The organism is Fodinibius sp. GM21 (assembly GCF_058386955.1).
The window spans coordinates 173,015-288,357 of record NZ_JBYEIQ010000001.1; the positions used below are offsets into that span (position 1 = coordinate 173,015).

The 115,343-nt window shown below is 43.1% G+C and carries 83 protein-coding genes (2 of these 83 running past the window's edge); 43 read left to right on the top strand and 40 right to left on the bottom strand.

The genetic code is table 11. From position 1 onward, the window contains the following. From ACT3IB_RS00730 to ACT3IB_RS00745, 4 genes are all read right to left on the bottom strand, one after another. Positions 1-267, bottom strand: partial view of an amino acid kinase family protein gene (locus tag ACT3IB_RS00730; RefSeq protein WP_491537100.1) — the beginning only. The gene continues 402 nt to the left of window position 1, outside the view; only the first 267 of its 669 coding nucleotides appear in the window; it begins with the start codon at positions 265-267; the stop codon falls past the left edge of the window. 14 nt (positions 268-281) lie between these two features. After that, the gene (locus tag ACT3IB_RS00735; RefSeq protein ID WP_491537101.1) at positions 282-989 is read right to left on the bottom strand and encodes a cytidine deaminase; all 708 of its coding nucleotides are present in this window, start codon (positions 987-989) and stop codon (positions 282-284) included. Beyond that, positions 989-3,946 carry a serine hydrolase domain-containing protein gene (locus ACT3IB_RS00740; RefSeq protein ID WP_491537102.1) on the bottom strand — a complete coding sequence of 986 codons (2,958 nt, stop codon included), beginning with the start codon at positions 3,944-3,946 and terminating at the stop codon, positions 989-991. Before ACT3IB_RS00740 ends, ACT3IB_RS00735 begins: the two co-directional genes overlap by 1 nt. Positions 3,947-4,053: 107 nt before the next feature. Next, entirely contained in the window at positions 4,054-6,495 is a 2,442-nt protein-coding gene (locus ACT3IB_RS00745) for a penicillin acylase family protein (RefSeq protein WP_491537103.1), read from the bottom strand. 238 nt (positions 6,496-6,733) lie between these two features. Between ACT3IB_RS00745 and ACT3IB_RS00750 the strand changes: the two genes are divergently transcribed. Beyond that, positions 6,734-7,582 (top strand): 3-hydroxyacyl-CoA dehydrogenase family protein, encoded by an 849-nt coding sequence (locus ACT3IB_RS00750; protein WP_491537670.1) that lies wholly within the window; start codon positions 6,734-6,736, stop codon positions 7,580-7,582. A gap of 65 nt (positions 7,583-7,647) precedes the next feature. Here the strand turns inward: ACT3IB_RS00750 and ACT3IB_RS00755 are convergent, their stop codons facing one another. Further along, positions 7,648-7,968 (bottom strand): hypothetical protein, encoded by a 321-nt coding sequence (locus ACT3IB_RS00755; RefSeq protein WP_491537104.1) that lies wholly within the window; start codon positions 7,966-7,968, stop codon positions 7,648-7,650. Between the two features lie 183 nt (positions 7,969-8,151). On the opposite strand from ACT3IB_RS00755, the gene ACT3IB_RS00760 reads away from it, so the two are divergent. The 4 genes from ACT3IB_RS00760 to ACT3IB_RS00775 are packed head-to-tail and all read left to right on the top strand — an operon-like array spanning position 8,152 to position 13,714. Next, positions 8,152-8,733 carry a TolB family protein gene (locus ACT3IB_RS00760; protein ID WP_491537105.1) on the top strand — a complete coding sequence of 194 codons (582 nt, stop codon included), beginning with the start codon at positions 8,152-8,154 and terminating at the stop codon, positions 8,731-8,733. Further along, positions 8,705-11,599, top strand: a complete 2,895-nt coding sequence (locus tag ACT3IB_RS00765) for an amidohydrolase family protein (RefSeq protein ID WP_491537106.1) — start codon at positions 8,705-8,707, stop codon at positions 11,597-11,599. The genes ACT3IB_RS00760 and ACT3IB_RS00765 overlap by 29 nt, the downstream gene beginning before the upstream one ends. A gap of 54 nt (positions 11,600-11,653) precedes the next feature. Further along, entirely contained in the window at positions 11,654-12,640 is a 987-nt protein-coding gene (locus ACT3IB_RS00770) for a threonine ammonia-lyase (protein WP_491537107.1), read from the top strand. Between the two features lie 54 nt (positions 12,641-12,694). Further along, the gene (locus ACT3IB_RS00775; RefSeq protein ID WP_491537108.1) at positions 12,695-13,714 is read left to right on the top strand and encodes a threonine aldolase family protein; all 1,020 of its coding nucleotides are present in this window, start codon (positions 12,695-12,697) and stop codon (positions 13,712-13,714) included. Between the two features lie 10 nt (positions 13,715-13,724). On the opposite strand, the gene ACT3IB_RS00780 is transcribed toward ACT3IB_RS00775, so the two are convergent. Both ACT3IB_RS00780 and ACT3IB_RS00785 read right to left on the bottom strand, forming a co-directional pair. Then, on the bottom strand, positions 13,725-14,159 hold the full coding sequence (locus tag ACT3IB_RS00780; protein ID WP_491537109.1) for a hypothetical protein: 435 nt from the start codon (positions 14,157-14,159) through the stop codon (positions 13,725-13,727). A 62-nt stretch (positions 14,160-14,221) separates the two neighbouring features. Next, on the bottom strand, positions 14,222-15,400 hold the full coding sequence (locus ACT3IB_RS00785; RefSeq protein WP_491537110.1) for an aspartate aminotransferase family protein: 1,179 nt from the start codon (positions 15,398-15,400) through the stop codon (positions 14,222-14,224). A gap of 453 nt (positions 15,401-15,853) precedes the next feature. Between ACT3IB_RS00785 and ACT3IB_RS00790 the strand changes: the two genes are divergently transcribed. Beyond that, entirely contained in the window at positions 15,854-16,078 is a 225-nt protein-coding gene (locus ACT3IB_RS00790; RefSeq protein ID WP_491537111.1) for a hypothetical protein, read from the top strand. Positions 16,079-16,163: 85 nt separating this feature from the next. Then, positions 16,164-17,201, top strand: a complete 1,038-nt coding sequence (locus tag ACT3IB_RS00795) for an aldo/keto reductase (protein WP_491537112.1) — start codon at positions 16,164-16,166, stop codon at positions 17,199-17,201. An 835-nt stretch (positions 17,202-18,036) separates the two neighbouring features. Here the strand turns inward: ACT3IB_RS00795 and ACT3IB_RS00800 are convergent. Beyond that, a complete protein-coding gene (locus tag ACT3IB_RS00800) occupies positions 18,037-20,211 on the bottom strand; it encodes a Tex family protein (RefSeq protein ID WP_491537113.1) in 2,175 nt (724 codons plus the stop codon). Between the two features lie 113 nt (positions 20,212-20,324). On the opposite strand from ACT3IB_RS00800, the gene ACT3IB_RS00805 reads away from it, so the two are divergent. Beyond that, complete coding sequence (locus ACT3IB_RS00805) at positions 20,325-21,101, top strand: inositol monophosphatase family protein (RefSeq protein ID WP_491537114.1); 777 nt, start codon at positions 20,325-20,327, stop codon at positions 21,099-21,101. Between the two features lie 53 nt (positions 21,102-21,154). Here the strand turns inward: ACT3IB_RS00805 and ACT3IB_RS00810 are convergent, their stop codons facing one another. Continuing rightward, on the bottom strand, positions 21,155-22,159 hold the full coding sequence (locus tag ACT3IB_RS00810; protein WP_491537671.1) for an alcohol dehydrogenase: 1,005 nt from the start codon (positions 22,157-22,159) through the stop codon (positions 21,155-21,157). A gap of 208 nt (positions 22,160-22,367) precedes the next feature. On the opposite strand from ACT3IB_RS00810, the gene ACT3IB_RS00815 reads away from it, so the two are divergent. Further along, the gene (locus ACT3IB_RS00815) at positions 22,368-24,707 is read left to right on the top strand and encodes a M1 aminopeptidase family protein (RefSeq protein WP_491537115.1); all 2,340 of its coding nucleotides are present in this window, start codon (positions 22,368-22,370) and stop codon (positions 24,705-24,707) included. A 76-nt stretch (positions 24,708-24,783) separates the two neighbouring features. Here the strand turns inward: ACT3IB_RS00815 and ACT3IB_RS00820 are convergent, their stop codons facing one another. From ACT3IB_RS00820 to ACT3IB_RS00835, 4 genes are all read right to left on the bottom strand, one after another. Further along, the gene (locus ACT3IB_RS00820) at positions 24,784-26,664 is read right to left on the bottom strand and encodes a M36 family metallopeptidase (RefSeq protein WP_491537116.1); all 1,881 of its coding nucleotides are present in this window, start codon (positions 26,662-26,664) and stop codon (positions 24,784-24,786) included. A gap of 179 nt (positions 26,665-26,843) precedes the next feature. After that, on the bottom strand, positions 26,844-27,803 hold the full coding sequence (locus ACT3IB_RS00825) for a TolB family protein (protein ID WP_491537117.1): 960 nt from the start codon (positions 27,801-27,803) through the stop codon (positions 26,844-26,846). 351 nt (positions 27,804-28,154) lie between these two features. Continuing rightward, positions 28,155-29,459: an ABC transporter permease gene (locus ACT3IB_RS00830; protein WP_491537118.1), complete on the bottom strand. Its 1,305-nt coding sequence runs from the start codon at positions 29,457-29,459 to the stop codon at positions 28,155-28,157. Between the two features lie 3 nt (positions 29,460-29,462). Continuing rightward, a complete protein-coding gene (locus ACT3IB_RS00835) occupies positions 29,463-30,383 on the bottom strand; it encodes an ABC transporter ATP-binding protein (protein WP_491537119.1) in 921 nt (306 codons plus the stop codon). 162 nt (positions 30,384-30,545) lie between these two features. Here ACT3IB_RS00835 and ACT3IB_RS00840 point away from each other — a divergent pair, with 162 nt between their 5' ends. Next, positions 30,546-31,985 (top strand): glycogen synthase, encoded by a 1,440-nt coding sequence (locus ACT3IB_RS00840; RefSeq protein WP_491537120.1) that lies wholly within the window; start codon positions 30,546-30,548, stop codon positions 31,983-31,985. A gap of 23 nt (positions 31,986-32,008) precedes the next feature. Further along, entirely contained in the window at positions 32,009-33,280 is a 1,272-nt protein-coding gene (locus tag ACT3IB_RS00845; RefSeq protein ID WP_491537121.1) for a glucose-1-phosphate adenylyltransferase, read from the top strand. A 113-nt stretch (positions 33,281-33,393) separates the two neighbouring features. Here the strand turns inward: ACT3IB_RS00845 and ACT3IB_RS00850 are convergent, their stop codons facing one another. Both ACT3IB_RS00850 and ACT3IB_RS00855 read right to left on the bottom strand, forming a co-directional pair. Then, entirely contained in the window at positions 33,394-34,110 is a 717-nt protein-coding gene (locus ACT3IB_RS00850) for a ribonuclease H-like domain-containing protein (RefSeq protein WP_491537122.1), read from the bottom strand. Between the two features lie 2 nt (positions 34,111-34,112). Beyond that, complete coding sequence (locus ACT3IB_RS00855) at positions 34,113-35,111, bottom strand: asparaginase (protein ID WP_491537123.1); 999 nt, start codon at positions 35,109-35,111, stop codon at positions 34,113-34,115. Between the two features lie 234 nt (positions 35,112-35,345). On the opposite strand from ACT3IB_RS00855, the gene ACT3IB_RS00860 reads away from it, so the two are divergent. Further along, complete coding sequence (locus ACT3IB_RS00860; protein ID WP_491537124.1) at positions 35,346-37,472, top strand: elongation factor G; 2,127 nt, start codon at positions 35,346-35,348, stop codon at positions 37,470-37,472. 48 nt (positions 37,473-37,520) lie between these two features. On the opposite strand, the gene ACT3IB_RS00865 is transcribed toward ACT3IB_RS00860, so the two are convergent. Genes ACT3IB_RS00865 through ACT3IB_RS00880 form a run of 4 tightly spaced genes read right to left on the bottom strand, consistent with a single transcriptional unit; the run spans position 37,521 to position 41,870 of the window. Beyond that, entirely contained in the window at positions 37,521-39,002 is a 1,482-nt protein-coding gene (locus ACT3IB_RS00865; RefSeq protein WP_491537125.1) for an OstA-like protein, read from the bottom strand. Beyond that, positions 39,003-39,527, bottom strand: coding sequence for an LPS export ABC transporter periplasmic protein LptC (gene lptC / locus ACT3IB_RS00870; protein ID WP_491537126.1), 525 nt, complete (start codon positions 39,525-39,527; stop codon positions 39,003-39,005). It abuts the gene before it with no gap. Between the two features lie 25 nt (positions 39,528-39,552). Beyond that, the gene (gene upp / locus ACT3IB_RS00875) at positions 39,553-40,188 is read right to left on the bottom strand and encodes a uracil phosphoribosyltransferase (protein ID WP_491537127.1); all 636 of its coding nucleotides are present in this window, start codon (positions 40,186-40,188) and stop codon (positions 39,553-39,555) included. A gap of 11 nt (positions 40,189-40,199) precedes the next feature. Further along, complete coding sequence (locus tag ACT3IB_RS00880) at positions 40,200-41,870, bottom strand: alanine/glycine:cation symporter family protein (RefSeq protein WP_491537128.1); 1,671 nt, start codon at positions 41,868-41,870, stop codon at positions 40,200-40,202. Positions 41,871-42,086: 216 nt separating this feature from the next. On the opposite strand from ACT3IB_RS00880, the gene ACT3IB_RS00885 reads away from it, so the two are divergent. Then, positions 42,087-42,386, top strand: coding sequence for an HU family DNA-binding protein (locus ACT3IB_RS00885; protein WP_491537129.1), 300 nt, complete (start codon positions 42,087-42,089; stop codon positions 42,384-42,386). A gap of 723 nt (positions 42,387-43,109) precedes the next feature. Here ACT3IB_RS00885 and ACT3IB_RS00890 read toward each other — a convergent pair. Beyond that, positions 43,110-43,760, bottom strand: coding sequence for a hypothetical protein (locus ACT3IB_RS00890; RefSeq protein ID WP_491537130.1), 651 nt, complete (start codon positions 43,758-43,760; stop codon positions 43,110-43,112). A gap of 53 nt (positions 43,761-43,813) precedes the next feature. Here ACT3IB_RS00890 and ACT3IB_RS00895 point away from each other — a divergent pair, with 53 nt between their 5' ends. From ACT3IB_RS00895 to ACT3IB_RS00920, 6 genes are all read left to right on the top strand, one after another. After that, complete coding sequence (locus tag ACT3IB_RS00895; protein WP_491537131.1) at positions 43,814-45,406, top strand: NFACT RNA binding domain-containing protein; 1,593 nt, start codon at positions 43,814-43,816, stop codon at positions 45,404-45,406. A 2-nt stretch (positions 45,407-45,408) separates the two neighbouring features. Further along, positions 45,409-45,975: a shikimate kinase gene (locus ACT3IB_RS00900; protein WP_491537132.1), complete on the top strand. Its 567-nt coding sequence runs from the start codon at positions 45,409-45,411 to the stop codon at positions 45,973-45,975. Next, positions 45,953-47,044, top strand: coding sequence for a 3-dehydroquinate synthase (gene aroB, locus ACT3IB_RS00905; protein ID WP_491537133.1), 1,092 nt, complete (start codon positions 45,953-45,955; stop codon positions 47,042-47,044). The genes ACT3IB_RS00900 and aroB overlap by 23 nt, the downstream gene beginning before the upstream one ends. Positions 47,045-47,057: 13 nt before the next feature. Then, on the top strand, positions 47,058-51,740 hold the full coding sequence (locus tag ACT3IB_RS00910) for a translocation/assembly module TamB domain-containing protein (RefSeq protein WP_491537134.1): 4,683 nt from the start codon (positions 47,058-47,060) through the stop codon (positions 51,738-51,740). Positions 51,741-51,816: 76 nt separating this feature from the next. After that, positions 51,817-53,991, top strand: a complete 2,175-nt coding sequence (gene rnr, locus ACT3IB_RS00915; RefSeq protein ID WP_491537135.1) for a ribonuclease R — start codon at positions 51,817-51,819, stop codon at positions 53,989-53,991. Positions 53,992-54,009: 18 nt separating this feature from the next. After that, positions 54,010-57,354: a peptidase MA family metallohydrolase gene (locus ACT3IB_RS00920; RefSeq protein WP_491537136.1), complete on the top strand. Its 3,345-nt coding sequence runs from the start codon at positions 54,010-54,012 to the stop codon at positions 57,352-57,354. A gap of 80 nt (positions 57,355-57,434) precedes the next feature. Here the strand turns inward: ACT3IB_RS00920 and ACT3IB_RS00925 are convergent, their stop codons facing one another. The 4 genes from ACT3IB_RS00925 to ACT3IB_RS00940 are packed head-to-tail and all read right to left on the bottom strand — an operon-like array spanning position 57,435 to position 61,426. Next, on the bottom strand, positions 57,435-58,742 hold the full coding sequence (locus tag ACT3IB_RS00925) for a type IX secretion system plug protein (protein WP_491537137.1): 1,308 nt from the start codon (positions 58,740-58,742) through the stop codon (positions 57,435-57,437). Further along, positions 58,714-59,550 carry a diaminopimelate epimerase gene (gene dapF / locus ACT3IB_RS00930; protein ID WP_491537138.1) on the bottom strand — a complete coding sequence of 279 codons (837 nt, stop codon included), beginning with the start codon at positions 59,548-59,550 and terminating at the stop codon, positions 58,714-58,716. The genes ACT3IB_RS00925 and dapF overlap by 29 nt, the downstream gene beginning before the upstream one ends. Beyond that, positions 59,550-60,752, bottom strand: a complete 1,203-nt coding sequence (locus ACT3IB_RS00935; protein ID WP_491537139.1) for a DNA polymerase III subunit — start codon at positions 60,750-60,752, stop codon at positions 59,550-59,552. Before ACT3IB_RS00935 ends, dapF begins: the two co-directional genes overlap by 1 nt. 5 nt (positions 60,753-60,757) lie before the next feature. Then, positions 60,758-61,426: a heme exporter protein CcmB gene (locus tag ACT3IB_RS00940; protein ID WP_491537140.1), complete on the bottom strand. Its 669-nt coding sequence runs from the start codon at positions 61,424-61,426 to the stop codon at positions 60,758-60,760. Positions 61,427-61,575: 149 nt separating this feature from the next. Here ACT3IB_RS00940 and ACT3IB_RS00945 point away from each other — a divergent pair, with 149 nt between their 5' ends. The 4 genes from ACT3IB_RS00945 to folD all read left to right on the top strand — a co-directional run bounded on the left by ACT3IB_RS00945 (position 61,576) and on the right by folD (position 65,911). Then, the gene (locus ACT3IB_RS00945; protein ID WP_491537141.1) at positions 61,576-62,046 is read left to right on the top strand and encodes a PTS sugar transporter subunit IIA; all 471 of its coding nucleotides are present in this window, start codon (positions 61,576-61,578) and stop codon (positions 62,044-62,046) included. Between the two features lie 30 nt (positions 62,047-62,076). Continuing rightward, the gene (dacB, locus tag ACT3IB_RS00950) at positions 62,077-63,546 is read left to right on the top strand and encodes a D-alanyl-D-alanine carboxypeptidase/D-alanyl-D-alanine endopeptidase (RefSeq protein WP_491537142.1); all 1,470 of its coding nucleotides are present in this window, start codon (positions 62,077-62,079) and stop codon (positions 63,544-63,546) included. A 7-nt stretch (positions 63,547-63,553) separates the two neighbouring features. Continuing rightward, entirely contained in the window at positions 63,554-64,927 is a 1,374-nt protein-coding gene (locus ACT3IB_RS00955) for a sigma-54-dependent transcriptional regulator (protein WP_491537143.1), read from the top strand. 90 nt (positions 64,928-65,017) lie between these two features. Continuing rightward, entirely contained in the window at positions 65,018-65,911 is an 894-nt protein-coding gene (gene folD, locus ACT3IB_RS00960; protein ID WP_491537144.1) for a bifunctional methylenetetrahydrofolate dehydrogenase/methenyltetrahydrofolate cyclohydrolase FolD, read from the top strand. A gap of 82 nt (positions 65,912-65,993) precedes the next feature. Here folD and ACT3IB_RS00965 read toward each other — a convergent pair whose 3' ends face one another. Beyond that, positions 65,994-68,042: a glycoside hydrolase family 97 protein gene (locus ACT3IB_RS00965; protein ID WP_491537145.1), complete on the bottom strand. Its 2,049-nt coding sequence runs from the start codon at positions 68,040-68,042 to the stop codon at positions 65,994-65,996. A 267-nt stretch (positions 68,043-68,309) separates the two neighbouring features. Between ACT3IB_RS00965 and ACT3IB_RS00970 the strand changes: the two genes are divergently transcribed. Together ACT3IB_RS00970 and guaB are read left to right on the top strand one after the other, a co-directional pair. Continuing rightward, positions 68,310-68,639: a hypothetical protein gene (locus tag ACT3IB_RS00970; protein ID WP_491537146.1), complete on the top strand. Its 330-nt coding sequence runs from the start codon at positions 68,310-68,312 to the stop codon at positions 68,637-68,639. 146 nt (positions 68,640-68,785) lie between these two features. Then, positions 68,786-70,264: an IMP dehydrogenase gene (guaB, locus tag ACT3IB_RS00975; RefSeq protein ID WP_491537147.1), complete on the top strand. Its 1,479-nt coding sequence runs from the start codon at positions 68,786-68,788 to the stop codon at positions 70,262-70,264. 14 nt (positions 70,265-70,278) lie between these two features. Here guaB and ACT3IB_RS00980 read toward each other — a convergent pair whose 3' ends face one another. Together ACT3IB_RS00980 and ACT3IB_RS00985 are read right to left on the bottom strand one after the other, a co-directional pair. Then, a complete protein-coding gene (locus ACT3IB_RS00980) occupies positions 70,279-71,361 on the bottom strand; it encodes an LptF/LptG family permease (RefSeq protein ID WP_491537148.1) in 1,083 nt (360 codons plus the stop codon). Continuing rightward, complete coding sequence (locus ACT3IB_RS00985) at positions 71,354-72,793, bottom strand: LptF/LptG family permease (RefSeq protein WP_491537149.1); 1,440 nt, start codon at positions 72,791-72,793, stop codon at positions 71,354-71,356. The genes ACT3IB_RS00980 and ACT3IB_RS00985 overlap by 8 nt, the downstream gene beginning before the upstream one ends. A gap of 296 nt (positions 72,794-73,089) precedes the next feature. On the opposite strand from ACT3IB_RS00985, the gene sov reads away from it, so the two are divergent. Beyond that, the gene (gene sov, locus ACT3IB_RS00990) at positions 73,090-80,253 is read left to right on the top strand and encodes a T9SS outer membrane translocon Sov/SprA (RefSeq protein WP_491537150.1); all 7,164 of its coding nucleotides are present in this window, start codon (positions 73,090-73,092) and stop codon (positions 80,251-80,253) included. Positions 80,254-80,259: 6 nt separating this feature from the next. Here the strand turns inward: sov and lnt are convergent, their stop codons facing one another. Continuing rightward, positions 80,260-81,831 carry an apolipoprotein N-acyltransferase gene (gene lnt / locus ACT3IB_RS00995; RefSeq protein ID WP_491537151.1) on the bottom strand — a complete coding sequence of 524 codons (1,572 nt, stop codon included), beginning with the start codon at positions 81,829-81,831 and terminating at the stop codon, positions 80,260-80,262. Next, a complete protein-coding gene (gene rsmI, locus ACT3IB_RS01000) occupies positions 81,828-82,511 on the bottom strand; it encodes a 16S rRNA (cytidine(1402)-2'-O)-methyltransferase (RefSeq protein WP_491537152.1) in 684 nt (227 codons plus the stop codon). The genes lnt and rsmI overlap by 4 nt, the downstream gene beginning before the upstream one ends. Positions 82,512-82,720: 209 nt before the next feature. On the opposite strand from rsmI, the gene ACT3IB_RS01005 reads away from it, so the two are divergent. From ACT3IB_RS01005 to dnaJ, 3 genes are all read left to right on the top strand, one after another. Further along, positions 82,721-83,113: a VOC family protein gene (locus ACT3IB_RS01005; RefSeq protein ID WP_491537153.1), complete on the top strand. Its 393-nt coding sequence runs from the start codon at positions 82,721-82,723 to the stop codon at positions 83,111-83,113. A gap of 182 nt (positions 83,114-83,295) precedes the next feature. Further along, complete coding sequence (locus tag ACT3IB_RS01010) at positions 83,296-83,898, top strand: nucleotide exchange factor GrpE (protein WP_491537154.1); 603 nt, start codon at positions 83,296-83,298, stop codon at positions 83,896-83,898. Between the two features lie 26 nt (positions 83,899-83,924). Continuing rightward, a complete protein-coding gene (gene dnaJ / locus ACT3IB_RS01015; protein WP_491537155.1) occupies positions 83,925-85,079 on the top strand; it encodes a molecular chaperone DnaJ in 1,155 nt (384 codons plus the stop codon). A gap of 80 nt (positions 85,080-85,159) precedes the next feature. Here dnaJ and ACT3IB_RS01020 read toward each other — a convergent pair whose 3' ends face one another. The 7 genes from ACT3IB_RS01020 to ACT3IB_RS01050 form a co-directional block, all read right to left on the bottom strand. Next, on the bottom strand, positions 85,160-86,044 hold the full coding sequence (locus tag ACT3IB_RS01020) for an ATP-grasp domain-containing protein (RefSeq protein ID WP_491537156.1): 885 nt from the start codon (positions 86,042-86,044) through the stop codon (positions 85,160-85,162). A 75-nt stretch (positions 86,045-86,119) separates the two neighbouring features. Continuing rightward, a complete protein-coding gene (locus tag ACT3IB_RS01025; protein WP_491537157.1) occupies positions 86,120-86,734 on the bottom strand; it encodes a class I SAM-dependent methyltransferase in 615 nt (204 codons plus the stop codon). A gap of 6 nt (positions 86,735-86,740) precedes the next feature. Continuing rightward, positions 86,741-88,834, bottom strand: a complete 2,094-nt coding sequence (locus tag ACT3IB_RS01030; protein ID WP_491537158.1) for a heavy metal translocating P-type ATPase — start codon at positions 88,832-88,834, stop codon at positions 86,741-86,743. Further along, positions 88,827-89,174: an ArsR/SmtB family transcription factor gene (locus tag ACT3IB_RS01035; protein WP_491537159.1), complete on the bottom strand. Its 348-nt coding sequence runs from the start codon at positions 89,172-89,174 to the stop codon at positions 88,827-88,829. Before ACT3IB_RS01035 ends, ACT3IB_RS01030 begins: the two co-directional genes overlap by 8 nt. A gap of 150 nt (positions 89,175-89,324) precedes the next feature. Beyond that, positions 89,325-89,588 (bottom strand): RNA-binding regulator, encoded by a 264-nt coding sequence (gene rbp / locus ACT3IB_RS01040; RefSeq protein WP_491537160.1) that lies wholly within the window; start codon positions 89,586-89,588, stop codon positions 89,325-89,327. 164 nt (positions 89,589-89,752) lie between these two features. Beyond that, positions 89,753-90,241, bottom strand: coding sequence for a GNAT family N-acetyltransferase (locus ACT3IB_RS01045; RefSeq protein ID WP_491537161.1), 489 nt, complete (start codon positions 90,239-90,241; stop codon positions 89,753-89,755). 29 nt (positions 90,242-90,270) lie between these two features. Beyond that, positions 90,271-90,780: a Fur family transcriptional regulator gene (locus ACT3IB_RS01050; RefSeq protein WP_491537162.1), complete on the bottom strand. Its 510-nt coding sequence runs from the start codon at positions 90,778-90,780 to the stop codon at positions 90,271-90,273. A gap of 185 nt (positions 90,781-90,965) precedes the next feature. On the opposite strand from ACT3IB_RS01050, the gene ACT3IB_RS01055 reads away from it, so the two are divergent. Beyond that, on the top strand, positions 90,966-92,840 hold the full coding sequence (locus tag ACT3IB_RS01055) for an AMP-dependent synthetase/ligase (protein WP_491537163.1): 1,875 nt from the start codon (positions 90,966-90,968) through the stop codon (positions 92,838-92,840). A 357-nt stretch (positions 92,841-93,197) separates the two neighbouring features. Beyond that, positions 93,198-93,338: a hypothetical protein gene (locus ACT3IB_RS01060; RefSeq protein ID WP_491537164.1), complete on the top strand. Its 141-nt coding sequence runs from the start codon at positions 93,198-93,200 to the stop codon at positions 93,336-93,338. A gap of 5 nt (positions 93,339-93,343) precedes the next feature. On the opposite strand, the gene ACT3IB_RS01065 is transcribed toward ACT3IB_RS01060, so the two are convergent. Further along, a complete protein-coding gene (locus ACT3IB_RS01065; RefSeq protein ID WP_491537165.1) occupies positions 93,344-93,904 on the bottom strand; it encodes an LOG family protein in 561 nt (186 codons plus the stop codon). Next, entirely contained in the window at positions 93,901-95,064 is a 1,164-nt protein-coding gene (locus ACT3IB_RS01070; RefSeq protein WP_491537166.1) for a cysteine desulfurase family protein, read from the bottom strand. Before ACT3IB_RS01070 ends, ACT3IB_RS01065 begins: the two co-directional genes overlap by 4 nt. A 158-nt stretch (positions 95,065-95,222) precedes the next feature. On the opposite strand from ACT3IB_RS01070, the gene ACT3IB_RS01075 reads away from it, so the two are divergent. The 3 genes from ACT3IB_RS01075 (at position 95,223) to ACT3IB_RS01085 (ending at position 99,766) form a co-directional block, all read left to right on the top strand. Beyond that, on the top strand, positions 95,223-96,686 hold the full coding sequence (locus ACT3IB_RS01075) for a hypothetical protein (protein ID WP_491537167.1): 1,464 nt from the start codon (positions 95,223-95,225) through the stop codon (positions 96,684-96,686). Between the two features lie 48 nt (positions 96,687-96,734). After that, complete coding sequence (locus ACT3IB_RS01080; protein ID WP_491537168.1) at positions 96,735-97,928, top strand: phosphoglycerate kinase; 1,194 nt, start codon at positions 96,735-96,737, stop codon at positions 97,926-97,928. A gap of 152 nt (positions 97,929-98,080) precedes the next feature. Then, positions 98,081-99,766, top strand: a complete 1,686-nt coding sequence (locus tag ACT3IB_RS01085) for an acyl-CoA dehydrogenase family protein (protein ID WP_491537169.1) — start codon at positions 98,081-98,083, stop codon at positions 99,764-99,766. Here the strand turns inward: ACT3IB_RS01085 and ACT3IB_RS01090 are convergent. Beyond that, entirely contained in the window at positions 99,763-101,514 is a 1,752-nt protein-coding gene (locus ACT3IB_RS01090) for a DUF2207 domain-containing protein (protein ID WP_491537170.1), read from the bottom strand. The two genes, ACT3IB_RS01085 and ACT3IB_RS01090, sit on opposite strands and share 4 nt — an antisense overlap. 192 nt (positions 101,515-101,706) lie before the next feature. Between ACT3IB_RS01090 and ACT3IB_RS01095 the strand changes: the two genes are divergently transcribed. From ACT3IB_RS01095 to ppsA, 9 genes are all read left to right on the top strand, one after another. Then, positions 101,707-102,147, top strand: a complete 441-nt coding sequence (locus tag ACT3IB_RS01095) for a single-stranded DNA-binding protein (RefSeq protein WP_491537171.1) — start codon at positions 101,707-101,709, stop codon at positions 102,145-102,147. 127 nt (positions 102,148-102,274) lie between these two features. After that, positions 102,275-103,645 carry a hemolysin family protein gene (locus tag ACT3IB_RS01100; protein ID WP_491537172.1) on the top strand — a complete coding sequence of 457 codons (1,371 nt, stop codon included), beginning with the start codon at positions 102,275-102,277 and terminating at the stop codon, positions 103,643-103,645. 30 nt (positions 103,646-103,675) lie between these two features. Continuing rightward, complete coding sequence (gene murB / locus ACT3IB_RS01105) at positions 103,676-104,728, top strand: UDP-N-acetylmuramate dehydrogenase (RefSeq protein WP_491537173.1); 1,053 nt, start codon at positions 103,676-103,678, stop codon at positions 104,726-104,728. Continuing rightward, positions 104,715-106,616, top strand: coding sequence for a DUF2779 domain-containing protein (locus ACT3IB_RS01110; protein WP_491537174.1), 1,902 nt, complete (start codon positions 104,715-104,717; stop codon positions 106,614-106,616). Before murB ends, ACT3IB_RS01110 begins: the two co-directional genes overlap by 14 nt. A 75-nt stretch (positions 106,617-106,691) precedes the next feature. Next, the gene (locus ACT3IB_RS01115) at positions 106,692-108,179 is read left to right on the top strand and encodes a M48 family metalloprotease (protein ID WP_491537175.1); all 1,488 of its coding nucleotides are present in this window, start codon (positions 106,692-106,694) and stop codon (positions 108,177-108,179) included. A 119-nt stretch (positions 108,180-108,298) separates the two neighbouring features. Next, the gene (gene purB / locus ACT3IB_RS01120) at positions 108,299-109,594 is read left to right on the top strand and encodes an adenylosuccinate lyase (RefSeq protein ID WP_491537176.1); all 1,296 of its coding nucleotides are present in this window, start codon (positions 108,299-108,301) and stop codon (positions 109,592-109,594) included. A 53-nt stretch (positions 109,595-109,647) separates the two neighbouring features. Beyond that, on the top strand, positions 109,648-110,703 hold the full coding sequence (locus ACT3IB_RS01125) for a LuxE/PaaK family acyltransferase (protein WP_491537177.1): 1,056 nt from the start codon (positions 109,648-109,650) through the stop codon (positions 110,701-110,703). 63 nt (positions 110,704-110,766) lie between these two features. Further along, positions 110,767-111,840 (top strand): acyl-CoA reductase, encoded by a 1,074-nt coding sequence (locus ACT3IB_RS01130; RefSeq protein ID WP_491537178.1) that lies wholly within the window; start codon positions 110,767-110,769, stop codon positions 111,838-111,840. 236 nt (positions 111,841-112,076) lie between these two features. Continuing rightward, a complete protein-coding gene (gene ppsA / locus ACT3IB_RS01135; RefSeq protein ID WP_491537179.1) occupies positions 112,077-114,524 on the top strand; it encodes a phosphoenolpyruvate synthase in 2,448 nt (815 codons plus the stop codon). A gap of 6 nt (positions 114,525-114,530) precedes the next feature. On the opposite strand, the gene ACT3IB_RS01140 is transcribed toward ppsA, so the two are convergent. Beyond that, positions 114,531-115,343: the 3' portion of a flavin monoamine oxidase family protein gene (locus ACT3IB_RS01140; RefSeq protein ID WP_491537180.1), read on the bottom strand. 252 nt of this gene lie beyond the right edge of the window; the window shows 813 of its 1,065 coding nt (coding positions 253-1,065); its start codon lies beyond the right edge, outside the window; its stop codon occupies positions 114,531-114,533.

The window sequence follows — 115,343 nt, forward strand, 5'->3', positions numbered from 1 at the left end:
CTGATATGGATTAAGGCCAATAGCTGATACCCCCTCATCGGCGAAAAGGGCAACCAGGCGGTTGTTGAGGTCTTTGATACTGCGTACGGTAGCCTCATCTCGCATCACCCCGGTCTGGATAATGCGCTCTGTGTATTCACTGTCGGAGTGAATGATAATGGGGCGCAGATCAGAATTGCCTTGTTGTTGCGAAAGTGAGCGGGCCAGACTGGTTAGAAAAACTCCATTATCTAAATGATCATAATCGAGTGCTGCAATGTATTTCATATAAAATCAGTAGATTATCTATTTGAAAGTGATGTAGAACTGAAACTGTGGGGAAGAAGGTCTTCGCTAAAATGAATGGACTCGGAATCATCAGCATGGTGCAGGTGAATTTGTTTCTTTGGCAGATGTTCAATAATAACCTGCCGACAAGCACCACATGGACTGCTGAATTCACCTTTGCGGGTGTGTATGTCAAGGCTGAGTAGTTTCTGGCTGCCAAAAGTCAACGCTTTTGTAATGGCAACGCGTTCGGCGCAAAGTCCCATATTCCACGAAGAACATTCAATGTTTACACCCGTAAAATAGCCCTGTGCTGTTTCCACGATCGCCGAAACAGGAAAGTCGGATTCACCGACAACAGCCTTATCCAACAGCTGTTTAAGCTGTTCCATTTTGTTAATATCGGAATCCATAACTGGATTTTCGAGGGTGATATTTTGCAGGTTCTTGCTATCAAGGGCATGGGACTTCAATCCAAATTCTTGTTCCCAACTTGGTATCATGGATGCATTTATTTCATCCGTAAAAAGTTCACCGGGTTGATGTCCTTCGCTTAAGCAGTGAAAAAGAGCATTCTGCGTGGCACTAATGCTTAAGGGATAAGATATGTTTTCGATGCGTACACCGGGGAACCAGCTTCCACTTTTGCTGCGAACAATAGCTACCGAAGCTCTTTTAGAGTAGGGAACATAATTTTGCTCGTATAGGTCGTTGATGTCCATTATTCTATAATTGATGAAACAACCGCATCCGCAATTTTTGCTCGTATATTGCTGATATTTTTACCATATGATCGGTACGGATACGTTCGATTTGTTAAAATGATAATTGCCAGATCACGCTCGGGATCAATCCAGTAACTGGTACCGGTAAAGCCCAGGTGGCCAAACGTTTTTTTACTGGTCAAAGATCCGGCAGTACTGTTCTTTCCGCTTTTTCGGTCAAACCCGTAGCCACGATTGCTGTGTTTGGCTTGCCGCTTGGTAAATTTCTGTATGGTTGAGGGTTCCAGATAGCGGCGACCGGCATACCATCCATCATTCAATAGCATTTGGCAAAAAATAGCCAAATCTCTGCCGCTTGAAAATAATCCCGCATGGCCGGCAACACCATTTAAAAAATATGATCGTTCATCGTGCACTTCTGCATGAACTGTAGTGTCCCGAAACACGGTGTCGATTTCAGTGGGAGGAATCCGGTCGGTAAAATATTCACCCATCTTTTTTGGAGTGAAAAAAGTAGAAGACATCCCCAGAGGATAGTAAAATGTTTCTCGTAGATATTGATCAAGCGGTCTGCCGGTAACTTGCTCAATGATTTCACCGAGCAGAATAAAACCGAGATCACTGTATCTGTAATCAGTGCCGGTTTCATAGGTAAGCGGTTCATTTTTAATGGCTTCAATAATTTCTTTTTTTGATTTAAGGGAATCAACATACACCCGAAATGGGGGCAGCCCCGAATTATGTAGCAGAAAATTTTCTATAGTGATATTCTTTTTGTTACCACTAGAAAACTCAGGGATGTAGTTTCCAATCTTATCTGTCAGATTGATTTTTTCCTCTTCTACCAGTTTCATAACGGCGGCTGTTGTAGCGGTTGCTTTTGTAAGGGAGGCTAAGTCGTAAACTGCATCCTCTTTAATAGGGTTCAGCTTTTCGTAGGTTTCATACCCGAACCCTTCTTGGTAAGCAATATTCCCGTCTTTAAGGACGGTAACCACGCCGCCGGGAAACGTGGAGTCAAATATCGCCTCATTCATAATATGACCGATATTACGAAGCGAATCCCTTGATAAGCCCGATACTTCGGGTTCGTCGTAACGCACTGCGGTTTGGGGGAGATACAGCCCATGATTGACAGAGTACAAACCCGGAATGCTGATAGGAAGTCGTCCACTTAATTCTGATCCGCCAAACAAGGCAGGAACGGTACTCTTTACTTGATTGCCATTCGCTGCCCACGCTAAAAGTTGTACGTCGGTATTGGACAAATCCTGAACTACATAGGGGTTTCCAAAAGCGGCTAAAACTGAGGGTTTCTTACGGATTAGTTTCTTTAGAAAGGGCAATTGCTCATTATCAAGCTGTACTTTTTGCCCGGACTTTACATAGATAAATGAGCCAATGATAATAAGATCAGCTTTACGGGCTTCTTCCATCATGTCCTGTTTATCTTCATTGCTTGTCCGTTGATCTAACAAGTAGGAGCTAACATCGGGATGATAATCCCTGAGCTGTGAGACAAAAGAAGAACCTGTATATCCGCTTTTGCCATCCGAGACTGATACAACCATTACTTTAGGATATTCTGATGCCCGGATAGGTAGAATATCTCCGTCATTTTTTAGAAGCGTCAGTGATTTTCTGCTAATTTCTTCAGCTATTAACTGATTATCACGGGTATTGATATTAGTGCTTAAAGAATCAATATCAATTTTATTGTCTTTAAAAAGTCCTTGCTGCTTTTTCCACCTGAGGAGCTTGCGTACGGAATCATCAATGCGTTTTTCTGATATTTTACCTGATGTTACGGCGCGTTCAATTTCGTGGAGAGCTGTTAATTCGTCTGGACTCAGCAACATGAGGTCAACGCCTGCTTTCAGGGCTTTTACAACGGCTTCGCCTGGTGAGAAGTGGGAGGAAATTCCATGCATATCCAGTCCATCACTTACAACTACCCCTTCAAAGTTGAGGGAATCCCTGAGTATTTGACTGAGTATATTGGCGTCCATTGTGGCAGGTAATGCAGAGTCGGAACTGATTTTTGGAAATGAGATATGGGCACTCATTATGCTATTAACTCCATTATTAATAGCTGAACGAAAAGGCACCAGTTCGACAGTATCAAGCCGAGCCAAATCGTACTTGATTACCGGTAATGACAGATGAGAATCGATATCCGTATCGCCATGGCCAGGAAAATGTTTGGCTGTGGGAATCACTCCCTCGGATTGGACCCCTTCTATAAATTTATTCCCGTACTCTGCAACCACATGGGGATTACTCGAAAATGAACGGACATTAATGACCGGATTCATTGGATTGTTGTTTACATCCACAACCGGAGCAAAAATTTGGTTTACGCCCAGTGCCTTAGCTTCCTGAGCCGTTATTTTTCCCATCCAATAAGCATAGTCGGGATTTTGGGTTGCTGCGACCCCCATGGCATGTACAAATTGCGTCGCGCCATCAACTCGCATTGCAGCCCCATATTCCATATCCTGGGTAATCCAAAGTGGAATTTTTGAGGCACGCTGGAGCTTGTTGGTCAAAACGGTCTGTCCGTAAACTGTTCCGTTGAAGAAAACAAGTCCGCCAATTTTATACTCTCGAATATGGCGCAGCAGTTGTTGGTAGGACTCGCTGTCGTTGCTTTTATAATCTCCGTAAGCACGAATAAAAAACAGTTGCCCAATTTTTTCCTTCAGCGACATATTGGCTAGCAGTGAATCCACGGTAATGGAATCCACCGTTTTTTTAGGCTGGTCAGCTGCTTCGTTCTCTTTGGTATTAGGAGGTTGTTTAGCGATGTTGTTCAGTACGCTTTCCTGCTGAATACTCCCAACCGGAGGTGACGTTGAAGTGGTTTTTTGGGAAGCAGAGCATGATTGGACTGCGAAAAGTAAAAACGTACTGCATATAACCAGCAGTACTATGTTATTTGTAGAAATTTTCAATTGTTTAACCATGGATTTTCAGAGATGATATATGCTGCTAAATTAATGTTAACATAGTCGAATGCCGTTGCGGAATCAACATGAGCCGGAAACCTAATTGATTTAAATTATTTGTCTTCAGGTATGAAGGTCATGGTCTTAAATTGATTTTCACCAAAAAACGTACTGTCCTGATATAAAAATTTATATTGACCGTTTAGCCAGCTTTCTGTTTGATCTCCATAATATTGTGAAAGGGGATTTCCGGATTGACCGGTGGGATTAATAGACCAGGTTTTACTTAGATCAGAAAAATCAATAATACGTCGGATTGACGGTCCGAGAACCATTTCATATGGATCATTCCAGCTGTATTCTCCGTTATTGACGCTCATATCATGTCCGCTTACAGGATGTGGGCCATTATTGAGCAAATTATTAACGATCAGTTGTAATGCTTGTGGGGCATTGGGATCTTCAGCGGCTTCCCCAAAAAGTTGGGGCTTGAATGTGATGGTGTGTAACTGCTCCCATCTCCACTCGAACGGTTCGTTGCCATAATTTTGTTCAAGAAAATTAATTGCTTCGGCCATACTTTTTCTGACCATGTCGTCCCTTGTTTCGGTAGTGTCTTCAGTATTTACATCATCAAAAAAGGTGCTCCCATTTCGTAGAAAACGGCTTAACGCGCGGATGGGCATCGAAGAGAAACGCACAAAATTCTCGTAACCTGTTTCTCCCATATCATCAACAAAGGTGTTTTTAGCGAGATGGAGTAGAAAGACATCCATAATAGAGGCGGCCGTTTCTGATTTACCATACGTAAAATCCCAGTTCTCCAGGTATGAAATGGCGGTCTTGAATTGACGCTGGTCGCTGTTTTTCAAGACCGGAAGAATTAGCTGGGAAAGTTCGCGCGAGAATTTAGAATAGGTATCGTTTTGCATCTGCTGGAACAGTTGTGGAGAAAGTTGGTCATTTTCTGTCAAGTATTGTTCGATGCGATCGATGCGAGACCCAGGCTCCCAATACACCGAAATATAGTAGGGATAATCATCGCCGGCGGGAGAGGTGTTGGCATTAGCAATCCAGCCGCGATCGGGGTTTATGACCGTAGGAAGCTGTTCATCGGGTACATAACCCTGCCAGTTGTGTTCGGTATTCCAGCCTTCGCGCAATAAAATTGGATTTTCATCCCGGATGGGAATATTGGCCATTGATAGCTGGGCGATGTTACCCGCCTTGTCAGCGTAGATAAAATTCTGTCCCGGCACTTTAAAGTTGTAGGCTCCTTCACGAAACTCCTTAAAAGACTGCGCCCAGTTCATGGTTAACAAGGCTTCGATCTCATTGGTTACCTCGTAGCCGGTCCACTGCATAGAGATAACGCGGTCTTTGGTGTATTGCTGTTCGGGATATACATTAGAGACTATAGGCCCATGGTTAGTAACTTTGCGAGTAAGCAGTGTATCGTCAGCCCCTTTTATTTTAATGACCTCTTTCTGGATTTCGAACTCATCGTAAATTGCTTCATTGGCCAGCGAATCAATGACATATTCGTCAGGATTTTCGGGATTTATCGCCTCTACAAAAAAGTCTGTGTCGTCGAGCATGATGTTGGTCAGTGACCAGGCAAGGTGATCATTCTGCCCTAAAATAACGATGGGCGCACCGGCAAGCGTAGCGCCTGAAAGATTTCTGCCGTTGACATTCAAATGCGTTTCGTACCACTTGCCCGGCATGTTTAGCCCCAAATGTGGATCACCCGCTAAAAGTGGTGCTCCGGTAGATGATTTTTCGGCGCTGACTGCCCAGGCGTTACTGCCCACGTGCGAGCCCTGACGGCCCATAATTTTATTTAAGGTTTCATTCTTCTCGACCAGGGGTATCAGTGTTTGGGCCCAGTTGGCATCGCTTGTTAGATTCGAAGAAAGAAACCTGCTGTCGGGCAACAGTTGTGAGAATTTATCCTGCGAAAGAGTATCAGCAAAATATGCATAATTTAATTCTGACTTCCAGGCTAAGTTTAGCTCCCAGGCCATCATTCGTGCCAGTGCGATTGAATGTGTTGGGGTCCATGGAATGGGTTCCATGTCGGCCAGCGTAAATTGCATAGGCAGACTTTTAGGATTGTTGTTGACATAGGAGTTGACGCCGGCGGAATAAGACTTAAGCAAATTTTGGGTAGAGTCGGAGAGAGTGGGAGCTATTTGTTGAGCGATATCCCAAAACCCAAGGGTACGCTGCAATTTATCGTAGGGAAGGAGGTCTTTTCCCAGGAATTCGGCAAATCGCCCTTCGGCCGCCATCTGACTCAAGGTCATCTGCCAAAGGCGATCCTGGGCATGGACGTATCCCAGAGCGTAATATAAATCGTGCTTATTGTCAGCATAAATATGCGGCACGCCATGAGTATCCCAGTGGATATCAACCTGTTGCCGGATGGTATCGTGGCTTTGATTAGATTGATAATTGGGTAGCGGACGATAGAAGGTCCAGTAGATGGCAAGACTTCCGATTCCAATAATTAGGATGAATAGAAAAAGAGTAATGCGTAAAAATTTATTCATAAGTAGCGTTTAATAATTTTTGGCAATCAGGAATGTAGCAAACATAGCAATTAATGAGTAGCCGGAAAAAGGGTATGTTTCGATAGCAGATGTATTCATCCAAAAGTATGCTTGATTAAAATAATGTTATTCAGTTATGCTATTAAATAGCTGAATCATTGAAAATGCTTCAGAAAATCGATACTCTCTTTCATCAATAATCAACATCTAATTGCAATAAAATCTCAGTGATATGGATATTAAAAAAGTAGCAGTTATTGGCGGCGGTACCATGGGCAACGGTATTTGCCATGTTTTTGCCATGAACGGCATTCCGGTAAACTTGGTAGAGATGAATCAGGAGTTGGCAGATAAGGCGTTGGGGACCATCGATAAAAACCTGGAACGCATGGTTAAAAAAGAGAAGATCGATGCCCAGCAGAAAGTACAGGCCCTTGAAAATATTAAAACCCATACCGATACCAGTGAGGCGGTAAAGGAGGTGGATTTGGTGATTGAGGCGGTTCCCGAAAATTTTGAGCTTAAGAAGAAGGTTTTTGCTGACGTTGATAAAGCAGCGCCGGAAAAGGCCATATTGGCTTCCAATACCTCATCCATATCGATAACAAAATTAGGGGCAACCACGTCTCGTCCCGAGCGATTTATCGGAATGCACTTTTTTAATCCCGTACCGGTGATGAAGCTGGTGGAGGTTGTTCGTGGGCTGGATACCGATGAAGAAGTTGTTGAAATTATTGAAGAAACAGCAAAGCTGTTGAATAAAAATCCGGTTGAAGTGGCCGATTATCCGGGTTTTGTATCCAACCGGGTGTTGATGCCGATGATTAACGAAGCGATCTATTGCGTGTATGAAGGTGTTGCTGAACCCGAAGACGTGGATCAGGTTATGAAGCTTGGAATGGCACATCCGATGGGGCCGCTGCGGCTGGCTGATTTTATCGGCCTGGATGTTTGCCTGGATATACTAAATGTGCTTCATGATGGCTTTAAAGATCCAAAGTATCGACCATGTCCATTGTTGGTTAAGATGGTGGACGCCGGTAAACTCGGGGATAAATCTGGAGAAGGGTTTTATACGCACGAGTAAACAGTATAAATTTATTTTGAATTTTAGGCCCTCAGGAATCTGTATTCTTGAGGGCTTTTATTTTACTACCAAAACTTCCAATAGTAAAGGTAGTGTTTAAGGCGATCTATGAAATGTTGGCCTTGGAACCACCCGAAAACAAAGCATAAAATTATGAGGGTATAAATAAGTACTGTTGTTAAACTACTGGCAATGGTTGTTACTGCGTGATAGCCAGAAAGCATATAAATGCCTCCTAATCCTATACCGGGAAACATCCAGAACGCTACAATATTGATAAGCGCAAAGCCAAGAAAAGCACTTAATAAGGCGTGGGTTAGTCGTTCTGTTAATGTAGGTACCCGTTCGTGATTGCGCTCGTCAATATGTAATCCATTCTCACTCAATGCAGGTCATTTTGTTATTCCATGATTGACAACTTTCTAAAAGTAATTGATAAATAAAAGCATCTCCCAGTAATTTTTAGCTAATTAGGTGTTGTATGCTGTAAAAAAATGTTTCTCGTTTCCATTTTTATCATATTCTTGTTATTTGTTGAGGTCTTAACTTTTATTGAAAACGGAATTTATATGAAAATTTTCAAACCACTTCTTCTCATCGCCTTTTGCACATTGATCACTATTTCAATTGGTCATGCAGAAGGTTTCGAACCTACGGTTCTAACTCATAATTCACTTTTGACACTACAGTCTGATACGACTGATACCGCAGAGACCAAAGAGGCGGATTTGCCTCTTGAAGCCGAACGTATTGTTAATATAAGTTCATCAGAAGGTACCTGGATATCGGTGGATGTAAGTCCGGATGGCCAGCAAATAGCTTTTGATCTGCTGGGTGACATCTATACTATACCTTTTGAAGGCGGTGCGGCAGAACAGCTTACCGACGGGATGGCCTTCGATGCCCACCCGAGGTACAGTCCTGATGGAAAAAGTCTGCTATTTACCTCCGATCGGGATGGATCCGATGAGGTGTGGTACATGAACTTGGAAACCGAAGAGTTGCATCAGGTTACGAAGGGTAAAGACAACCGTTATCCTTCTGCCGAGTGGACTCCAAGCGGAGACTATATTATTGCAGCCAAAGGTGGATTGACCAACAAATTATGGATGTATCACAAAGATGGGGGGGAGTGGCGTACAGCTGATTGATGAACCGGAAAACCTGAGAACGATAGATCCGGCCGTAAGTCCCGATGGACGTTTTATTTACTATTCCCGTCGGATGGGAGCTTGGAATTATAATGCACAACTTCCACAGTATCAGCTGGGAGTGTATGATCGCGAGAATGGGGAAACGAGCACGATCACATCCCGATACGGCTCAGCATTTACTCCTGTTATTTCGCCGGATGGTAAGTGGCTGGTATACGGTTCTCGCTATGAGGATCAGACAGGCTTGGTGATTCGCAATCGTGATAATGGCGATGAGCGGTGGCTGGCGTATCCCGTACAGCGCGATGAGCAGGAGTCTCGCGCCACGATGGGCGTTTATCCCGGGATGTCATTTACTCCGGATAGTGAGGAACTGGTGGCTTATTACGGTGGAAAACTATGGCGTATCCCAATTGATGGTGGTGAGGCAAAAGAGATTCCGTTTGAAGTTAATACCGAAATTGAGCTTGGTCCACGTCTGGATTTCGATTATCCCATCAGTGATGACAAAGAAGCAATTGCCACGCAAATACGAGATGCAGAGCCGTCGCCCGATGGAGATCAGTTGACGTTTACGGTGATGAATAAATTATATGTTATGGACTTTCCCGATGGTACTCCGCGTCGCCTTACGGATATGGAGGTTACCAAGGCGCATCCTACCTGGTCGCCTAACGGCAGATGGATTGCCTTTGCGACCTGGGACAAAGATGAGGGCGGACATCTTTATAAAGTCAGACCTAATGGAGAAAACCTGCAAAAACTTACACAGCAGGCGGCTGTTTATGGAAGTCCGGCATGGTCATACAATAGCGATCGAATTGTTTTTCTAAAAGGTGCCGCAGAAGATTATCACGATGGTCTTGGTCCAGGGGCCTATTTTGGCTCGTTGGATGAAATTTCTTGGATTCCTGCTGATGGAGGAGAAGTTACATTAGTTGCCAAAGCCGATGGGCGATCTAATCCGCATTTTGTTAAAGACAACGATCGTATTTATCTCAACGATGATAATACGCTGGTTTCCATTCGTTGGGATGGTACCGAGGAAAAAGAGTATATAGAGATGACCGGTATTACGACGGCAGGATTTGGAAATCAAAGTGGCATTCCGCACGGAGAACGAATTTTGCATCCGGTTTCAGCGAAAGAAAATAATCCCCCCAGTGAAGCTTCACTGATTACGATGGCTCCCGAAGGAGATCAGGCGTTGGCGAAAATTAATAATGAGATTTATGTAGCTACGGTGCCTAAGGTTGGTAATAAGATCGATATATCGGTTGCCAATCCCGATAATGCACAGTTTCCTGCGAGAAAGTTAACAGAAATTGGCGGTCAATTCCCATACTGGGATACGGACGGGCGAAAAGTGCACTGGTCTATCGGGAACGGACATTTTGTGTATGATCTGGATGAAGCCAAAGCCTTCGAAGACAGCGTAAAAGCTGCTCAGAAAGCAGAGGAAGAGCTAGAGAAAAAAGCTGAAGAAGAGGAGGGAAAATCCGAGGAAAAGAAAGAATCCGAAAAGGAGGAAGATAAAACACCTGAAAAATATAGTCCGGAAGAATATGCCATTGAAGTTACTTACGAGCAGGATATGCCCGAAGGCGTGGTGCTTCTACGTGGTGCTCGCATCATAACGATGGATGGTGACGAGGTCATTGATAAAGGAGATATTCTGATTGAAGATAATCGAATTAAAGAGGTAGGGATGACCGGAACGCTGGATGTACCGTCCGGAACAGAAAGCATTGATGTTTCCGGCAAAACCATTATTCCCGGGTTTGTGGATACCCATGCGCATATGTGGCCGACCTGGGGCATCCACAAAAATGAAATCTGGAATTACTGGGCGAACTTGGCCTATGGTGTAACGACAACCCGAGACCCTCAGACTTCTACAACCGATATTCTGTCATATAGCGACATGGTGAATGCCGGGAAAATGCTTGGACCGCGCGTATATTCTACAGGACCCGGTCTTGGGTACTGGGCATATAACATTCGCGATCTGGATCATGCTAAAAACGTGATGAAGCAATATAGTAAGTACTATCACACCAAGTATCTCAAGATGTATATTGCCGGTAATCGTCAGCAACGCCAATGGATTCTGATGGCTGCAAAAGATCAGAAGATCTTGCCTACTACAGAGGGTGCTCTGGACTGGAAGATCAACCTCAATCAGCTTATCGACGGTTATCCCGGACATGAACACAACTTCCCTGTGTATCCCATATATGATGAGGTTGTGAAAGTTGTCGCCGAGTCTAAGATGGCGGTAACGCCCACGCTGTTGGTTACCTACGGCGGTCCCTGGGCGGAAGAGTGGTTTTATGCTAACGAGGAGCCATATAAAGATTCTAAGTTATCGTTTTTCACTCCGTATGCAGAGCTGGCATCGAAGTCACGGCGAAGAGGGTTCTGGGCTACCAAAGATGAGCACGCATTTTACAAGCACGCAGAGTTCATGAAAGATCTTGTAGATGCCGGCGGCTGGGGTGGTATTGGAAGCCACGGCCAGCTGGAAGGACTTGGTTATCACTGGGAGCTTTGGGCCGTACATTCCGGAGGCATGAACAATCATACTGCTTTAAAAGTGGCGACTATACTTGGAGCAAAGTCGCTCGGGCTTGATCAGGATTTAGGGTCCATTGAAAAAGGAAAGCTGGCTGATCTGGTTATTTTGGATAAAAACCCACTGGATGAAATTCGAAATACCAATTCGGTCCGCTGGGTCATGAAAAACGGCCGCTTGTATAATGGGGAGACGTTGGATGAAATCTATCCCCGTAAACGCAAAGCCCCTGAGCGATGGTGGGGCAATGATAAACCCGCAGGTGGATTACCCGGCATAAAAGAATAGAATGAAACGGTTAAATTTTATAGCTCAAGACTGATTTAGGAAATTAACTCAGGTATGGAAACGATTAAAATTCCAACTCCAAGACAGGTTGAACAAGCACGAGAAAAACTGGGTGATAAGGTTCGAAGAACACCCGTCTGGGAGTGGCAGAGTGATGTGAAGGATCAACTCTTAAGCAAAGAAACCAACTTATTCTTGAAGCTGGAACTCTTCCAGTATGCCGGTAGCTTTAAACCGCGCGGTGCATTGATGAATATGCTGGATCTCAGCGAAGAACAGCTAAAAAATGGGGTTACTGCAGTTAGTGCCGGCAATCATGCTATTGCTGTTGCTTATGCGGCAAAATCACTTGGTACTACGGCCAAGGTGGTGATGCCCAAAACCGCCAATTCGTTTCGCGTTGAGAAGTGTAAATCACACGGTGCAACAGTTGAGCTGGTTGACGATGTGCATGAGGCTTTTCGTCGTGTAAAGGAGATCGAAAAAGAGGAAAATCGAGCATTTATCCACCCCTTCGAAGGGGAACAGACTGCGCTGGGTACCGCAACAGTGGGACTTGAATTTGCTCAGGATGTCCCTGAATTGGATGCCGTTATTGTTCCAATCGGCGGTGGAGGATTATGTGCAGGAATATCAGCAGCAGTTAAGCAAATGATTTCTGATTGCAAAATCTACGGCGTAGAGCCGGTGGGAGCCGATAGTATGAGCAAAAGTCTTAAAGCTGGAGAGCCGGTCGAAATTGATGAGGTTGACACCATTGCTGATAGTTTGGGTGCCCCGCACGCCGCTCCATACAGCTTTGGATTGTGTCAGCGTTTTGTGGATGAAGTGGTGACCATAACCGACTTGAAGATGGCGCAAACCATGCGCATGATGTTTGAGGAATTGAAACTGGCTGTCGAGCCGGCCGGTGCCTCAGCTTTGGCAGCAGCAACGGGACCACTTTCTGATGAGGTGATGAATAAAAATGCCGGAATCATCGTCTGTGGTACCAATATTGATACTGAAAGTTTTTACAGCATATTGCAGAAAGCAAAATAGGTTAATTGGTGTTTCGAGAATTCCACGAAATACACAATAATTTCTGTTTGAACTATGATTGATTTACGAAGCGATACCGTAACCAAGCCCACGTCCGAAATGCGACAAGCAATGGCCGAGGCCAAAGTGGGGGATGATGTATTTGGAGAAGATCCTGCCGTCAATGCTCTTGAAGAAAAGATTGCTGATATGTTTGGCTTCGATGCGGCATTGTTCACTCCCAGTGGTACTATGGCTAATCAATTGAGCATCAATTTATTAACTGATCAGGGAGATGAAGTTCTGATCGAGGAAACAGGTCACATTTTTAACTATGAATCCACAGCGGCTTCGCACCTTTCATCCGTATTGCTAAGACCGTTACAGGGGGCGAAAGGTAAACTTTCAGCAGATTTGCTCAAAAATACTGTTCGCGGGCAAAATGAATGGGAACCCCGAACATCAGTTATAGCGCTCGAGAACTCTACCAACAAGGGAGGGGGCTGTTGTTACAGCGAGCAAGAGTTAGCCTCAATTAGTGCATTTGCCACTCAAAATAATCTGGAGATACATCTTGATGGAGCTCGCATTTGGAATGCAATGACGGCGACGCAAACAGAGCCTACATTTTATAGCCGTGTTTCTGATACAATGTCTGTTTGCTTCAGTAAGGGACTTGGAGCACCGGTTGGGTCAATGATTCTTTCTTCCCATAAAGACATTACCGAGGCGCGACGCATGCGCAAAATGTGGGGGGGAGGTATGCGTCAGATCGGAATGTTAGCTGCCGCCGCTGATTATGCGGTTGATCATCATCTGGAAAACCTAAAAGAAGATCACCGCAGGGCTAGAGAATTGGCAGAAGTGATTAATCGATGTTCCGGACTCACGATCGATTTGGGATCTGTGGAAACCAATATTTTAATCTTTGATGTTAAGGAAATGTCTGCCCGGGAAGCAGTGAAAAAACTTGCAAATAATGGTATAAAGCTAGTTCCGTTTGGGCCTAAAACACTTCGTGCGACCTTCCACTTCCAGATTACGGATGAAGATCTCAACAAGGTAAAGAGCACTTTCAATCAATTATTCGGCTAATCCTAACACATTATTGACGCTTTTCACTGTTTGTATAGGATTGGAATAATGGATTGTCACGTCCCACAATCTGCAGGGTATTGAAATCACGAACTCCAAGATGTAACCGAATATAGGGGCTGACAGCTCTTAGAAAGTGCCAATACCAGTTCTTTTCCATCTCTTTTCGATAAGCTTCAATAGCCCGATCCAGCTCGTTTTGGGCCTCAAATGGAGCGTGATAATACTGGGTAGAGTTTGGAACATTATAGGTACCCATATCTGTAAGCGATCCTCCGGAAACCGATCGGCTGTATTGCTGATCCAGCTGCAGGGAGGTTTCGCCCTCTTCATCTTGATCAATAGAAATTTTTGTGGTATCGGTTTCCTGTGCGGTACCATCCAGAGGTATACCGAGTAGCAATCCGGCCACAAAAACTACCATTAAAAGGTGAGTAAAATGCATTGCTGTCATTAAGTTATTCTTGGTGCGGTAACTATAACACAAAAACTACTAATTTGTTTTCCTTATGAGGATGATTTTTCGATTGCTGATATCAGTACTTCGGCTAAGGTTGATAAATCTTCTTCCGTGACTACCAGAGGCGGCACTAATCGTATCACGTTGCCTTGTGTACAATTTGATAGTATCCCCTGATGCATCATCTCTTCTACGACCGTTCGCCCTTCAAAAGAGAGTTCTACGCCGAGCATTAAGCCCTGGCCACGAATATCAACTATTTCGCTAACGCCGTTACTTAACTCATTTATTGTGTGTTTTAGAAAGTCTCCTTTCTCAGCGGCCTGTTCCGTAAGATTTTCATCAATAACGGTATTTAATGCTGCCAGTGAAGCTGCACAAGCCAAAGGATTTCCTCCATAAGTGCTGCCATGATCTCCGTAGCTCATCGTCTCTGCAACATTCTCAGAGCAAACCATTGCCCCAATGGGGAACCCACCGCCCATCGCCTTGGCCAGGCCAATGATATCAGGTTGTACTCCAAAATGTTCAAAGCCAAACATTTTGCCGGTGCGTGCAATACCGGTTTGTACTTCGTCAACAATTAAAAGGGCGTCGTGATGATGGCAAAGCTCCTGAATGAATTTCATAAATTCTTGTGATGCAACATGAAGGCCGCCCGATCCCTGAATGGTTTCAATTACGACCCCTAATGTTTGATTATCAAAATTGTTTTTCAGGGCTTCAACATTATTCATAGGGATTTTCTGAAATCCTCCTAAAAGCGGATCATAGCCCTTGGAGTACTTTTCCATGCCCATGGATATGGTACCCATCGTACGCCCGTGAAACGCATTGCTAACGGTCAAGAGTGGGCCCTGCTTTTTATGTGCCTGTCCGTATTTGCGTGCGGCTTTAAGACATGCCTCCATTGCTTCTCCACCACTATTACAGATAAACCCTTTATCAAGGTTCGAAATATCAGACAGCAACTCAAGCAATTGCGCCTGTGGCTTACTGTAATAGAAGTTTGAAATATGCATGAGCTGTTTAACCTGTTGTTGTACAGCTTTCACCACATTCGGGTGACAATGCCCCAAGCTATTGACCGCAATACCGGCCAGTGCATCAAGATATTTGTTGCCCTCTTCATCCCAAACATAGGCTCCCTTACCTTTTGTTAGCGTAATAGGATAACGATTATAAACGGGCAGATGATGCTGTTCGGTAAGCTGCTGATAATCCATATAATAACTTTTTCGAACTAATCTCGATTAAACTGTAACACTGTATGCCGATTTTCACAATAACGAAATCGGACAATTCTGATCTATAGTAATAAAAATTTCAGGGAACTATGAAAATTAAGCAGCTTGCCCTCGGAATTATTTCAATTTTCTTTATTGTAGGCACTAACTCCCCGTATGCACAGAAAACCGTTAACTCTGACTCTTCAAAGATAACATTCAAGCAAGTGTTACAGCCTAACCGACATCTCATCGGTTTTAATGACAAGGCCTTACCGGGGAAGGCGGGCTGTTGCTGCGGCAGGAAGCCAGAGAAGCAACGATCGTTTCACAGGGTGAAATGCATCTGATGAAGGAGATACCATTGATATTATAGGCGCTTATGAAAGATCTACAGCGTGCTGATGAGGTTGATAATTTGGCGATTGAAGTGAGTCCGCGGCGACTGAGCAGATGACCAAAAAACTTCGTGAAGGTAAAAGGGCCTATGATAATTGTATTCAGCAGTATCCATTTACTGTTTTCTTTTCCAATTTTGCGAATAAGCGCAATCTGTTGCTTCAGGCGGTGAAAGGGAATAAACACGAAGATCCGCTGTGGGGATTAGATGCGGCAGTATTTATTCCTAACGCTACGCCCGCGAAGCCGATATTTACGTTTGCAGAGTGGTATAAGTAAATAACCATTGAACGTACTGTTTTGGGGCCTTGTTGATGCAATAAGTATATCACTGTATCAATACTAATTTAAGACTCGATAAACTATGAAATACAAACGATTAGGGAATACCGGGTTGAAAGTATCTGAGATTTGCCTGGGTACGATGACATTCGGTTCATCTTTCTATAACATTGGTGAAGTTGATCTGGATCTGGCAAAGGATATTGTAAAGACCTCATGGGAGGCCGGTGTCAACTTTTTTGATACCGCCGATGTCTACTCCTTTGGGGAATCGGAACGAATATTGGGTAAGGCAATTAAAGATCTGGGTATCGACCGAAAAAAGGCGGTAATTGCCACTAAGGTGCGTGGACCGATGACCGAAGCTGCTGCCGAGGGTACTGGTGATGTGAACAATACAGGCTTGTCACGAAAGCATATCATGGAGTCTGTTGATGCCAGCCTGGAGCGTTTGGGAACTGACTACATCGATCTCTATCAAATTCATGGAGTCGATAATACGACGCCCATTGAAGAAACATTGTCCGCGCTAAATGATTTAGTTCGCCAAGGTAAGGTTCACTACATCGGATGCTCTAACCTGAGTGTTCGACAACTTGCCAAAGCTTTACAAATTTCAAAGGCTAATGATTGGGCAACCTTTTCTTCGCTCCAAGCATATTACAATGTTGCCGGTCGAGATTTGGAGTATGAACTGCTTCCGCTCAGCAGGGAAGAAGGGCTTGGAGTACTGCCATGGTCTCCGTTGGCCGGAGGGTTTTTAACCGGCAAATACCAGCGCGACAAAGAAGACCCGGCAGGGGCGCGACGCACCGATTTTGACTTCCCGCCCATCGACAAAGAAGAGGCGTATGATGTAGTTGAAGTAATGGATGAAATTGCCGATGAAAGAGGGGCCACAATTCCACAGATTGCACTGGCTTGGTTGCTCCATAGGGAAGGGGTAACATCGGTTATTATCGGAGCTAAGAAAATGTCACAACTCCAAGACAATCTGGGGGCGGCAGAGATAGAATTAACCGGTGAAGAAATTACTCGAATTTCGAAAATTACCGAGCCCTGTGACATCTATCCAAATTGGATGGTAGAACGGATGAATGGAAAACGGGATTTCGACTGAAATAACTAGATCTACAGTTCGAAAAATACTTCCCCATAGCGACAAATTTTAGCGGTCACTTGTACAGTCAGGTGACCGCTTTTCTTATGTTAAAAAAGAACTTGAAAACGAAAAGTGATCATGCCAAAAAGATAAAAAAAGTGGGATATGTAATTATGACATAGAAAAGTTATATCGAGTGGTTTGGTAAGCAAGTATAGATCTATAAATATGGCTCCCAATAATTTACAGTGATTGCTTCCACACGGTTGATATTTGAATTGATATTAGCACAAAATGAGAGACAGAGAATAAGTCAAGTCAGGATATTTGATACATGAAAAGTTGATAATTTATTGCGTACCAATCATTTATAAGTACTAACTATTAAAATGTATTACATTAAACATAGCCGCATTTCGTGCGGGACTTAAATAATTTAGGCGTGGACATGTATAAAATAAGGTCATGAACTGCTTCGATTGCTATCGGATATTATAAGTATATGTAAATCAACAAGTTATGAAGAGTTTTGTTTATTATGAAGGGGAGGTAGTAATCCCGGAATCAGCACCTTAATTATTTAGGCAAGTGAAGTATTTGTATTATTCAGACAATTTATCATTAGTAATTTAAAATACTTAAATACTTGCAATACATATATTTATAATAAACATATAAAAAGAATATAGATAAAAAGAGAGCATTTGGGGTCTTATTTTTAGTAAATCGTCTAGATTTGTAAAAAAGAAAGGCTGCCGATCTTTTTGATCGGCAGCCTTTTTGGATATTAGGAGTAAAGAATTTTCACCAGCAAATTGGCATCGTGAATCGAAAAATTATTTTCTGAAAACTTTTAGTCGACCAACGATAATCCAATGCGTCCGCGCTCCAAATCGAGCGATACAATTTTGAGTTTTAGGATGTCACCAACGGACACTATATTGTGCGGATCATCGACCTTACGATCGGCCATTTTTGAGATGTGTAAAAGCCCATCTTGTTTGACGCCAATATCTACAAAAGCGCCGAAGTCAACAACGTTTCGAACGGTGCCTTCAACATCCTGTCCAACACTTAAATCTTCCATCTTCATAATGTCTTCTCGGAGCACCGGTTTGGGTAGTGATTCCCGCGGGTCTCGACCGGGTTTCTGAAGGTTCTCAATGATTAGTTCCAAAGTTGGAATTCCGACTCCGATTTGGTCGGCAATTTGATCCTTGTTAATGTTCTCAAACTTCTTGGCAATCGCCTCTGTTTGGTCCTGCAAATTTTCGAGATTGATGTCGAAAAGATTGCATAATTTTTCGGTGGCTTCATAGCTTTCCGGGTGAATGGCCGTATTGTCCAATGGGTTGTCAGATTCCGGAATTCGCATAAATCCGGCTGCCTGTTGAAAGCGAAAGTCACCAACCCCCTTAATATTTTTGATTTGCTCGCGATCTGAGAAGACCCCTTTGGTCTCCCGACGTTCTACTATGTTCTTGGCAACACGACTGCTTAGGCCGGAAATATGGGCCAATAACGGTGCGCTTGCCGTATTTAGGTTCACGCCCACCTGGTTTACACAGCTTTCGACCACATCATCCAGCGATTGTGCTAACTGGTTCTGATTTACATCGTGTTGATATAAGCCTACACCTATTGACTTGGGATCGATCTTCACAAGCTCGGCCAGCGGATCCTGTACTCGACGTGCGATGGAGATGTTTCCGCGCTGGGGTGCGTCCAGATTTGGAAACTCTTCGGCAGCTATTTTTGATGCCGAATAAACAGATGCTCCGGCCTCGTTGACAATCATATAGCTGAGTTCTTCATCAGGATGTTTCTCTTTTCGTTTCTGGATGAAATTAGCAATAATTTGTTCGGTTTCTCGACTGGCCGTTCCATTGCCGATAGCAATGAGGTTGACGTCATATTTATCAATTAAGTCGCTGTATACTTCTTCTGCTTCAGCCACTTTATTTTGCGGCGGGGTGGGATAAGTGGTTGTACCTTCCAGATATTTACCCGTTTCATCAACGACAGCAACCTTGCATCCCGACTTATAGGCCGGATCGATGCCCATAACTACTTTGTGATCGAGCGGGGGCTGCATTAATAAATTGGAGAGATTGGTAGCAAAGGTTTCGATGGCGTGCTGATCTGCTTGTTCGGTAAGTTTATTTCGCAGCTCACGTTCCAGTGATGGAAACAATAACCGTTTGTAGGCATCTTCAACGGCATCCTGGATGGGGGGCACAAAGATACACATATCGTTTTTAATGACTACGTCGTCTATATTTTCGAGGGTGATGTCATCCCAGAGCTCAACATTTACAAAGAGTACATTTTCGCGCTCACCGCGATTAATTGCTAAAATTTGATACGGTTTTAGATTCTTGGCTTTTTGAGAAAACTCATAATAATCTTCGAAGTTGGTGCGCTCTTCCACGGCGGGATTTTTCTCAGTCTTGATGACGGCATGCTCCTGGAAAATATCGCGCAGCTTTTCGCGCACGTCGGCTGACTCGTTAATCCATTCGGCGACAATATTGAGGGCACCGGACATTGCGTCTTCGGCAGATTCTACTTGGTTTTCTTCATCCACAAACTTGGAGGCATATTCCATAGGGTCGCCCTTTTCGATCTCCTGTGCCCAGATAAGTTCTGCCAACGGTTCCAGACCTTTTTCTTTGGCCATATCGCCCTTGGTACGGCGTTTGGGCTTATAAGGCAGATAGAGATCCTCAAGCGTATTAAGATCGGTGCAAGATTTAATTTTCTGTTCCAGCTCATCGGTTAGTTTATCTTGCTCGTCGATGGTCTTAAGTATGGTCTTTTTTCGATCTTCGAGCGTACGATGGAACTCCAGCTTGTCCCGCACATTTCGGATCTGCTCTTCATCGAGTCCGCCGGTTGCCTCTTGGCGATACCGAGCCAGAAAGGGTACGGTAGCTCCATCATCCAAAAAATCGGCAACACTTTTAACCTGCTTGGATTTAAGGTCTAGCTCCTGTGCAATACTGTTAAAAATCTGTGAATCGGTCATGTGAGAAAGGTCGAAACTGTTTAAAAATTGAGATTGTTTGAAATTCTGAATTCCAAATTCTGAATTCTATATTTGGACTGCTGAAAATAATCACCCTAAGACTTTAAATACACATGAATTTTGATCTGGATTTAGTCCACGAAGCAGCGAAGGAAATTGCAAAAAAAGGAGGGGAGCATACTCTAAATTATTTCAATAAATCGTATGATATAGAACGTAAATCTGATGATACGCCGGTGACGGTCGCGGACCGGGAGGCCGAATTATTGATGCGGCAGGAGATAAACAATCGGTTTCCTCATCACGGGATAATAGGTGAAGAGCATGGTAACGAGAATGAGGAGAGCCGTGTGCAGTGGATTCTTGATCCTATCGATGGAACCAAATCGTTTATCCACGGGGTGCCGCTTTACACTACACTGATCGGTGTGGTAGTTGATGAGGAGCCAGTGATTGGCATTATCTATTCTCCTGTTCTCGATGAGGTTTGTGATGCTGCCAAAGGTAAAGGGGCACGGTTAAATGGTATTTCTTGCAGCGTACGTTCGTGTAATGATCTGAGCAAAGCTAGTTTTATGAGCACTGATTGTTACACTTCTGCCAACTTTGGTTACGGTCAGGCTTTTGAAACACTGGTTGATAAAACATACATCCACCGCACCTGGGGGGATGCCTACGGACACATGCTCGTGGCAACGGGACGTGCGGATCTGATGTTTGATCCTGTGTTAAGTATCTGGGACGCCGCACCGCTACTCACTGTTCTGCGTGAGGCCGGAGGTGTATTCTGTGATACAAAGGGAAATGAAACCATTGAATCGGGGAATGGGTTTTCCTGCAGCCGAGAACTGTTGCCGGAAGTTTTAGAAGTGTTTGAAAGTATTCAATAAAAAAGGTCGCAATGCAGAACATTGCGACCCAATAACACTTAATCGATTACTAATTACATTTCGAGAACCACGCGGAAACGTGCTTCATTGTTAATCATCCGATCATAAGCCTCATTTGCTTCTTCCAGTGGATAGGTTTCAATAGTCGGCGTGATATCTGTGAGCGCGCTAAAGTCGAGCGTGTCTTCTGAATCTTTAGCCGTACCACTGGGCCAACCGCGAACGGATTTACGTCCCATGATTAATTGAAACGGACTTACCTCAACCGGTTCACCGGTAGCAGCTACAATCATCAGCGTGCCATCGGTACCGAGGCCGTCAATAACAGAAGTAATGGCATCACTGTTAGGAGCTGTAGCGAGTATAACTTTGGCTCCACCAAGTTTTTGTAATTCTTCAGCCGCATCATTGGTTTCGGTATCAATAAAGTGATCGGCGCCTAACCCATAAGCCAATTCTCTCTTGTCGGTGCCACGTGAAAGAGCCACAACTTCGCATCCGAATTTATGAGCATACTGTACGCCCAGGTGGCCAAGTCCGCCAATGCCTTGAATAGCCACCAGATCACCGGGATTAAGATCACTGTTACGAAGCGCATTAAAAGTGGTGATTCCTGCACAAAGCAGGGGAGCGGCGTCGGCGGAATCCAGCGATTCTGGCACGGCAGCGAGCGCATTTTGCGGAGCCGTCATATACTCAGCATAACCACCGTCAAAGCTAAGTCCTGTTATACGGGCATTTTCACAATTGATGAAATCACCCTTTCGACATGCTTCGCATTCGTGGCAATGTCCGCCATGCCAGCCAACACCAACACGTTGACCTTCGCTCCATTCAGAGACGTTACTGCCTACTGATTCAATAGTTCCAATCACTTCGTGTCCCGGTACCCGCGGATATTCAATACCCGGCATGGTTCCGTCCTTAACAAAGGCATCGCTGTGACATATGCCGCACGCTTGCACATTTATTAAAACTTCATCCGACGAGGGAGCGGGAATGTCTTTTTCAACGAGTTTAAAATCTGAACCCGGTTCTGATACTTGCATTGCTTTCATAGAGTTCATAAGAGAATAATTTTGCGTTAAACTTTTTACACATCCGCATAACAGAAATAACTGACTAATCATTTACAGCTGATGGAACAATTTAAAAAAGCTTCACTTAGATTTATCGGAAAGTGTAAGACTCCTTATATTATTGCGTTACACTAATGTGTGACAAAAAATTAGAAGTGACTTTTAAATATTTAACTTGATATTGCTCATGCGTAGAAATTGTATTACTTCTTTTCTTCCTGCTCTTCTTTTGGCTGGTTTTATGATTCTGATGATGGTGACGGTTCCTGATATAAAGGCCCAGTCTTTTGATCATGAAGCTTATCCAAAATTGGATTTTGACTTCCTCAATTTGGAACTCAATTTAGGTGTACAGCCTCAAAACCTGCGTATTGATGGAGAAGCAAAATATAGAGTTAAGGCAAATATTAGTGGAGCTGATACACTGACCCTATATGCCTCTCATTTGGATATCAGCAATGTTTCTGTTGATGGAGAGCCGGCAGACTTTTCTCTCCAAAATGATTCCCTGTTTGTACTTGTGAATGATTCTGCTCAAGTGGGTTCGCAGTATGAAGTAAATATCCGATATTCGGGACGTCCAAAGTTTGGTGTATTACAAAATGGGAATGAAACGATGTGGAGTTCCCAGCTACCACGAGCTCAACGCCACTGGATTCCTATCGTTGATCATCCGCAGGTAACGCTGAAAACGACATTTAATATTTCAGTTCCGTCGGGTGTACAGGTCTGGGCTACGGGAGCAAAAGTCGGCGAAGAGGTGCGTTCGGTGGATGCCATGCGTTATCAGTTTGCATCACAAAAAGAGGTTCCTGCTTCCAGCTTGGCATTTGCAATCGGAGGTTTTAAAAACCAATCTGCCAGTTATGGGGAAAAGAAGATAAATTTGGCTGTAGAAAGACCATTGGTCAATGAAATGGATTCGAAAGCAATACTGCAGAGTGCGCAAGAATATCTGAGGTCCGTAGAGGAAAAGATGCAGCGGCAATACCCTTTTGAACAGATGCAGGTTGTGGTACTGGAAGATCACAACGGAGAGACAAAATCGTGGGGAGCATCAACCATATTTTTATATGAAAATAGAGGAGATTTGCACACGCAGCTGATGCGAGGCATAATCGGCCAGTGGTTTGGAGTGCAGCAGCGTGAGCGGCAGTGGAGCCAGGCCGATGCTATTACACTGAGTCAGACATTATTGTTCCAGGAGTTCATGCCGGACAGCAGTATGTTGAGCAGCAAAGATCAGCCTAAAGATTTTGCGGGATCGATTTACCAAGAGTTTGGACCGGAGCGATGGAATAGTTGGCAAAAGGGAATTTTAAATTGGCAAAATGAATCTATAACCGCATTTATGCGGGACACCCTTAGCGATATGCAAAATGTTGGCGGGGTAATCAGTTGGGAAGACTATGCGAATTTTTGGTACGATCATATTGGTCAACCACTGTTTGACCGTCCGCAATTTTCTTTTGATACCTCGGAAGCATTGTCTCGAACTGATTCGGTTGCCTATAAGGTTTATTACGATTTGAATGAGGAGGATGGAACACTAAAGCTTCGGTTTGAGGCTACAGAGGGTTATTTCGGAGAACTCACAACAATAAAAGCGTACGCCCAATATCCGGGGAACGTTGATACCTCGGAAGTGACATTTACCGGCAAGGAAGATTCCATTTTGTTACAGGTTCAGCCAACGATTAATAATCTTCAATTATCCTATAAAGAGTACCCAACGCTGAAACTCGACGAGTTTAAACCGTCCTCATTTTTGATCGATGATCTTCGGAATGGAGAATCGGTCGAGGAACGTGCAAAAGCTGCCCGTAAACTGGGATATCACAGCGACAATCCGGACCTTCAGCTGGCTATTCAGGATTTTATGAAACGGGATCTTGAGCCCAAAGTGGAGGCGGGACTGCTGTTGTCTATGGCAGATATCACGGAAGGAGCATCGGGTACTGAGCAAGTATTTTTGGATGCACTGAAGAGTGATCATCAGGTTATTCGTGAGGCCGGATTAATGGCGCTGCAAAATTATCCTCAGAATACTACAGTTGTTAATACGGTGCAGGCAGTAGCACAGCGAGCTGATGAATTTCCAATGTTCAAAAAGGCTACGCAAGTATTGACGGCAGTGATGGCTGAGGAATCATTCAGTGGATTTGTAGCGTCTGTAGTTCAGTCGGATACCGTGGGGCGTCGATCTATTTTTGGTATCAAGCAGTTAGCCAATGTAGGACAGATTGAAGATGCCGTAGAACAAGCTAACTTATTTACAGAAAATGAATATTCGTATGATATCCGGAGTGAGGCGCTGAAGATTTTAACTCAACATGACCATGCGGCTTCAAATTGGTTGTCGCGTGCTAAAGAGCTGTTTGAAGAAGCCGATCCGCGTATTCGTTTCCTGGTTGTCCGGGGATTGGAGCAGAATATAAACGATGAAATACGAGCGTTCCTTACGGATTACAGACAGGATGAATATGATGTCCGCGTGCATCGCAGGGTTGAGCAAATGTTAAACTGATAAGACTCAGTTCACAAACACAAATTACCTGTCAGACTGATAAAATCTGACAGGTAATACAAAAGAGGGTGGACATTTATGGATGAAAGCCTTGCACTCGTACGCCATGGATGGTTGTTCCCGTTTTAGGACCCCCGTTATCCTGTACTTCCACTTTCAGAAAGAAGTTCTGATAATCGGTCGTACTTTCGGAGGTTCCGGTTCCCGTTTGGGACCAATAACTTCTGTTTTCGGGCTTTTGATACCAGGTATAGGAATATGAGCCGCTTCCTCCCGAGGCACTTACCTTCCATGTTTCATAAGTACCGGCTTGAATATGGGTGGGGCCCGATATGGTTACGTCCAGCGGGGTATGCATTCCTATGCCCCAGTCAGCGAAGGTATCCTGGATTAGGTCATGATTAGCTCCGTTATATGCAGCAAAGTCAGCCGCTTCCATGGCATCGCGGAACTCCAAAAAGTCGGGTCCGCCTGTTATGCGGTACAGGGCGTCGAACACCAGGAAATCGAGGTCACTGGCACTCATTTTGCCCCGCAGATCCCAGAGGATGGCCGAGAAGAATTCGCCTCCGGTATGGGCTGATGCATCGACATCACCATATTGGTCACGAGGAAGTTGCGAATAATCGGAATAATATGGGTTTGACATATCGCGTTCGGCAAACGGCAACGCATATTCCAGGATCCTGGAGCGATTGGTAAATGACCCGGTAAAATAATCAGGTGTACCTTCGCTGATGGCTCCCTCTTCGTTGCTGCTGGACTGTATACCGCTTTGGATATCATAGATTACAGCATGCCCGTATTCATGATGTACCACCTTGTCTTCTTTAGCAAAAGGATAGGCGTCAGAAAAGTATATATCCTGCGTTGACGAACTGAAACAGGCGTTATTCGGACAGGTGGAATTGTCATGGGCAGTGGCCGTTAATTTATTAAATAAGTTATTGCTGGCATCCAGATCCTCAACAAAATTTCGACGGAAATTATCTACGTGATAATATAGGCTTGCCTCGTCAAAATGTGTGTTTGAGGTACTGTATTGAAAGCTATGGGATGAAGAATATGCCTCGGAAGCGCTGGCATTTTGTACATCAACATAAGTTCCGTCAAGATACCCGTTGCCTAAAAGACCGTAGAAGTCTCTATTGGTTACTGAAGAAAGACCCGGGTGCGTGGGATAGACATTTCCGTCACCCGTCACATCCGTCAGTTGATTCAATTTTTCCAGGATTTCCCCGGAGTTTGCATCGACCATAAAAAACCAATCGGTCAATGGTTCCTCAGAAAATAGGACAAGTTCCCAGGCCAGACGAAACTGCTCATCGGTGGGATAGATGACCAGTTCGGCGCTCGATTGCAGCTTGGTTTCGTTGGACAGATTCAGATCAGACTGGGCGGCATCAACAGCTGACGCTTTGGAGACCGACGGGCTTGTAGAAAGGTTGATGTTGGGATAATATCGGCCGTTGGCCATATCTACGCGGCCGTCGGGGCGCAGGTGCACCTTGTACTCGGCTTCGTACACCGGAACGCCTTTGACGGTCTGGTTGAAGGTAACGTGGCGGATGCCGCGGTGCATTTGGGTTTTCACATGCTGCAGCCGGCTCAGGCTTTTAAAGCCAAACAGGGTGCCGTGATCTGCGAGAAAGTTGCGGGCGGCCTGTTCGGCGTTGCCGGGATACGTTTTTTTGGTGAGTCCCGAAAAGATGGACGCCGGCAGACCGGTGCGTTTATTCCAGCGCACTTGCCATTTCGACCCGTTTTGGTCTTTAAACTGCTGCCAGATCGCCTTGCGGATCGAGTCGGCTTTTGCAGGCGGTGTGCCCGGGGATATTTCTGATGGAATACCGGATATGGTTGTAGTTTGCTTATCATCACTGACATTGCTCATCGGCAAATCGCAGGACGCGAGCACGAACAGAAGCAGCAGATAGGTTAGGTTGAGTCTTTTCATAATGGAACCTCCATATGTTTTGATTATATTGGAGGTGTATGATGCCATCTGTTAAACGGATGACACATATACACCGGCCCCCGCAGGTTATTTTCCGGTCATCTTGCAGGATTCTGGAAATGCCTAGGGGGCTTTTTATTTGTTAGTTATGCTTTATAACAAGCATATTCTTTGATTTTTTAATCGTTATACCAATCATAATTTCTTCCAATTTTGTCCAATGTTATTTTGTGGATAATGTTGACCGAACTGCTTTCGATAGTTATCAATTTGGCCTCAGGTTTGGACTGTTCGGTTTCTCTTCCAAATATAAAGAGCTGGGTTCCATCCTTATTCCAGAGGGGGTTTCCAGCAAATTGAAATCCGGTTTCGATGTTTTGGATCTGTCTGCCAGCAAAATCATATATAAAAATGTCATTCCCTTGAATATTCCATTCAAATGCAATACGATTTCCATCAGGACTCCATTTAGGACGGGTAGCGTTTCCATTTTTGGTAAGCCGCTGCAGGTTACTGCCATCGGCATTGATCCGATATAGATCCTTTCGAAACCGCAGGGAATCGGCCTCCACATAGTCCCGGTTAGAGACAAAGGCAATCCGGCGGCCATTGGGGCTCCAGGCGGGATGGGTCTCGCTGGTGCGGTTGTCGGTGAGTCGGCTGACCGCATTGGTGGCCACATCATAGGTGAACAGCTCGTAGTTGGTCCCCAGCTGGCAGTTGACGCACTGGTGCCAGACGATTTTGGTCCCGTCGGGGCTCCAGCGGGGAGACGAGCCGGGCGTGGGAATATGAGAGTTTTCTCGTTCGTGCAGCGGGCGCATGTTGTTCCCGTTGGCATCCATCACATACAGTGAAAGTCCGTTTGAACTGGCCCGCAAAGAGGTCGAAAACACAATTTGTTGGCCGTCGGGGCTCCAAGAGGGCTCATGAGCTTCGTGACCGTCTTCCAGATGGGTCAGCTGCTGCAGCCCCGAACCATTAGCATTCATACGATAAATTTGAGAGTTGCCATTGGCGTCTTCAGCGGCAAAAACAATCTTGCCGGGAATGTCCGGGCGGTCGTCATCACCGTTGCCCAATAAGTTGCAGGAAGTAAGAATTGCTAAAAAAAATAAAACAGGAAATGTAGTTTTCATAGGTTCCCTTTTGAATATTGTTTACTATTTGTTGTCTCCTAAACACGGGAACCCAAAGCGTAGCACCCTCTCGAATATTTAATAATAAATCTCGCAAAAAAAAAATAGGAATAACAAGAAAACTTTCGATTCCCTACAGTTTAGCTGATAGGGAGCGTCGCAAAACGGTGATCCTTAAATGGTTATCTCAACTTAGCTTACCCCTAACCCTTAGGCCGGCAGGAGGCAGGGAGTGATCTTGGTTTTACGTATATAAACGGGCATAGGTTGAATGTAAACATAGATTTCTCAGCTCGATGAATCGGGATTCGAAATGACGACGGGTTTTACTCAATATACTCACTACTAAATTTACCCCTGTCGAACCCATTTCATGAGTTCTTTCCAACTGGTGCTTTTGCCATAGCTGAGTATTCCCACACTGTATATTTTAGCACTCAGCCACATTGTTCCCATGAAGGTGCCGATCATCAACAGAATGGAGAGCGATATTTGCCAAAAGGGGACATCTGTAATGGCGATACGGGTAATCATCACGATGGGCGTGCAGAAGGGTATCAGTGAGCCAATGACTGAAAGCGTGCCATCGGGATTGTTCATCGTTTGGAACATAATGATATAGGCTACAAAAATCGGAACCATTACAGGAAGCATATACTGTTGAGTGTCTGCTTCTGAATCTACGGCCGAGCCAATAGCTGCAAAAATGGAAGCATAGATCAGGTATCCGAGGATAAAAAAGATGGCAAAGTAGATAATCAGCGAAGTGTCAATGGCGGGAATCGTAAACGCTTCGGGATCAATACCTTGTGGGGCTTGTGCTGCTTGGGGAGTATCGGGCATATTTGACATTTGCTCGGTGAGAAATATCCCGGCTAACGGTCCTGCCGCTGCGGCGAGTCCCAGGAGAGAAGCGACCCAAAAAGTCATTTGAGTGAGCGCTAAAGCCCCTATTCCCGCTAATTTCCCAAAAAGTAATTCGATGGGTTTTACCGATGAGGCAATAACTTCAATAATGCGATTGGTTTTCTCTTCGATGACGCTTCGTGTAATAAGGCCGCCGTATCCAGAAATTGCACCAAAAATAATGGCACCCATGATGAAACCAACTATGGTTAAAAAGCCGGTATCATCTTCGGTTTCTTCGCCGGTTTCGGTGAGTTTTGTTGTTGTCAGGGTAATATCACTTTCATAAATCTTCTGAACATCTTCAGACACGTCTGCCCGGGCAAGCCGCTCATTTCGGATAACTTCGCGCAAATCAGTACGCAGGGTACTTTGCAGTTTGAGTCCGCCACTGCCGCTGGATACAAATTCAGGATCATTTTGTCCTTCAATATGCGTTTCATCAAGAACGATAAACCCATCGATTTCTTCTTGCTGGACTAATGCCTGCAAAGAATCTTTGGTCAGATCGGATAAATTTTTATAGCGATCGGAAGCGATTTCTTGCAGGCGGGGATAAAGCACTTCGGTTTTGTCGGCTATACCGATGGTCTGTTCAGTATCGGAATCCCACAATGATATCCCTATTACAATGCCAAAAAAGGCAACCATCCCCAGTGGAATTAAAACCGTTGCAAGGATGAAGGCTTTAGAACGGATGCGGGTGATGTATTCCCGCTTGAGTACGAGTAAAATCTGACGCAAACTCATGAATTAGCTTAATTCTTTTGGGTTAATATTATCTTCGCCAACGGTAGAGATAAAAATTTCGGTAAGGGAAGGCTCGACGCGCTCAAATTTGTAAATTTCGGCGTGATTCATGGCTTTTTTAAGGATATCCTGCATGGATTGCCCGTTGAGTACCCGAATTTCGGCGTAATTGGCTGATCGATTGTTGATGCGAACATCTTTAAGTTCATCGAGAAAAGCATCATTTCCTTCAAACTCGATATTGATGGTATTCTTTCCGTAACGCTGTTTTATTTCACGCAGGTTTCCGTTTAACACAGCCTTACCATTATTAAAAAGGCATATATCGTCACACATCTGTTCGACTTGTTCCATGCGGTGCGTCGAAAACAAGATCGTATTACCGCTGTCACGCAGTTCGATAACGATCTCCTTAAGCATTTCGCTGTTGATGGGATCCAGACCGCTGAACGGCTCATCAAAAATATAGATATCGGGATCGTGCGCAATGGTAGCGATGAACTGAATTTTCTGCGACATCCCTTTGGAGAGTTCCCCGACCTTTTTGTCGAACCAGGCGGCCGCTTCAAAACGGTCGAGCCAATAGCGAATTTTCTTTTTGGCTTCCTCATGAGAGAGTCCCTTGAGTTGGGCAAGGTAGATCAGCTGTTCCCCCACTTTCATTTTCTTATACAGTCCGCGTTCTTCAGGCATGTAGCCTATCATGCTTTGTGTCTTTGAACTTACGTGATAGCCGTTGATGGTTACTGTACCACTGTCGGCAATAAGGATATGATTAATAATGCGGATAGCAGTTGTTTTACCGGCCCCATTTGGACCGAGTAACCCAAAAATGCGTCCCTTTGGGATTTCAAAACTCACATTGTCAACGGCTCTTGTATTGCCAAAGGACTTTGAAATATTGTTTACTTCAATTACAGCCATATGTGTGATTGATGATTATTTTTTACTGAAAGTATGATAAAGTTTCAGATAAAGAAAGATTTTGATTGAAGCATAAAGTTTTGATTATTTCAACATACTTTAACTGCGGTAAGATATTGCTCTGCAAAGAGTGTTACAGCTTACTTATAATTCTATATTACAATGAAAATATTTCATCTAAGCGCCGAATGTTATCCTGTTGCTAAAGTAGGTGGATTGGCAGATGTGGTTGGGGCGTTGCCGAAGTATCTCAATAAAGAATTGGCCCGTGCTTCAGTAGTAATGCCAAAATATGCCAATGAATGGATAGATAATCATACATTTAAAACAGTGTTGCAGGGCAGTGCACCACTGGGAGATTGGCATTTTGATTTCACGATCGAGCGTGAATCAAAAGATACGCTGGGATTTCCGTTATATGTGGTAGACATTCCCGGTCGGTTCGATCGCCCCGGCGTTTATACCGATGCCGATACAGGTAACAGCTATTGGGATGATTTTGAGCGTTTTGCCAGTTTTCAAATTGCTGTATTGGATTGGTTTAATGGTATGAAGGAAAAACCCGAACTGCTTCATTGCCATGATCACCATACCGGGCTGGTCCCATTTATGCTCACGGAGTGTTATCGTTATGGTGATCTAAAGCAAATACCAACGGTACTCACAGTGCATAATGCGGAATATCACGGCGCGTATGACCGAGGAAAAGCCCATTTATTGCCGAATTTTGATGATCGTAACTTTGGTCTGCTTGATTGGGATGGAAAATTAAACTGTCTTGCAGCAGGACTTAAAACCTGCTGGCAGATAACTACCGTTTCCGAGTCATATATGGAAGAGTTGTCGTATAATAGCAATGGTTTAGAATGGCTGTTTCAAAGTGAGCAGCAGAAATCCCGCGGGATCATCAACGGTATTGACACCAATGTATGGGATCCGGATGATGATCCGATGATTGCCCATTCTTACAATAAGCGCAAAACGGCTGACGGCAAGCGAAAAAACAAGAAGGTACTTTGCGAAGAGTTTGGCCTGGATCCCCAGTATCCGACAATATCATTTATTGGCCGATTGGTTCGCGAAAAGGGAGCCGATCTATTGCCCGATCTTTTCCGTTCATTTTTGGAGTCTGAGCAGTCTGTTAATTTTATTGTTCTGGGCACCGGTGATCGTGAGCTTCATCACCAGTTTGAATCCATGAGTAATCGCTTTATCGGTTATTTTGATGCTACCTTGGATTATAACGAGTCGCTTGCCCATCAGATTTATGCAGGCAGCGACTTTATGATTATGCCTTCGCGGGTGGAACCTTGTGGACTAAATCAAATGTATTGTATGCGCTATGGAACTGTCCCCATCGTACGAAATGTTGGGGGCCTAAAAGATACCGTTATAGATATTAGCAGAGATGACGGTTATGGATTTACCTTCAACGATTTTACTTTCCACGCAGCACATGATGCCGTACAAAGAGCCATAGATTTGTTTAAAGATGGTCGAAAAATGGCGGGTATTCGGAAAAGAATTATGAATTTAGATTTTTCTTGGAATGCCTCGGCTAAAGAATATATTAAAATGTATACCGAGCTGATTGAACAGTAATCAAATTACAGAAAACAATATTTATGCGTAAAAAAGTAATTGCAGTTATTTTAGGCGGCGGACAGGGTACACGATTATTTCCATTAACCAAGATGCGGTCAAAACCTGCCGTACCGGTGGCCGGTAAATATCGTTTGGTGGATATTCCCATTTCGAACTGTATCAACTCAGGTGTTCGGCGTATTTACGTACTTACTCAATTTAATTCTGCCTCACTGAATCGGCACATTAAAAACTCTTACAATTTTGATGTCTTTAGCCGAGGCTTTGTGGATATTTTGGCTGCAGAGCAGACTCCTCACAGTAAAAACTGGTATCAGGGGACGGCCGATGCGGTACGGCAGTCTATTCATCACATGGAAAACCACAGCCACGAGCATGTGCTTATTTTGTCCGGGGACCAGCTCTACCAGATGGACTATCGCAAGATGATGAAAAAGCACGAAGACAATGATGCGGATATTACCATTGGTACCATTCCCGTTGTTGCTGAGGATGCTACCGGCTTTGGTATCATGAAAACGAATAAGGAAGGCTTTATCGAAAGCTTTGTTGAAAAGCCTGATTATGAAGAACTTGACAAGTGGAAGTCAGAAACGCCGGAAAAGTTTAAAAAAGATGGAAGAGAATATTTGGCTTCCATGGGTATTTATATTTTCAAAAAAGAGATCCTCAACGACCTGTTTGATGAGTATGAAGATGCTACCGATTTCGGTAAAGAAATTATCCCTGAGGCAATTAAAGAGGATTATGAAGTACAAAGTCATGAGTTTGACGGGTATTGGACCGACATTGGGACGATAAAATCATTCTTTGAAGCGAACCTTGCCCTGACCGACGATCTGCCTCAGTTTAATCTATACGACAATGAGGACTTTATTTACACGCATGCCCGCATGCTTCCCGCATCTAAATTATCAGGAACAACTTTTGATCACTCGGTATTGGCCGAAGGTTGCTTGGTTGAGGCCAGTCGTATTGAGCGGTCCGTTATTGGTATCCGATCACGAATAGGCAAGGGCACTACGATCGAACATTCCATTATTATGGGTAACGATTTCTTTCAGTCACAGCAAGAGATCGAACAGAGTACAGATGACAATCCTCCCATGGGTATTGGTCAGCGCTGTTTTATCAGCAATGCCATTATCGACAAGAATGTGAAAATTGGGGATGATGTCCGTATTGCAGGTGGTGATCATCTCGAAGACGGAGAATATGACCACTACCATGTAGTAGATGGCATTGTCATTATCCCGAAAGGTGAGGTGATTGAAGACGGTACGAAAATATAATATTGAGTATGGCGTGTTATATGAAACTCAACGGCTACTCGTACTGTAGCTTTCCATGATGTCTGAGAAAAAATCCATCCGATAACTGAATTTGATATCGGGTGGATAACTTGCTAGTGCTGATGTCCGTCCTGAATTTCGTTGAGCTTATTCATGGCTCGATCATTGAGATTATCGAAAAGGTCTTTATCAATGTCACCGACGGTATACTTCAGATGAAGCCAAACGACATAGGTTGCCATCACATCTTCGTAGCAATAGTGCTCAATTTCAGCCAGCTTATCATCGCGAAACATTTCTAATACTTCATTGCCTTCGCCGGTTTGCTTAAATGGGATTCCGATCAGATAACCCAAGTGTTTAAGTTTCGGCCACGAGCTTGCCCCGTAGTTGCTGAATTCATCGAGCAGATCCACATTGTCGTTGCTGTAGCGATATTTAATGTCGTAATGATTAAGACGCTTCGGCATCTGTAGCCCATGTTTAAGGGCACGATAGGTAAGCAGAGGTAAATCAAATCCTCTTCCATTGTGATGGACCAAGCCAAAATCTTTGTAGGTACTGAGGGCATCAAAAAGTTTTTCAAGTCCCTCTTCTTCATTGTTGCCGTGCCATCCCACTTTTTGCTTGGGCATGCCGTTATTTTCGATCCACAAGCCCACCCAGGAAATCATCTTATGATACATTGGCGGCAAAAATCCCGATGAGTTACGTGCTAACTCTTCACTGGCCTGTATCAGTAATTCATTCTCATTTGTCTCAGGATTATCGATAACCTGACGTACAAATTCAAAATCAGGGATGGTTTCAACATCAAAAACAAAAAACATAATTACTCCGTCATTTCTCCAATTAAATTCCTGTTAAACTGCTCGGCTACTGTTGCATTATGGTCATGCTTGGCAAGAAGATACATTATTTTTGTGAGCGTTGCTTCGGTCGTCATATCCTTTGCGCTAAGTGCTCCCAGCTCTAACGCTTTACGTCCGCTTTCGTAATTATTGAGCTCCACGGCATCATAGGCGGCCTGCGAGGTGATTATCAATAGGATGTCATTATGAAGACACTTTTGGAAGAAAGGAAGCAAGCTTTGATCTCCGTGAATAGGAAAATTACCGCTCCCGAATGCCTCGACAATAAGTGCTCGATTATTACCGAAATCGATTTGACTCAGAAAACCAGGATTTAAATTGGGAAAGATCTTCAGAAGAAAAACCTGATCTGAAAAATCAGTTGTAACTTCCAGTTCATCTGAAGAGGCATGAACGTGATCGCGAATATCTATATTAAGCCCGATTTCTGCCAGGGGTGGGTAATTGGGAGATGCAAAGGCATCAAAATCGCCTATACTCATTTTGGTCGCCCTATTGCCGCGATAGACAAAATCGTTGAAGCAGATGGCCACTTCGGGGAGTGACATTGTTGCCATTTCAATAGCGTTAACCAAATTACGCCGCGCATCGCTGCGGATGTTGCTCATGGGAACCTGGCTGCCGGTTAGAATAATCGGTTTATCCAATCCCTGTAGTGCAAATGAAAGCGCTGATCCCGTGAAAGCCATGGTATCGGTGCCGTGCAGAATTACGAAGCCATCATAATTTTCATAATGGGTGCTGATGAACTCTGCTAATTTTGCCCAGTGTTTTTTATTGATATCGGAACTGTCCTCAAAAAAGAGTCGCTCCATTTTTATGTCAGCAATTTCTGAAAGCTCCGGAATAGCCTGGTACATCAACTCGGTCCACTTTTCGGGATTCAGCGTAGGCTTTTGGTCGCCGCTGACATCCATGGCAATAGTGCCGCCCGTTTGGATAAGTAAAATACTTTTCATGAATAGTGTCTCGGGTTTTGATTAAATCCGCAGCTAATGTTACCAAATTTAGCGGAAAGTATTGAGTTCAAATCTTTTTTTACCTTACTTGTCTAAAGAAAATCCAATGCACCGGAGTAAGCAATGATTAAAATAGCCATAGTACATTTTAGCCTTTCTAAAAATTGCTGCTGGTATAGTGCGGTGATAGAACGCTTTGGTGTTATCCTATATTCCCAAAAACGGAGGTAGCCTATGAATGTTTATAAACCATCAAAAATTAGAAACGTTGTACTGCTCGGTCATGCCGGTTCGGGTAAAACGACGCTGGCAGAGACGATGCTTTTTGAATCCGGAAGTAAGAAGAGACGCGGTTCTATTGATCAAAAAAATACTTCTTCGGATTATCATGAAGTTGAGCATGAAAAAGGAAAGTCAGTATTTTCAAGTTTGTTGAACTTGGACTGGCGGGGAAGCAAAATAAACTTAATTGATACGCCGGGTACAGCCGATTATATCGGAGAAGTTGTTGGACCGCTGCGGGTGGCCGACACGGCAATATTTGCTTTAAACGCCGAATACGGGGTGGAAGTGGGTACAGAACTGCATTGGAAATATACCGAGAAGTATAACATTCCATCGCTCATTATTGTAAATAAGCCGGATAACGAATATTCCGATTTCCAGAAGACGGTGGATATGGCCAAGGAACGATTTGGTCGTGGAGTGGTTGTGGTTCAATATCCCTACAGTGAGGGGGAAGATTTTCATGCTATTATTGATGTTTTAAAAATGACAATGTATGAATTTCCGGAGGATGGCGGTAAGCCGGACAAGTTGCCGATCCCGGATTCACATAAAGCGCAGGCCGATCTTTTGCATAATGAACTGGTGGAAGCCGTAGCTGAAAATGATGAAACACTTTTGGATTTGTATTTAGAGCAGGGAGAGCTTACAGAAAGTCAGATGCGAGAGGGGCTGCATCAATCGCTGTTGAATCGGGATATATTTCCGCTGTTTTGTTGCTGTGCCAAACGCAATATGGGTACCGGACGAGTAATGGGATTTTTGGGAAATGTGGCCCCGAATCCAATTGAAGCAAATCCGCCTAAATCTGTTGATGGAGAAGATATTAAGCCGGATACGGGTGGCGATCCGCTGATGTTTGTTTGGAAGAATAGTTCGGAATCGCACGTAGGAGACATGCTCTATTTTAAATCCTATGGCGGTACTGTAAAACCCGGGCAGGATCTTATAAATCATAGCACGGGAAGCGGTGTGCGATTATCCGGACTTTACTGGGTTAATGGCAATAAACGAGGAGAGGCTAATGAGGTGCCAACCGGAGATTTAGCAGCTGCTGTTAAATTAAAGAACACCGGTGTTAATGATACGCTACATCCCAAAGGCGGTGAAATAGAGATTGAGCCGATTCATTTTCCCGAGCCTGTAATTCGTACAGCCATACAGTTGAAACATGAGGGGGAGGAAGATAAACTGGGTAATGCTTTGCATCAGCTGCAGCGCGAAGATCCCTCAATGAAGATTGAGCACAGCCAGGAGTTGAAGCAGGTTATTGTTCACGGGCAGGGAGAAGAGCATCTGGCAGTGATTAAATATGCACTAAAAACGAGGTTCAACCTCGAACTGGAATACATACAGCCGAAAATTCCGTATCGTGAGACAATTACAAAAACGGTTCGAACTGAATATAAGCATAAGAAACAGTCGGGCGGAGCGGGTCAATACGCCGCGGTATCGATGCTGATGGAACCGCTAGCAGATAATATGCCTGAGCACGACGACCTTAAAGTACGCGATACGCAGGAAATAGATCTGGAATGGGGGGGGAAGCTAATCTTTCGAAATTGTATTGTGGGTGGTGTGATCGATAATCGTTTTATGCCGGCTATCCTGAAGGGTATCATGGAGAAAATGGAAACAGGTCCATTGAGTAACTGCCGTGTTCGGGATCTGCGTATCTCGGTGTATGATGGGGATATGCATTCTGTAGATTCCAATGATGCCGCCTTTCGTACAGCAGCACTCATGGCTTTCAGAAAGGGATTCATGGATGCAAAACCGAAATTAATGGAGCCTATTTATAACATAGAGGTAATGGTGCCGGCCAACTATATGGGCGATGTGATGAGTGATATCAGCACGCGGCGCGGACAAATTATGGGAATGGATTCGGAGGGATCAATCCAGAAAATTAAAGCCCAGGTTCCGCTCGAAGAACTCGATCACTATGCTACTCGGCTTAAATCTATTACTCAGGGCAGTGCCCGATATAGTCGAGAGTTCTCGCATTATGATCAAGTACCCCATGATATCCAACAACGTGTAATGGAAGAAACGATGGATATGCAGGAGGCTTGATTTCTTAGTTTAAAATAAGTGGAGGTTATCATTTTAGATGATCTCCACTTATGAATTTAACCACTTGCTATAGGGATGGTTTTCTTGGAGGTGTCGGATAAAACGACGTGGTAGTTCAAAAAAGAGCTCTTCCCGAATCGGAGGAAAACGTCGCTGCATTTTTTCCTGGGGACGCTGTGGTCGCTGTTCAGGATTCCAACTAAAGCCATCGAGGCGACGACTTTTCGTCTGATCACTTTCCGGGAGATAAGACCCATTTACGGTGCCAATGGCTTTCATTCTTGCAAGCTCACCATCTTCAAAAAAGATGCGAATATTGGGTGCCGATAGATCGACAGCTCCATCAGCTTCATCCTGATCATTTTTAGTAAAGCGGAGCAACTTGGAATTCCCAAATACATAAATTTCATTTAATGCGCCATCTCTAAAGTCAGCGTGAAGAGTATCCCCCGTAATTTGATTTAAGCGATTAATGCTGGTGTCTTGCTGCACCGAAAAGGGCCGAGGATAGGAAATTAAGCTGTCAATATCACCATTTGCAATTTTAGCTCTGATATATGGCCCCGTTAGCTGCACTTGCTTGTGCCATGATTTAGCGTTGGACCAGAGTTCAAATGTTTCTTTTCTGTCGGTATATTTTGAGGTATCTGAAACGGAGGAAAAAGAGGGGGACCAGATACGCACGTTATCATATCCAAATACGATAGCCGAAGTATCAGTTAGTGAACGCTGTTCCTTCGATAAAATAGTTCTGGCCCTGATGTGGGTGGTATCAGCTTGGGCGGTATCCGCAGTGTCCTGTTTAAAACTTTTAAGCCATGCATTGCCCTTAAGCAATCGTCGGCCGGTAGAATCAGCTTCCAGGTATTGTCCCTTAATCATGGAATTATTTTCTTGGTCGTCCCCAAAAATGTCACCGTAGAGTTCATAGTACTTTGTTTCCCGATTACTGAATAGCGAATCTCCTTCAAGATATTGAAGGGAGTCGGATATCTGAACCTTCCCATAGAATTTAGCACTATCGGCTTCTCGATAATAAAATCCTGAATCTGCTACTAATGTACCCCGTTGATCTTCGAGTCGGATCTCATCAAGAAAGTTTGCTACCTTGGTTGTAAAGCGATAATCAACGCTGTTGCCAAAGAGGGTAGTGCTGTCTGCTTCAATAATAACTCGTCCGCGGAGTTGACTGAAATCAACATTAGTAAAGTATTTGAGCGTATCGGCCCAAATTTTTTCGGTCTCAGTTTCAATTTGAATATTACCGAAAGCACGGATCTCATTTTGATTAACAAACTGATAGGCACTATCACAGAACATTTCCAAGTTTTCACTTTGCAGATGTACGTCACCTAATATTTTTTGTACTCTTTCGCCTTCGTACTGCCCACCCTGAATACTGTCAGCTTCTAAAATATTAACCCGATTTTGTGCTTGTATATCTTGGTTTAACCCAATCAATTGAACTGCTGAAAATGAAAGTAGCAGAACAATAGTTTTTGGTGATATCCGGATGATTTTATGGATCATTTAATCAACGATTACACGTCCCTTTGGTTCTTTGATGGTATAGTCCACCAAATCGGTTCCCCCTTCGAAACCGGTTCCTGCGATACTGTCGGTGGGTGTTTTAATAATAACAAATTTGGGTGTGCTGATGTTATTAGTGGATTGATTCCATTCCAAATATTCAGAGTCGAGATGACGATTATCTCTTGTTTCTACCTGAACATCTCCAAAAAGTTCGAAAATGGCATCTTCAGGTTTATATACAGCTCTGTTTGAATATACTTTTGTTTTTACCGTTCCTACAGAATCGAAAACGTGGATAGTAACTGGTCCTTTAATGCGGGTCTCCTTTTTATCGTCGGTAGAATATGTAGCCGCATACGATCCCCATAGTCGAACCTTTTTTTGTCCATCTTCCATAATCTTCATGTCCACATCCCAGGTTTCTGTGGAAGAGGTAAGAGAATCTTTAAGGGCTTTGTCTACCTGTTGGGATTCCTCCTGCGAGAGATCGCCACATGAAGAAATGCCTGCTATAATTAGCAAGCATATGAACAAGGAAAGAAGGTTTCTATGTTGTTCCAAAATATCGGTCACCTGCATCACCTAATCCGGGTACGATAAAGGCATCATCATTTAAATGATCATCAATAGCTGCAGTTATAGTATGCACATTGGGATGTTTTTCTTCGAGTTTTTTCAATCCCTCGGGGGCACAAATTAATGACACAAACCGCAAATGTTGTGCTCCCTTATCTTCTAAAAAGGATAGGGCATCATGGGCACTGCCACCGGTTGCCAGCATAGGATCTACCACAAGCACCATATCATCTTCAACGCCATCGGGAATGTTGGAATAGTAATCTTTCGGTTGGTGCGTGGTCTCATCTCGCTCCATGCCCAGATGTCCAACCCGAGCGTCGGGAATAAATTGAAGTAGGGCATCGGCAAGACTAAGCCCGGCACGTAGTATCGGGACGACCATTACCCCCTGATCAATGTCGTATCCGGTTGTTTTTTGGATTGGTGTTTCGACCTCAAAAGTGGTTTGGGGCAGTTCCTTAAGCGCGTGATACGCCAGAATCATGGCGATGCGCTTAATTGCAGCCCTAAATTCAGAGATGTTCGTATTTACATCCCGCAGTATCGTTAAGTCTCTATTGACTACGGGATGTTTTACCAGCGTTACATTTTTGAAATCAGACATAATAGTTGTGATTACACATCTGGATTTTCAAAGTATTTCTTGGTGATTTTATATGCAACTCCTGACAGAGCAAAGAGTGCAATGATGTTAAAGAAAGCCATTAGTCCCAGCATCACATCGCCGAAGGCCCAGATGGTAGTGAGGGTAACAATGGCACCAAAAAAGTGCATCCCTACAAAGGCGAGGCGATACCAGAAAATGGATTCAAAGCCGAACAAATATTGTGCGGCGCGGTCGCCATAATAGCTCCAACTAATAGAGGTGGATATAGCAAACAGAAGTACTGCAAATGTCACCAGATATCCGCCACCGGGAATAATGGGTGCTAACCCTTTTTCAAAAGCGGCTGAGGTTAATGGAGCACCATTTTGTACTACCCCACCATAGAGATTAGTCAGCTGGGTATCATCGGAAGAATAAACCGTTACTCCACGGTATCCGTCAGCATTTTGTCGCGGTGACAATTCAATGCGGCCGTTAAATGGAGTGGTATATGATTCATCAGAAAACATGGTATCTACAGGTGCCTCGTAGTGAGTCATCTCTCCGTTGGTAGGTATCCCGTCCTCGAAGTACAGAACGGGAGCATTTCCGGTTTGTCCGGTATCATCTGTTGTTTCGGTATACGTATAGGAAACAATATCAGCAGTGGGATCTATGGAGGATTTGTGCTGCATATCCCAGGCACCGGTAGAGATAATCACGAGCCCGGTCATAGTACAGATAATAAGCGTATCAATAAAAGGTTCAAGCAGTGCAACCACACCTTCGCGAACAGGTTGATCCGTTTTAGCTGCCGAGTGGGCGATAGGAGCTGATCCCTGTCCTGCTTCGTTTGAAAATAAGCCTCGTTGTACGCCGTAGCTTAATGTAAAGATTAGTGCTCCGGAACCAACGCCCAAAGCCCCGGCTGTTGGGTTAAAAGCATTACTGACAATAGATACAAGAGAAGGAATTACAGCATCGTAGTTGATCAAAAGAATTACCAGTGCACCCAAGACATAGAGAATACCCATAAATGGGACCAGGCGTGAGGTAACTTTTCCGATTCGCTTAATACCGCCAAGAACAACGGCCGCAACTAAACTGGCTGTAATAAGTCCTGTAATCCAAACGGGAATTTGAAAATCTGTTTTCATTACGTCGGCAACTGTATTTGCCTGTACGGCATTGCCGGTAAGAAATGCACAAATAGCGGCTGTGATAGCAAATGATACAGCCAGCCATTTCCAGTTTTCTCCAAGACCTCGTTCTATATAATACATGGGTCCGCCCGATACACTTCCATCAGGATTTGTACCGCGATATTCCTGAGCCAGTGTTACCTCAGTAAATTTGATCGCCATTCCGAATAAAGCTGTTACCCACATCCAAAATAATGCTCCCGGCCCACCGTAGTGAATTGCAAGTGCCACACCGGCAATGTTACCAATACCTACCGTTGCAGAGAGGGCAGTAGTAAGGGCTTGAAAGTGATTAATGTCGCCCTCGTCTTCAGGATCATCATAAAAGCCGGTTACTACTTTAAGTCCGTGACCGAACCTGCGAATTTGTATAAAGCCTAAACGTACTGTTATGTAGATTCCGAAGGCCAATAATATAACCACCATGGCGGGCATGGCTTCGGGCGTATTCCAGATGAGATCTACAAGCCAGCTAATAATTTGATCAAATGTTTCCATGTGTTAATAAATATTCTTGGGTTATTTTTGAGAAACAATCAAGCGGAAGGTATAAAAAGATTTTCGAATTTTTTAAGTTTAATTGATAATCTGCTATGACAAACCATTAAAAAACGTTAAAATGATATATGTAAGTGTAATAGTCATAGTTGATTAAAGTGCTTATATTTGAATTGATCAACGGTTAATAGTGATTACAAAAAAGGGTGACGTTCTATGACAAAAGCAGACATTGTTGATGTAATTGCATCTTCAACAGGACTTACAAAGGTTGAAACCGAGGCTGTTGTGAACGGTTTTATGGAAACCGTTATTGATGCAATGAAACGCAACGAACATATAGAGTTAAGAGGATTCGGGACTTTTAAAGTAGTAAAGCGAGCTCAACGTGTAGCTCGTAATCCCAAAACAAACGAAGAAGTGATTGTACCTGAGCAATATGTACCTGTGCTGAAAATGTCTAAAGATTTCAAAGAGGCTGTTAATGAATCGGTTATGGAAGATGAGGAGGGATAAAAAGCCGTTTATTTGGGACTAATTTTTTAGGTTTTAATGCGAGGATATCCGTATCTTGGTTGACTATTATCCCGGATGCCAATGGTATCAATGAATAAAAAATTGAGGTGATTATTATGCCAAGCGGAAAGAAAAGAAAACGATCAAAAATTGCTAAGCATAAGCGCAAAAAAAGACTGCGTAAAAATCGACACAAAAAGAAATAATTTTAGTTTCACATCGAAAGTAGAAAAGGCCTTCATATTTAGAAGGCCTTTTTTGTTTTCCGTAGGTTTTGTTAGGGTAGTATCCCACCGATATTTCTGTTACTTGTACCGAATCGTTAAAGCTGAATGTAAATCAGGCGATTTCTTGTGGGTTTATCATAATGAATTAGTTACGAATGCTCTTAAACATGCATTTGTGGAGCGTGATGAGGGCAAAATTGGTGTTACGATTTAAACTAATGCTGAAGATGAAGTAACGTTTACAGTGGCTGATAATGGAAAGGGGTTGCCAGAAGAATGTATTAATGGCCAGATACTTCGCTGGGTGCTACCTCAATCCGACAGCTTACAATGCAGTTTGACGGTGAGTTAGATATTCAAAATAAAGATGCGAGCATTGGGTTTCGGTTTACAAGAAATAGCCGCACTGGCTCCAGCAGTCAACAGTTTAGCTTTAATAATAAGGGAGAACTTCTGGCCCCTGTAATGGTTTGTTTGCTTGAAAAGCTAGCTGTAATTATGCAGCCTGAGCTTCCAGCGTCTGATCTGCAATTCGCAGCACGCGGTTAGCTTTTACCAGCAGTTCTTGCAGACAACGACTTACAAAATCATGCACATCGTTAAGGCTGTTCATATCTTCAAGCGTGTACTGGAAATAGGATATCAGATTTACAGCAGATAAGTATTTGCCGCTTTCAGATCCTTCGACCTCGACATGCCAGCGTGTGATGATATCATCATCAGCCAACAGTTCGTTGACCTCCTTACTTATCTGCTCCATCCACTGGCTTGCCTCTTCTAACCGGTGGTGGCCGTTGTGGGCTGCTAATGAAGAATGGGGAGCTTTTTCATCAAACAGCCAGGTGATTTCAATATCGATAGCTGGCGAAATGGATGTGCTAACCATGTTCTCTTCCTGCAAAAAGGGATGTTCTTCCATTCCCTGCAATTGTTTTGCCAACACCGTTTCCCGAAATCGATCCCAGTCGAAATTTATGGATAATGCTTTCAGAAAATCGGATTTGGGTTTGAGATCAAATTCAATTTCCAGTCCCGTTGCATTTATTCTATCTTCATTCCAAGTGCGAAAGGTGTTAATCGTGAATTCTCTCTTATTTAAATCACTTTCTATCCGGTTTACTACAGAGTTGAATATCGGATATGTCATTATTTCAACCTATTAAGTTCAAAAGTTTACGTTTCAGAACGTCTCTTTAAAGCATGAACAACTTTTACACGCTAATATATTTAAACCGCGAGATAAAAGAAAAAATTGAGCATGCATTTTTTAGTTTTGCGATTTCTCCCCACAAAGATGTGCTCCATATATATATTGAACGAGACGACGAAAGATCGCGCCTAATATTTAGTGCAAACCCGCGAGAAACGGCCCTATTTTTGGATTTTTATCGTCCCCCCAAAAAAAGTAATGTAATTGATTTTTTTGAACCGCTTGAAGGCGAAAAAATTATTGATATGAAACTGGCCGAGAAAGACCGGTTAGTCTCTATCTATTTTGAGAATGGACAGCATCTTCTGTTTAAGCTTTTCAGTGGCAATCCCAATGTGTTTTTGGTTGAGGATGATGTAATTGTTGATGCGTTTAAGAATCCTGATGACGTAAGGGGAAAAGCTCCCCCCAAACCGGAAGCTCCTACATTTTTGGATGAAGTAAGTCCGCGCCGATCTGCCAAAAATCAGATGACAGAGGTGAATCCGCTTCTGCCACGTAACTTATTGCCGTATTTAATTGAAGAACACGAGGTTGATGAAATGTCTCCCAAACAAGTAAAGGAGTTTACCAATGAGGTTACCGGGGCCTTGTTGGATGAACCGCATCCAAGGGTTCTGAAGACTGGCGATTTTTGCCTCTGGTCAAAAGAGTGGTTGGATATCTCGAGCGAAAAAGAGTGTGACGAGGTGAATAATTGTGTCGCTTTTGCCTACAAGAACGCGGTGCATTTGCGTCGTCTCCATGAAAAAAAAGAAGATATCCTTCAGTTTTTAGAGCGAAGTAAATCCCAAAAAGAAAGCTTAATCTCACAGCTTCAGCAGGCCGAAAAAAGTTTAGATCGGGCTGAGAAATACGAGAAATATGGCCACTTGCTGATGGCTCATGCTCATGAACCTGTTACGGAGGGAACAACGGAAATTACGATCGAAGATTTTTATGAGGATAATCAGGAAATTACTATTCCGCTGAAAGAGAATAAGTCCATAGCTGATAATGCCGAGTATTATTACAAGAAATCGAAAGATGCGAAGAAGTCATATCAAAACGCGAAGCAGCGTCTTCCAAAAGTAAAAAATGAACTTGAACAGGTTGAACAGCTGTTGAATGAGATCGAAGAAATTGATCATTTGCCTGATTTAAACAGCTGGGTGAAAGACAATAAGCAGAAGCTCGAAGACTTTGGTTTTGGCAGTGGAGATGATAAACAGGCTACATCCCCCTTTCGAAAATTCAAGGAAGGAAAGTTTGAGATCTGGATTGGCAAAAGTGCCAAGAGCAACGATCAGCTTACCAGTCATGCCCACAAGGAGGATATCTGGTTACACGCGCGGGGCGTGGGAGGATCGCATGTGGTTATTCGTATGGGCAACAGAAAAGATTATCCGCCACAGCATGTATTATTGAAAGCGGCCAGCTATGCGGCTTACTTTTCAAAGGCGCGCGGCATGAAATCAGCGCCCGTCATGTACACGAAGGTAAAGTATGTCCGCAAGCCCAAAGGGGCCGCTCCAGGAGCCGTCGTAATAGAACGTGATGAACAAGTAGAAATGGTACCACCAATGAAACCTCAAAGTATGTAAGCATGATTTCGAATCTACCTGATCGTATTTTTCTATGTGGATTTATGGGTGCCGGAAAATCGGTTATTGGTCAAAAATTAGCCGAGAAGTTGGAGATATCATTTTTAGACCTGGATGATAAAATCGAAGAGCAAACCGGCCAAACGATCCCCGAAATTTTTGAAGAATCTGGAGAATCCACTTTCCGGGTTGCTGAGCGACGCGCCCTTTTAGAAGTCATCAGAACATACGAAGGAGTAGTATCGCTTGGTGGAGGAAGTTTGCAAAATCAGCATATCGTAGACCATGTAAAATTGAATGGATTACTTATTTTTATAGAAACACCGATTTCTGTTATTTTAGACCGCATATCCAAGGATAATAACAGGCCGCTACTTTTAGATGAACAGGGAAACCCCAAAAGTGAAACGCAGTTGAATAATGAACTGACGGCTTTGTATGAAAAACGGTTATCCTTATATGAGCAAGCGGTGATTCAAATAAAAAACGACGGCAAGAAAAGTATTGGGGATATTGTAGAAAAATTGTTGAATAAGATTAGAAACCATGTCGAATATTATAGACGTTAACATTTCTCTGGATAGGGAGTATCAAATTGCCATTGGTCAGCAGCTGGATCAATCCTTTAAATCGTTTTGCGAAGCTCATTACAATCAAAATAGAATTTTTATTCTGATTGATGAGAACGTAAATCGTTTGCATAACGAAAAGGTGGCAAAGCTAAGCAATGATTTTGAAGATATTCACCTTATTGAAATTCCGGAGGGGGAGTCTTCAAAGTCAGTAAGGGAATGGAACAACATTACGAATACGATATTAGATATAGGAATAGAACGGTCGACGCCGATCTTAGCTATAGGAGGTGGCGTGACCGGTGATCTGGCGGGATTTGTAGCTGCTACTACCTTACGGGGGGTGCCTCTTATTCATATGCCAACCACTTTACTGGCGATGGTGGATAGCTCTATTGGTGGAAAGACAGGGGTTAATCATGCTACAGGCAAGAATCTAATCGGCAGTTTTTATCAGCCCGATGCCGTGTTTTCAGATATCTCATTCCTTGGAACGCTCGAACAAAAGGAGTGGGTCACGGGAATGGCAGAAATATTAAAATACGGTGCTATCCGAAATCCCAAGCTATTTGAAGTGATGGAAGAGTTGATCCATCAGCCATTAACACCAAAGGAGCGCTGGGTTGAGGTTGTTGAAGAAAGTGCGCGAATTAAAGCTGATATTGTTCAGGAAGATGCCCTGGAGGCTGGTAAGCGAGCGTATTTGAATTTTGGTCATACTTTTGGCCATGCCCTTGAGAAAACGGCTGGCTATGGAGAAATCACCCATGGGGAGGCCGTTTTTGTAGGAATGATTGCAGCCTGCCGCTTTTCGCAGGAGTTGGGACATCCCGTAAGTGATGCACGTTTTTCCCCTTTTCTATCGTTGTATAAGAACCAGATGCCGCCGTTGACGACCGATATCGAAAAACTTTTAGAAGCAATGAAATCCGACAAAAAAGTAAAAGATAATACAATTCGTTTAGTACTGTTGAATGAGTGGGGATCACCGTATCTTTATAGTTGTGAGGATCATACAATGCTAGAAAAAAGTTGGAGCTACACACTGGATAAATTTAATGCATAATTGTTGAGCGCACGTGTTTTATCGATGGTTATATAAAAGCTGGAAATATTTCTGGAGGATAGTCTTTGTCCTATTATTTATTGCTGCTATCCTAGCGGGTATTGCCATTGGTATTTTACAGCTGGATGTAACCAGAGATTATCTGGCGAACCGTATTGAGCGGCAAGTGGAACAAACATATAAAGCTGAACTCAATATTGGGGACGTTGATGGTTTTCTGCCTTTTCAAATGAGTTTATATGACGTTGCCTTGTTGCGCAATAATGATTCCGCCGGAGATACGTTGATATCTGTTCAACGGGCGGACAGTGAAATTGATGTTTGGGGACTTCTTCAAAATAATCTGACGATTGTTGGTTTTTCGTTGCAGTCACCCGAAGTCAATCTCCGATCGGATAAAAATGGAAAACTGGTATTGCTTGAACGCAGGCCCGAAGCAAAAAAGCGCCAACGCTTGAATGGCGGCTCATGGCTGAGTAGAGTCGAAATTCTTGCTCGCAATGTAAGTATCGTAAATGGTAATGTTCATTTGGAAGCTGAATCAGATGATCATCAAATTGGGGAACTTCCGTCATCATTTTCACTGAAGAATATAAATGCCTCCCTTTTTGTGGACTGGAGCGAAATGCAGCGCTACCTGGATATCGAATCGTTTTTTGCAGAGCCTGAAAATTTGCAGGTCGATAATATTTCAGCATCAGGACAACTTTACAATGATCACCGTTTCCTGGAGTTTAATTCTTTTTATTTAACATTAGGCAATTCACGATTTGTTTTTAATGGGGAGGTTGATGGCGTTAACCTTTTAGAGTCTGATGTAACAGAACAATTAAAAGCAGCTCAGTATGATCTGGATGTACGTTCCAATGATATCGACCTTCAGGATATCGCTGACTTTACAACGTTTACTCCTGAACTTGAAAAATCTCTAAGCATTGATATTAGGACGGAGGGATCTGCCGATTCCTTATGGATAGATCGTGCAGAGCTGGGTATTGGAGAAAGTTTTATCAATTTAAATGGCCTTGTTGCAAATATACTTGACCGCCAAAACTTGACTTATCAGCTACGATTTGAAGGATTGAACCTCAGAAATGAGGACCTTGCCCAGTTGTTAGATTCGCTGGCTATTCCTAACAACAAAGAACTACAAAGTTTGGCAATTTCTGGCCAGGCCAGAGGCGGACTACAACAGGTTAATGGTGATTTTTCGCTTTCGAGCACCCTTGGTTCTCTTGAAATTGAGGGGGAGACACAGCTTGTGAAACCCTATAATTATAAGGGTACATTTACTGGCAGGGAGTTAGATATCGCTCCCTTTTTTGCTAAGCGCGTAGATACTACAGCTCTTAATTTTGATGCCAGATTGGAAGGAAAAGGTTTTAGTCTCGATAACGCAGCTGCTGATTTGAGTGCGACATTTACGAATAGCAGAGTAGGTTCTCACCGGTTTGACCGGTTGGTTCTATCCTCAAATCTGAGTAATAGGGTTTGGAATCAGGAGTATGAATACTCTAATAAAAATGAGTTTTTGCAGGGTTCTTCATCAATAAACTTTAATGATGAAGATCGAAGACTAGCCATAAAAGGAAATGCGGGAAATATAAACCTGGCTCATTTTTTCGCAGAAAATAAGGTGGCACAGACCGCCCTGAATTTTGACTACAGTATGGAGCTCCGTGGATTTGATCCCGAGCGCCTACAGGGCAAAGCGAATCTTGATATAGCTCCGTCAGTGATCGGTGGCGATACCGTACGTGCTCATCAATTCTATATGGATTTAAATTCCCCGGATGCTTCAACTCGACAGTTTCGTCTTACAAGTTCACTTTTTGACTTGAATATTAGTGGAAAGGTTTCACCGTCCGATGTAATTTCGCAAACAAGGTTTTGGAGCTCCTACCTCAAAAACAGGTTTGACTCCGAATTATTATTGAACCAACCGATTACTACTGATTTATTAGATGACTCCCCACAAGATAAGAATGTGGTTGTAGATGGAGATTTACAGACAAAAGATTTAGGGTTACTAAAAAAATATCTGCCTCAATTTCCAACTCTTTATGCTGATTCGGATGTCTCCTTTAACGTAAATACAGATGGAACGCGACTCCTTTTGTCGGCTAAGATGACTTCTGATACCTTGGCTTACAACGACTTTAGTTTTAAAGACGCAAATACGCAATTTACAGCCAGTTTTAGGAGTGATCGCACGCTCAGTGAATTTTCTTCAGTTGACTGGGAAGCTGACGTCTCGCAAATTAAGACAGAATCTGTCGATTTAGATTCTACTGCATTTGATCTTTCCGTAAAAAAGGATTCCGTTTATTTCACCCAGCATGTAGGATCCATATCAGATGATGCACAATTTAATATGACCTTGAAATCTAATCTTTCAGATTCGGTAATTGCCGTATCGGTGGAAGAGTTTTTTGTGGGCAATGAGTTATATGCTTGGGTAAACGAGTACACCCCCCAGGTGCGTTATTACCGAAACGGTGAAGTGGGTTTTGACCAATTTAGCTTTCAGAATCGTAATGAATATTTCAGATTGCAGGGTAGGTTAAGCCCCAACCGCAGTGATTCACTTACATATACGTTACGTGACATAAACCTGCAGCGCATTTCGGATCTTATAAAAGGAAGAATTGATTTCGCGGGTGTATTAAACGGAAGTTTGGTTACAAAATCACTTACGAGCCGGCCTACTATTCAAGGTGATCTAAATGTGAATCGTTTTCGAATGAACGACCGCATAATTGGTGATGTGCGTTTCGACAGCAAATATAATCCCGAAAAACAGCGGTTTGATACTCGCATTGATATTCTGACTGACAGCACGAAATACGAAGATTATCTTGAATCAAATGATGGGATAGGTCAGGATATACGATTGGATGGTTATGTTGTAACACCGGACCCAGAAGTTCGCCAGGATACAGTATATTACTTTGATGCTAATTTTGATCAGGTTGATCTATGGTTCTTGGCAGTAATTGCAGACAATGTTTTTGCCGAGGTAGAGGGACAAGCAACGGGATCGGGTTATATTACGGGCAATTTAGAGGATTACGATTTCGGTTCTCAATTTGAAACCCAGAATGTATTTGCCCGACCAGAGTTTTTAAATACCAACTACTTTTTAAGTGGACCAATACAGTTTAATAGAGATGAAGGCGTGGTTCTTGATTCGCTCAGTGTTATGGATACCAAAGGAGGCACAGGGACGATCTGGGGAACAGTAGATCTTAACGACTTTGATCCTATTACCTATCTCGATCTTTCACTGGATATGAACCGCTTGCAGTTTCTTAATAGTAAGATGGATCCGGATGTACCATTTTATGGTAATGTATCGGGTACGGGACTTGTCAGGCTTTCAGGATCCAATACTGATATGTACATGCGCACGGAAAATCCTGTGGAGGTTACCAGCGACTCCGAAGTTTCGATTCCGCTGCTTGAGGAGACTGAGCTGCAAGAAAGTGGTAAATTTATTCGGTTTGTTGATTCTTTTGATGAGGTATACAAGAAGACAAAGCCAGCAATTGAACGTGCTGATCAAGAATCTGAAAGGGCAGAGGAGGCATTAGAGCAAGCTCTCGAAGAGATGACATTTACTGAGCGTTTTGATTTGGACCTTCGCTTTAACGCATCTGAAAATTTAAGTGTTAATCTCATTTTTGATCCTGTTACAGGAGATGTGCTTACCGCACAGGGGACTGGCCAACTTCGTATAACGATGCAGGACCAAGACGTACAAATGTTTGGACAATACAATATCAATGGGGGTAATTATCAGTTTGTAACGGGTGAAATTATTAGCCGTCGTCTTGAGTTGGAATCCGGTGGTACAATTGTGTGGGAAGGTCCCCCAGATAATGCCCGATTAGATATTAGCGCGGTTTACAATGCGCGACCCAATGTTTCAACATTGCTCAGTGAGGATGGTTTGAGCGACCAAAATCAAAACGGGAGTCAGCAGGTGCCGGTAGATTTAATTGTGGAAATTAACGGAACGCTTAATAGTGTTGAAAATAATTACTATTTTAGGCTCCCGTCTACGATGGAGCTTTCCTCAAATTCAACTTTGCAATATACACTGAATCAAATCAACCGAGACGAGCAGCAAAAATTGTTGCAGGCCACCAGTATACTTTTTACGGGGCAGTTTATCCCTACACAAGGGATAGGCAGCGGCACGGCAACATTAAGCCAGAATCTGACACGTGGATCTACCTATGTTAATCCATTTTTGTCTAACCAGGTGAGTTCGCTACTGTCTAATCAAATAAATACGTTACTTAATAGTGATGTAAGTCGCTTGGATATAGATTTTAATTTAAATGCTTATAATGAAGTGGACTTGGGTATTGCATTGCGACTATATAACGATCGGTTGATTTTCCGTCGTGAAGGTCAGATTACCGGAAGTGGGGGACAAAGTACCCCGGGGGATCGGATTGGTGATTTAAATGCCACATATCGTATTAGAAAGGGATTATCATTGACGGCATTTCACCGACAAGATCAGGCCTTGAGTAACCTGCAAGCGAGTCCGCAAGCCGGTGATGTTACTCCGTATGTAGATGGATTAGGGATTGAATCGCAGGTTCAGTTTAACACCTGGCGCGAATTATTAAATCGAATTAAGGGGATTTTTGGAATAGCCAAAGATTCCGCAAACAGTGAATAGTAAATTTGTGTTGCATAAATTGAAGCAACGTAATAGAAGAAGTAAGAAATTTTTAAAAGTTTATTTTAGTAATTAGATGAAAAAAAGTAAGAAAGAAACATTTGAAGACATTATTCTCGATATTTTGCAGAATAACCCGGAGGCAAATCTGCCATTCGACGTTTTGCAGAATATTTTAAAGATAGATGGTAAAAAAGACAATCAGCATCTTAAAGATGCTATCAACAGTCTATATGACCGCAATTTAATTGTTAAGCGGAAGGGAGGGGCCATACAGCTTTCTCCTAATGGCAGTGACGAAGGAGGAAAGAAAGATCGCAATACCGTAGTGGGCAAAATGGATATCAGCCGGCGCGGTACTGGTTATCTTATCGCTGAAGGATTTGATGAAGACATACGGGTACCTTCAAAACAACTAGGCACGGCTCTGCAGGATGATATTGTCAAAGTAAAACTATTAGGAAAAAAGGGCAGAAAAAGTCGACAAGAAGGAAAAGTTCTTGAGATAGTTGAACGAGGCCGAAGTATGTTTGTTGGTATTTTGAAAAAGCAGGGTAAACAGAATTATATAATTGAACCTGATGAAAAATCGGCTCATACTGATTTCTTTGTACTGCCTAACAATATTGGTGAAGCCCAACCCGGTGAAAAAGTAGTTTTTGAGCTGGTAGACTGGGTACATCCCAAATCACTGCCGGAAGCGAAAATTGTAGAAGTACTTGGTGAACAGGGAACAAATGATGCCAACGTTCTTTCTATATTGGCTGAAAATCAAATTAAGGCTGGATTCCCCGAAGAAGTAGAAGGGTATGCAGAAGATATAAATCGGGAGATTACGGATAAGGAAATTGAACGTCGCCGTGATATGCGTGATGAGGTTGTGTTAACGATTGATCCTGATACGGCCAAAGATTTTGACGATGGATTAAGTATTAAAATGCTGGAAAACGGCAATTATTATCTGGGCGTTCATATTGCTGATGTAACTCATTATATGCCGAGAAATACCGTGCTCGACGATGAGGCGGAACATCGTGCTACCAGTGTATATTTGGTGGATCGCGTAATTCCTATGCTGCCAGAGGTGCTCAGTAATGATGTTTGTAGCTTGAATCCACGAGAGGACAAACTGGCTTTTAGTTGTTTTATGGAGATTGCTCCCAATGGCAAGTTGGTAGATTATTCTATTGAGGAAACCGTTATTCATTCCAATAAGCGCCTTACTTACGAACAGGCTCAGGAAATTATTGACGGTAAGGAAAGCGAGTATTCTCAGCAGATTAAGACAGCTGCAAAATTAGCACATGTACTCTTGGATAAACGATTTCGTGAGGGGAGTATTAACTTTGAAACACCTGAGCCGAAATTCGTGCTGGATGAAAACGGCAAGCCTATTGATGTAAAACTCAAAGAACGATTATTTGCACACCGGTTGATCGAAGAATGCATGTTAATGGCTAACCGAACAGTAGCAAAATATATCGAGGATATTCGTAAGCAATCGAATAAGGAAAAGTCGAAAGATCTGTATCCGTTTTTATATCGCATCCACGACCAACCGGACCTTGATAAGCTCAAGAATATTGAGGAAAATGTGAAACCGATCGGCATCAACTTCCATATTGATAGTCCGACAGTAAGTTCAAAAGCAATAAATGTTTTATTAGAACAAATTGAGGATACTTCACTGGAGTTGACCATTAATGATTTAATGCTCCGCGCAATGTCAAAGGCAGAATACAGTCCTGATAATATTGGTCACTTTGGACTGGGTTTTGAAAATTATGCACACTTTACCAGTCCTATTCGACGTTATCCTGATGTGTTAGTTCATCGCTTGTTGAAAAGCTATCTTGCAGGAAAACCCAGTTATTCACATAATGAACTTAAACAGCTGGGATCGCATTGTAGTGAAAGAGAACGTGCTGCTATTGAAGCCGAACGAGATTCTGTTAAGTTGAAGCAGGTTGAATACCTGAGTGAGCACTTGGGAGAAGATTTTGAGGGAGTCATTAGTGGTGTGATGGACGGTGGTATTTTTGTTGACTTAAAAGATATCCACTGTGAAGGAATGGTTCGTGTTAGTGATCTTGATGATGATTACTATGAATATGATGAAAAACAGCATTGCCTGATTGGTAGAAATCATGGTAAAAAGTACCAATTAGGGAAAGAAATTCGTGTTAAAGTTGTTAAAACAGATATAAAGGCAAGACAAATAGATTTAAAACTGGTAGATGACGGTAGTTAATTAAATGCGTATCCATATATGAAATTATCTCAACTTCTTCGGCAATTCCTTGTACTGTTATTTCTTACCGCTTTTGTTGGCGGTTTAATGCAGGAGGCTCAGGCCCAATATTTTTCGTTTGGGAAAAACAGGGTGCAGTATAACAACTTCGATTGGCGTTATGTGCAGTCAGAGCATTTTGATATATACTATTATAAGACTAAGAACTATGATTTGGCCAATTTTACGGCCTATTCGATGGAATCGGCTTACCGGCAGTTGAGTGAAGATTTCGATCATGAAATTGCTGACCGTATTCAGGTTATCATTTATGATTCCCATAATGATTTTTCTCAAACCAATGTCGTACCGTTGCCTGTTGATGCTGAAGGAATCGGTGGGGTAACAGATGCATATAAAAACCGCATCACCATGCCTTTCGATGGTAACTACGCAAAATTCAGAAGCACACTCCACCATGAGCTTGTACATGCTGTTATGAATGACATGTTTTATGGTGGTAATGTACAGTCGCGGCTGAGTGGTAATGCACTTCAAATTCCCTTGTGGTATAGCGAAGGAATGTCTGAGTTTACCTCCCTTGGCTGGGATACCAATACCGACATGTGGATCCGCGATGCCACCATCAATAATTATCTTCCTCCCATTCCACGGCTTGGCGGATATTTTGCTTATCGAGGGGGACAATCGGTTTGGAACTACATTGCTCAGGAATATGGACGGCCGAAGATTACCGAGATTATGCAAACGCTGCATAATCAGCGGAACTTGGAAGTGACAATAAATAGAACCCTTGGTTTGAGTTTGGAAGAGCTCTCGGAACGTTGGCAAGATTTTTATCGAAAGCGGTATTTGCCGGAAGTTGCCAACCGGGAGGATATAACATCATTTGGCGATTTGTTAACCGAGCGTGATAAAGCAGGAACTTATAATACAAGCCCGGCAGTATCACCGCAGGGTGATAAAGTTGCGATGATTACCAATGAGCGGGGTTATTTTGATGTGGTTGTAATTAGCGCTATCACTGGTGAAAAAATAAAAACAGTTATCAAAGGGGAGGATAACCTAAATTTTGAAGAGCTAAATATTCTCAACCCGAATTTAACATGGTCGCCAGACGGTCAAAAAATTGCGTTGTCCAGTAAATCTAAGGGATCTGACAACCTGGCCATTGTTGACTACGAAACCGGCAAAGTTAGAATGGTTAGGTTTCCCAAATTAGATGCAATTGGCTCTGTTGATTGGTCGCCCGATGGCAATAAAATTGCTTTTGATGGGAATATTGGACCTAATCAGGATATTTATGTGTACAATTTACAAACACAGGAATTTAACAATGTAACTAATGATGTATTCTCGGATTATGAACCTGCTTGGGCCGATGATTCTGAGACGCTTTATTTTGTATCGCATAGAGGCAATCAGGTTCGTTTAAATAATGTGCAGAACACCTCACGCCTGTTGATAGACGATGATTTATATACATCTGATATTTATTCAGTTAAGATTGGTTCCTCAACAGCGCAACGACTTACCAAGACGCCGAATTGGGATGAAACCCAGCCTGCAACCAGTCGTGACGGTAAGCTTTTCTATATTTCTGATGAAAACGGTATTCCTAACATTTACTTGATGGATCTTCAGGATCGTACCTCATCCCCGGTCACTGACCTACAGACTGGCGTTATGCAGATGTCTATCAGTGCTGATGCCAGTCGCTTGGCTGTGAACTCTATCAACGAAGGCTACTTGGATATTTTTATGATTCAATCTCCGTTGAGTCGTGTCAAAGATCGGCCTCTGGAACCGAATGAGTGGGCTAAGAGAAGGGCAGAAGAATCAAAAGCAGATCGCGTACCTGCCACTAAATACGTTCGAGAAATGTTGACAACCCAACCGGTTGATTCAACAAGTCTGACGGATGCTGTTGCGTCTAAAATTGATCCTCAACCCAAAGAAGCGTATGTAGACACCAATGCTACTCAGCCTGATACTACATCACAGGATACCACCGAAGAGCAACAAGAAGATAGTTTTGATTTCAGGAATTATGTATTCGACTCCTCAATAGAAGAAGACACAGCTTTTGTTGCTGAATATATGGATGAGGCAAAATTCAATCTCGAGGGCAATCAAACTGACGATGGTCGGTATATTCCGAGAGAGTATCGGTTGCGTTTCAGTACCGATATTATTTATGCCGGAGGTAATTTCTCAACATCCTATGGAACGTACGGTATCACACAAATTCGTTTCAGTGATTTACTGGGGAACCATCAGATAGCTTTTGGCTCAAACCTAAATCTGGATTTGCGCAACAGTACGTACTTTCTGCAGTATGCTTACTTGAAAGAAAGAGCTGACTGGCAATTTACCTTTTTTCATAACGCCAGCAATTTCCAGGATTTTTCCGGTCAACTATATCGTTTCCGATCCTACGGTGGGGGTATAAACATGCGCTATCCGTTTGATAAATTTCGCCGCATCGATGTGGGGTTGTCGGGCATAGGAATAGCACAGGATTATAGTATTGCTTATGCTGATACCAGTCAGAATGAAGCAACTGCTTTTGCATATCCTCAAGTTATTTTCACCAGTGATAAAACGATGCCCGGATATATAACTCCATCGGGTGGCTCGCGCTATTCACTTAGTATTACCGGTAGTCCACCCATTACCAGCGAGACCCTGCAATTTGCCTCTATACTGGGAGACTATCGCAAGTATTTTAATTTAGGATCTCGCTATTCATTAGCATTGCGTGGATCGGGAGCGGCTTCGTTTGGTCGAGATTCACAGACATTCTTCATGGGGGGTATGCTGGGATGGATCAACTCGCGCTATTCAGGACGAAGTATTCCTTCGGATAGGTTGGGCAGTACCTTCTTTACTTTGCCGGCCTTACCTTTACGAGGTCATCCGTATAATGCAATATATGGAGATCGTTTTTCACTGATCAATGCTGAATTTCGATTCCCCTTGTTCGCAGCTATACTTCCGGGTCCAATTCCGATTTTACCACTTTATAATCTTACAGGCGTCGCGTTTTGGGATGCCGGTATGGCCTGGGGACAAGACGTGGTATTTGAGTATCGTGATCGATCAGGCAGGCCTGCACGGGCGATTTTAAATGATGATGAGCTCAATTTTGCAGTAAGTGAAAGAAGGCAGCGGGTAATTGATACAGGTAATGGAACCTTCAACGTCCCAGTCAATGATGGTGATATTTTGATGGGTGCTGGCTTTGGATTGAGAACCATCCTTTTTGGATTCCCGCTCCGTTATGATGTTGGCTGGCCGTACTATCGTGATGGCTTTGAAAGTGATCCTATCCACTATATTACGATTGGCGTAGACTTTTAAGAATGCTTATCCGCCTGGTGTTCTGTCATCAGGTGGATTTGGATTTCTTTAGGAACTGCAAAATTCAGTTCTAAGGGTATTTATCGCTTTACAGTACGATCTACTTTTAACAGCCGATCAAAATTTTGGTCTGGATCTTTAAAGTAAATAAAGGTTAAATACTCCTGCTTGGCCGATAAAAAACCTTGATCTAAGATAAGATCATCCACCTGATTATCTCTTAGGATTACATACTTATAAGCGTATACACCCTGTTTGATTAGGGCCCGTCCCGTCCACATCTGTTTATCGGGATTATAACTCATTCGGTTGCGTTCACTGATCATCCAGTTGTTGAAATGGCCCACGAGATAGATATCTGATGAAGGCCGTATACTTTCATCTGTTTGGAGCCTGAATTCCACTTCCGCGTAGTTGCTGTTGCGGTCATCATCAGGTATTCCGTTAGTAACAGCTGCTTCGGACCCGTTTGAATTGGTATCCAGGTTTTGAACATCCCGGCGCAAAATAACTCTGGGGGGCGTAACACCGGGTTGATATTCCAGAATCTGCTGGCTGTCAATGTCAAAATCTCGGAGATCAAGGTGTTTGAATTCGTAATTTCCAACAAAAGCATTATTGCGCTTAATCTGTCCGCGAAGCTGGCCTGGCGTAATGGTATCCAGAAATTCAACCTGTTTGGTTCGACCCCAGAATTGGTTTTGTACGAAGGACATAGATAAATCAAATTGGGGATATTCTACAAAGTCGGGATAACTGTAGGTGCTGAAAAGCTGATCGAGAGGACGCCTATCTTCGCGCTGGGTAAAAAGTCGCTCAACCGTTGTTTCTATTTGTCCAACTTCTTCAGTCACAAAAAATGGCATTGAAAAGAGCAAGCTATTGTCATCAGCCGAATATATGTTGATGAGATAATTTCCGCTTACGGCGGGCTTCAGCTCATTATTTGGGAAGGAAAATTCAACATGAAAATAGGAAGGTCGCTGTCCAAAGCTGATATTAGAGGATTGGACTGTTGTCTCAGAGAAGCTGTCCAAATATGTATTTGGCCCGATTCCACTGCGATTCCATTTTTTATCGTGATGATCTACCGTTACTCGAAATTGTCGGCTTTGAGTCCCCAAATAATCAAAGGAGAGCAGTAGCTTTTGAGAGGAATTTAATTCGATGATGGGAGCTTGTCCCGGCTGCTCTTCTGGATGGAGCTGGATACTTTGAATATCATGTGGCGTTGCCTTTTGTTGGTTAAGAGTAAATGCTTCTTCCAAATGACTTTCTGTCGTCGAAGGCGGTTGTTTTTCGTAGGCGCCCAAGGCAGCACATCCCACAAGAATAAATACCAGCAGAATGGAAAAAATGTTACTGTAAAAAAGTGCCTTTAAATACAAAATGGGCGGGACCTTCGAGTTTAATATTGCTATATGAGTTTAATTCGGGATCAAATGAAAAATGCACCGATAATACACCTCCTTTGGTTTCGACCGAATATTTTTGGGTTGAACTACGCTCATTTTGTAGATGATGCCAGACAAGGGCAGAGGCTATAGCTCCTGTTCCACAAGCAAGGGTTAAATGTTCCACCCCACGTTCGTAGGTTTGGAGTTTAAGCGATGTGGAATCAGTACCACAGATAAAGTTAACGTTCGTTCCTTTCGGCTCAAAGTGATTGTGGTAACGAAGTCGGCTTCCTTCGGCAACAAGTTGTTCTTCACGGTTTAATTCCTCATTGGAAACCTTTTTCACTACATGTTCGGTACCGGTATGGATGGCATACAAAGGTTCCCCGTCAACTGTTTTTTCATTGATTGATGCTTCCATTGGAAAATGAATAACAGCCGAATCAGAATCCAAAACATTAGCTTCATAGACATGATCATGCACATTAAACCGATGCTGTTTATCAAATTCCAGCGAGTGAGCAAACAGTGCCATACAGCGAGCACCATTGCCGCACATGCCGGCATCGCTGCCATCAGGATTTCGGTAAAACATTGTATAGTCGATATCGTCGTGTTCCGGGGGGAACAGTGCTAAAATACCGTCAGAACCAACCCCGAATTTTCGGGCACAAATACTGGGAGCAAGTGAAATCAGCTCTTCCTTTGTAAACGAGTTAGATCGATTGTCAATGACGACAAAGTCGTTCCCTGCCGCCTGCATCTTTGTGAATGGTATATCGCGGTTTGGTATATCCATTATTCAGAGAATGCGGGTAAGTGTTTCCAGGAATCTTGTTTATTGATAATGGGATCATTGCCACGCATCAAACTTGAGAATTTAAAGGCCAGGGAGGTAAAAATGAGTTTTGGCTGTACGTTTCGGTAGACCATCGGCTTGCATTCGTTAACCTGTTCGATCATATCCTCAAGCCTGGCATTGGTCATGGTGTCGCAGAATTTTTTAATGACATCAAGTTGGTCAGCATTGGTAATTAGTTCTTTATTTTGCGTTGATCGATAAACAAGTAAATCACGTAGAAAAACTTCCATGACATTCAGGATGGCAATTTGGCCCTCAAGATTCTCCTGACTCTGCCAATCTTGAGCTGTTTGTGTAATATTAACAGCATCCTGCGAATAGGAGTGCCGCAGATATTCGATAATTGCTTCACGCGTACTTTTGAGGGTATCAACATCAAAAAATCGGGTCATAGCATAATTACCGCCCGAAACACGGGCTAGATATCCAGCTTCATTTTCGTCTACCCCATCTTGCTCAATAAGCGCCTCTTCAATCTGTTTGGTCTTTAGCGGTGATAGCTGAATGTGTTGACAGCGCGAAATGATTGTAGGTAAAAGGGCTTCTGTATTATCGGTTGTGAGCAGAAAGATTAGATCTTCTGCCGGTTCCTCAAGCAGTTTTAAAAAGGAATTGGCTGCTTCTTTTTTCATGCTTTCAATACCGGTCATGATGATGACCGTTTTTTCACCCTCGTTTGGTTTGTAATAGGCAGCGGGACGAATTTCTTCCCTGAAATAATCAATGGGATAAAAAGCGCGTTTGTTCTTGGTACTTTCTTCGTTGGTCAGCGAAGGGCGCAGACTGAAGTCTACAATTTCGTACGGATCTTCGCGCAAAAGCTCCAGTCGTTCTCGTAATTCCTCAACGGATACATCTGTAGGGACCGGCAAAAATACGTGAATATCGGGATGTGTAAACCATGATGATTTCTTCGAAAAAGCTTGATCTCCCAAATCAGTGAGATGGTCAACGCCGTTTATGAGTTCTGCAAAAGCAAGAGTAAAGGCAGTTTTGCCGATACCGGGAGGGCCAGAAAACAGGTAGGAATGACTGATGCGGCCAGAGTGGATGATGCGATTGATTTGCTCCCGGGCAAAATCTTGTCCCACGAGACGGCGATCACCAAAACTAAATGTTAGGTCTTTATAGTCGATCATGATCTTTATTCTTCAAAAATGTAATCAAAAAGTAAAATTCCTGCTGTAATTGTTACCCCTGCATAACCCACCAATGCCCAAAAATCATTGAGATAGTTACCAGTAAATCCGTCGATAAGTGCTGCCTTGGTCGTTCGCACAAGAATTAGAATCAGAGGGAAAAGTAATGGAATGCTAAGGACTGAAAAAATGGCCCCTTTTCGATCGGCCTGTGAGACAATGGCGCCAAGCATAGTAGATACGCCTGATAATCCCGCGGTTCCGAAAAAGAGTACCAGAATAAATGCAAGCAGATCGGCAATCGGCATACCCAGAAGAAATATGTAAAGTAAAAAAGTAACCAGATTTACAGTGAGCGTGAACAGAAAGTTATAGCACAATTTACCAACAAAAACTTCAGAGGCATTAGCATGGATGCGGAGCAGATCAAAGGTTTTGCGGTCGGTTTCCATCACAAAAGAACGCGAGAGGCTGGAGAGTGCTGCGAAGAGGATGACAATCCATACGAGGGCACTTTTGGGCGTAGGTGCCAGTTGTTCTGCATTAAGGGCAAACAAGATGAGCAACAGGGCGGCACCAACGAACGCCAGAACGGTATTAATGGCATACCTTGATCGAAGCTCTGTTTGTAAATCCTTGGCTAATACTGCCGATATTCCTTGCAAAAAATCCATCAGCAAAGTTTACAAAATTTGTTCCCAACAATTAAACCGAAATACAAAATTCGAGGTCTCAAATTGGTGGAGTAATTAAGTTGTAACAGATGAAAAACGATGAGTATATTTGAACTGCATAAGAAAAACATAATTATAGATTTATTCGCATGAATATTTTCAGCTTATTAAATGAGAAAACGGTGTTACCAAACCTGAAAGCCAAAGATAAAGCTGAGATATTGGATAAAATGATATCATCATTAGATAATATGGTATCTGATGGAGAGATTGAGGAAATAAGAGATGCTGTTTTTGAGCGGGAACGTATTATGTCTACAGGCGTTGGTAAAGGGCTGGCCATCCCGCACGGGAAAACATCAGGAATTACACAAACTTATGCAGCATTTGCCATCTTAAAAGAACCGGTTGATTATGAGGCGATCGACAGTGAGCCTGTAAATATGGTTTTTTTGTTGGTTGGGCCACAAGCAAGTAATAATTTGCATATAAAAATGCTGAGCCGTATCTCAAGACTTATGAATAATACCGAATTTAGGGAACGACTTCGTAACTGTTCTACAGCGGAAGAAATAATTGAGGCCTTTAAAAAGGAAGAGCATGTTGCCCTGAATGGCTGAAACTGGTACAAAGCAATAAAGCTGGGATTTATGTCTCAAAAAAAATCTATTTGTCTGGGTTTGGGGGTGCTTTTTGCACTTCTGTGTTCGGTTGGTACACTGCAGGCACAGCAAATCATTTTTTCGCCTGAGGTTGTTAATACCATAGAAAACAGCCGGGCTAAAGATGCTTTTTGGTCGGTTATTGTTCGTGATACAACGGGAAAAATTTTAGAAGGATATAATTTTGAAAAGCTGGTACGTCCGGCATCAAATTTAAAACTATTGACTTCTGCGGCAATTTTAGATGAATTAGGTCCCGGTTATCAATTTCAAACAAAGATGTACGGTATTGGACAACAGGTAGATGATACTTGGCAGGGCGATATCATCATTCGCGGTGTTGGAGATCCATCTATAAGTGGAGAATTTTACAGGGATGATCGTTTTCACGTATTTGATAAATTCTTTTCAGCGCTTTATGACAGAGGCATTCGAAAAATTGACGGCAACTTGATTGGCAATGATTCTTTCTTTGATCAACAGCCTTATCCTAAGGGTTGGAGCTGGGAAGATTTGTCATTCTATTATGGAGTAGAGATCAATGCGTTGTCATTGAATAATAATGCCGTAGATCTGACTGTTTATGCAAGGGGAAACGTAGGAGAAAAGCCGGAAATTGAGTGGTTCCCGTTTGATACAGATTATGTAAACTTTATCAATGATCAGGTAATTACGCCGGCTGATACGGAATACGATGAATTTTATCTTCGAAAACCCGGTACCAATACCATTGTATTGGGTAGTAAATTACCCAAGGGATATGTGGAAAAAGAATCACTTTCGATAAATGATGCTTCACATTTTTTCCTGGATACTTTTAAAAAATATCTTGAAGATGGAAATATTGAACTAAGCGGTGGTATCATCGTAGATAGTAAGCCTCAAGACTGGAATGAGCAGAGGTATCGACAGTTGGCGGAACATGTCTCGGTACCTTTGGATTCTATGTTTACGCAATTAAATAAAAAAAGCGATAACTTTTATGCAGAAATGCTGCTTAAAACAGCTGCTGCTGAACATTTTGATGCTGCGGGTAGTACTGAACTGGGCATTAGTTTGGTAAAAGATTTTGCCAGTTCCATGAGCATGGACACAACAAATATTGAGCTTCAGGATGCCTCAGGCATGGCGGCTTCTACGCTGTTAAAAACGGAAGATTTAAACCAGCTGTTGGTAGAAATGAGAAATCATCCGCATTTTGAGGTTTATAAAAAAAGTTTACCCATAGCAGGACAGGACGGCTCGTTGGAAAATCGGTTTTCCCAATCTCCCCTCAAAGGGAAATTATATGGAAAGACGGGTTATGTTTCTGGCGTTCGTAGCTTAAGCGGCTACATGGAAGGCATTTCGGGCAAGCCGTTGGTATTCACGGTTGTGACTAACAATTACACCGAAAAGACGTCTTATGTTGATACCATTCAAGAACAGATTTTAGAGAATATATACGTAAAATATTAGGTGCTCGATGTCTGATAAGAAACCAACAATTTTAATAACGGATGACGAAAAGAGCATCCGGAATTCGCTGCGAGATATCCTCGAGTTTGAGGATTATGCCGTGCTTGAAGCAGAAAGTGGTGAGGATGTTTTTGATCTGTTGGGTGAAAACCATGTAGATCTGATGTTATTGGATATTAAAATGCACGGTATGGATGGAATTGAGATCCTCTCAAAACTAAAGGAAGAGAACCATCAGTTTCCGGTAATTATGATTTCGGGTCACGGCAATATTGAAATTGCCGTAGAAGCGACGAAAAAAGGTGCATTTGACTTTATTGAGAAACCCCCGGATTTAAACCGACTGTTGGTGAGTGTTCGCAATGCGCTTGATCAACATCGATTGTCTGAAGAAAACAAGTCAATAAAGTCACGTCTCCCAAAGGTCCCCGAAATTATTGGCGAAAGCGATGCGATTGAAAAGATCAAGAAGACGATCGAGAAGGTGGCGCAAACAAGTTCTCGAGTGATGATTACCGGTGAGAATGGAACAGGTAAAGAGCTTGTGGCCCGCTGGATCCACGAAAAAAGTGATCGCAGCACTGAGTCTTTTGTGGATGTCAATTGTGCCGCCATTCCTGCAGATTTGCTTGAAAGTGAGCTTTTTGGTCACGAAAAAGGTGCATTTACCGGGGCCAGCAGCCAGCGCATTGGTAAGTTTGAGCAGGCTGATGGTGGAACGCTTTTTCTGGATGAAGTCGGGGATATGAGCCCTGATGCCCAGGCAAAAGTACTGCGTGCATTGCAGGAAAATGCGATAGTTCGCGTAGGAGGAACAAAGAAAATATCGGTAGACGTACGGGTAATTTCGGCAACCAATAAGGATCTTCTAGATGAAATAGAAACCGGCGGATTCCGTGAGGATTTGTATCATCGGCTTAATGTAATCCCCATTCACGTGCCGCCCTTGCGAAAAAGGCGCGATGATATTCCGCTACTGGCCAAAGATTGTCTTCAGAAATTGGCCGAAAAGGATATCATGTTTTCGGGAATCAGCTTTACGGACGAAGCATTGGAGGAACTTAAAAAACAGAACTGGTCTGGTAATGTCCGTGAACTCCAGAATGGAATTGAACGGTTAGGTTTGCTGGCCGATAATTCTGAAATATCCAAAGAAGATGTACAAGCGTTGACGCTATCCGGAGGTAAGAAAAGTGATACTTTTACAGATCTTGCTGATAACGTAGAGACTTTTCAGAGGTTTAAAGAATCAGCCGAACGATTATTCTTGATTCGTAAACTGGAAGAAAATGATTGGAATGTTTCGCAAACAGCTGAAGCAATTGACATACAGCGAAGTCACATGTATAACAAAATGAAGAAATATGATATCGAGCGTTGATAATATGATTTAAAACATACTTAGTTGTAACTGTATCCTGCTATATGTATTCAACAAATTATAAATCTTAGTATCTAATAACGATTACTGATGTCAGCAAAATTAATAGACGGCAAAAAAGTTGCACAATTTACCCGAGACGAAGTACGAAGGGATGTGGATGATTGGTTGGAGGCGGGAAATCGACCTCCTTTTTTACAAGTAGTTCTTGTTGGGAATAATCCTGCCTCTGATGTATATGTCGGGGCCAAAACGAGAGCATGCAAAGAAGTTGGTATTGAGACAGACACGATGCGTTTACCCGATACGATTTCTGCAAAAGCGTTGAAACAGACCATACATGAATTGAATAATGATGATTCCGTAGATGGAATTTTAGTTCAACTTCCGCTTCCTAATCATTTATCTGCACATGACGTCATTGAATCAATTGACTATCGAAAAGATGTTGACGGTTTTCATCCCATGAATGTTGGCAGGTTAACGGTGGGGGAGCCGAGCTTTCGCTCGTGTACTCCGGCTGGTATTATTGAGCTATTTAAGCATTACAGTATTCCAACTAAGGGAAAGCATGCCGTGGTGGTTGGAGCCAGCAATATTGTTGGCCGGCCGATTTCAATTTTGCTGAACAAAGAAAGCGGTGAACAGGGGAAAGCAACGACAACAGTTTGTCATAAGTTTACCAAGGATTTAACCAAGCATACGATTGATGCAGATATTTTGGTCGTTGCCGCAGGCCAACCGGAGCTTATCAAAGGAGAAATGGTAAAAGAAGGAGTAGTTGTCATTGACGTGGGAATCAATCGCGTAGCGGACGAGACCAAAGATAAAGGGTACACGTTGGTGGGCGATTGTGATTTTGAAAGCGTGAAAGAAAAGGCTAGCTGGATTACTCCTGTTCCCGGTGGCGTGGGTCCGATGACCGTAGCCATGCTGATGAAAAACACGCTTCTTGCCGCTAAGAAATCGATTTATCCGGAATGAAAGTTGGTTTTCTGCTGATAAATAAAAAGCCTTACCAAACTTCTGAAGTCCGGTAAGGCTTTTTGTTATTTAGCTGCTAACATTATTGCACCTTGAAACTTATAGCCGTACCACCACCTGGAGCCATCCAAAGATCAAGTGATGTATTGCTGTCAACTTTTTTGGTATTAATTTCATAGGATGTGGGATTCTCTTCCCAATGCGCATTTTGTCCATCTTTATAGATCGTAGCTTTGTAGGTTTTATCACTATCTAAAAAGTCGAGCGATACTTCTACGGTGCGCTCCTCTTCATCAGTTACAGCGCCCAAAAACCAGTTGTTGCTGTCTTTCTCTTTCCGGGCAGTGACAACATAATCACCGATTTGGGCATCTAAAACATGAGAGGCATCCCAATCTACGGCAACATCACGAATGAATCGGAACATTGGGTGAAAGTCTCCGTCACTCGAAAAATAATTTTCGGGCAAATCCGCTGCCATCTGCATTGGGCTATATAACATCACATAGAGGGCCAGCTGGTTGGCTATCGTAGAATTAACCTGTTCTCCATTGGAATATTCATCAAATGTTATATCAAAAATGCCGGGTGTATAATCGATGGGGCCGCTTAGCACACGTGTAAAAGGTAGAATCGTGGTGTGTTCAGGAGGAGTACCTTCGCTCCAGGCATTGTATTCCATACCGCGTACTCCTTCACGGGTCATCATATTGGGGTAAGTGCGCCGCAGGCCGGTCCCTTTAATCGGCTCATGGGCGTTTATCCCAATCTTATATTCAGCCGCCTTTTCTACTACATTTCGGTAGTGGCGAACCATCCATTGACCGTGATGATATTCCCCTTTGGGAATAACTCCTCCGGCATATCCTGTTTTAACATGATGAATGCCCAAATCGTGATAGAGCTGGAATGCCGTATCGAGCCTGGTTTCATAATGGGCAGCTTGTCCCGATGTTTCGTGATGACCAACCAGCGCCACATTGTTGGCCTTGGCATAATCAACGACTTCTCGTAGATCAAAATCGGGGTAGGGCGTGGTAAAGTCGAAAAAGCCCAACGAATCGGTCCCCCAATACTCCCAGCCGGTATTCCATCCTTCGATCAGTACCCCTTTAATATCTGCTTTATTATTGAAATTTATATAATCTTTAGCATTTTCAGTAGTTGCTCCATGTTTGGAACCGCCCTGATCTCCAAAAGAACCTTCTGCTGCTTCTTCTATACCCCAAGTTGATTTTCCGAGATGCATTTCCCACCAGATACCGGTGTATTTCATTGGTTCGATCCAAGAGATGTCTTTTAATTTGTTTGACTCATTTAGGTTTTGAAGAATGAAGGATTCAGCCAGATCACCTGCACTTTTCCCAACCTGAATAGTACGCCATGGGGTAGAGAACGGGGTTTTGGCTTTTACCTTGGTGCCGTCAGCCCAGGGGACAAGTTCGCTGACTAACTTTAAGTCATCCGTTACCCCCAACGTCATCCCGGGATAATCAGTCAGATTTGCTTCATGAAAACTCAGATATAACCCACCTTCTGTTTTCATGGTGATCGGGGTATTGGCTGCGTTAAAGTTATCAATCTGCCGATCGACGCGCTCGTTTTCACTGGCATATTCTGAGGCATCAATTTCGCTAATCTTCGTTTCTTTGTAATTATACTCGTAGCTGTCGTAATCAGCTGGAATCCACCAGCTGGTATGGTCTCCGGTAAGGGCAAATTCAGTTTGTTCATTCATAATAAAGAGACTGTCGGCCATCGATTTCTGAGCGGGAAATTCAAAACGGAATCCAATTCCATCATTAAAAACCCTAAACCGGAGATTTACAACACGTTGAGGCGAGGCTGTTTCTTTGAGAGATACCAACAGTTCATTATAGTGATTTCGGACTTCCTTTTGTTCGCCCCAAACCGGGTTCCAGGTTTCGTCAAACGATCGCCTTTCAACGCTTGTGATTTGCAAATCGTCTTTTAAAGGAGGAAGGTTTTTGAATTCAAATCCCAAGCTCGAAGTATCGATAATCTGTTTTTCTGCATGTTGCACAGTGTATTGAGGATTCCCGGAATCAGAGATAGAGAAGGTGACTGAAAGGTTTCCATCCGGAGAAGAAACGGTCGATAACTTTTTCATAATGTCGCAACTAAAAATTAAAAGAGAACTAAAAATTGCGACTAAGAGCGCTTTTAAATAAGGCATCATAATGTAAACAGTTGGTATAAAAGTAATTATTGAGAAGTGTTTAAAATTCATGGTTTTGGGGTAAAAAACAACTATAGGATATAAGAAAATGACGGTAGAGTAAGCACGTGGTAATTTTGTTTAAATAGGGGTGACATACTGGTGTCACTAATGGTTCATAAGTTAGGACTGAACATCAATTAAACAAAGCAAACCATTATGAATGCTGCGATTAAAACTAGTCAAAAACGTCTGAATACTAATTTGGAACCGGTTCTTCGCAAGGTTTTAAAAGAGGCAGAAAAAGAGCATCGTGAGCTCCAGGATATGTTTAATCTGATGGGATGGGGGGATATACCCGATGCTCTAAAATTGGAAGTCAAGGATGATGTATCGGCTATGGTTAGTGAGTTGAAGGGGCAATATGCGAGTTGCGATCCCTATGTCGCCCGCCGCCGTCAGCGGGTGGTGTACTGGGTTGAAAGCTATCGCGATGGCATATGCTCGCTGGATACCGCTATCGATGCACTGCATATTAAAAGTTTATGAGTCTTTCATAGAGAGGCGCTTGGCCTGCAAGTAGATGTGGGTGATTCCAGCTGACTAATCTTTAGTGGATTCTGTTAAGCAGGTCGCCCACATTTTTTTTATCTTTGCCCAAACCGGAACCACAATACTTGCAGACCATTTCTACCATGGAAAACTCCTCTCCGTTCGATCGAATTTCACGTCAGGGCTTGACCTACGATGATTTACTCTTGGTGCCCGCTCATTCTGAAGTTGTTCCCCGCGATGTAGATACAAGCGTGGATTTAACTTCTGAACTTACCCTTAATACTCCCATCATAAGTGCAGCCATGGATACTGTATCGGAATACCGGCTGGCTATTGCTCTTGCCCGCGAAGGGGGGATTGCGATGCTGCATAAAAACATGTCGATTGAGGGTCAGGCCGACCAGGTACGAATGGTAAAGCGTAGTGAAAGCGGGATGATCGTAGATCCGGTTACATTAGGAAAGAATGAAACCGTTCGCAAAGCGCGTGGACTTATGAAGAAGCACAAAATTGGCGGAATCCCCATTGTGGAAGATGATAACACGCTCATCGGTATTGTAACAAATAGGGATTTGCGTTTTGAGCACTATGTGGATAAGAAGCTGAGTACTATTATGACCACAGAGAATCTTATCACAGCACGTGAAGGTACCACACTCGAAGAGGCGGAAAAACTGCTGCAGGAACACAAAGTTGAGAAGCTGCCTATAGTGGATGAAAATATGAAACTGGTCGGGCTTATCACGTTTAAGGATATTGAGAAGAAAATGAATTTCCCTAATGCCTGTAAGGATGATATGGGTCGCCTTCGCGTGGGAGCTGCGGTTGGTGTAACAGCCGACACACTGGATCGCGTTGAAGCATTGGTTGATTCCGGCGTTGATGTCATTACCATTGATACTGCTCATGGGCATTCGCAGGGTGTGCTAAATATGATAAAAGAGGTAAAAAATGAATATCCCGATCTGAATCTTATTGCTGGTAATATTGCTACCAGAAATGCTGCAAAATCTTTGATTGATGCAGGAGCAGATATTCTGAAAGTAGGTGTTGGACCGGGATCTATTTGTACAACTCGCGTAGTTACCGGGGTGGGGGTACCGCAATTGAGTGCAGTGATGGAAGTTGCTGAATATGCCCACAATGCCGGTGTGAGTGTTATTGCCGATGGAGGGATTAAGCAAACGGGCGACATTCCTAAAGCACTTGCAGGCGGTGCGCACGCAGTTATGATGGGTTCGATGTTTGCGGGCGTTGATGAGGCCCCTGGTGAGACGGTTATCTATGAATCGCGAAAATATAAATCGTACCGTGGAATGGGTAGTTTGGGTGCGATGGAGCAAGGTTCCAAGGATCGTTACTTTCAGGATGTTGAAGACAATATTAACAAGCTTGTGCCCGAAGGCATTGAAGGACGAGTTCCCTACAAAGGGTACTTAAGCGAAGTGGTACATCAAATGACGGGCGGCCTTCGCGCTGCTATGGGTTACTGCGGTGCGCCTGATATTGCGAGCTTGCAGCAAGCTGAATTTGTACAGATTTCTGCGGCGGCATATAAAGAAAGCCACCCTCATACCGTTGAAATTACCAAGGAAGCTCCGAACTATTCAGTTAGCTGACAGCAAACTGAAAATTATTTACGGGCGTTAACGAGGATACTCACCCCAATAACCAGAAAGATAAGATGAGGGAGTGTTGCTGCCAACATGGGATCAATTTCTCCCTGCCCGCCGAACGGTTCAATTACTTTCATCATCACCAGGTAGAGAAAGCTTACGGCCAGTCCTGCTGCAATATAGAATCCTTTGCCGCCTGCCCGCCGAACTGATGCCAGAGCAAATCCCACGATGGTTACGACAATAATTGAAAAGGGATAGGCATAACGTCCGTAGAGTTGTACTTTGGGCAGTTCAACACCCCCGGCGCCGCTACGCTCGATAGATTGAATATAATTTTGCGCCTCGGGATAGGTAAGTTGGTAGATATCTGATGTTTTGCGCGTTAAATCGCGCGGATAGATATTGAGTGTGGTATCCATAGAATCAATATGGACTTCGTTATATCCCATTTTTGTAAAGGTTTGCTTCTGAACATTTTCGAGCTTCCATTGTTCCTTTTTTTCCTGCCATATCATACGTTGAATAAACATCTTTTCGCTAATACTGTCGCCCTCAAAGTTTACAACATCTACCCGGTATCCGGTTCCTTTGTCAGGATTGAAATAGTTTATTTTAAAGATGGAGTTTTCGGATTCTTGTCGAAAGATGCGATTTGTATCTACTTTGTCCGATTTGCCAGATAGATATTCTGATTCAAAAGCGATACGTTTTTCATTGGCATTAGGAATTACATATGCATCCAGATAACTCATGGTGGCTGTCATTAAAAAAGCGAAAGCGATATAGGGCAAAATAAGGCGGTACAGACTTACCCCGGCGGCTTTAAGGGCGGTAATTTCAAGTCGTTCAGTCATTTGCCCGGTTAAGTACAGGCAGGCAATAAATACGGCAACGGGAATAATTAAGCGGGCTATTTCAGGGATATAATTGAGATAGTAGACTCCAAATATTTGGACAAAAGTAGCTCCCTTATCGGTAAAATCTTCACTGTTTTCTGAAAAGTCGATTACTATAAAAATGAATATCAGTACCATCATGACAAACAGTGTGATGGTCAACATCCTAAAAAAGATATAGCGATCAATTTTTTTAGTCACGGTGCTTCCACAGTTTTGATAGTTTGTAAGGAGTACTAATGCTGATTACCATAATCAGACCTACGGCACCGAGCACAATATCTGATAACCACATCCCGGTGAACGGTGAAATAAAAAGTCGATCAGCCATTTTTTCGCCCTGAATAATGGAAATCCAATAGAACGTTAAAAATACCGTGCCGATGAGAGCTGCATATCCCAAGTTTCCTTTCTTGGTATACATGCCGATGGGAGCGCCAATCAGGACAAAGACAATGCAGGCAATAGGAATAGAAAACTTTTTGTGGATTTCGACCAGGTATTGAGCAATTTTTTCGAGTCGCCACTCGGTATCTGAAACAATGTCTTCAATAAAAGACTTATAGTTGCGCAGCTTCATTAAGCTAATCTCGTGCAGTTTTATTTGCTCTTTTTTTGACTCCAAATGTCGGAGTGCCAAAAATTGACTTTCGTAAGGAGAATCTGCAGTGTCGATCTTTGATTGTGTTAATTCAGACTCTTTTTTTCTGCCGGTATTAATTCTGGTAAGTGTGGGATATATGAAATTTTTATTCTTTATGATATGCTTTTTCTGTTTTTCTATCTGATTGTTCAGGGAATCAACAACGCTGCTCATTGCTTGTATATTCATCGTACGGTCGTTGCGGGAACGGTCTGCGGGATTAGAGCGCGAAAAGGCTAAATCGGAAAGGTCAAAGCTGATACGATACCGATCAAATTTGGTTTCTTCAAAAACATCAACCAGCCTTCCTTTTTGTCTGCGATCAAGTTTTCGAAGTACCGATCCATTATTTAGAAAGAGGGTAAGTGTTTGCCCATTTTGTTTACTTGCAAGCCGTCCCTTTTCGGCTTTGATGTAGGCTTCTTTACGGTCACGGGTGGGATGTTGATAAATGGTTACATCACGAAGGGAGTCCGACTCGTTGGTAATCTCTTTGACCAAAAAAGTGTAATTGTCAATCCCGTCATAAAACTCATTTTCTTTGAGATCAAAGCCGGGTTTTTTGAGGCGGATATCAATAAACAGCGACCGGGCCCGCTGGTTAGCATCGGGTAAAATATCATTGGAAAACCACATCAGGAAAACGGAAAGTAGTATGGATGCTACCAGAACGGGATTTATAACGTGGATGGGGTTGATACCTGCAGCACGTATAGCCGTTAATTCATTTAATTCCGTTATTTTACCATAAGCCATTAGTGAAGCAACCAGCACGGCCATTGGCACGGCAAGTACGACCATCGACGCCAGGTTCGTGATAATAAGCTCCAAAATAACTCCTAAAGGCAATCCCTTGCCAATGAGCAAATCGATGTATAAAATCAGGAATTGCATAAGCAGCAGGAACATCAGCGTACAGAAACAGAAGATGAAAGGGCCTATATGCCGCTTGAGTATATCTAATTGTAGCTTATTGGGTAGTAATCGCATATGATTAATTAATTAGGAAGCCTAAAATTAGGCCTATATGCGTTCTTTACAAAATGGATATTTATTATGACTACAATTCCAGAGTTTGTACTTTTATGGAAAGCAGGAATCTATTATAATTCTGCAGAGTGCAAGGGACACAATCATTTCAATTAAAAAAACAAGGAGCCGTATATAGAAAACCGCTACCATAGATTTTCTGATTGAAATAATATGTAAATATATTCTACTACGGTTTCGTGCAGCTCAAAGCATTTAATTATTCAACCTTCGTTCTACTATTTTGCTTGGCGGCTATGATAGCAGGCCCCGAGCAGAGTATGGCTCAGGATGGTCAGAATTCACTTCGTATAACGCCTGCCCAACCCGACACATTGCCCCGTTTGTATAAGCTGCCTTCCATTTCATACCCCTTTCCGGATATTCCTGCCAAACTTTTTTATATACAGTTGCCCCAAGAGGAAACATACGTACAGCGCGATTCTTTGGGATCATATAGCAGTCAGCGGTTGCTGTATGAAATGCCGGTAGCCTCCAGTTTTCGGATGAGCTTTAAGCAGTTTGCGGAGCAGTCGAAGCAGCGCCATCTGAAAGAAAATTGGCAACAGCTAATTCAAGAGCAACAAACTGAGGATCAGCGTCAAGCGGGTCTGCTCGACTTTAATCTCGATATACCGGGGGGAGAGGAATCTACTTTTACCACTATTTTCGGCAAGCCGGAGGTTAATTTAAGCATCAATGGGACCGCTAATATGAATGTGGGTGCTTCTATCCAAAAGACTGAGAATCCTGAGATTCCGGAAGATCAACGACGGCAGGTTGATCCCACTTTTGAACAAAGTCTGAAGCTGAATATTCAGGGCACGATTGGAGATAAACTGTCGATACAAACCGATTGGGATACCGAGCGTGATTTTGACTTTATGAACCGTTTGAGCATTATTTATGACGGATATGAGGATGAGATATTACAACGTGTGGAATTGGGGAACGTATCCATGCAAACAGGAAATTCGTTGATTCGTGGCGGTAGCGCTCTTTTCGGGGTTAAATCTGTGGCTCAAATTGGGTCATTAAAATTAACGTCTGTATTGTCCCAGCAGGAGGGGAACAGCAAAACGGAAACAATAACAGGCGGTGCCCAGGAACAGGAGATTTCCATTCGACCGGGTGATTATGAATCTGATAAACACTTTTTTTTGGACTTCTTTACCCGTCAGGAGTTCGAAGGGAATGTCTCCAATCCACAGCAGCAGGGACAGGCTTTACAGCTAACGGAGGTTAATGTGTGGGTGCTTCGTGAATCCACCCAATCGCAAGAGGGTGAACGCCAGGCAATTGCACTGGGTAATCTGGGCGTAGTGCAAAATCCGGACAGCACGTTTATGCCACCGAATGAAGATCAGGATGTATTTGACGAGGATACCCTTGCCCAGTATCGTGATCCGGCACAAGGAGTGTCAGCGGAAAGTTTTGGCGTTGATGCTAACACTTTTGTAGAAGGATATTTTGTTCCATTGCAAGAGGGGGCGGATTACAGTCTGAATAGAAATCTGGGATATATATCTATCAAACGGAATTTGGGATCGCGACAGGCATTGGCTGTCTCTTTTAAGTATCGCGATCCTCAGACCGGTGAAACGATAAGTGTGGGAGATGTTAGTCAGGGCGGCAATGAGCGCATGTATTTAAAACTATTACGTCCTCAAACAGTGACGACCTCTAATATTTTGTGGGATCTGATGATGAAAAATGTGTATTCATTGGGAGCAAACAATTTAACGCAGGATGGCTTAGAACTTGATATCAAGTACACCGAGCAAAATGTACCCAGCAGCTCGCTACCACAACGGGATCAAATTTTGCTGCAGGATTTAGGACTCGACCGGGTTGACCAACAGGGGGCAATAAATCCTGATAATAAGATTGATTTTAGTACAATGGTGTTGGAGCCTTCTACCGGGACTCTTGTGTTTCCTTATTTGCAGCCATTTGGCGCGCGAATTGGGCAGTTACTAACAGAATCCGGCACTCCGCCAGATCGTGTCAGCGATCTTACCTTTGATGAACTTTATAACGAGAAGAAAGTAAATGCGAATCAAAGCTCAAAAAATAGCTTTTATCGCATTCAGGGAAACTCGAAGGGTAGTATTTCCTCAAGTTATTCGCTGGGATATTCGTTGGTTGAAGGTTCGGTAAATGTATTTGCTAACGGTCGTGAGTTACAGGAAGGAACCGATTATGCCGTTGATTATTCGATTGGAAGTATTACAATCTTAAATGAGCAATATCTGCGTCGTGGACAGGAAATAAAAATCGAATACGAGAATAACCAGCTTACGCAGATCGGAAAAAAGAGCTTTACCGGTTTAAGGGCAGAGTATCAGTTTACGGACAATATTTCGCTGGGAAGCACCTATTTTAAATTAAAAGAACGTCCGTTGCAGGATAAAATTCGCATTGGTGATGAACCGGTGAATAATTCAGTAGTTGGGTTTGATGCAAATGCTCATTTCGATACACCGTGGCTTACGCGGTTGATTGATCAGGTACCGTTATTGCAGACCAAAGAAAACTCAAGCTTAACGGTAAGTGGAGAGTTTGCCCATTTGAGGCCCGGGGTATCACAGACAAGCGCAGTTAATGATGCGATCGAAAACAATCGCTTATTTGAAGATGAAGAAAACGGTTTATCATTCATTGACGATTTTGAAGGCTCTGACATTGGATTGAGCTTTATGAATCCGGGACGGTGGAACCTCGCTGCCGCACCGGCAGCTGTACCGGGATATGGACCCGATGAGATATTTTTTGAGGATAATCCGCCGGAAAATCCTTCCACAAATATTGCTGATAAAATTGCTCGATCTGATCTTAGGGGGTCGTTTGCATGGTACAGTATTCCACAAAATATTGATCAAATTTTGGGGGGCGTCAATTTTACTCCGGAAACCGAGCAGGTGAGAGTAACGGATGTTTTTCCAAATCGAGACGTCCTTACCGAAGAAAATTTTATTAATACGTTGGATGTCTATTTTGATCCAACGAATCGGGGACCATACAACTACAACGAGAATTTAAGAACACTGCTTGAGGACGAGCCGGAGCGCACTTGGAGCGGGATGACGACTACGCTGCCCTCTGGTCAGGAAGATTTGACGCAAAATAATATTGAATTCCTGGAATTTTGGATGCAGTCGGTATTGCCCAATGGAAGAACACCGACCGCACAAGATCTGCAGGACTATGAGGGCAAAATTTATATCGACATCGGGGTCGTTTCAGAAGATGTGGTTCCCAACTTTAAAACCAATACTGAGGATGGGCTGGTTCGTCGCCCGCAAGATATACAGGAAGATAATATTAGTGGTCAATCGCGATCGTATATTCCTACTCCATTGCCGGCTCCCGAGGGACAGTTTTCGAATGATACGCGAGAGTTATCGGATGTAGGATTAGATGGAGCTCCGAATGAAGGTGGGATTGATAATAAGAACGAGCAGAATCTGTTTTCAGGATTTCTTGAATCTATGGCTTCGGAGTATGGAATTGCAAGTGATGAGTATGAACAAATTGTGGATGATCCTTCAAACGATGATTATGTGTATTATGGTGAGAGCGAGGCTGGTAATGGCGACCTTCAGGAACGGTTTTCCCGCATGTATGGCTATCATGATGGCAATACACCACCAAATGAAGGCGAAAAGCGAGCGGTAACGAATAAACCCGATACCGAGGGATTAATAACCCCCTCTATTGTTGAACAGAATAACGCTTATTTTCAGTACGAAATTGACTGGAATCCGGCTGATTTTTCTGAGCTAGAACCGGGTTCGGAGGGCACTTACATCGTGGATAAAGTAGAAGGGGCCAACCAGCAGGATCGATGGTACCAAGTGCGTCTGCCACTGGAAGAATGGGTGCGTAAAGTGGGTGGTATCGAAAACTTTCAGAACATCTCGTATATCAGGGTTTGGCTCTCGGGGTATGAAAAACCATTTACACTGCGTTTTGCAACCTTTGAGCTGGTAGGTAGCCAATGGCGTCCGGCCGAAAATGTAGATCAGCAACAAGGTACCACACAGGGAGAATTCAATACTTCATCTGTAAATATCGAAGAAAATAGCCAGCGGCGGCCTATCCCGTATCGCCAGCCCGAAGGGGCTATCCGGGCCGTAAACCGCGATCGTCAGCGGCAGACCATAGCTAACGAGCAGTCTATTACCATGAATGTGGAAAATTTGGGACCCGGTGAATTGAAAATGATGAAGCGCGTCTATCCGGGGGGATTAAATATGATCAATTATTCCAACGTGCGAATGTTTGTGCATGGAGAAGGATACGAAAATCGTGGTCATGCAGAGTTGGTTGTACGTTTCGGTACGGATTTGACCAACAACTACTACGAGTATCGCCAACCTATCTCGCCCTCCGACCCGAATTATCCTTACAGCACCAAACAGCTGAGTGAAATGAGTGAGGCCGAGCGTGAGATGGAAGCCGAGGAGGTTTGGCTGTATGAAGAAAACAGCATGAATATTTTGCTGCGGGCATTTAATGAATTAAAGCAACTGCGTGATCAACAGGGGGTCGAAAGCAATACAGTGTTTGAGCGCGGGGACTTGCTGGAGAATGCACCGCCCGGCGCGATTATTGGGGTCAAGGGTAATCCTTCGTTAGACAGGGTTGGTGAAATTGGCATGGGAATCCAAAACCCCTTTGATCCGCAAAATCCCGATGAGGGTGGCATTGCATCTTTGGATGGACAGTTTTGGTTTAACGAGCTGCGTGTATCGGGCTTTGATAATAAGTCGGGTTGGGCGGCAAATGCTAAAGCGGAGATGAAATTAGCCGATTTCGCCACGGTTAATGCAAACTTCAACAGAGAAACCGATGGTTTCGGAGCGCTAAATTCCCGATTGGGGCAGCGTCGTATGTCAAATGTGCAGGCCTATGATCTGAATTCAACTGTTAATATGCACAAGTTTATACCCGATCGTTTTGGTTGGAATATCCCGGTATCACTTTCTACACGTCGCTCCTCATCAACGCCCCGGTATTTACCTAACCAGGGTGATGTTCGACTCTCTGAATTTGAAAATGCCGTTAAAGCGCGCGATGATCTTTCTGAATCCAGAAAACAGCAGATTATTGATCAACGTATTCGTGAAAGTCAGACGGTGACAGAGAGTTATTCTCTGAATGTGTCGAATCTATCAAAGTCAAGATCACAGTCGAGCCTGGCCGAGTATACCCTCGATAAAACAACGGTTAATTATGTCTACAATGTCACGGAGCGAAGAAATCCTCAGTACCAGCAACAGGATAATTGGAATTACAGCGGTTCGGTGCGGTATAATTACAGTTTTCCTCAAACCAGGATATTTCGACCACTAGGATTTTTAGGAAATGTGCCGTTCATACATCCCTTAGCGGGAATAAAGCTGGGATATACGCCTGCTTCAATTAATGCTTCGGTGGGTATGGATCGAGAATACGACGAACAGCTTCGCAGAATTTCAGATCCCGACTCGGAAAATCCGCTGCAGCAATCGCATAGTTTTACCTATGATACTGAATTTGGTCTGGGATATAATATAACGCCTAGTATAAAGACAACTTTTCGCTCTCGCACAGTATTTGATCTATCACGAGCAGGAATTGAGGAGGCCGGTCCGGGTAATCCTATGGCCGATTCTACTCAATATTCGGTACGCCCCTCTTTTGATGTGCTGAGAGATCTTGTTTTTGATACTCTCTCAGCAAGGCGCAGTAATTATCAGGAATCGTATACCGCAGGCTGGCAGCCCAAACTAAACAAGGTGAGTGCATTGGAATGGATTAACTATTCTGCTAACTACAGCGGTGGATATCAGTGGAGAAATAGTCCCCGAGGATCTGATTTAGGGGCCAATGTATCAAACAACTTTTCGCTGAATCAGACACTGGATTTTAATATCCGTAGTTTGCTGAGCGGAATGGATTGGTATCGTACCCTACAAAATAATGGGAATTCAAATGGTTTTTCACCGGCTGATACGACGGAAGGGTTGACTGAAGAACAGTTCGGTAAAACGCTTGGTAACATTGGCAAAAGAGTTGCAGGAGCGATTTTGAGTATCCAATCCATGGATTTCTCTTTTAATATCTCGCAGAGTTCTCTCCAAAGTGGATATGCCGGCACCTCACCGCTTTATGATATGTTTGGACGAAGCAGTGGAGAATATTCGCCTCCATTTTCGTATCGAACCGGATTTTCAAATGAAATTGGCCTCAGTCGGTTGATCGATAATCCAAGCGAAACTTCCTCACTGCAACTGCCATCAAATCGCAATTTAACAGATGATATCACCGTACGTTCTCGATTGCGTCCTTTTGATAATGTAACCATTGATTTATCCTGGAATTCGAAATGGAATGAAACGAATACCCAGTCGATCACCATTGATCCCAATCAAAACGTAAGTATAGTTCGTTCGCAAAACGGTTCGATATCCTCAAGCATTTGGGCATTTGGAACTGGCTATGAAGCATTTTTCAAGAAGCAGCTGCGTACTGCTTTTGATGACATTGGCGATAATACTGAGATTGCCGATCCAACTGGTAATAGTGATGGGCGAACGGTGTTGGGTAGAACGGCGCTCCAGGAAGATTTCAGACAGTCCTATCTTGCCTTTGGTGAGGGTGCTATCGGGGACCGAAACTTTTCACCTTTTCCATTGCCCGGTTGGCGCGTAACGTGGACGGGGCTCGAAAAATTTATTCCTTATTTTGGGGATTTTATGTCCCGGGCATCAATATCTCACAATTACAGTGGTACCTACCGTTTGGGATGGGTGTTTAATGCTGATCAAAGTCTGTTGCCGGATATTTCCCTGGGCGCATATTCAGTTACAAATCGACGTCCTGAGTTTGAGCCCAACAGCATTAATATTGAGAAGCGATTTAGTCCGCTGGTAGGATTAAATTTAACTTGGGAGTCAAATCTCCGGACGAATGTTCAATATGAACAAAGCAAGGTGACGAGTTTGGCACTGTCGAACTCCACTGTTATCGAGCGAATCTCAAAGGGACTCAAGCTAACATTCGCTTACACTATTCGCGATTTTAAAATTCCGTTTTTTAAGCGCTTGGATAATGCAGTGGATATTTCCCTTAACGGGAGCTATATCGAAGATGAAGAAAAGAAATTTGAGCTCGATTCCGATCTTGATGAAGCACTCAGCGCCGGACCGGATGATATTATTAAAGATCCCGATCGAGCTGAGTTTTCAAGTACGATTACCGGGGGACAGGCACGTATCAACGGATCGGCCGTAATCGGGTACCAGTTTTCGCAGATGATTCAGGCCAACTTTGAATACAATTACAGTAAGTTAATTCCCAAAACATCAGGGGTATACGGTCGAACAGATCACGATATCTTATTCAATATTGTGGTGTCTATTCGCTCGAATTAGAGTAAGTTACTTTTCTGTAAAAAAGAAGGAAAGTCCCATTCCAAATATTGAGAGTGCCATCATCAAATAAGGGAGCCAATCCCCAAAGCGGGTGTATATGGTTTCGGAAGTAAGTACCGGTACTTCATAGTTAAAAGCCGTGGTTTCCCAGTAGGGTGTTTCCACTTTAACGGAGCCATCCGGTGCGATAATGCCTGAAATACCGTTGTTGGCGCTCCGTACAATCCAGCGGTCAAATTCGATGGAGCGCAGACGCGCATAGGCAAAATGCTGAGAGTGTCCGCTGGTATTCCCCCACCAACCGTCATTGGTAATGATAGTGAGATAGCCCGCCCCGTTGCGCACATAATTAAGAATCCAGTTGGGAAATACTGAGTCGTAGCAGATGAGCGCCGGGGTGGCCGTTCCATTCACCGAAAACTGGTCGGCGGCATATCCTTTGCCATACCCCTGAATCTGATTCCAGTTTACCCATCCAAAAATATCCACAGCGTTTAAAAAGTGGACGAAAGGAATGCGTTCTACAATGGGAACCAAGTTATGCTTTTGGTAGGTGTCCATGGGATTATCAGGGTAGAAGCCGAGGGCGGCATTAAAAGCTAAATAAGCACCGCGCTCATTGGTACGGGGAAGAGCAGGAATATCACCCTTTTCATAAAATTCGAAATAGGTTGCTCCGGTTATCAGTGTAGCGTTTTGTGTTTCAGCATAATTTTTAAGCTGATCTTTGGTTCGGTCTGAGAATGTTCGGTAATTATTGATATTCAGAATTTGATTTTGCACCGCATTCTCCGGCCAGACAATAAGCTGAGTACTTTTAGTAATTACGGAGTCCGTCAGTGAGAGAAGATGGTTGTTGGCTTGTTGTGCACTTTGAAATCCACCATTTGGTTCATAGGAATCAAAATTGGGTTGTACAACCACAACGTCATGGGTCTGTGCGGGCTCAGTATCACTTTCCAGCAAGGAGATCAACACGGACCAAATAGGAAATATCAGCAGTATTGAAACAAGTACAATTTTTGTTGATTGCTTCGGTTTTTTTAGCTGTTGATATGCAAGCGCAGCGGTAAAAATCACCCAAAAAGAAATACCCCAGTAGCCGGTTACGGAGATGTATTGGACTAATTGAGGTACATTGGCCCAGGCATTCCCTACTGCCAGCCACGGCCATGCTAAATCCCAGAGGTGATGCAGGTATTCATAACTGAGCCAGAAGGCCGTTTGTAACAGGGCAATGAACCAGGGAGAAAAATTTTGCTGTTGTACTTTATACTGTAGCATTACGGGGATGGTCATAACCGCGGCGTTGGCCAGAATAGCAGCCACACCGCCGGCTACGGTTGCCATTACCAGCCAATAGGTAGTAATGATATTCCAGATTAAAAAAGCCGGATAGATTTTATAGGCTGCCTCCCTGGCCGAATCAGACAAGTCTATGATGCGGAAGACAAGCAGGAATGCCGGAAAAATAAGGAACGGGAGTGGAATAGGCGGATAGCTTAGTCCCAGTAGTAATCCGGCAGTAATTGATAATAGCCAGCTGTTATACCAAAGTTGTTGGATGATGTTTTTCATTCGCTGTAATCTTTTGGGGCAATGATAACGACGATTTCTCCTTTTATGTCATCTCTTAGATGGAAGGTATCATGTACCGATTTTATCGATCCGCGAACTATTTCCTCAAATTTTTTAGTCAGCTCGCGGCAGACGGCTATCATACGTTGATCGCCCATGTATTTTCGCAACTCTTCAAGTAACTTCATCAGTCGGTGAGGACTTTCGTATAGTACAATGCTGCGTTCTTCATCTACCAACTGTTTAAGTTGCTTTTGGCGCCCCTTTTTTTGAGGCAGAAATCCTTCGAATATATATTTATCGCATGGCAATCCGCTGGCAACCAAAGCAGTTGTGGCGGCATCAGGACCGGGTATTACGGACACTGAATGTCCGGCTTGGTGAGCAGCACGAACGGCCAAAAATCCCGGATCGGAAATACCCGGCATGCCGGCATCCGAAATGATAGCTACATTTTGTCGGGCATCTAAAATATTAAGCAGATGTTCTACCTTTTGATGCTCGTTATGAGCATGAAAGGCAAAGGTATTGGTATTTATTCCGAGTTTTTTCAGCAATACGCCCGAGGTACGCGTGTCTTCGCAAGCAATGTATGAAACTGATTTAAGTGTTTCGATAGCCCTTTCGGAGATATCATTGAGATTTCCAATAGGCGTTGCAACTATATAGAGGGTGCTCAACAGTTGTCGTGGTTTAAGATTTTCCGGTTTAAAATCCCACCAAAAGTAACAAAAACTTATTAACTATTTCGACTGACAATAGTAATTAAGCGGGCTGAAATTAAGGAGGAAAAAGGCTATACTTAGCTGCGTTAGAAAATGAATGATGAGTGTGGATTTGTTTGTTTTACCACTTTCAGAATTTATTAAACAAGTAGATAAACATTATTATGACAGATTTTAGTCCATCAGGTATTAATCATATTACCATTCGAGTAAACGATATTGAGCGTGCAGAAGAGTTTTATGGTGATGTTTTGGGGTTTGAGCTCCTTCGCAAAATGGGAAAAAGTATGGCTGTGTATCAGGTTGGCGAAGAAGATACCCTGGTGCTGGTTGAGGCAGAAACGAGCTATGATCCGGAATCCCGTGATTACCGGGTAGATCATTTTGGATTCTATCTGGATTCTGAGGAAAAGGTTGACGAGATGGCAGAATATTTCCGTCAAAAGGAAGTATCTATTTTAAGTGGACCGGCTAATCGAAAACGTGGGCGATTTGTGTTCATTTCTGATCCTGACGGCAATATGCTGGAGTTTTTCTACGAAGAGAATGACGAATAATTTTTGTATTTGAGCGTTAAAAACTGATACAGAAAGCTGACACTCTGAATCTTTCCTTTTGTTGACAAATACAACTTACGTAACTTTGTCAGCAGATTTAGAGGTAAAGCCTGATGGCATGTTATTTGCATTTTTGCATCCTAAAGAATCAAAACAGAATTTAATTGTTAAGTTAGTTTCACATGAGCGAATCAAAAGAAAAAGTAACCGAAGAACAAGCAGCCGAAAATGAGCAGTCGGTTGAAGAACAGAATGAGCAAGCTGAAGAATTATATTCCCGGTATGAAGATTTTGAGGCAGATGAATTGCGTGAATTACTTGTTGCACGTGATCAAAAAGTACAAGAATTAGAAGAGGAACTTGCCGAAGCGAAGGACAGTCACTTGCGAAAAGCCGCTGAACTCGAGAATTATCGCAAGCGGGTTCAGCGTGAACGCTCACAGGTATATGAAACAGCAAAAGCCAATGCGTTAGAAGATTTTCTGGAAATCAATGACGATCTGCAGCGAACGCTTAAGGCGGCTGAAGAGCTTGAGGTTAATGATACTCTGATGGATGGTGTCAACCTTGTAGCCAGTAAATTCAAAGAAGTGCTCAACAAATACGGTGTGGAACGCATTGATGAGGAAGGAGTTCCATTTAATGTTGATTTGCACGACGCTATGATGAGGCAAAAGCCCGAAGATGACAGCATTGGCAGTGATATCGTTCTCAATGTTGTAGAGAGCGGTTATCGCATGGGCGATCGAACAATCCGTCACGCAAAAGTAATTGTAAGCGAATAAATTTATAAGGTTAGTTAGTTTAATACATGTCTAAACTAGACTATTACGACGTACTCGGTGTAAGCAAAGATGCATCTGAAGATGAAATTAAAAAAGCCTACCGAAAGAAAGCGATGAAGTTTCACCCGGATCGTAATTCTGATGATCCGGAAGCAGAAAAAAAGTTCAAGGAAGCTTCGGAAGCCTATGAAGTATTGGGGGACGAACAAAAACGTCAGCGCTATGACCAGTTTGGTCATCGTGGTGTAAACGGCGGTGGATTTGGCGGTGGTGCCGCCGGATTTGAAGATATCGGATTTGAGGATATCTTTAGTCGTTTCAGCGATATTTTTGGCGGTGATTTCAGTGGCGGACGCAGTCGTTCGCGCGGCCGTCGTTCTTCGGGACAGCCCGGTTCGGATATGAAGTTGCGGATTGAGTTGTCGCTTGAAGAGATCGCATTTGGAACTGAGAAGAAGTTAAAGGTCAAAAAGCAGATCAAATGCGACGAATGTAACGGTACCGGTGCAGAATCAGAAGAAGATTTCGAGATGTGCGGTACCTGCAATGGTACCGGCGAAGTGCGGCAGGTTCGCAAAACAATGCTCGGTCAAATGGTAAATGTACAGCCGTGTCCCGAATGCCGCGGTGAAGGTCGTATTATCCGTAATAAATGCTCGAAATGTAACGGCGAAGGTCGCTATCGAGGCGAAAAAACTGTGAAGGTAAATGTTCCTTCAGGCGTATCCGAAGGGAATTACATAACCCTTCGCGGAAAAGGGAATGCCGGTAAACGAGGCGGTGAAGCGGGATCTTTGGTTGTGTTGATCGAAGAGAAGGAGCACGAGCATTTTGAGCGTGACGGCAATGATATTTATTACGATCTGGTGCTGAGTGTGCCCGATGCTATTTTGGGTACTGAAGTAGAGGTTCCGACACTGAAAGGGAAGGCAAAAATCAATATTGAACCCGGGATTCAGCCGGGTAAGTTGTTGCGGATGAGCGAAAAAGGTATTCACGGACTTAATCGATCCGGTATTGGTGATCAATATGTGAGAGTAAATGTATATATCCCGAAAGATCTCTCTGATGAAGAGCAAGAGCATGTAGAAGCTCTTAGAGGCAATGATCATTTTAAGGCATCAAACCGAGAAGATGATGGAAAAGGATTCTTCTCGAAAATAAAGGATGTGTTTACATAGTATTGTTGGCGATGAGCCATCAAATTATTGTAATACCTTGGGCCCATGTGAAGATCAACACTAAAGAGGAGATGCTTTTATTATTGACGGACTGATTTCTTCTTCATCCAATTATCAAATACTTTTGCAAATCGTTCGGGTGATTTCGGGTCCATGTTGAAATAGAGTGAAGGTTCTATGAGTTCAAGCTCCATCAGTGCAAAGGTATTATTATCAGTTCGGACGTAATCGGCACGAGTATAGAGTGGTTCGGGTTGAATCATATCACGCATAGTTCGGGCAACGCTTAGTAGATTTTCTTCTGGTTTGACCAGTTTTAACCTGCCTCCATGCTCTTCTTGCACGCGAAAGTCGTTGGTTTCAGGAGTCTTGAGGATGGTATGACTGTAAGTATCTCCAAAAAAGAAAACCGAAAACTCGCCTTCTTGAGTGATGTTATCCATAAATGGCTGTACCAAAAAGGGACGATCGTTGAAAACGGATTCTAGATCATCGATAAAAATGCCATAGTTTGATTGATGAATGCGAAAAGTATCATCGGCTCCGGCACTGATGGTCGGTTTGACTACGATCTCTTCTGATTTTAATTCTGAAAAAACACTGGGAAACAGATCTGCATTAAATGTTTGATACCAACGGCTTGGAACAATCTCAACACCCCGAGATTCCAGATCGCGAAGATAGGTCTTATCAATATTCCATTTGACGATTTCCAGACTGTTTTCAAGCAGAGCTTCTGATTGTTCAATATCGGTCAGTACTTCCAAAAATGCCTCGGGGTCTTTTTGATAATCCCACGGACTGCGGATAATGACAGCATCATAGTAATTCCAGTCCACCGCATTGCTACGCCAGGAAACCTCCTCTGCTTGCCAACCTAGCTTTTCCAGCGGCTCGAAAAGCAGATGATCATAGACTTCAAAGTCATCAAGATTATCCATCGAAAGAAAGGCACAATGTTTCATTGTCGTTCGTCTACCAAAAGTTGTTCAAGTTTGCGCTAAAGATATTGTTCGATTTTATTAGCACCAAGTTGATTTCTACTTGATTCCTTCTACAAACATTAATTTCCAGTATCGCCAGTTCCAGCTGTGTGATGTTTGAATAGTGAACCTATTCTTAGACATTATTTGTCGTAGCTCAAGAAGCGAACGAGTATTTATATATTCCGAGTTTGACCACCGTATGAGGGTATCGACTATTTTGAAGAATCCTTCTCTGTTCCAATCAAGAATGTAGAGCTTTCCATCTGGTTTTAAGAGCTTGTGAAACTGATTTAAAACCTGCTCCTGTTGTTCATAAAAGTGAAATGAATTTAGGCAGATGATTTTGCTAAAGTAATTCGGTGGATATGAGAGGTCTTGAACCTTAAGATTATCAAAGCTGATTGTAGGTTTGTCGGAAAACCGTTGGCGGGCAATTGCAAGCATTTCATCAGAAGGATCATTTATCACCAACTCTTCAAAAAAATAATTTTGGTCGAGAAGTTTTTGAGCAACTAATCCCGTTCCGCCGCTGGGATCTAAAATGACATCTGATGGGTCAAGTTTGATATGTTTGAGTAGCATCCGGTGGGTATGGTCAAGGTATTTATGCCACCTTTGCTCATACTTTTCTGCCTTAAGATTGTAGCGATTAATGGTTGAGTCGGTCAAAGCAACTTATTTTGTTAATAGTCGCGATGAATTAAGTAATATTCCTACATCCGGTAATGACTGCGCGGCCGCGGCTAAAACGGGGGGGAGAATGCCAAATGCCGCGAGTGAAAGTCCCACTAAATTATATGCGGTAGTAAATCCAAAATTCCATTTTATAATGCTCATTGTTTTGTTTGCGGATGTAAAAAGCTTGGGCACGAGATTCCAGTTATCGCGCATCAGGGTGACATCTGCCGTTTCTATAGCCACATCAGTACCGGTTGTGCCCATGGCAATACCCACATCGGCCTGAGCTAGGGCAGGGGCATCATTGACGCCATCACCAATCATTACCACGGTTTGACCTTTAGACTGATATTCTTTTACAATGTTGATTTTATTTTCAGGCAACAGCTCAGCTCTGAAATCGATATGTAATTTGTTTGATAAATGGCGGGCAGTTTCGGTGTTGTCTCCCGTGAGAAGTTCAACAGCACTGAATGTGTGTTGTTGACGGAGAGTTTGAATAGCAGCACCAGCTTCAGAGCGTTCCGTGTCTTGGACAGCGAGTATCCCAACGGGCAGTCCATCTTTTTGTATGATAATAGCTGTTTTGCCTTCTTCTTTTATTTTTGAGATTGTCGGGCTGACCTCTTGCTTGTCATCTTCAAGCAAGCGCTCATGACCGACGGTCACGCTGTGATCTTCAAATGAGGCACGAACGCCATTAGCTGTGATCTCCTCAAATTTTTCCGGCTTAGAGAGCGAGAAGTGGCGTTTTTGAGCAGCTTCAACAATGGCTTTGCCGATGGGGTGATCGGAGTATTGCTCCGCACTGGCCGCCATAATGAGCAGTTCATCCTCGGTAATTCCGTTGAGAGGTATAATATCTGAGATTTCGGGACGACCAAAAGTGAGTGTCCCCGTTTTATCAATCAGCAAGACATCAGCCCGGGCAAGAGCTTCGATATATTTGCCGCCTTTGATAAGTACGCCACGCTTTGCATTGGATCCCACCGAAGCCAGCAGGGCAACGGGCGTTGCAAGGGCAAATGCGCAGGCACAGGCTACCACCATTACAGCAACGGTTGCCATAAGGTCGCCGCTGATGAGATATGTTAATAGGGCAATAGAAGCTACCACCGGGAGGTACCAGGCCGAGAATTTATCGGAGTACCGCTGTACCGCGCCTTTCCGGGATTCGGCTTCTTCCACCATATTGATAATTTTACCGAAAGTGGTATCACTGCCAATTGCTTCTGCTCGTAAGGTAAGAAATCCGCCTTGTGCTATGGTGGATGCAAAAACAGTGGATCCTTCCGTCTTTTCGACGGGCATTGATTCGCCGGTAATGGGGGATTCGTCAATAGTGGCTTGCCCGTCAATTACGGTTCCATCCACCGGTACTTTTCCACCCGGTCGTACTAAAATCTGATCTCCTTTTTTAACCTGATCAATGGGGAGTTCTTTTTCGTTGCCGTCCCGTAATACGGTAGCTGTTTGGGGAGCAAGTTCTGTTAGGGAGCGAAGTGAATCACGGGCTTTTTCGGTGGTATAGCTTTCGATAAAATCACCAGTGCGCATGAAGAATACCACAATGCCAGCTGTAACCCATTCTCCGGCGGCTAAAGCTGTAAGTGCCCCCAATGCCATTAATGCGTGCGGTGTGACCAGTCCCTTCTTAGCAGCTACGACAACCTGTTTAAAGACAGGATACCCCATTAAAAGTACGAGAGCCGCGCCTACCCAAAATGGAACCCATTGTGTCAGTGCCTGAAAAACCCCCAGCCATTCACCCGCTATAACCACCAGCAAAACCGCCCCAAAAACGAGTCCGAAAAGTTGGAAGGATTTCTGGGCTTTTTCTTTAAGTGATTCGTTTTCCTGTTGAGATTGACCTGTGGTATCCGGAATATGATAACCAATATCCTCGACGGCTTTTTTGAAGGTTTGGATATCAGGATTATCAGTTCTTGTCCTAACTTTGGCTTTTTCAGCTGAAAGAAAGACGTCTGCAGACTCAACTTCATCAAGCTGTTCGAGCGCACTTTTTACATTGTTTGCACAGCCCGAACAGTCCATGCCTTTAACTCTGAGTTGTACTTCTTTCTTACTCATTGCGTTCAAATTCATTTATTGATTCATGTCGCGTGCAATCATACACTCCTTTTGCTACCTCTGATAGAAGCTGCTCAGATTTCTGTAGGATTGTTGTTATGCGCGGGTCACTAAGTCGGTAATAGATATAACGACCGTCTCGCTGCTTTTTAACCAAGTCACAATCAGCAAGACAGCGTAAGTGATTGGACACGTTAGGTTGCGAAAGGCCGGTAATTTCAACCAATTCTCCTACACTTCTCTTTCCGTTGCGAAGTACCTCAATGAGTGTCAGCCGTGAAGAGTCTGCAAATCCACGAAACAACTTCGCTTTTAACTGAATGGCTTGTTCATCAATCATAAATTATTCAGTATCCATAATTTATTTTCATATTATTATATGATGATATAAGATACAAATATCAAAACCTAATTGGAACTACCAAGGTGGTAAAAGCCAAAAGCCCCGGAAAATATTCCGAGGCCTTTTCATCAAATTTAAAGGCAATTATTACTGTCTATTGCCGGCTTTTTCTTTTGGACGCGCTTTGTTCACTTTTACGGTGCGTCCATTAATTTCGGTGCCATCGAGTGCATCGATAGCGGTTTGGGCAGCAGCTTCATTTTCTATTTCTACGAACCCAAATCCTTTTGATCGGCCGGTCTCGCGGTCTTTAATTACTTTGGCAGAAATTACATCACCAAACTCTTTAAATATTTCCATTAATTCTTGATCTGAAACCTTAAAAGAAAGGTTTCCTATATAGATATTCATTCGTGTAATACCGGTTTATTATAGGTTGAAGCGGAACTCTTAATATCTCCCGCAAATATGATATTACGACGTTTTCAAATAGAAAAGAAATTAATTTACAGGTATGAAGCACTGGTAAATTCCCATGATTTTATCTGTAGTCTTTTTGGTAAAATAGCTAATACCTACAGTTTTTTGTACATATAAAGATGATCTCGATATTGACCATCGAAATGGAGGGCATCCGGAATGCGTCCGCCTTCAGTGAAATCAAACTTTTCTAGGAGAGTAATACTGGGTTTATTACCACTTACTAAAATGGCAACAGCAATTCTATACTTTTTTATGCTGCAGAATTCAAGGCCATGATTCATCAGATCAGTAGCTATTCCTTTTCCGTGATGATCGTAATCAACGTAATAGCTTACCTCAATGACTTCATTTAATGCCTGTCGGTCAGCGCGGTAGGGGGAAACAGAAAGCCAGCCAATGGGGATATCATCATATAGATAAACAAAAACAGGGTAGGTGTCATTGGGATGATTGGCTAGCCATTCCCTGCGCGTTTCTAAAGAAACCGGTTGAGTGTGGGCGGTCCGCAATCCGTCTGCTACAGCCTGATTATAGATCTTACTTATAGCTTTTAGATGTTCAGGCTCGGCCCGGGTAATCATTGTTCAAAAAATGGGAAATAAGTACGCCATTAAGAGTTAACCTTTGATTTCTTTTTGCCTACTTGCTCCTGCTGTCGTTTTTTGCAGGCTTCGGTATCCTGACAAGTTCCAAAAAAGTGGAGAGAATGACCCGTAATGTTAAACTTGTGGATTTTCTCCATCATTGTTTTGATCTCCTGAATACGGGGATCGCAAAATTCTAAAACCGTCCCACACTTTTTACAGATGATATGATCGTGTTGCTGATAGGCATAAGCACGCTCATAATAATATTGGTTTTCACCGAATTGCTGGCGCTGTACTAATCCACATTCGACTAAAAGGTCAAGGGTATTGTATACCGTTGCTCGGGAAACGCGGGTACCGCCTTCTTTCATGTTGAAGAAGATATCATCGGCGTCAAAATGACCGTCGGCCCGGTAAATTTCTTCGAGAACCATGAAGCGCTCAGGGGTTTGCCGTTGATTGTGCTCTTTCAAATATGAGCTGAAAATTTCTTTAACTAAATCAATTGTTTCTTCACTAGCCGGATGAGCCATAACATCAATTTTTCTTTTAATATAAGGATTTGGGATACCTAAAAAAATTCAATTGAAATACCGTTACGCATCAACAATAATCACAAATATGGGTATGTGCTGAATTTTCGATTCAGAATGTTATATTCGAGCAGTACAATTAAAATTGTGATCAGTGGTTTTAAACAGTAATTAATTTTTGATTTATGCCCACAGTTGTAGCTTTTGAAACGCTCACGGACCTGTTTCTTAACTTATCAAAAAAATATAAAGGGACCGATAAAACGGCGTTTGCCCGTAAACCTAAGACGGACCAACCCTATGAGACAATAACCTGGGATCAGGTTTTTGATGACGCGCATTCACTGGCAGCTTACATGGTAAAACATGGCATTGAAGCCGGAGATCGAGTGGCTATCCTCAGTGAAAACCGTTATGAGTGGGCCATTGTGGATTTGGCTTTGCAATTGATTGGGGCCATAAATGTATCTTTGTACACCTCATTACCGGCCAGTCAATGCGAGTATATCTTAAAGAATTCTGAGGCAGAAATGTTCTTTGTCTCTACAGGCATTCAGCTTAAGAAAGCGCGCGAAGTATTTGACAATTGTGAGGATTTAAATCGTGTGATCGCCTTTGATGAGCCCAATATTTCCAGTTATCTGGATGATGCTTATGTATCTCTTTTTGATGAGGTGATGAATGAGGGAGTGAAGGAGTTGCCAAAGGTTGAAGATGAGATTGATCGGCGGAGTAAGGCTATTGAACCGGAAGACTTGGCTACGCTTATTTATACCTCAGGTACGACGGGCAAGCCCAAAGGTGCTATGCTTACGCACCGCAATATTGTGAGTAATATTAAGGCGGCTCATCAGCGTATCGATATTATGGAAACGGATCGCTGTTTGTCATTTTTGCCGCTTTGCCATTCGTTTGAACGTACGGCCGGATATTATGCAATGATGGCGGGTGGGGCGGAAATATACTACGCCGAAAGTGTGGATACAGTAGCGAAAAATATGACGGAGGCTCATCCCACAATTATCATGAGTGTGCCGCGGCTCTTTGAGAAAATCTATAATCTTGTTTCCAAGAGTGTAGAGGAGGGCAGTGCCGTTAAACAGAAAATTTTTAACTGGGCACAGAAAGTGGGTCGCAAATATGCCGATGGCCAGCGTGGGTTGGTTTCCATGAAGAAAAAGCTGGCCGACAAGTTGGTATTTGATAAGCTGAAAGAACGTACAGGCGGACGTATCCGCTTCTTTGTTTCTGGTGGTGCTGCCTTACCGGCCGAGATTGGTCATTTCTTCATGGGGGCCGGACTAAACATAATTGAGGGCTATGGACTAACGGAAACATCACCTGTTATGTGCTGTAACACCTACGGGGATGAGAAAATGGGTACAGTCGGTAAAGTTTTGCCAGGGGTTACTGTAGCCATTCAGCGATTGGAGAATAGTAAGATTATTGCTGAGATCAGCGGAGAGGATTATCCGACTGATCACAATTCTGAGCAGGGGGAAATTCTGTGCAAGGGTCCGAATGTGATGGAGGGATATTGGAAGAATAAGGAGGCAACCCGCGAAATGATTGACGATGACGGATATTTGCATACCGGTGATGTAGGTAAATTTGTGGGTGGAAAACTACAGATCACCGATCGAATTAAGCATATGATCGTAAATGCAGGTGGTAAAAATATTTATCCCGGACCGATTGAAGATCTTTTCAAAACGAGCAAGTGGATCGATCAGCTGGTAGTCGTAGGGGAACGTCAACCTTATATGGCGGCCTTAATAGTACCGGATTTTGAAGTGCTTGAGGCTCATGCCGATGAGGAGGGAATTGAATATGATTCCATCGAAGATCTGATACAGAAGGATGAGATCCAGAAGATATATAGCAATGAGGTGCGAAGTCATTCCCAAGATCTGGCATCTCATGAAAAATTAAGGGATTTTCGAATTGTACCCAATGAGTTTACGGTAGAGTCCGGTGAACTTACTCCAACCTTAAAGATTAAGCGCCGAATTGTAGAGGACAAATACGGTCACCTTATTGATGATATTTTCTCCAACTAAGTTGATTTAAATGTTCTACGAACTCTTTCGGTGGGCTCATATTCTTTCCTATCTGATATGGTTGTGCGCCTTTGCCGGAAGCTTGGCGTATGGCGTTAGGATATATTCGGCGAAAGTTAGCTCTACTTTATACAACTTGATACAACCGAGCGACTGATAACTAAGTGGGGCATAATTATTGGCGCCTGCGGAATAATCATTTCAGGCTGGGTACTTTCGACCATTCCGCAAGGTCCACAGTGGGGGTGGTTTGATATACAACTTTATCCCTGGCTGGCGTTAAAGCAACTGCTTTTTGTAATTATCTTCATTCTGATAACAATCGACCTACGGCGAAGCAAAAAACTTGCTCGACGGATGCAAGCAAATAAAAACGATCTATCTGAAATTGTAAAAAAGTGGGGTGCCGCCTACCGCTTTTCTATTGCTGTTTATATTCTTGTCATCATAAGTACATTTCTGGGATGGTATAAACCCGGACTGACGACCTTTGGTTAATATCATCAGGATGATTCGCCGTGAAACGGAAGAAGATGTAAACATTCATCAATAGTATTTGCCGTTTTTAACAGTGAGCGGTTGCTCTCAGTGATAAACTTATTTTTCACTGCCTCATCGATGAACTGGATAAGCTTGTCATAATATCCGTCAATATTAAATATGATCACGGTTTTATCGTGGATACCAAGCTGTAGCCAGGTAATGGCTTCCATCAGCTCTTCGAACGTACCAAAGCCGCCGGGTAAGGCGATAAACGCATCTGAAAGTTCAGCCATCATAGCTTTACGTTCGTGCATGGTATCGGTGATATGCAGGGCGGTAAGGTTTTCGTGGGCGACCTCCATATCATACAAATGTTGGGGAATAACACCATGTACTTGTCCGCCCCTAGAAAGTGTGGCGTTGGCAACTTCATTCATGAGCCCTACTGAACCACCGCCATAAACTAATCCTATTCCATTGGACGCAAGGGCATGTCCTAATGCTTTGGTTTGTGGAATGAAGGAAGAATTATTGCCGGTTTTGGATCCACAATAAACGCAAACTCGTTTTTTGAAACTCATACTTTTGCCGTTGACATCATACGTTCGACAACAACTTCAATTTTGTCAAGAAAATAGTCGATATCTTTAAGTGTATTTTGTTTGCCAAGACTAACACGAATGCTCGAATTAGCTATTTCATCGTCAAGTCCGATACCGCTTAGTACATGGGAGGGTTCCATGGCTCCTGAAGTGCAGGCCGAGCCATTCGAAACACAAATATTTTCTACGTCCAGATTAAGAATGAGCATTTCCCCATCGATACCGTTTCCGTTTGAATCCATAAAGGAGATGTTGATAATATGAGGAACGCCATTTTCGATGTCTCCATTAATGTGATATTGATCTCCAAATTTTGCATCAAGTCCGCTAATAAGTTTTTTACGCAGCTTGATGAAATGTTTGCGATGATTTTTCATTTCTTTTTTTGCCAGTTCCATCGCTTTCGCCAAACCTATAATGCCTGGAACATTCAGCGTACCGCCGCGTCGTCGCCGTTCTTGCGAACCGCCGTGCATCCATGGAATCCATGGTGTGGCATGACGCATATACATCACGCCAATTCCTTTTGGCCCGTAAATTTTATGCCCGCTGATACTTAAAAAATCGAGTCCCAGCTCATCCACATCCACCGGAATTTTACCAACGCTTTGAACGGTATCAGAGTGGAATGGGATGTTGTGTTCCTTGCACACTTCACTGATTTCCCGTAGCGGATTTATGGAACCGATCTCGTTATTAACGTGCATCAATGAAACCATCGCCGTATTATCATTGATCGCTTCTTTTACTTCCTCTGCTGTGATAATTCCCTTAGCATTAGGTTCCAGGTATACCGGCTTTGCCCCATGACGTTTTAAAGCCTCAGTAGTGTGTAATACCGCATGATGTTCAAGGGGAGATGTGATAACTTCTGTTTTGCCCGTAGCATTAACAACCCCCTTAATGGCACTGTTGTCGCTTTCTGTACCTCCGCTGGTAAAGATAATTTCAGCCGGTTCGGCGCCAATTATTTCGGCAATATTTTCCCTTGCTTCCTCAACGGCAACTTTGGCATTATTGCCCAACCCATGAGGGGAATTGGCATTTCCATAGTGCTCGGTAAAGTAAGGGGTCATTGCTTCAAGCACACGCTCATCAACAGGTGTTGTGGCAGCGTGATCGAAATAAACGGTATCCATATCTTCATTTTTAGTTTTATAATTAATCAGTCAAAGATATTTAATTTTGGAAAGAAAAACAGGGTTTGACTGTACTGACAGTTTACGGTACCATAGAATATATTCGAATATCCTATTTGCTGTAATAATTGATTAACATTTAATTTCGACTATCATTAATGGACAAGTGGTTTCTTTCGAGATTAGCATTATTGAGTATCTCGGTAATTTTTATGCATCTTTTCTCATTTGATACTGCCAACGGGCAGGATTCAACATCTTCAGCTACGTTACTGGAATGGGAGCAGCGTACTCGTAATTTTATGCTAGACCGTTCGCATAATTATGGCGGGACTCATTTTAATCGTGGATTGTTTCGCGAGCATCTCAATGAAATGAGTCCTGAACATAACCTGGATCTAATTACATATGGTTTTACGTTGTTTCAGGATTATGAATTTGAACAATCCGAGCATGCCTATCGAATGTCAACCGGTAGTTTAAACGCCACGGAATTTGCGGTCGAAAATACGATTAAAAGTGATATTACTTTTAATGATAAGAACCAGCTATCCATTGATGGATATCATGCAGAAAACATTCGTACTGATCGATTCCTGTTTCATCTCGGTTATACTCGAAATATTGCCGACAAGCATTATTTGGGAGTGAGCCATACCCTAAGCCAAAATAAAGCCGATCTTGATGCTACCTTATTCTATCGGTACGGAACCTTTGATAAGGGGATGTTGCTAGTGAGTGCAAGCATACTGGATTGGGGCAGTAATGTTGTCCAGGATTTAGCAAAAGACAGTCGAAATAAATGGAATAAACGTTACGAGATTACTCACCAGTATTCCAACAGTCCGGAACTGTATTCGGTGAAATATATCAGTTCCCAATCCAATAGGTTAAAAGTTGAGTTTATGGGAGGCGTGCAAACATATTCCCGCAAAAGGGTGGAAGTGCATGCCGATACCAGTAACTTTATTGATGAAGAGTGGGCCCATTATGTAGGGGGATTAGTCGAATATAATCATCCTCTTTTTACCGTTGGATTGACGTACCAACGAACCTTTTCAAAATTAAAAAGAAAACCCACATTGAATTCTAATTATGACCTCAATTTTGGTAATTGGCAGATTACGAATCAGCTGGGTTTGTATGCCACTGGCAGAATTAACTCCTTTGTTTTGGAACAATGGCTCTGGTATGGGCATGATAGAGATCGCCTGGAGGGAGAAAAAGTGCCGGGAGATCTAAGGAGGCACAGCTTTGAGCGGGTTCCCTTCGATTATTTGGAGGAACCTGTCACCGTAAAAAGCAGGCTGTTTTATGATCCTGTTAATACAGGACTTAGAACCGGACTGGAGTATCATGCCGAGTACAGCCGACCGCAGGGAGAGAAGGCACCAAATGGGGTGCGGAGTTTTGAATTCAGAAGAACATACAGCATCGTCAGGGATTATAATGCCCGGTTTACATATTCCATTGGTTATCGATTTAGCCCGCACTTTTATTTGCTGGCAGGCATTTCGTATGATCTTGATGGAGATACCCAAACCGGGCGTGGAACTGAAAAAGTAATAGGTGATCCTACATGGTTTGATGGCGGGTTTGGACGGCTTTCAATAAGCTGGTAAATTCAGCTATAAAATTGTTATTTAATCAGCTTAAAATTACTGCAACTTATGGATAAGATGACGCTCGAAGATGTACAGGTAGAAGGCAAAAAGGTATTGATGCGCGTAGATTTCAATGTGCCTATAAAAGATGGCAAAATTGGTGATGATAATCGTATGGTACAGGCATTGCCATCCATCAATTATGTAACAAATAACGGGGGTAAACTTATTCTTATGAGCCACCTTGGACGCCCGGGTGGAGAAGTAGATAAATCTCTCAGTTTGGAGCCTGTTGCTGATCATCTGCGAACGCTGGTCGATACAAAAGTCCATTTTGCAAAGGATTGCATCGGAGATAACGCAAAAACTGTTATTAAAGAGGCCAAGGACGGAGAAATTGTCTTGCTGGAAAATGTACGCTTTCACAAAGGTGAAAAAGCCAATGACGAAGCGTTTTGCAAGCAACTTGCAGAGCATGGCGACCTGTTTTGTAATGATGCATTTGGAAGTAGTCACCGCGCACACTCCTCTGTAGCCGGAGTAACCCGTTTTCTACAGCCGGCTGTATCAGGATATCTGTTGGAAAAAGAAATTAAGTATTTGAACGACTCGATTAATAATCCCGAACGTCCATTTGTTGCTATCCTGGGCGGGGCCAAAGTATCTGATAAGATCGGAGTGATTGAAAATCTGTTGGATAAGGTTGACAGTATACTTGTTGGTGGAGGTATGACCTATACTTTCTATAAAGCCAAGGGTCTGCCTATTGGTGATTCTCTGGTCGAGGATGATAAAGTTGATTTAGCGAAAGCACTAATGCAAAAAGCCGATGAGAAGGGGGTCAATTTTGTGTTGCCTGTAGATTCGGTTGCGGCCAAAGAATTTAAAAATGATGCCGAGCATAAAGTTGTTGATGAGGATGGCATCGAAGACGGATGGATGGGGGTAGATATAGGTCCGCAGACCTGTCTTTCTTTTGGCAATATCATCAAAAATGCAAAAACTGTCGTATGGAATGGTCCTATGGGTGTTTTTGAGATGCCAAACTATGCTGAGGGGACAAATACTGTTGCCGAAGCTCTTGCGGAATCTACAAAGCTCGGTGGCACGACTATTATTGGCGGGGGTGATTCTGCGTCAGCCATAAAACAAGCCGGACTTGAAGAAGCAGTCTCGCACGTTTCTACCGGAGGCGGGGCCAGTTTGATGTTCCTGGAAGGAAAAGATCTTCCGGGGGTAGTTGCGCTCACTGATAAATAAAAATTTCAGAAAGTAATTATATCATCCTGAACTACGTGCTGAGCTTGTTTTAGCATTTCTTTCAGGAGATGGCTTTAGGGACGGGATGATTTCCCGTCCTTTTTTTATTTATACTACCTTGTTAGATCAAAACCTAAAAAGAGAGTTTCATTATGTCACGCCCGAAAAACCAAGTGCTCACAGATGATTTTAAAACCAGCCAAAATTTTTATACGTCTGATTTAATCCTCCGTAATTATATCAACCGGCATTTTTCTGAGAAAGCCAAGCAATTTCTTGATGGAAAATTATTTCAGCTGGGAGCAGCGGCGGCAATTGATATGGATGAACTTTCTCAAAAGGCGGATAAGAATTCTCCTATCCTAAAGAAGCGTAATAAATTTGGAGAAGATATAGATGAAGTAGAATTTCATCCTGCTTATTGGGATCTGATGGATATTGCGGCGGAATCAGGAATATTTTATCTAAAATATCATCCACAAAAAAGAGGAGAGTTTACTGGAAATCGGCACCAAATGAGTTTTGCTCTTGGCCAACTGTATGCAATGAGCGAACTGGGGCAATACTGTCCACATTGTATGACAGATGGTGCGGCTTATCTGGTTGAACAGTATGGCGATAAAGAAGATAAAAAAAGGCTTTTGCCAAAATTAGGAGCACAAGATGGGAATAAGCTTTTTTCGGGAGCAATGTTTTTGACGGAGAAATCCGGTGGATCGGATGTAGGTGCTAACTTGTGCACTGCGGATAAAATAAGTGGAGATGAATACCGATTAAATGGTGAAAAATGGTTTTGTAGCAACGTCAATGCAGATGTGATTATGGCATTAGCCAGAACAGGACCGCTTGAAAAAGGCACTCGCGGCCTGTCGCTTTTCCTAGTGGAAAAACAGTTACCAAATGGTGAGCGAAATCCAATGCAGATTGTTCGTCTGAAAGATAAGCTGGGTGTGCGTTCGATGGCTTCGGCAGAAGTCCGATTCGAGGATACCGTCGGAAAAAGGCTTGGGAAAGAAGGGGAGGGATTTAAAATGATGGCTCAGATGATTAACATTTCTCGGAATTATAACTCTGTTGCAGCTCTGGCAGGGAACCGTCGTGCGATTATCGAGGCGTGGCAGTATCTGAATCATCGTAAAACTTTTGGAAAACGAGCCATTGACCATGCTCTTATCAGAGAAAAATTTCTTGAGTTGGGAGCAAAATATCTGGCTGACTTCCTATTGGTTTGGCGTGGATTGCGGGCAATGGATGCAGCTGAAAAAGGGGACCAAGACGAGCAACAACTGCTGCGAATGATTACCCCCATGGCCAAATGGTGGTCAGCCGAGAATGCCGTATACAGTGTTAGAGAATGCATGGAACTGATGGGTGGCAATGGCTATATTGAGGATTTTGTAATGCCGAAACTGCTTCGGGATATCAATGTATTGCCAATCTGGGAGGGTTCGGGAAATATTATTGTGTTAGATATGCTTCGTGCTTCGGAAAAATCCCGGGGTCTGAATATCATTTTTGAAATGATTGAACAAGCAACTGATCGATCATCTGAATACGGCGGACTGATAGCTGAGAAGCTGACCGAGACGAAGACAATATGGAACGACATCCGCGAGGGGAATGATCGTGACAGGATTGAAGCTACTGCCAAACCACTTTTTAAGCAACTAATCCGGCTTTTTCAGATGGCGCTCCTCATTGAAGAAATACAATCTGATGGTGATAAACGGTATGAGATTGCGCTTAATTATCTGGCTGCTACTTTTAATGGTACTCTTAGCACACGAGATCCGCGGGAAGTTGATGAGATTACAAGGTTGATTGGCTGGGAGTATTAGCCTGCACTTGCCGAGGCACCGCCACCCGCAGTACTGGAAGAAGCGCCGGCTCCACCGGATGTTCCGGGAAAAGAAGTCACGCCCGTTGCCCCGAGCGTTGAAAAGCTGCTTGCTGCATTTGCTACCGAGCTGGTATTTGAGCTGAAAGTAATCCAGGCAATGACAGGTACGACATCAGTATTTGTAGCGATGATATTTTCAAGCTCCTGTTTTCCCAGGCCGAAAGCCAGACCATAGATGAAGTGCTTGTCCAGTTTATCGGATGAGATACTGTGTTCCTTGGCATTTTCAAGTCCTTCTTTGTAGTTACTCCATTCATGATATACTTCTTCTCCTTCGGGAGTGCGTCGAATAATCAGAAAAGAACATATTAGGGCAAACATGGTAACAAAGAGGGCGATTAATCCAGCCGGCCCTGCATACATTAGTGCCGGGATACTTGCTACAAGAAGTAATGATTGCACTGCAAAATTCCAGTAGCAGCCGGTATAGCTTTGGCTGTCAATCCAGCCTTGATCAAATGCATATTCTTTTAATTCTTTTTTCCACATATTAAACCATGAGGATACCTCAGTATTAGTTCCTTTGAAGATGTCATGCAATTTATGATGTCCATCTTCGAGACGTTTTTCGACAAGGGTGATAATTTGTTTTTCCCATATCTTTAAATCTTCATTCAATGGTTGTTCTGTTCGGTTAACAGAAAATGTCGGCTTGTTATCTGCTAAAAATCCCTCTTCGGGCAGTTCTTCTTGGATGTTAAAATATCCCGCTCGGGCCAGATCGAGAACCGTAGCCATAAGTAGATTACTGGTGATATTTCGTCCCTGCAAGAGCCAACCAATAGCTGCCGGACGAATACTTCCCGGTATCATAATTGTTTCTGTAGATGAAAAACGGGAGGTAGAATGTCGCTTTCCATATTTTTGATATAGCAGGTAGAAAACAACAATACTCAGCAGAATGATGATATAATTCAGTGTTTCCCAAAGATCAGAAAGATACTTCTGGCGTTCTATTTGTTGATCGCGTTGCTCTTGATATGTTTGCTCCTCTTTTTGAGCCTGTTCTAGTGAGAATTGGGTATCGGTCCTGGAAATCTGCGACTTATTTAAAACGGTAGTCGGGAATACCGTTCTGACTTTTGCAAATTCGTCGTCATCAATATTAGAAGCTTTAACAGTGAGTACTCCAGCTGATTTCTGGAGATCAAATTGTCCTTTGGGACCTCGAGTCCAACCGTGTAGGGAGTCGACTGAAACTGATTTTGGCAGGTGAATAGTGATATCCAGCTGACTCGTTGTTTTTTCTCTATCTTCTGATAAGAAGTTCCAGAAAAATTGCGACCATTGCGGACCGATGGTTAGCGCACCTTCGAGTACGTATGAAACAGTAAACGTTCGTTTTTCATCCTCCGCAGAATAAAACCATGAAAGTTTAACCGCTTCGTCACTTTTTGACACGCTAAATGTACCGGGAGATTCCGTGTTTTTGTTGATATACGACTTTCCATTTTCAAGAATCTGGATATCAGTAATTGTTGAAAACCCCTGTCTCGGAATTTGGTATTCTGCCCAGGAAAAAGATCCATCAAAAACGTAGGTGAGGTGTTCGGTAATGTGAACAGTGCCATCCTTATTAATGGTAACTTCTACTCGAACATCAGGAATTTCATATGACTTTGCCGAAGTAGAAAGAAAACCAATTAGAATGAGTACAATCGAAAGTGTGAGTGTTCTAATCGACATTTCAGAAGTTATTCTTTACGGATATACTGCGTTATTTCCTTTAATTAGCTAAGATAACAATTTTAATACACGATAATATTTTTACCTATTTAACAATAGGTAAGAGGCTTGCCAAGAATTTTTCTGTAAGGATTTCCTCCAAAATATATCTTACCTTTAGAACGAAACAATAAAAATAAATGAGGAAATATTATGAGTTCACTCAATAAAGCAATGATTATCGGCCGATTGGGCCAAGACCCTGATGTACGGTATACACAGTCCAACACAGCTGTAGCAAATTTATCTGTTGCAACATCCGAGCGTTATAAAGATAAGCAGGGCGAATGGAAAGAGAACACCGAATGGCACCGCGTGGTGGCCTGGGGACGATTGGCCGAAATTTGTCAGGAATATCTAACAAAGGGATCACAGGTATATATTGAAGGTCCTATCCAAACACGAAAGTGGGAAGATAAAGAAGGTCAAACGCGTTATTCTACAGAGATAAAAGCGTTGACTATGACGATGCTTGACAGTAAAGGGGAAAGCGGCGGCGATGTACCTCCCAAGCCTGATAACTCTCAACCGGTATCGAGCAATGTCGACCTGAATGAAGATTTTGACGATATTGACGACGATTTACCATTTTAATGATAATCCTATTACATTAGATACACATTCAAAAGCGGCAGGGTAATTCCCTTGCCGCTTTTACTTTTCTTGCACTGCATGGCTACAGTCAATAGCTTTAAGTTAACTTCAAATTAAAAATAGGTAGTTGGACGACCCGAGTAGTTTACTGTTTATTTTCGATTTTATTTCCCAGCAAGGGGAATCTGTTCTTATTGATTCTACAATAGATCCTGTAGCGCTAAGCATACAGATCGTGATAATCATTTTGGGGTTACTGTTTTCCGCTCTTTTTTCGGGTGCCGAGGTGGCTTTTTTCTCTGTAATCAATCAACAAGATCTGCTAACAGATCAGGATATAGAGGGTTCCAGGGATCGCCAAATAACCAAGATGTTGGCATATCCGCGACGGTTATTGGCTACAATCCTTATTTGCAATACGTTTGCCAATATTGTGGCATCGGTTCTGGCTGCCGTGGTGGCCGGAAATATTGTGGCCTATTTTGGGCTTTCTGAGGTTTTGGTCTATACCTTGGAAGTGGTGGTCTTGACGTTTATGATTTTAATTCTCAGCGAAATTACGCCCAAAGTTATCGCCATAAATAATCCCCTGAAAAGTGCGCGGCAGGTAAGCTCTTTCATATACGTACTATTTAAGCTACTTACCCCGCTATCGAGTCTTATTGCCAATAGCACGCTTAGTTTGGAGGAACGATTACCCAAACCTGATAGCAAGATGACTTCCGAGGATATTATGACGATGGCTGAGGTCAGTGAGCAGGAGGGATCCATTAGAAGTGATGAACGAGAGATCATCGAAAATGTGATCGAATTTGGTACAACTACCGTTAGAGAGATAATGACGTCACGAGTTAATATAGTTGCTGTCTCTACCGATAATTCCTTAAATGAAGTATTGCAGCTGATTCGTGAAAAGGGGCTCTCTCGCATGCCCATCTACGAAAATGACCTGGATAATATTTTGGGAGTAATCCATTCCAAAGATGTGCTGCCTTATATCAATTCTGATATCGAACGGACAACGATAAATTGGCGCACAATAGCCCGTAAAGCTCTCTTTGTACCATCTACAAAAAAAGTGGATGACCTGCTTCGTGATTTTCAGCAGGAAAAAACGCATATCGCTATTGTAGTTGATGAATATGGCGGTACGGAGGGGCTCATTACGCTGGACGATATTCTGGAAGAGATTGTGGGGGAGATATCGGATGAGTATGATGACGTAGAAGAAAGTTTATACACAAAATTTAAAAGTGGCGTTTACGTTTTTGATGCAAAGATTGACCTTGATGATATGGAGGATATTCTAGATATCGAGCTTACCGCTGAAGATGATGAGTATGAAACGCTCGGTGGGCTCGTTTATCATCTTACAGAACGAATCCCTAATGTAGGCGAACGTGTTTACTATAATAATATGGAGCTGACGATTCATTCTGTTAAAAATAATCGTGTAAAAAAACTTCGTGTTAAAGTTCAGGATCGTTCTAAATCATAAAATTTTGCAAGGAAATACCATACCGTATAGATGAGTACCGATTTTGATTCATTAGTTAAAACTGATGTTGATTTACAACCGTATAATACGCTGAATATTTCTGCAAGGGCGCGTTATTTTGCAATGATTGAATCGGAATCTCAACTCAAGGAAATATTACGACATCCCAAAACAGAGGGACTTGAAATCGTAGTACTAGGGGGTGGTAGTAACGTTCTTTTTGCCGATGATTTTGATGGATTGATATTGCACATCGATATAGAGGGACGCGAAGCGATAAAAGAAACGGATGACTATGTCTGGTTAAAAGTTGGTGCGGGTGAAAATTGGCATCAAACGGTTCGCTATTGCGTGGATCGAGGCTGGGGGGGCATAGAGAATCTTTCGCTTATTCCGGGTACGGTAGGGGCAGCTCCCATCCAAAATATTGGAGCTTACGGCGTTGAGCTTGAAGAGGTTTTTGAGTGGTTGGAGGCTGTAGATATCGAGGGTAGGGAAACACGAAAATATGAAAAGAAGCACTGCGAGTTTGGGTATCGCGACAGTATTTTTAAAAGAGAGTTGAAGGGGGTTGTTATAGTCACCAACGTGGTTTTAAAACTGACAAAAAATCCTGAGTTAAATACTTCCTACGGAGCAATACAGACAGAGCTTGATAAACGGAATATTGATCAACCAACGATTCGTGATATCAGTGATATTGTGATTGATATCAGGAATAGCAAGCTGCCTGATCCCGATACGCTTGGCAATGCCGGGAGCTTTTTTAAAAATCCCATTGTCAAAGATAGTGAGTATAAACGTATCAAAAAAGAGTATCCCGAAGTGCCGGGCTATGATATGGGAGATCATCAAACCAAAGTCCCCGCCGGTTGGCTGATTGAAGAAGCGGGATGGAAAGGAAAAGTAATCGGTAATACCGGGACCTACAAACAACAGGCACTGGTAATTGTAAATCATGGAGGAGCCACAGGCGGAGAAATTTTGAATCTGGCTGATCGTATCCAAAAGTCAGTAAAAGATAAGTTCGGTATTGCTCTTGTTCCGGAAGTTAATATTGTGAGTTCGGATGGCAAGGTTTAACGATCGCGATAAATATTTTACCCGCCATCTTTTTGGTGCCGGTCTAGAATGTCCGGTTAAGCTCTGTTATTATCGGCAGGATTATCCCCAAAACCAGCAGTCACGACCATATATTGAACATGCTATCTACAATAAAAGGTTACTTACTGCTTTAGTCCGATCGATTTATCCCAAAGGAATATTTGTAGATGGTGAGCAGGTAAAAAAAGCAGCTGATAAAACCCGAAAGTTGTTACAGAGGGATGAGGTTGTGCTTTTTGATGCCACGTTTGAGCATCGACAGATGATGGCTCGCTTACCCATTGTTCATAAATCCGGTAATCAGCTGACGGTTTTTTATATTCGCACGAAAGCTTTCGATTCTCGCAAACACAGAATTACTGATGCTCAAGGCGAAATAAATAGCAAATGGGAAAAGTATCTACTTGATTTTGCCTATCAGGTATATTTGATCCTGAAGAATTATCCCGATCTGCATATTCAGGCGATGCTGGTGATGCCGGAAAAGTCGAGTACTGCTTATACCGATAACTTGCCCTTGTTATTACACCCGTTAGATAACAGTTCCAAAGCTGAATCCATAGATGCTTCCAATCAGGAATTGTTGGCCAAATTGGATGTAACCGAAGTGGTTGAGAGGTTGGTAAGTCGGGACAATTTGGCTGAAAAACATCTCCCAAAAACGACGTTAAAAGAAACTTTGAATTATTTCGCTAAAGTATTTTTTGGGAATGAGAAACCCGATCCTAAGATTGGGATAAAGTGCAAAAGTTGCGAGTTTCGTATTGAAACGGAGAGATTGAGTGAAGGAGAAAAAAGTGGATTTAATGAATGTTGGTTGCCCGTGATGTCGGAGGGAAATCCATCGGAAAATCATATCTTTGATTTAATTGGTCCGGGTACCCATCGGCGACTTGCCAATGGAAATTATGATCAAAAAGATATTCCTTCTGATACCATTTTTAGTTCAGCAAGTGTCGTTCATTCAGAGGGACGTATTTCCCAAGAGATGCGTCAGGCACTGCAGGTTCATAAGGGGAAAGATGAAGAGATTCCCGAGGAGATTATCCGGCCGGTATTATTTGAAGAATTAAAAAGTTGGCAGTTTCCGTTGCACTTCCTGGATTTTGAGGCAGGAAATTATGCCGTTCCGGTCCGTAAAAGAAGGCGTCCGTATCATTTGGTTTTGTTTCAGTTTTCATGTCATACATTGTATCCCGACGGGAGTTGGAAGCACCGCGAGTGGGTGGATGATCTTAAAAGTGGATACCCTAACTATGAACTGGTACGCAAATTGAAACTAATTCCGGATATTAAGGAGGGTACTATCGTACAGTATTCTAACTTTGAACGCAATGCTTTAAAAACAATTCGCTCGGAATTACTGCATGAAGAGGATGAAATCAGGGATGCCAATCAGCTTGTAGACTGGATAGAGAAGATTATAAATCGCCACGATTCTTCTCATTCACAACCGCCTTATATTGCAGATTTGAGTCGTCTCGTAAAGAACTATTATTATAATAGAGAGATGGAGAGTTCGCTAAGTATTAAGGATGTGCTGCGTTCGGTGATGAGCCACAGTTCTTATTTGAAAAAACTCTACTCAAAACCGTATTCAAGCAGTAATTTTGATCAAATTATCTGGTGGCAGTCCAATGGAGAGGGCGGGGCCCGAAATCCCTATTCCATTTTAACCGAAACAGGAGATTCACCCATTCGTCGCGGCACGGAAGCCATGGTTGTTTATGGCAAAATGATAGCACAGGAATTGGACCCTGAAAGGCATGAAGCCTATCAAAATGCGTTGCTAAAATATTGTGAGCTTGATACCCTGGCTATGATGATGATTTACCAACACTGGCAGAAAAAGATGGAGCAAGCTTAAACTTTTGTGGCAGGAACATTTAGAAATTACGTACATTTATAAATATTGACCATTGAACGTTAATTCATCAACCCAATGATTTCTTCTTTAAGATTATTTTTTACTTCAGTATTGCTAATACTTTTTGTTGGCTCGTGCACGGTTCAGAAAAGTCCGATTACCGGCTCAAAAAGAGCCTATGGATATAGTTGGCAGCAGGAGCTTGAGATTGGAAAAGAGGCTGATAAACAAATTCAGCAGCAATATGGAGTTTATGAGGATGAACAGGTGCAGCAATATGTTGAGCGTATTGGTCAGGAAGTATTGGAAGTGAGTCACATGCGGCGCGAAGATACCGATCCGAAGTATCGGAATACAGAGTTCTATTTTCGAGCGCTCAATAGCCCGGTAGTGAATGCGTTTGCACTGCCAGGCGGCTATATTTACGTCACGCGCGGATTATTGGCCCATCTTAAAAACGAAGCACAACTTGCAGTCGTACTGGGTCACGAAATTGCCCATGTGGCGGCACGTCATGCGTCACAACGGGCATTCGAGCAGCAGTTGGGACAGATTGCTCTTATCGGCGGAGCTGTTGCCGGTGAAGAGTTGTTGGGCGTGCCCGGACAAAGTGTTCTTCAATTAGGAAGTCAAGCAGCTCAGTTTTTATTTTTGAGTTATGGACGGGATGATGAACGTGAATCCGATCAACTGGGGGTAGAATATGCAGCGATGAAACAATATCAGGCTGGAGATGGTGCAGGTTTCTTTTCAGCACTTGAACGAATATCAGAACAATCGGGACAAAGTATCCCAAGCTGGCAATCATCACATCCTGATCCTTCGGAACGTGCCAAGCGTATACCGGAGTTGGCACAGCAATGGCAGCAAAAAGGGTATCAGCAGAATATTGAAAATGCAGATAAGTACATGAATGTAATAGATGGAATGATTTATGGTCAAAATCCACGGGAAGGATTTACTGAAGACGGTAACTTTTATCATCCGGATTTAAAATTTCAATTTGATTATCCCGATACCTGGGAGATTATCAATCAGCCTACATTGGTAGCGGCAGTTAACGAAAATCAGGATGCTATCTCGCTTATGCAGATTGATAATGAAGCGGATTCGCCTAATGCATCGGTGATCAATTATGTGTCCCAGGATGGATTTACCATACAGTCTCAACAGTCTATTCAGCAAAATGGATTAAAGGGATATGAGGCTACTGCCATAGCTACCGCTGAGGATGGAACGAAGTACAAGTTTTTGGTTTATGCAGTAACATATAATGGTAATATCTATCGGTTTACCAATTACAGTCTGGCACAAAAATTTGATGATTATGTACCGCTTTTTGAAAAGACAAGCTATTCGTTTGCGGAACTTACCGATCAGGAAAAACTAAATCGAAAGCCTGTCCGTCTGCAAACACAAAAGGTAGATCGGTCTCAGCCTTTGTCATCATTTGTGGATAATTTACCAATGGATATTACAGCTGAGGATGTGGCAATTCTTAATCAGGTAGCTTTAGAAGCTAGTGTTGAACAGGGTAGCTGGATTAAAATTCCACGCCGATAATCTGTAAAGCTATATGGAATATTGCTGATAACTTATTACCCATAACTTCTTACTTTTGTTAAAAAATCCGATATCTTTGGGCGAACTTTCTTTTTAATTACAGCCCAAATTTTTTAGCAATGATTGAGCGATATTCCCGTAAAGAGATGGCCGATATCTGGTCGCTGGAAAACCAATTTCAAGCTTGGTTAGAGGTCGAACTGGCTGCTTGTAACGCATGGAGCAAGCTTGGAAAGATCCCCAAAGAAGATGTCGAAAAACTTTACAAAAAGGCGTCATTTGATGTAGACCGGATTAAAGAGATCGAAAAGGAGACACGTCATGATGTTGTAGCATTCACGCGATCGGTTTCGGAGTCGCTCGGCGAAGAGAAAAAGTGGGTGCATTACGGACTTACTTCTACAGATGTTGTGGATACTGCCAACGGTTTACGCCTGAAGCAGGCCAACGAAATCCTGCGAAAAGATATTCAACATATCATTGATGTGCTGGCAGAAAAGGCTAAAAAGCACAAGTATACTGTGATGATGGGACGTACGCACGGCGTGCATGCCGAACCTACTACCTTCGGACTTAAATGTGCGCTGTGGTATGCCGAGATGAAACGTAATCTGGAGCGTTTCGAGAAAGCGGCAAAAAATGTAGAGTTTGGTAAAATGAGTGGTTCGGTTGGCACTTTTGCCAATATTCCGCCGGAAGTAGAAGCTTCTGTTTGTGAAGAGTTGGGACTTTCCCCAGCGCCTATCTCTACGCAAACCTTGCAACGCGATCGTCATGCGGATTATATTTCAACCTTGGCACTGATTGGGTCAACCATGGAGAAGATGGCCGTGGAAATTCGTCATCTGCAGCGCAGTGAAGTTAGAGAAGCCGAAGAGTTTTTCCGAAAAGGACAGAAGGGCTCATCTTCGATGCCGCATAAACGTAACCCGGTAAGTTCGGAGAATATTTCGGGTTGCTCGCGCGTTCTCCGTGGATACATGATGTCGGCCTACGAAAATATTCCGCTCTGGCACGAGCGAGATATTTCGCACTCATCTGTTGAGCGTATTATCCTGCCCGACGCAACTATATTGCTGGATTACATGCTCAATCGCTTTTCAGGTGTAGTTGAAAAGTTGACGATCTTCGAAGACAATATGCATGATAATATTTATAAGACTTTTGGATTGACCTTTTCCCAGCGCGTACTGCATAAACTGATTGATACCGGTATGTCGCGTGAAAAGGCCTATGACACGGTTCAGCCACTAGCAATGGAAGCCTGGGAGGAAAAGACGATGTTTCGTGATCTGGTAGAAGCCGATGCGACAGTGCAGGAACAGCTCACCGAAGAAGAAATCGAAGAAGCTTTTGATTTGGATCACCACACCCGAAACGTTGATCGTATTTTTAAGCGGGTGGGTCTGGAATAAACAACTGACTAAAATTAGCAAAACTGTTCGATGGGTTTTCTTTTAGTATCATTATGAAAAATTGGCTAGATGTCATTTTTACGGATGGACTTTCGCTTAAAGAAAAAGCGGAACAGGTTTTCGAATATCAATTTGAGCACAATCCGGTGTATCGGAGATATTGTTTGGCACTGGATGACATATCAGCCCCAGGTCATCCCGAACTTGATTCGGAATCTGTAGCTAAAAATGTAAAGGGAAAAATCCTAAACCGAGTTCAGGATGATCTATCAGCTATTCCATTACTGCCGATCAAAGCATTCAAAGATACTTCCGTAACTACAGATCCGGATACAGATGCTGAGCTTATTTTTAAAAGCAGTGGCACTTCCGACATGCAGCGGAGCATTCACCAGGTGAATGATGCTAATCTTTATGATCGGTCGCTGCTAAAGGGATTTGAACACTTTTATGATTTGGAAAATGCGGTAATTTGGGGCTATACACCCGGCTATTCTGCCAACCCGCATTCCTCGCTGATCTACATGATTCAGAAGCTTATTGATCAGGATAACAGTGGATTGAGTCGATTTCTTCCGCTGGATGAGCCTGTCAACCCCAACGCCATCAAAGAAGTGGAGCGACAGGGAAAACAGTTGATTCTATTTGGCGCGGCCTTCGGATTACTGGATTTATTGGAAATTGATGATATCAATTTGCCCTCTAACAGCATTGTGATTGAAACAGGTGGAATGAAAACTCATCGCAGAGAAATACCCCGCAGTAAATTACACCGACGATTGTCAAAAGGATTTGGATTGGACGGTAGTCGCATACATTCAGAGTACGGCATGGCAGAACTATTGAGTCAGGCATATGCTTCGGGAAAATGGTTTTCCACCGTTCCGTGGATGCAGGTGACCATCCGCAATCCCGAGAATCCGGGTGAAATTCTACCGGCATACCAGGAAGGATTAATTGGTGTTATTGATCTGGCAAACGTACACAGCTGTTCGTTTTTACTTACGGGAGACAAAGGTGTTATGGATAAAAAAGGTCGATTTCAGGTACTGGGACGCTGGAATCCCAAAGACTTGCGCGGTTGTAATTTTTTAATTGATGAGGATTGAATGGGATTTAGTAATAACAAAATCCTCGGCATTATGTTGGAATTTAAAAGATTGATTTAATCCATGTCAGATATCCAAAAACGAATTAACACGTTACTTGAAGCGGCCCAAAACTGGCTGTCGGATGACAATCTGTATCTAAAAGATGCTATCGACCAAACAGTGCGAGAGGGCTATTTCAGCTTTGAGGATGTTAACTTCGCAATTGATGCTATAAAAAAGAGTATTAGTAGATCTGCGATGGAGGCCTGGATTGACCGTGCAGGACTAGATGACGGATCTGAGGATTCCGGTCAAAATGTGTTGTGCCTGCATGCGGGAAATATACCGCTTGTTGGATTTCAAGATGCATTTGCTACCTTGCTGAGCGGAGCACGGTACACCGGTAAAATTTCGCGCAAGGACCCGTATTTACTGCCTACGTTTCTAAATGAGGTAAAGAAAACCAGCATGTGGTCTGACATGGATGTACAATGGACTCATCGCTTGGATGACTTTGAAGGCATGCCGCATGATGCGGTTATTTTTGCGGGATCAGAATCATCAGTACCGGGAGTTAAAAAGGCTATTGAAAAGTTGTCACTGGCACATGAAAACACCCGCTTTTTAATTCGTACTGCCCACTTTTCGATGGCGTATCTTAATACAAAAGATGAGCAGACTCTGGATGATTTAACAGAAGCCATATTGCGATATGGCGGAATGGGGTGTCGATCAGTAGCGGTGGTGGTATCTCCATTTGGGCTTGAGGAAATTAGGGAAAAGCTTGCCTATCAAGTAAAACAATTTTGGTTCAAAAATCCCCAACATGCGTATCCATCCCCAAAACTAAAGCAGCAGTTTGCCTACAACGAAGCAATTGAACGCCCGCAATTATGGCTAGAGTGCTTTTTGTTGCAAGACGAAGGATTGGAGCTGGATCAGGATTTTATCTGCTATTGGGTACCGGGTGATGAATCAACGGTTGTGTCGCTTGCAGAACAGTTCGATGAACAGCTGCAGAGTATGTATGTGACTGATTCTGAATCAGCCATTGACGGGGTAGAGCAGCAAGTAGAGGTATTGCAGAATGCCCAGCAGCCTTCATTATCCTGGAGGCCCGACGGAGTGGATACATTGGTTTGGCTTCAGGATTAAATTTTACCTGCTTGCTAAAAAATACTTGCGTGATAAACAGAATTTGAGCAATATAATAATTGCGTGTTTTTGTCAGCTATTATCATTAAGACAATATTGCAGATCTAACATAATATTGTATTACGGATTTCTGACCGCCTCCAAAAAGAAGAGAGTTCCTGGGGCTACACGTATCAAAAAAATATGAGGAAGATGGTTGATGGCAATCTCCTCTACGAATAAAAAACAATGAGAGAATGGCTACCAATACTATTATTCGGGATCTTGCAGAAGTAAATATGGACATGGTTAACTTGGTGGGTGGGAAAAATGCCTCACTGGGAGAGATGATAGGAAATCTAACTGAACGTGGTATTCATGTGCCTGATGGGTTTGTCTTAACTGTAGAAGCCTACGATCAGTATATGCAGCAAAATGGACTTACCAAAGAGATTCGAAGGCTCATTAATCAGTTGGATGTGGACGATCTTGTGCAACTGCGTAAAACGGGAATGCATATACGTCAGTTAATTCTTGACGGCGAATTTGAAGAAGAGCTGCGGCAGGAAATCAAACAACGTTATCTAGAACTCTCTCAAAAATATGGAAAGGATGCGACTGATGTTGCCGTTCGTTCCTCTGCCACCACGGAAGATTTGCCCGATGCTTCGTTTGCAGGACAACAGGATTCTTTTCTGAATGTCCGTGGGGCTAATAATGTGCTCAATTCTGTCAAGGCTTGTTTTGCTTCTCTATTCACAGACCGAGCCATTTCTTATAGAACGTCGGCGGGGTTTGATCATATGGAGGCGAAGCTTTCGGTGGGCGTTCAAAAAATGGTTCGTTCGGATTTGGGCGCTTCCGGCGTTTCGTTTTCCTTGGATCCGGAAAGTGGTTTTGAAAATGTAGTTGTTATTAATGGAACTTTTGGATTGGGCGAACTGCTGGTGCAGGGCGAAGTGTCACCCGATGAATTTATCATTTTTAAGCCCACGTTGGCTCAGGGGAAGCATGCAATCATCGAGAAGAAGCTGGGAAATAAAACTCATAAGCTGGCTTATGGACATAAACCAAATGAGCTGACGAAAAAGCTGAGTTTGGAAGAATCACAGCAACGTTCGTTCTGTTTGGATGACGCTCAGGCGTTGCAACTTGCCAAATGGGTTGTTGAAATCGAAAATTATTATACGGAACGAAATGGCCGGTGGACCCCCGTAGATGTAGAATGGGCTTATGATGGACTTTCGGATCAGCTTTTTATTGTACAGGCTCGTCCCGAGACTGTTCATTCAAATCAAAAAGTAGACAGCTTAACAGAGTTTCATATCAAAGATGAAAATCGCCATGAGCGGCTTATGATAGAGGGTATAGCCGTGGGCGATCGTATTGGTTGTGGAGAGGTAAAAACCATTCACACCCTCGATGGTCGAGACGGCTCGACTGATGAGGCAGAATTTAAGGCCGGGCAAGTGCTAGTTACAGAAATGACCGATCCGGATTGGGAGCCGTTGATGAAGAAAGCATCAGCCATTGTTACCAATAAAGGTGGGCGGACGTGTCATGCAGCTATTGTAGCCCGCGAGCTGGGAATACCGGCCTTGGTGGGTACCGAAAATGCAACGAAAATTTTAGAAAACGGGACCACGGTTACGGTTTCTTGTGCCGAGGGAAGTACCGGCAAGGTGTATGATGGAGCTATTGCATTCGAGGAGAAGAATCATCGTCTTTCTGATTTACCGACGACCCAAACGCCTATTATGCTCAATGTAGCATCACCCGATATGGCTTTCAAATTCAGCAAGGTGCCTAATGCGGGTGTTGGGTTGGCCCGAGAGGAATTCATTATCAATAATTTTATTAATGCCCATCCGCTGGCCCTGCTGCATCACCGTGAAATTGGAGATGAAGATCTATCAAAAAGAATTGAAGAGATTACGTTTGGATATGAGGATGAAGCAGATTTTTTCATCAAAAAACTCTCATACGGCATAGCTCACATCGGTGCTGCATTTTATCCTAATCAAGTGATTGTTCGGTTCTCCGACTTTAAATCCAATGAGTATCGCAATCTGGTAGGCGGTATCCATTTTGAGCCGGAAGAAGAAAATCCGATGATTGGTTGGCGGGGAGCCTCGCGCTATTATTCGGATTCCTATAAAGAGGCTTTTGGTTTAGAATGCAAAGCCATAAAACGGGTGCGTGATGAGTATGGCTTGACAAATATTACGGTGATGATTCCATTCTGTCGAACGCCTGAGGAACTGGAAAAGGTATTGGAAACTATGGCCGAATATGGTTTAAAACGCGGTGAAAACGGGCTCGAGGTATATCTGATGGCAGAGCTCCCTTCCAATATTATGATGGCTGAAGAATTCGCCCAATATATCGATGGTTTTTCTATTGGATCTAATGATTTAACCCAACTCACCCTAGGACTTGATCGTGATTCGTCGCTGGTAGCCCACATCTATGATGAGCGAAATATGGCAGTCAAACGCATGATTTTGATGCTGCTTGAGAAAGCGCGTAAAACGGGCACTAAAGTTGGTATTTGTGGGCAGGGGCCGTCAGACTTTCCTGATTTTGCGGAGTTTTTAGTATCCAATGGGATAGATACCATTTCAGTTACCCCCGATTCGATGTTGAAAACACTGCATTCAATCAGTAAACTCGAAAAAAATATTATGAGTCATGCATCCGAATAAATATGATTACGAGAGCTGTTTTTTGAGTTGCTGAACAGAACGTCGAGCACTTTCCACAGCACCGTCCATGTATCCGGGGTATTGGGTGGCGGTTTCTGAGCCTGAAATTAGGAGTCGATCATCGAGATAGCTGTCTTGAAAGGTCGGGTGCCCGTTATGTTGGTGGGGGATGATATTGTTTTCATAATCGGCATAGCTGAAAGGCTCGTCTTTCCAGACTGTCTCGTGGTACTGTTTGAATGTATCGATTTTGTCCCCATAAAATCGACGCAATTGTTCCAGAACCAATGTTTTACGCTCTTTTTCGGAAACGGTATGGTAAGATTCATTCATAAAACCTTTGAGCGCATAAAATGAAAGGGCAGGTTGAGAGTGATCATACATTTCTGTAACGGGGCCTACGTTACTGAAAATTGTTCCGCTTGAATGGTTATTTCGCCAAAACGGCTGTTTAAAAGTAAGAACAACTTTAATGGATTCCGCCATCCAGGTGTTAGTATTGCGGGCAATTTCAGAGAACCGATTGGGCAGAGAGGGGGTCATTGAGATCGTATCCACAAGCAACTTGGGAGGCAGTGTGTTAATTACAAAGTCAGCCTCAAATCGCCCATCAGAAGTGTTAATGATCAGCGAGGTATTATCTTTTCGGATGGAAGTTACTTGATGGTTAACCTTAATCTGCTTTTGATTAAGATGATTTTCCAGAGTATGGATAATTGTCTTGGTTCCATCTTTTATGCGATAACTAGGCTCCTCATTAGCAGGAAGTTCTACAAGTTGGGGCGGAGACACCGACATGGGCTCATAATATCCCTTATT

What these genes read in the sequence shown, in the direction of transcription:
- ACT3IB_RS00735 (WP_491537101.1), bottom strand. Translation starts at nt 989, where the DNA reads ATGGACATCAACGACCTATACGAGCAAAATTATGTTCCCTACTCTAAA.
- ACT3IB_RS00745 (WP_491537103.1), bottom strand. Translation starts at nt 6,495, where the DNA reads ATGAATAAATTTTTACGCATTACTCTTTTTCTATTCATCCTAATTATT.
- ACT3IB_RS00760 (WP_491537105.1), top strand. Translation starts at nt 8,152, where the DNA reads ATGAAAATTTTCAAACCACTTCTTCTCATCGCCTTTTGCACATTGATC.
- ACT3IB_RS00765 (WP_491537106.1), top strand. Translation starts at nt 8,705, where the DNA reads ATGGGGGGGAGTGGCGTACAGCTGATTGATGAACCGGAAAACCTGAGA.
- ACT3IB_RS00770 (WP_491537107.1), top strand. Translation starts at nt 11,654, where the DNA reads ATGGAAACGATTAAAATTCCAACTCCAAGACAGGTTGAACAAGCACGA.
- ACT3IB_RS00775 (WP_491537108.1), top strand. Translation starts at nt 12,695, where the DNA reads ATGATTGATTTACGAAGCGATACCGTAACCAAGCCCACGTCCGAAATG.
- ACT3IB_RS00780 (WP_491537109.1), bottom strand. Translation starts at nt 14,159, where the DNA reads ATGCATTTTACTCACCTTTTAATGGTAGTTTTTGTGGCCGGATTGCTA.
- ACT3IB_RS00785 (WP_491537110.1), bottom strand. Translation starts at nt 15,400, where the DNA reads ATGGATTATCAGCAGCTTACCGAACAGCATCATCTGCCCGTTTATAAT.
- ACT3IB_RS00790 (WP_491537111.1), top strand. Translation starts at nt 15,854, where the DNA reads ATGACCAAAAAACTTCGTGAAGGTAAAAGGGCCTATGATAATTGTATT.
- ACT3IB_RS00795 (WP_491537112.1), top strand. Translation starts at nt 16,164, where the DNA reads ATGAAATACAAACGATTAGGGAATACCGGGTTGAAAGTATCTGAGATT.
- ACT3IB_RS00800 (WP_491537113.1), bottom strand. Translation starts at nt 20,211, where the DNA reads ATGACCGATTCACAGATTTTTAACAGTATTGCACAGGAGCTAGACCTT.
- ACT3IB_RS00805 (WP_491537114.1), top strand. Translation starts at nt 20,325, where the DNA reads ATGAATTTTGATCTGGATTTAGTCCACGAAGCAGCGAAGGAAATTGCA.
- ACT3IB_RS00810 (WP_491537671.1), bottom strand. Translation starts at nt 22,159, where the DNA reads ATGAAAGCAATGCAAGTATCAGAACCGGGTTCAGATTTTAAACTCGTT.
- ACT3IB_RS00815 (WP_491537115.1), top strand. Translation starts at nt 22,368, where the DNA reads ATGCGTAGAAATTGTATTACTTCTTTTCTTCCTGCTCTTCTTTTGGCT.
- ACT3IB_RS00820 (WP_491537116.1), bottom strand. Translation starts at nt 26,664, where the DNA reads ATGAAAAGACTCAACCTAACCTATCTGCTGCTTCTGTTCGTGCTCGCG.
- ACT3IB_RS00825 (WP_491537117.1), bottom strand. Translation starts at nt 27,803, where the DNA reads ATGAAAACTACATTTCCTGTTTTATTTTTTTTAGCAATTCTTACTTCC.
- ACT3IB_RS00830 (WP_491537118.1), bottom strand. Translation starts at nt 29,459, where the DNA reads ATGAGTTTGCGTCAGATTTTACTCGTACTCAAGCGGGAATACATCACC.
- ACT3IB_RS00835 (WP_491537119.1), bottom strand. Translation starts at nt 30,383, where the DNA reads ATGGCTGTAATTGAAGTAAACAATATTTCAAAGTCCTTTGGCAATACA.
- ACT3IB_RS00840 (WP_491537120.1), top strand. Translation starts at nt 30,546, where the DNA reads ATGAAAATATTTCATCTAAGCGCCGAATGTTATCCTGTTGCTAAAGTA.
- ACT3IB_RS00845 (WP_491537121.1), top strand. Translation starts at nt 32,009, where the DNA reads ATGCGTAAAAAAGTAATTGCAGTTATTTTAGGCGGCGGACAGGGTACA.
- ACT3IB_RS00850 (WP_491537122.1), bottom strand. Translation starts at nt 34,110, where the DNA reads ATGTTTTTTGTTTTTGATGTTGAAACCATCCCTGATTTTGAATTTGTA.
- ACT3IB_RS00855 (WP_491537123.1), bottom strand. Translation starts at nt 35,111, where the DNA reads ATGAAAAGTATTTTACTTATCCAAACGGGCGGCACTATTGCCATGGAT.
- ACT3IB_RS00860 (WP_491537124.1), top strand. Translation starts at nt 35,346, where the DNA reads ATGAATGTTTATAAACCATCAAAAATTAGAAACGTTGTACTGCTCGGT.
- ACT3IB_RS00865 (WP_491537125.1), bottom strand. Translation starts at nt 39,002, where the DNA reads ATGATCCATAAAATCATCCGGATATCACCAAAAACTATTGTTCTGCTA.
- upp (WP_491537127.1), bottom strand. Translation starts at nt 40,188, where the DNA reads ATGTCTGATTTCAAAAATGTAACGCTGGTAAAACATCCCGTAGTCAAT.
- ACT3IB_RS00880 (WP_491537128.1), bottom strand. Translation starts at nt 41,870, where the DNA reads ATGGAAACATTTGATCAAATTATTAGCTGGCTTGTAGATCTCATCTGG.
- ACT3IB_RS00885 (WP_491537129.1), top strand. Translation starts at nt 42,087, where the DNA reads ATGACAAAAGCAGACATTGTTGATGTAATTGCATCTTCAACAGGACTT.
- ACT3IB_RS00890 (WP_491537130.1), bottom strand. Translation starts at nt 43,760, where the DNA reads ATGACATATCCGATATTCAACTCTGTAGTAAACCGGATAGAAAGTGAT.
- ACT3IB_RS00895 (WP_491537131.1), top strand. Translation starts at nt 43,814, where the DNA reads ATGAACAACTTTTACACGCTAATATATTTAAACCGCGAGATAAAAGAA.
- ACT3IB_RS00900 (WP_491537132.1), top strand. Translation starts at nt 45,409, where the DNA reads ATGATTTCGAATCTACCTGATCGTATTTTTCTATGTGGATTTATGGGT.
- aroB (WP_491537133.1), top strand. Translation starts at nt 45,953, where the DNA reads ATGTCGAATATTATAGACGTTAACATTTCTCTGGATAGGGAGTATCAA.
- rnr (WP_491537135.1), top strand. Translation starts at nt 51,817, where the DNA reads ATGAAAAAAAGTAAGAAAGAAACATTTGAAGACATTATTCTCGATATT.
- ACT3IB_RS00920 (WP_491537136.1), top strand. Translation starts at nt 54,010, where the DNA reads ATGAAATTATCTCAACTTCTTCGGCAATTCCTTGTACTGTTATTTCTT.
- dapF (WP_491537138.1), bottom strand. Translation starts at nt 59,550, where the DNA reads ATGGATATACCAAACCGCGATATACCATTCACAAAGATGCAGGCGGCA.
- ACT3IB_RS00935 (WP_491537139.1), bottom strand. Translation starts at nt 60,752, where the DNA reads ATGATCGACTATAAAGACCTAACATTTAGTTTTGGTGATCGCCGTCTC.
- ACT3IB_RS00940 (WP_491537140.1), bottom strand. Translation starts at nt 61,426, where the DNA reads ATGGATTTTTTGCAAGGAATATCGGCAGTATTAGCCAAGGATTTACAA.
- ACT3IB_RS00945 (WP_491537141.1), top strand. Translation starts at nt 61,576, where the DNA reads ATGAATATTTTCAGCTTATTAAATGAGAAAACGGTGTTACCAAACCTG.
- dacB (WP_491537142.1), top strand. Translation starts at nt 62,077, where the DNA reads ATGTCTCAAAAAAAATCTATTTGTCTGGGTTTGGGGGTGCTTTTTGCA.
- ACT3IB_RS00955 (WP_491537143.1), top strand. Translation starts at nt 63,554, where the DNA reads ATGTCTGATAAGAAACCAACAATTTTAATAACGGATGACGAAAAGAGC.
- folD (WP_491537144.1), top strand. Translation starts at nt 65,018, where the DNA reads ATGTCAGCAAAATTAATAGACGGCAAAAAAGTTGCACAATTTACCCGA.
- ACT3IB_RS00965 (WP_491537145.1), bottom strand. Translation starts at nt 68,042, where the DNA reads ATGAAAAAGTTATCGACCGTTTCTTCTCCGGATGGAAACCTTTCAGTC.
- ACT3IB_RS00970 (WP_491537146.1), top strand. Translation starts at nt 68,310, where the DNA reads ATGAATGCTGCGATTAAAACTAGTCAAAAACGTCTGAATACTAATTTG.
- guaB (WP_491537147.1), top strand. Translation starts at nt 68,786, where the DNA reads ATGGAAAACTCCTCTCCGTTCGATCGAATTTCACGTCAGGGCTTGACC.
- ACT3IB_RS00985 (WP_491537149.1), bottom strand. Translation starts at nt 72,793, where the DNA reads ATGCGATTACTACCCAATAAGCTACAATTAGATATACTCAAGCGGCAT.
- sov (WP_491537150.1), top strand. Translation starts at nt 73,090, where the DNA reads ATGATAGCAGGCCCCGAGCAGAGTATGGCTCAGGATGGTCAGAATTCA.
- lnt (WP_491537151.1), bottom strand. Translation starts at nt 81,831, where the DNA reads ATGAAAAACATCATCCAACAACTTTGGTATAACAGCTGGCTATTATCA.
- ACT3IB_RS01005 (WP_491537153.1), top strand. Translation starts at nt 82,721, where the DNA reads ATGACAGATTTTAGTCCATCAGGTATTAATCATATTACCATTCGAGTA.
- ACT3IB_RS01010 (WP_491537154.1), top strand. Translation starts at nt 83,296, where the DNA reads ATGAGCGAATCAAAAGAAAAAGTAACCGAAGAACAAGCAGCCGAAAAT.
- dnaJ (WP_491537155.1), top strand. Translation starts at nt 83,925, where the DNA reads ATGTCTAAACTAGACTATTACGACGTACTCGGTGTAAGCAAAGATGCA.
- ACT3IB_RS01020 (WP_491537156.1), bottom strand. Translation starts at nt 86,044, where the DNA reads ATGAAACATTGTGCCTTTCTTTCGATGGATAATCTTGATGACTTTGAA.
- ACT3IB_RS01030 (WP_491537158.1), bottom strand. Translation starts at nt 88,834, where the DNA reads ATGAGTAAGAAAGAAGTACAACTCAGAGTTAAAGGCATGGACTGTTCG.
- ACT3IB_RS01035 (WP_491537159.1), bottom strand. Translation starts at nt 89,174, where the DNA reads ATGATTGATGAACAAGCCATTCAGTTAAAAGCGAAGTTGTTTCGTGGA.
- rbp (WP_491537160.1), bottom strand. Translation starts at nt 89,588, where the DNA reads ATGAATATCTATATAGGAAACCTTTCTTTTAAGGTTTCAGATCAAGAA.
- ACT3IB_RS01045 (WP_491537161.1), bottom strand. Translation starts at nt 90,241, where the DNA reads ATGATTACCCGGGCCGAGCCTGAACATCTAAAAGCTATAAGTAAGATC.
- ACT3IB_RS01050 (WP_491537162.1), bottom strand. Translation starts at nt 90,780, where the DNA reads ATGGCTCATCCGGCTAGTGAAGAAACAATTGATTTAGTTAAAGAAATT.
- ACT3IB_RS01055 (WP_491537163.1), top strand. Translation starts at nt 90,966, where the DNA reads ATGCCCACAGTTGTAGCTTTTGAAACGCTCACGGACCTGTTTCTTAAC.
- ACT3IB_RS01060 (WP_491537164.1), top strand. Translation starts at nt 93,198, where the DNA reads ATGCAAGCAAATAAAAACGATCTATCTGAAATTGTAAAAAAGTGGGGT.
- ACT3IB_RS01065 (WP_491537165.1), bottom strand. Translation starts at nt 93,904, where the DNA reads ATGAGTTTCAAAAAACGAGTTTGCGTTTATTGTGGATCCAAAACCGGC.
- ACT3IB_RS01070 (WP_491537166.1), bottom strand. Translation starts at nt 95,064, where the DNA reads ATGGATACCGTTTATTTCGATCACGCTGCCACAACACCTGTTGATGAG.
- ACT3IB_RS01075 (WP_491537167.1), top strand. Translation starts at nt 95,223, where the DNA reads ATGGACAAGTGGTTTCTTTCGAGATTAGCATTATTGAGTATCTCGGTA.
- ACT3IB_RS01080 (WP_491537168.1), top strand. Translation starts at nt 96,735, where the DNA reads ATGGATAAGATGACGCTCGAAGATGTACAGGTAGAAGGCAAAAAGGTA.
- ACT3IB_RS01085 (WP_491537169.1), top strand. Translation starts at nt 98,081, where the DNA reads ATGTCACGCCCGAAAAACCAAGTGCTCACAGATGATTTTAAAACCAGC.
- ACT3IB_RS01090 (WP_491537170.1), bottom strand. Translation starts at nt 101,514, where the DNA reads ATGTCGATTAGAACACTCACACTTTCGATTGTACTCATTCTAATTGGT.
- ACT3IB_RS01095 (WP_491537171.1), top strand. Translation starts at nt 101,707, where the DNA reads ATGAGTTCACTCAATAAAGCAATGATTATCGGCCGATTGGGCCAAGAC.
- murB (WP_491537173.1), top strand. Translation starts at nt 103,676, where the DNA reads ATGAGTACCGATTTTGATTCATTAGTTAAAACTGATGTTGATTTACAA.
- ACT3IB_RS01110 (WP_491537174.1), top strand. Translation starts at nt 104,715, where the DNA reads ATGGCAAGGTTTAACGATCGCGATAAATATTTTACCCGCCATCTTTTT.
- ACT3IB_RS01115 (WP_491537175.1), top strand. Translation starts at nt 106,692, where the DNA reads ATGATTTCTTCTTTAAGATTATTTTTTACTTCAGTATTGCTAATACTT.
- purB (WP_491537176.1), top strand. Translation starts at nt 108,299, where the DNA reads ATGATTGAGCGATATTCCCGTAAAGAGATGGCCGATATCTGGTCGCTG.
- ACT3IB_RS01125 (WP_491537177.1), top strand. Translation starts at nt 109,648, where the DNA reads ATGAAAAATTGGCTAGATGTCATTTTTACGGATGGACTTTCGCTTAAA.
- ACT3IB_RS01130 (WP_491537178.1), top strand. Translation starts at nt 110,767, where the DNA reads ATGTCAGATATCCAAAAACGAATTAACACGTTACTTGAAGCGGCCCAA.
- ppsA (WP_491537179.1), top strand. Translation starts at nt 112,077, where the DNA reads ATGGCTACCAATACTATTATTCGGGATCTTGCAGAAGTAAATATGGAC.